Source organism: Pusillimonas sp. DMV24BSW_D (assembly GCF_011388195.1).
Lineage (GTDB): Bacteria > Pseudomonadota > Gammaproteobacteria > Burkholderiales > Burkholderiaceae_B > Neopusillimonas > Neopusillimonas aestuarii.
In genome coordinates, this window is record NZ_CP049990.1 from 1,935,923 (window position 1) to 2,049,739 (window position 113,817).

Sequence of the window (113,817 nt, forward strand, 5' to 3'; positions counted from 1 at the left end):
GTAATAGACGGTAATTGTGTAGCTTGACCGTTAGTTTGGCCAAAAACATGGCTTGGAACAAAAACAGCTGAAGAAGCCAACGCCAGCGCCAAAGACGGGGCTGCACGTCGCGATTTTTGAGTAATATTGCGACTCACTTTTTCTCCCTAACTCATATTGAATAAGAATAATTCTCATAATCATAAACCAAATAAATTGTTTTATTGCGGTAAAATGTCAACTTTTACAACGTTGAAAATTAGCTGAATAAGAATGATTACAGTAATTCCCGATTTGTTGAGTTCTGAAGAAGTGAGTGCTTTTCAGCAAGCATTAGCGTCAGCCAGCTGGGTGAACGGTAGTGAAACAGCGGGGCATATAGCGGCTCAAGTTAAGCAGAATGAGCAATTGCCGCTTGATCATCCTGTTGCGCGTGAATTGGCTGAAATAATTTTGGCGGCCTTGAGCCAATGCCCGGAGTTCGTAGCGGCAACGTTGCCGGCACGTATTTTGCCTCCACGGTTTAACCGATATCAGGGCGGCGGTGTTTATGGAAACCATATCGATAACGCGGTTTTTGCCGTTCCTGGCTCATCGGACCGCTTGCGAAGTGATATTTCCGCAACCTTGTTTCTAAGCCATCCCGATGAGTACGATGGCGGTGAGTTGGTAATTGAGGATACTTACGGCACCCAAACCATTAAACTGCCTGCGGGGCATCTTATGGTGTATCCGGCCAGCAGCGTGCATCGGGTAAATCCGGTTTCGCGTGGGGCCAGAGTGGCGTCGTTCTTCTGGGTTCAAAGCTTGGTACGGGAAGACCATAAGCGTCGTATGCTTTTGGAGCTGGATCAGTCGATACAGGCACTGACACTGCACAATGCCGATACGCAAACCGTTGCGCGTCTGACTGGTGTATATCACAACCTTATCAGGGAATGGTCTAACCCGTGACACTTCAAAAACTTGATCAAATCCCGAACACTATCGCTTCTTTATCCGATTACTTGCCCTATGCGCGCGAGCGGGTAACGGAACAAGCCTGGGCGTATTTGAACGCGGGCGCCGGCGATGGACATACCGCAGCAGAGAACATCAACGCTTTCCAGCGATTACAGTTGTTGCCTCATGTGATGTGCTCTACTGCAGGGGCTTCAACGGGAGTGACACTGTTTGGGCAAACGTTTGCGCATCCCATTATGTTGGCACCGGTTGCTTATCAGAAACTGGCGCATGTAGATGGCGAACTGGCCACTGTTTTGGGTGCTTCTGCGCTGGGTTCGCCGATGGTAGTGAGCACGCAGGCTAGTTTTACGCTGGAAGAGATTGCACAGCGCGCGAAAACTCCATTGTGGTTTCAACTTTATATACAACCCGAGTTCGACAACACTTTGCGGCTGGTTCGGCGTGCCGAAGCCGCTGGTTACCAGGCTTTGGTGGTGACAGTGGATGCCCCCGTTAATGGCTTAAGAAATGAAGAGCAGCGTGTGGGTTTCACGTTACCGGCCGATGTTCAGGCGGTGAATCTTGAGGCCGTACCTAAAGCATCGAACGCACAAGCCAGATTGAATCAGCGTTTATCGGGGCCGCTTCGAAGCGTTGTGCCTACCTGGGAGAGTCTGGCGCAGTTGATGGCCCAAACCCGGTTGCCCGTCTTGGTAAAAGGGGTCGTGCACCCGGCAGACGCCGAACACGCCGTGCGCGCAGGCTGTGCCGGCATTATTGTTTCGAATCACGGCGGTCGGGTTCTTGATGGCGTGCCTGCCACGATTGATGTGTTGCCCAATGTGGTCAGGGTAGTGGGTAAAGACGTACCGGTGCTGCTAGATGGCGGTATACGCAGGGGAACCGATATTCTGAAAGCCCTGGCCTTGGGAGCCCGCGCAGTGCTTATTGGGCGCCCTCAAATCTATGGTTTGGCTACGGCCGGTGCCGCTGGTGTAGCGCATGTATTGCATGTTTTGCGCACCGAGCTGGAAATGGCGATGTTGCTTACCGGCCGTGTTCGAATTGAGGATATCGATTCCTCTTTGTTATGGAACGCTGCGCGTTGAAGGGTTTATTCAGCACTGGACAGCTTCATTAACAACAATCCCGACACAATCAATATCGCGGCCAATACGCGTAGGGCGTTCAGCTGCTCGCCCAGCACCACAATACCGACCAGAAACGCACCAATGGCGCCGATGCCTGTCCAGATTGTGTAGGCTGTGCCCAGCGGTAACGAACGCATTGCATATGCCAGCAAGGCGAAGCTTGCAGCCATGGTAACCAGCGTAATGACAGTAGGAAGGGGTTTGGTAAAGCCGTGAGACAGCTTCATTGAAAATGCCCAAATTACTTCAAGAACACCCGCAATAAAAAGGGAAACCCAGGCCATGATGACTCCTTTGTGAAGAGCCGGGCCGTCCCGATATGTGTTCCCGAGCAATGGGGGAGGTCGTCCTCCTGGTGCTGTGCAGGCCGAAAAAAGTTGGCCCGAAATCAGCATGTGTCTATTATAGGAAAAAATAGAAAAAAGAACAGCAATATCAAGGCAAACTGAATCGAGGCGCTATGAAGGAAACAAACTACACCATCCGTTGTATGACTCGGCCCGAAATTGATTTGTGCGTGGAGTGGGCGGCAACTGAAGGCTGGAATCCGGGTTTGCATGATGCGGATGCTTTTTATGTCGCAGATTCCGACGGTTTTTTGGTGGGGTTGCTGAACGATAAACCCGTTGCGTGCATTTCTGCGGTGCGTTACGGCGAGCATTTCGGATTTATCGGTTTTTATATTGTGGCGCCGGGTTATCGGCAGCAGGGGTATGGGTTGAAACTATGGAATGCCGCCATGCAACGCCTGGAAGGGCGTCTTATTGGTTTGGATGGTGTGGTTGCGCAACAAGAAAATTACCGTAAAAGCGGCTTCGAGTTTGCATATAACAACGTTCGGTATCAAGGAACAACGAGCCGTAAGGATTCGTTCAACACTTCTGTTGTCGATTTGGCCAAAGTGCCTGAAGCAGTGCTTTTTGCGTTTGATCGCGCTTTATTTCCTGCACCCAGAACAGCATTTCTTTCGAGTTGGATAACGCGACCCGGAACGGTTGCCAAAGCCTGCATGAAAGACGGCGTTATGCAAGGCTATGGCGTTATTCGCCCATGCAAAATGGGATACAAAATTGGCCCCTTGTTTGCCCACGGCCCACACATTGCACAAATGCTGTACGAGGCTTTGGTCAGCCAGGTTGAACCGGGGCCACAAGTGCAGTTGGATATTCCGCAAACAAATCCCCACGCGCTGGCGTTGGTTGAAAGCAATAATATGCAACCTGTGTTTGAGACGGCACGCATGTATACGGGGCCGGCGCCCAATTTGGCCATTCACAGTATTTACGGGGTAACCAGCTTCGAGTTGGGATAAGTTTTGGCTTGGGCTGTTTATATTTAAGCCGGCTGAGATAGTGCGTTTTTCAACACAGCAGATAACTCTGCTCTTAAGTATGGCTTGGGCAAAACCCAATAACCCTCAGCAGTGCGCTTATGTGCATCGGCCAGTTTGCCCGAATAACCAGACGAGAGCACAACCCGAATTGTGGGGTTATGTTGTTGAGCGAGTTTGGCCAACTCGTAGCCGTCTAGGCCGCCGGGCATCATCATATCGGTGAAGAGCAGCCCAATCTCCGGGTGTTCTGTTAGTTCACGCAGCCCTTCTTCGCCGTTTTTTGCGGTTATAACGGTGTAGCCCAGTCGAGTTAGCTGTTGCACGAGCATTTGCCGCACCATGGGCTCATCTTCCACAAGCAGTACCGTTGTTGTTTCGACGATTACCGTAGGCGTGTTCTCCGTGGTGAAGTCGTGCTCGTGTGAAGGAAGCCTGTCGGTGCCGTTTTCGTACAGCGGAAAATACAATCGTAGGGTGGTGCCCTGGCCTAAACGGGAGTCGATATCAACAAACCCGTGGGATTGTTTTACAAATCCGTAGACCATGCTAAGGCCCAGCCCACTGCCTTTGCCCACTTCCTTGGTTGTAAAGAAAGGGTCGAAGATTCTTTCTTTGATTTGTGTATCAATACCGCTGCCAGTATCGCTGACCTCAACCATGACGAATGTGCCTTTGTTCTTCGAATTGGTCGATGTTTTCAAGGAATCAAAACTGACGTTTGCCGTGTGAATTGTCAGGGCGCCGGCATCGCTCATGGCATCGCGTGCATTGGCTGTTAAATTGAGCAGCGCGCTTTCAAGCTGGCTGGGGTCAATAAAGGCAATACATGGGTTAGCTTGCAGGTGCACATGCAATGAGAAATGCGTGCCTAGTGTATGTTTGATTAAATCCCGCATGTCGATAATCAGGCTATTGATATGCACAGGCCGGGCATGAAGTTCTTGTTGGCGTGAAAATGCCATTAAGTTGCGAATTAATCCCGCCCCTTTGGTTGCCGCCGTTTTCATCATGGTTGCAAGATGCTGTTGTTGGCTATCCGCAGGCAGTTCATCAGCAAGTTGACCTGCGTTAGCAAGCACGATTGTGAGCAGGTTGTTGAAATCGTGTGCAATACCGCTGGTTAATTGGCCGACTGCCTCAAGGCGTTGCGAGTGGCGTAATTGCTCTTCAAGCAGTTTTTTTTCGGTGATGTCGGTAATTGAGCCAACCACACGCGTGAACTGCACCCCAAAAGTTGGACACCAATCTAACCTTTGGGGTGTTTTTCATGGCGAAGTACGATGGGCAGTTCAAGCTAAAAGTAGTGCTGGATTATTTGTCGGGGCGAGTTGGCGGCTATGTACTTGTCGCCCGTATTCACGGCCTGGATGGTGGGACAGTAAAACAGTGGGTTGATAGCTATCGCTTGCATGGCGCGTTAGGGCTACGGCCCAAGGGAGCCAGCTACGATGTTGCCTTCAAGCTATCTGTACTGGAGCGGATGCAGCACGGGAGGTTGTCACTGCGAGAGACGGCTGCCTTGTTTGATATTCGGTGTGCTGACCACATATCGAAGTGGAAACGCCAGTATGATATGGGGGGTCTGGACGCACTGAAGGACCGACGAGGTCGCCCAAGGAAAATGCCTGCCAAGCCCCCCAAGCCGGTTGACGAGTCAACCTCAGAAGAACGCACACTTGCGCAACTGCGTGAAGAAAATGAGTATCTGCGTGCGGAGAATGCGTATCTAAAAAAGCTCGATGCCTTGATCCAGACAAAGCGTGCAGCAACGCTGAAAAAGCGCAAATCGTGACTGGATTGAGGCATGCGCACCCATTGGCGACGCTGCTTAGCATAGCAGGCCTGTCTCGCAGTACGTTCTACTACCATGTGCGTTCTACTGGGCTGACCGACAAGCACGCCGACTTGAAGACGACGATTATTTCAATTTTTACACAGCACAAAGGCCGGTATGGCTATCGGCGCATTACGGCCACGCTGCGCCAAATGAATGTGCCCGTCAACCATAAGAGGGTGCAACGGTTGATGGGACTCTTGCAACTGAAGTCATTAGTACGGGTCAAGAAATACCGTTCCTATAAGGGCACCGTCGGCAAAGTAGCTCCCAACGTCCTGCAACGGCAATTCGACGCGACAAGGCCGAACCTGAAGTGGGTGACCGATGTGACCGAGTTTAGGGTAGGTGACGAAAAGCTGTACTTGTCGCCGGTGATGGATTTGTACAACGGCGAAATCGTTGCCTACGAAACGGCCAAGCGCCCGGTCTTCAAGATGGTGGGAAAAATGCTGCAAAAAGCACTTCTATGCCTGGGCGAGCATGACAGACCTGTGGTGCATTCGGACCAGGGCTGGCAGTATCAAATGTCTTGGTACCGTGATCTACTCGCGAGCAAGTCATTGACTCAAAGTATGTCCAGAAGGGGAAACTGCCTGGATAACGCAGCGATGGAAAGTTTCTTCGGTACGCTGAAAGCCGAGTTCTTTCACCTGAATAAGTTCGCTAGCATTGAGCAGCTACAAGTAGGACTCAAGCATTACATTCATTACTACAATAATGAGCGGATCAAGCTAAAACTAAAAGGACTGAGTCCGGTGCAATACCGAATTCAGTCCTTAGCCTAGCTAGTCCAACCTGACCGTCCAACTTTATGGGGTCAGTTCATTTTTGATATTTTAGTTTTTGCGTTGCTTTGGTTTGTATACAGTGCAAATAGCGTTCAAGAGCAAAGCCTTTTTCAGTCGGGATGGTTTGTGGCGGGGTTGATTACGCAAACGTTAATCGTCCATTTAATTCGAACAGAGAAGCGACCATTCGTCGAGAGTAAGGCTTCACTGCCTCTGGCGTTGGGCAGTGTTGGTATTGTTGCAGTGGGCATTTTTCTGCCCATGGGCCCGCTGGCGAGTTATTTCAAATTTCAATCGCTACCGCTTTCATATTTTTTCGCCTTGGCTGTGATTATGGCGTTGTATGCCTGGTCGGTTCAGCGCGTTAAAGCGGTTTATATGGGGCGTTATTGCTGACACCGAACCCGGTTTCCCAGCGATACTGGGGGAAACTCGCTTATAAACAAAAAACCCAGCTAAACAAGCTGCTTAGCTGGGTTTTCTATGTATAACACTGGTGCCCAGGAGAGGACTCGAACCTCCACACCTTGCGGCACATGGACCTGAACCATGCGCGTCTACCAATTCCGCCACCTGGGCCCTTAAATACTTAAGAGTATGCTAATGTAAGCCCTGTTAAAGCACTACATTTTTGCACCCGCACAGCTTTGTAAGCCTGCGTGGTTTGCCGGTGCTTAACGCAAATCGACAAGAACAAAATTATACAACAATTTTTCAGTTAATGGGAAGTACCCTACTTGGTTAAGCGAACAAAAAACACCCCCTCTAATGAGTCCGATTTAAATGGCGACGAACTCGACGCCGGGCTGCCGTTGCTGCCCGCCGATTTCGATCCCGAAGTGCCCAGTCGCGAATCTATTCTTGCGCAGCTGCGGCAAGTGGGCAAACCCATTGGCGTAGAAGACCTCGCTCGCAGTTTGGGGGCACAAGTCCCGTTATCCACCGGTTTCGACCGCCGCCTGCGTGCCATGGAGCGCGACGGCCAGCTACTCTATAACGCCGGCGGCAAGCTATTGGTGAATAAGAAAATGGACTTCATCGCGGGCCGGGTTCAGGGGCATCGCGATGGTTTTGGGTTCCTGGTGCGTGAAGACGGGGGGCCCGATGTGTTTCTCTTGCCACGCGAAATGCTCAAAGTGCTGCACGGCGATCGCGTCCTGGCTAAGGTTGACGGCGATTATCGCGGGCGTCCGCAAGCTACGATTGTGGAAGTGGTTGAACGTAAAACCAATCGTTTGGTCGGTCGGTTTTTGTACGAACGCGGTGCGCATATTGTGGTGCCGGAAGATCAACGCATTAAGCACGATGTACTTATTCCTGCAGGCGAGACGGGGGCCGCTCAACCTGGGCAGGTGGTTACGGTGGAAATCGTGCAACAACCCACGCGCCATACTCAGCCGTTAGGCAGAGTGGTTGAGGTATTAGGTGAAATTGATGACCCGGGAATGGAAATTGAAATTGCGGTGCGCAAGTTCGATGTTCCTCACGAATTTTCCGACGCGGCGGTGCGCCAGGCCGAGCGCACGCCTTCGTCGGTAAGGCAGCCTGATCTTGAAGGGCGTGTCGATTTACGCGATGTGCCTTTTATCACCATCGACGGTGAAGACGCCCGCGACTTCGATGACGCGGTGTATTGCGAACCGGTGAATCTGGGTACGGAAAAGCGCCGGCGGCCGGGCTGGCGCTTGTTGGTTGCCATTGCCGATGTGAGCCATTATGTGAAGCCGGGAGATCCGCTTGACGATGACGCGATTGAACGGGGTACCAGTGTGTACTTTCCCCGGCGCGTTATTCCCATGCTTCCCGAGGCCTTGTCTAACGGTATCTGCTCCCTGAACCCGCACGTTGATCGCGTGGTTCTGGTGTGCGATATGGTGATTTCTGCGTCAGGCTCCAAGGCTGGCAGCGTGTCAGCCTATCAGTTTTACAATGCGGTTATTCATTCGCATGCCCGCACAACCTACACTGAAGTGTGGTCGGCGCTGCAACAACCCGACGGCCCTGCAGCTAAAGGCATGAGTGCGGTTTACCCCTATGTTCGTCATTTGTATGACTTGTTCCAACTGTTGTTTGAAACCCGCGCTAAGCGCGGAGCGATTGATTTCGACACGGTTGAAACCAAAATTCTTTGTAATCCACTGGGCCGTATTGAAAAAATTGTGGCTTATGAACGTAATGATGCCCACCGCTTAATTGAAGAATGTATGTTGGCGGCCAACACCTGTGCGGCTGATTTCATGAAGCGCAACAAGCGCATCGGTTTGTATCGCGTTCATGAGGGCCCAACACCCGAAAAGCTGCAACAACTGCGCGATTACCTTCGCAATATCGGCCTTTCCTTAACGGGGGGGGATGACCCTTCCACCGAAGATTACGCCCGGCTAATAAAGGCCGCTCGTGGGCGCCCCGATTACGAAGTTATTCAAACCATGTGCTTGCGATCGATGCAGCAGGCTATTTACAGCCCTGAAGAGTCCGGCCACTTTGGTTTAGCGTACGAGCATTACGCCCACTTTACCTCGCCCATTCGACGTTACCCCGACTTACTCACGCATCGCGTTATCAAGTCGGTGATCGAAGGGCGTCGCTATATTCCCCAAATCGACGATGCACCCGCTATTTCAGCGTTGCCCAAGAAAGATCAGGAAAAAGCGGTTTGGGAAAAACTGGGTTTATTGTTGTCGGCGCGTGAACGGCGTGCTGACGATGCCTCGCGCGATGTTGAGGCGTGGCTTAAATGCTGGTTTGTGAAAGAACATGTGGGTGAAGTATTCAGTGGCCGCGTGACGGGCGTGGCACCATTTGGCATTTTCATTACGTTGGACACCTTGTTTGTGGAAGGGATGGTGCATGTATCGGAGTTGGGCTCCGATTATTTCCAGTACAACGAAGCCATGCACGAGTTGCGCGGCGAGCGCACGGGTATTCGTTATCGCTTAACCGATGCAGTACATGTGCAGGTGGCGCGTGTTGACCTTGAGGCGCGTCGTATTGAGTTCCGTTTGGTCAAGGACACCAGTTTCAAGACGCTGCAAAAGGCCGTTGAGGATCCAGGCGGTGTCGCACCCAAGCGCGTGAAAAAGGCTGCTTCGTCCAAGCCGCCGGCTCTGAAGGGCACCAATGCGCGCCAACGGCGTGCTGCTGCAAAACGCAGCACATCGCCGCAAAAGCAAGGTTCTTCAGGCCGTAAAGCCGGGCGGCGTGGGCGCAAGTAGGGTTTTGGGGCGACGGCGTTTAAAATAGCGGTTAGCGAATCGCTGTTTTTCAAGGAAATTTATGTCGTCCCATCAGGTTTTGGCGGGCTTTCACGCAGTGGTAGCCCGTTTACGCCATGCTCCGTCTTCAGTTAAGGAAGTGTATGTTGATGCTTCGCGCCGCGACAAACGAATGCATGCGTTAGTGCAACAAGCCGGTCAGGCTGGGGTTAAGGTGCTGCAAGTGCCTGCCCAACGGCTTGATGGCATTGCCAAGGGGTTAAAACATCAGGGTGTGCTGGCCATGGCCGACAAACAGGTCTTGGCGCAAGACATCGACGAAGTGCTTGATCTGCTTGAAGACCGGGGCGAAACCCCTTTGTTTCTTCTGCTCGACGGAGTGACCGACCCCCACAATCTGGGTGCCTGTTTGCGTACGGCCGACGCGGCCGGTGTGCATGCAGTGATTGCGCCGAAAGATCGCGCCGTGGGGTTGAATGCAACGGTTCAACGTGTTGCATGCGGCGCCGCAGAAACGGTTCCTTATCTTATGGTCACGAATCTGGCCCGCACCATGCGTCGGCTTAAAGAGCGCAACGTTTGGCTGGTCGGAACCGACGATCAGTCTTCCGGCTCCCTACATACCGTTCAGGCAACGCGCCCAATGGCTTGGGTCATGGGTGCAGAAGGTGAGGGGATGCGGCGCTTAACGCGTGAAACCTGCGATGAATTGGTGCACATTCCCATGCTGGGCTCGGTTGAAAGCCTGAATGTGAGCGTGGCCGGCGCTGTCTGTTTATATGAAACCGTGCGCCAACGCACAGCACAAAAAGCTTGAGAATCAGATGAAAACCAACGGATTTTCCACCAATATCCTGCACTCCGATCGTCGCAGTGGCGTTGAGCATGGCGGGGTTCACAAACCGTTGCACCCGTCAACGGAATATGCGTTTGCCGATGCCCGGGAACTTGCTGCTGTTTTTCAAGGCAAATCGGGATTTACCTATGCGAGGCAGGGCACGCCTACCACTGCGGCGCTGGAGCAGAAAGTTACGCAAATGGAAGGGGGCGTAAGTTCGGTTTCGTTTTCCACCGGTATGGCGGCGCTGACTGCTACTTTCTTTACGTTGTTGAAAAAGGGCGATCACCTTATCTCCAGCCAATACATTTTTGGCAACACCAACAGCTTGTTCGGCACTTTGTCAGACCTGGGTGTGGAGGTGACGCTGGTTGACGCAACGGATGTTGAGCAGGTGAAGGCTGCGCGTCGTAAAGAAACGCGTATGGTTTTCACGGAAACCATTGCCAACCCAGGCACCCAAATCGCCGACTTGAAAGGTCTGGGGCAATGGTGCGAACAAGAGGGGTTGGTGTATGTGGTCGACAACACGTTGTCGTCTCCCTGGTTGTGTCGCGGTATCGATTTTAAAGCGTCGCTGGTGGTGAATTCGTTGTCCAAATATATTGGCGGGCATGGCAATGCTTTGGGTGGTATGGTGACCGAAACGGGTTTATTCGACTGGTCCGTGTATCCCAATATTGCCGATGCGTATCGTAAAGGCAAGCCAACTATGTGGGGTCTCACCCAAATCAAGAAGAAAGGCTTGCGCGACATGGGGGCAACGTTAGGTTCAGACGCCGCTCATCGCCTGGCTGTGGGGGCGGAAACCTTATCGCTGCGCATGGATAGGGCGTGTGCCAACGCGTTGGCCTTGGCGCAATATCTGGATTCACACGACAAGGTTTCGAAAGTCATGTATCCCGGCTTGTCGGCGCATCCTCAACACCTGCGGGCCGCCGACTATTTCAATGGGTGCTTTGGTGCGTTGCTTTCAGTTGAGCTTGTGCCGGAAATCGACGTATTTGATTTCCTGAATCGTTTGAAGGTGCTTGTGCTGGCGACTCATTTGGGTGATACACGAACTCTCGTGTTGCCTGTTGCTCACACTATTTATTATGAAATGGGGCCCGAAAAACGTGCGCTGATGGGCATTGGCGACAACATGCTCAGGGTGTCCGTGGGTATCGAGGATACGCAAGATTTGCTTAGTGATTTCGACCAGGCGTTGTTACCTTAATAGGCGTTATAGCGTTGTATCAATAACAAACAGATAAAATTTTCTGGCACGAATTGTTTCCTGGGTATTGTATTTGTTGACTTGCAGTTTTATATTACGGGGCACAGGCTGTGTCGCCGAACATAATGGTTATGCGGGTTTTCAGCTTTTTTTGCTTGACATACCCAGGGTTCCTAGGCTTAATATGCCTTGGCCTTCGAATACCTACCTGGTTTAAAGGCAAACAGTTTTTAGCAGTTCACGGCAGCGCAAAACAGTGCTGTGTTTGTTAATGGGGTGCCAAGTAAGCTGGGGTTTTCTTGCTTGGCAATAATAATTTTTAGGGGTAATCCTTAATGAATAAAACTGAGCTTATCGAGCACATTTCCACCAAAGCAGACCTTTCAAAAGCCGACGCCGGTCGCGCTCTAGAGGCATTTATTGGTGCAGTTAAAACCACGCTTAAAAAGAAAGGCAGCGTTACCCTTGTGGGTTTCGGTACATTTGCCGTCTCCGAGCGTGCCGCCCGTACAGGCCGTAATCCGCGCACTGGCGAAGCAATTAAAATCAAAAAAGCCAAGGTGCCCAAGTTCCGTCCTGGTAAGGCCCTGAAAGACGCTGTTAACTAATCTGGCGTTGTTTGGCCGTTTTCGGCTTTGGTCACGTGGGTCGTTAAAGTAGCCAACTTGCAACAATAAAAATAGTTGTCTATAATTCGACTCGCGTTACACGAAGTGAAGTGACCCCATTTCAGTTCAACAAAAAACAACTGTTATTGTTGATAAAAATGGAACAAGGGGTGCTTAGCTCAGTTGGTAGAGCGGCGCCCTTACAAGGCGTAGGTCACAGGTTCGACCCCTGTAGCACCCACCACTCAATTTCGTGAAAAAAATTAAACCACTTGGTAAAACAAGTGGTTTTTTTACGTTTGATTTATATGTGGAAAAGGCAGTGAATCTTCACTGCCTTTTCAGTGTGCGCCCTATAGAAAGCTATAAGGCTGCGTTGCTAATGCAGCGACGCGGTTGTTATTTAGCCGCTTTGAATGCGCCGTCTTCAATGGTAAGCATCATGCGTGCCTGGTCGTCGAAGCCGAAGTGGTCATCTTTCGTGTAAGTGATGACGCCCTGCGTAATAGGAATGCTGCCGTAATTTTCCAGTGCGTCTTTAAGGGCTACGCGGAACTCTTCCGTACCGGGCTTCCCTTTTTTCAAGGCGACGGGAACGACCTTGTCTAAAATTAACCAGGCATCGAAGGCATGGGCGGCGAACTGGTTGCGGGTACCCGCTCCGTATTCTTTTTCGTAGGCATTAACAAAGTCAGTTGCCAATTTCTTGGAGGGGTGGTCTGCCGGCAGGCCTTCAGGTAATACCGCTAAACCCGAGATAACGAATGAACCCTCAACGGCTTTTCCGCCCAGACGGATCAGGTCGCGTGAAGCGGCGCTGTGGGTTTGGTAAATCGTACCCTTGAAGCCGCGATCGACCACGGTAGTGTGGGGCATGGCCGAGCCTGAACCGGAAGCAACAATGACGATGGCATCGGGTTCGCTGGCAATGGCTTTAAGTGCTTGCGCGGTTACGCTGGTGTCGGCACGGGCGTAGCGCTCTTCAGTGGTAATTTTGATGCCGGCCGCTTCGGCTTGTTCTTTAAGATCGCGAAACCAGCTGTCGCCATAAGCGTCGTTATAGCCGATGAAGGCAAAGCTTTTAATATCGTTGGCCTTCATGTGATTAATAATACCGCCGGCCATCACGCCGGTGGACTGTGGCAAACGGAATGTCCAGGTGCCTTTGCCGTCGGGGAACTCGGCCGGGGAAATCGCGAGTTGAACGGTTTTGCTGCTAGCGGCGGTTTCGCCCATGGCAATGGCCGGGGTGGTGGTGCTGGAGCCCAGGATGACGTCGACCTTGTCTTCAGTAACCAGCTTTTGTGCGTTTTTCTGGGCCTGCGCAGGGTTACTGGCGTCGTCGAGCACAATAAGGTTGTACTTCAGGCCGCCGACTGTATCGGGCCATAATTTAAAGCCTGTATTGGTTGGAATGCCCAGACCGGATGCGGGGCCGGTTAACGACAATACCACACCGATATCAAGCTCTTCAGCGGAAGCCGTTGAAACGGTGAGGCCCAATGCGGCTGCGAGAATAGTCGTTTTGAATAAACGTTTCATGCGTGTCTCCAGGATGTAATGCACAACAACAAGCAGAATGTGTTGCTGGCCGGGCTAACGTATTGCACACTTACGGCAACACTTTTACCCAATGATTATTTTCCGTGTATATCAGATTACCTGACATAGGCTTATACTACCTCCAGTTCAAACGACAGGCAACTACATTATGAGCTCAGCAAAAAAGCAAATTGATTCACGTCAAGCCTTGCCTGATCATCCAACCGGGTTTGCTTACCTTATTGGCAGGCTCGACAGAAAGCTGAATAAACAACTGCGCGTGCGCCTGGCCCCGTTCGGGCTAACGGTAGCCCAATATACGTTTCTTTCTGTATTTCGAACCCATGCTCATATGTCGAACGCCAAATTGGCCGAACGTTCTTTGATTTCACCGCAATCGGCTAATGAAATGGTGAATTTAATGGAGCGTAAAGGCCTGATTTCACGGCGATTGGAAGCGGCGCAGGGCAGGGTTATTCCCATTGTATTAACGCGCAAAGGGCAGGCTTTGCTAGACGATTGCGATAAGGCCGTAGCACAGGTGGAGTCACACATCCTTGCTGAACTAGGCGAAGACTCTTTCTGGTCGTTGCATGCCCAATTGCGAACACTGGTGCGAGTGTTAAAAAAGCCTGAATGATAGAAAACATGTTTTAATATTGCGAATAATTCGCATTTCTGTTATTGTTGCGTTTTCCGTTATCTACGGGCGGCAAGCATGGTCTTGTCACTTTCACTTAAGTCGTTTCGTTCATGTCGTTTCATTCCTCCGGCCCCGGCCAGCCATCTTATGGCGTCAAGCTTTTTGCCCTTGCGGGCATGCTCGGCGTTCATGCAGCATTGGCTGCCACCATTTGGTTCTCGTCCGAGCAGCAATCCGAGCTTTCCTTGCCGGAAGCCACGACCATTCAGTATGTTGAAATTTCCGATGAGGTGGTAGATACGGCCCCGGTCGAAGAAACCGTTGAGCCGGTCGAGGAGCCCGAGCTCGAACCTATCCCGGAACCTGAGTGGACACCCACCGAGATGCCTGAGCCGGACATCATGCCCGAACCGGAGCCGATTCCCGAACCCGAATGGACGCCAACGGAAATGCCTGAACCCGAAATGGTGTTGCCGGAGCCCGAACCAAAGCCTGAGCCGGAACCGGAACCTAAACCCGAGCCACCGCCCGAGCCCAAATCCGCGCCGAAACCCAAACCCAAACCCAAACCCAAACCCAAGCCGAAGCCGAAGCCAAAACCACAGCCTAAACCCGATGTAACCAAGGCCGAGAAAACCGCTCAGGCCGGTGGGCAGGCAAGCGAGAAAGCACCGCCCAAAGCACCCCAGGCGCCGGTCGATCCCGACCGCCCGCGCGTGGTGGGGCAGGTTGACTACCAAGGGCGTCGCCCCGTACCCGAGTATCCCCGTCTCTCTATCCGGCGTGGTGAAACCGGGCGCGTCGTGGTTCGCGTGCTGATTTCTCCGCAAGGAGATGTTCAAAAAGTGTCGGTACAGCGTTCGTCGGGCCATTCCCGGTTGGATAATGCCGCCCTCGATGCGGCACGCAAAGCTCGTTTTCGACCTTATACAGAAAATGGTGTGGCTTATCCGGCGCTGGCGGATATCCCTTTTGAATTTGTCTTATAGGAAGACCTATGTCTGAAGTATTGCAATCACTGATCACAATCGTTGCTCAGGCGGCAAGCGAAAATATCGAGTCAACGACCACATTGGTGCAGGAAGCCACGAATTCGGCGGCACCGGTACTAACTGAAATGGCCGGTATTACGCAGGAACAGCCCGGGATGCTTGAGTTCATCGCGCAAAGCGACATGGTGGGCAAAGCCTTGTTCGTGATTCTGGTGCTGATGTCGCTGACCAGCTGGTATTTGATTTTTGTGAAGTCGATTACGAACTGGCGTATCGGCCGTCGCTCGGAACGATTTCTGCAGCAGTTTTGGGCGGCCAGTTCGCTGGAACAGGTAGAGAACGAAATTGCCACCCATGGTGCCAACGAACCCTTTTCTCATTTGGCCAGTCATGCCATTCATGCACGCAACCACCATGAAAAATATGGTGCGGTGCGGCTGGAGGAAAAAGGCTCTACCAATGCTTTTGTTACTCGTACAATCCGCAAGGTTATTGATGAAGAAACCGCCAAGCTTGAAAACGGTCTTACCGTGTTGGCTTCCATTGGCTCAACCGCGCCGTTTGTGGGGTTGTTCGGTACGGTGTGGGGTGTTTACCATGCACTGATCGGCATTGGCTTGTCGGACGGCGTTTCAATCAGCCGTATTGCCGGGCCTGTGGGCGAGGCGTTGGTCATGACCGGGTTGGGTTTGGCCGTAGCTATTCCCGCTGTCTTGGCGTATAACGCTTTTGTGCGTACCAACCGGGTCTATCTGGCACGGCTCGATGCTTTTGCGCACGACCTGTTTACTTTCCTTACGACCGGCCAGCAAGTAAGTTCGAAGCGGCCGGCCACCCGCGCCGCCCAGGCTTAATGAGTAAACTTCAGGGCAGGATTCAATATGGCATTCGGTAGCTTTAATAACAACGGCGGTGGCCAGACGCAATCGGAAATCAACATGGTGCCGCTGATTGACGTCATGTTGGTACTGTTGGTTATTTTCATGGTGACGGCCCCGTTGCTGACGCATTCGATCCAAATCAATGTGCCGCAGGCTTCGTCTGAACCCGTTACACAGAAGCCCGATATCATCGATTTGGCCGTCGATGCGCAGGGTCAGATTTTCTGGAACGAGCAGGCGGTAACGCTCGACGCCTTACCCCAGTTGCTTGCGGAACAGGCTGTTCTCGAGCCGCAGCCAAATCTTCACATTCGCGCCGATCGTGACACACGTTACGATGTGTTGGCTCAAATTATGGCCGGTGCGAAGCAGGCGGGCATGCAAAAAGTGGGATTCATTACCCGTCCTGGAGAAAAAGCGCTAGAATCTGCGCATGCGAGTCCTGGTAATTGAAGACGACACCACGTTGGGCCATGCGCTGCGCGAGTTTTTAACCGCGCAGGGATACGCCGTCGACTGGCTTGAGGCCGGTGCACCGGCGCTTAAGGCACTAAAAGCGCAAGATTACGATTTGCTTATTCTGGATCTGAACCTGCCTGACGTCAGCGGGTTGGGTTTGCTTACTCAGATTCGTGCCAACGGTCACCAAGAATCCGTTTTGATTCTCACGGCGCGCGATGGGTTGGATGACCGTGTTGCAGGCCTGGATGCCGGAGCCGATGATTACGTCACCAAACCCTTCGAACTTGCTGAGCTTGCCGCTCGTGTCAGGGCGTTTGCCAGACGGCGGGCGGGTCAGGCTCAGCCCACCATTGAGGTGGGCCAACTGTCGTTCGACACCGTAGGGCGAGAAGTTCGTATTAATGGAGATCGCCTGAATTTGTCGGTACGAGAGCTCTCAGTGCTTGAAATGCTTATGGGGCGTGCCGGCCGAGTGGTCACCAAACGGCAAATCGTGAATTCGCTGTCGGCCTGGGATGGCGACTTCAGCGAGAACGCGGTCGAAGTCTATATTTACCGCCTGCGCAAGCGCCTGGAAGGTAAGGGCGTGGGCATTCAAACCATTCGTGGTTTCGGCTATCTTCTTGATCTTGACAGTGCGGCTTGATTTCAAACCTTTGCGCACGCTTTTTCCCCGTGGGTCGCTGGCGCGACATTTAATTCTCCGTTTATTGCCACCGGTTATGTTTCTGGTGGCGGTCGACTTGGCTGTTACATGGATCATTACCAGCCGAATTAATTTGTCGGTCTGGATGTTGCGCGATATTTTCTGGATTATGCTTGCCGGCCAGGCCATTCTGGTGCTGCTGTTTATTTGGGTTCTGGTGGTGGGCGTTAAGTCGGGGCTCAGCTCGGTAAACAAACTGGCTGATGAAATACAGAAGCGCTCGGCCGATGATCTGTCTCCGTTGAATATCGAAGGCGTTACAACCGAAGCGGCGCCGGTTGTCAACCATATTAATGATTTGCTTGCGCGTTTGAATGAGGCAACCCAAGGGCAACGTCGTTTCGTGGGTCATGCCGCGCATCAGTTACGAACGCCTTTGACCGGTCTGCGTCTTGAGTGCGAGCTCATGCTGGCGCAACCGTTGCCGGATGACGTACGCGCGCGGGCTGAGCGAATCAAAGCGGTAACCGATCGCATGATTCGTTTAGGACAGCAGTTACTGGTGTTGGCGCGCGCCGACTCGTCGGGGCAAATTAAAGAAACTTTCCGGCGGCTTGATTTGGCCGATTGGGTGCGTCAAACCGCGTTGGAATGGGTACCGGTTGCGCGGTCACACAAGATTGATTTACAGTTGCACGCGCCGGAGTTACCGGTGTGGGTGGATGCAGATCCTTTGTTGCTTGAGGCGTTGCTAAGCAATTTGATTGATAACGCCTTGCGATACGGTAAAGGCGCCACCCGTATTGTGTTGCATGTTGGGCAAACGCCGCCGTCCATGTCGGTGGAGGACAATGGCAGTGGCATAGCGCCCGAAGCGCAGTTGCGCGCTTTTGAGGCGTTCTATCGTGCGCCCAAACCAGAGAGCGAAGGGTCGGGGTTGGGGCTGGCTATTGTGCAGGAAATTGCGCAGGCGCACGGTGCCGGTTGGAAACTGGTTAGTCGTCCCGAGTTTAGCGGTACCCGCATTAATATTGTGTTTCCCGGCCCACGCATCGGCGCCGGGCTGAATCGGGGTTAATCCTTTACCCGGTGTTCAACAAGGCTTTTTATGTCAAATCATTCGGTGTCGGAAAGTGGCCACATAGGTTCAAACGCTCGTTCTGCGTTGGTTGTGGGTGCGCTTGGCGTGGTTTACGGTGATATTGGCACCAGCCCGCTTTATACCGTTCGCGCGGCTTTATCCCATTTTGGCACCTATAGTACTGAAGAGGTTCTGGGCGTTCTGTCTTTGTTGTTTTGGCTGTTAATGATTGTGGTGTCGCTTAAGTACGTTACCTTAATGTTAAGAGCCGATAATAAAGGCGAGGGGGGCACGCTTTCGTTAATGGAGCTGGCCGGGCGGGGTCGTTCTGGCCGCAAGCGCTGGGTGATTACCGTGCTTGGGCTCATCGGGGCCTGTTTGTTTTATGGCGATAGCGTAATCACACCGGCAATTTCGGTGCTGTCTGCGGTAGAGGGGGTCAGTGTTGTTTCCCACACGTTCGACGATTGGATTGTGCCAATTGCCGCGGGCCTGATCATTGCCTTGTTTCTGGTGCAGCGTCACGGAACCGGTGCAATTGGCAAATTTTTCGGGCCGATTATGCTGATTTGGTTTACTGTAATCGGTATTTTGGGGGCCTGGCGTATTTTCCAGACACCGGAAATTATTATGGCTTTGAACCCCTTGTGGGCGCTTCGGCTTATGGATGAGGCACCTTTAAGCACTTATTTATTGCTGGGTGCGGTGGTGTTGGCGCTAACAGGTTCGGAAACGCTTTATGCCGACATGGGGCATTATGGCCGTAGTGCTATCCGCCGTGCGTGGTTTGGTATTGTTTTGCCGGGCCTGTTGTTGTGTTACTTCGGGCAAGGCGCGCTTTTAATTGCCGACCCCTCCACCTTACGCAATCCGTTCTTTCTTATGGCGCCGTCATGGGGGCTGATACCTCTGGTTATTTTGGCCACGATGGCAACCGTTATTGCATCTCAGGCCGTTATCTCAGGCGCTTTTTCGGTTACTCGCCAAGCGGTACAACTTGGATTCTGGCCACGTATGGAGATTTTGCACACCTCTGCAAAAGAAGAAGGGCAAATCTTTCTTCCGCGAGTGAACCAGGCGTTGTTTGTTGGGGTCATGATTCTAGTGCTGGGGTTTCAATCTTCGGCGAACTTGGCCAGTGCTTATGGCTTTGCCGTAACGGCCACCATGCTGATGACAACCCTGCTGGCATTTTCCGTCCTTCCGCGCGGTAGTACCGGTTTGCGTCGGGTGGGTTGGTTTGTTCTGCTCACTTTGTTTTTACTCATCGATATTTTGCTATTCACGTCGAATACGCAAAAAATTGCCGACGGAGGTTGGTTGCCGTTTTCGATTGCGATCGTGTTGCTAACCTTAATGTTGACCTGGAAAACCGGACGCGACCAAATTCATCATACGTTGGCCGATGGCCAGCAACCGCTGAAACAGTTTATGCAGGGGCTTGAGGAATATCCGCCCAACCGCGTCCCCGGAACCGCTGTCTTCATGAGCATGATTGTGAACACAGTGCCGCCGGCATTGCTGCACAATTTGAAACACAACAAAGTCCTGCATGAGCATGTTTTGTTTGTCACGGTCGACGTGGCCGACGTCCCTTATGTTTCGTATACCGAGCGCTACGCGTTGGAACAAACCAGTCGGTCGTCGTGGCAGATTGTTGCACGTTGGGGTTTTAAGCAAGAGCCCAACGTGCCGCAGTTGCTGGAGCAGGTTGCTCAGGAACATCCGGAAGTCGAGCTTGAGCCGCTGCAAATGTCTTACTTCTTATCGCGTCAAAGTATTATTGTGGTGCGCAAAATTGCGTGGCATCAACGTTGGCGCCGTGTGTTGTTTGCTTTCATGGCACGCAACGCGGCGCGCAGTACACGGTTCTACAAGATCCCACCGAATAAAGTGGTGGAAATGGGGATGCAGCTCGAGCTTTAGCCCGAACCGCATACCAGGCAGTGTTACTGGGTTGCCGGAACGGTAATGGTTGTTTCCCGCAAAATGCCGCCTTCTTCAACGCTCCCCATGGTGCGGGTGTTTTGGCCCGACATTTGCATCATGCATTCATCACGCTGGCCGGCGGGTAATGCCGCGCACCGTTCTGTTCTGTTTTGATCATAATTCATACCGTTGTGGTTTTGCAGGTTGCCACGTCGGGAGGCTTGCAGTGCAGCGCCGGCTTCGCGTTTACATGCCTGCATATCCACGGTTGGGCTAAGCTGCTCGCATTGACGTAGTTCTTGTTGGTAACGCTGTTCGGGTGTTTGGGTTTGTGCGTTGGCGCCCGCCATGGCAAAAACGCCGCCCAAGGCCAAAGTTAAGATACCAATTCGTTTTGTGCTTGTCATTGTTCCCTCCGTTAAGGATGAATAACACGCTTTTATATTGGCACAAACCCTAATTCTTAACTACCCTAAACGTAAAAAAAGTTTTCAGTCAGAGTCGACGACATCGTGGCTGTCATTCGACAAAGGCTGGCGCGGGTCGCGGCGTAGCCCGGCTTGCATGAGCAAAATGGCGGTAATCGGCGATGTCACAATCAGAAAGAAAGTGATAAGAAGTTCGTGAATAACCGCGCGTTGCAACAGGGCGCTGGAGACAAGTGCTGAGGAAAGCAAGACTAACGTGACACCCAGTGTGTTACCCAGGGTGGGGGCATGCATGCGCGAGTAGAACCGCTTGAAACGCAACAAGCCCAGTGACCCGGTCAGGGTTAGAACGCCGCTGACAATCAACATAAGTGTGGCCGGGATCGAAGCCCATAGAGGCAGACTGTTCATGGCTGAATGACCTCGCCTTTAAACAGGAATTTAGCCATGACCGACGAGCTGATAAAGCCGAACAGCGCCATAACAAGGGCGATATCGAAGTAAACGCTGGTGGCGAAATTCACCCCCAACACCAGGACGATACAAATGCCATTGATGTACATGGTGTCAACCGCCAATACGCGATCTTGGGGTGTGGGGCCCAATAACAGGCGTAGCGTGGCGCAGGTGAAGGCCAGGGCAAAACAAAACAGGGCGAACGTGCCGGCCCAAATCAGAACGGTGTCCATCATTCGAAAATCTCCATCAGTGGGCGTTCATAACGGTTTTTAACGAGGTCAATCCAACCTTGAGTATCTTCCAGATCAAGCACGTGCAGGGTCATAACACCGCTTTCGTCGGAATATCCCGACCAGACCGTACCCGGCGTATACGTTAGGATGCAAGCCAAAGCCGCCAAGCCGTGCGGGTCTTTAAGTTCAAGTGGAATGCGGATAAATCCCGGCGTATGATTGGCCGGCTTGAACCAGATAATCTTGAAAACGGCAATGTTTGATTTTGTAATGTCGACGACGACTTTAAAAAACAAACTGATAATGACCAGCGGTTTTTTGGGATGAGAGCGCAACGGGCGCAAGGCCATGGCCGCCCAAGCAAGTAGCAGCGACAACACCGCGCCCAATACTACCTGGGACCATGCCAATGTTTGGTTAAGCAGTAGCCATAACACGGTTAACAGCGCCGGCAGCATTAACCAGTTAATCACTTTTTTCATGACCCGCCTCCGTTCCCCAGTTTACGTACTGGGTCATGCGACAGGACGGCATCAATATAGGTCTCGGGATTGTCCAATGAGATGGCTGTTTCGTTCATGAAATCCAGTACCGGCCCAGCCCAGATAGCCAGGGCAATGCCGGCAAACACCAAAGCGGCTACCGGTGCCGCCTCACTGACGCGTAAACGTGGCGTAACCGTTTCATTTGCCCAGAAAAGGCGAATGCCGGTGCGCGCCATTGCCAGAATGGCGGCCAGGCTGGCAAACAGAACCGCGCCGACCAGGAACCATGCCGCCATTGAGGGCATGGTTTCCGAGGTTTGAAAAGCCGCCGATAACAAAGAAAACTTGGCCACAAAGCCCGACAGGGGGGGAAGCCCGGCAATTAAAATGGCGCTGGCAATAAAGCTCAAACCCAGAAACGCCATGGCGGCGGGAATGGCGACGCCCACTACCGTGTCGGTACGTTCCGATAGGTTGGTGTCGGGGTCGTCCAGGTCGAATGCTTCCATACTAACCGCCAGAATATCGGCGCCAACGCTACGGGTGCGTTCAACCATTTCAAGCAGCAGGAAAAATGCCGCTGTTGCGACGACGGAGCTGATTAAATAGAACAACGCCGGCCCAGTCATGGCGACTCCGGGCATTCCCAATGCTGATAGCAGGGTACCCGCAGAAATGATGACGCAGTACGAGGCGACGCGTTCTGCGTGGTAAGCAGCCAATATGCCGATCGTGCCGAAAATAAGGGTGGCCAGACCGACCGGGTACATCCATTCGCCGCCAAACGCGGCCGGGGCTCCGGTGGGTTGCAATAACGAGCCCAGGCGCAGCAGGGCGTAAATGCCCACTTTGGTCATGATACAAAATACCGCTGCAACAGGAGGGCAGGCATTTGCGTAGGCGGGCGCCAGCCAGAAATTCAAAGGCCAGGCGGCGGCTTTAATTAGAAAGGCCACTCCAAGTATGGCGGCGGCGGTTTCAAACAAACGCCGGTCGCCTGCCTGAAGCTCCCCGGCCCGAATGGCCAAATCGGCCATGTTCAAGGTGCCGGTTACACCATAAATCAGGGCGATGGCGATGAGTAATAGCAATGAGGCAACCAGGTTGACCGCAATGTAATGCAAGCCGGACGTCACTCTCATTTCTCCGGAACCATGCAACATTAAGCCGTATGAGGCCGCCAGCATGACTTCGAAAAACACAAACAGGTTAAAAAGGTCGCCGGTTAGAAATGCACCGTTCAGGCCCATTAACAAAAATTGAAAGAGCGGCAGAAAGTGCACGCCCGCGCGATCCCAGCGTGCCGTGGAATACATGAGAACGGTGAGCCCCAGGAACGCCGTGAGCGTAAGCATGACAGCGGCCAGGCGGTCGGCGACCGCCACAATGCCGAATGGCGCCGGCCAGTCGCCTAACAAGTACACCGCAACCTGGTAAGGCCAGAGATCGGGCTCGTACCCGGATGTGATGAACAAGAGCTGAACGGCAACCGCCAATTGCAGCGCTACTGAGGCAAACGACAACGCCAGCCGCAAATGGCGATGCGTGTCTTTAATAACAATAAGCAATCCCCCTATAACCAGGGGAATAACGACCGGCAAAATAGGAAAGTGGGCCAACAGCGCGTTCACAGATCCGCCTCCCGCCCATCGACATGGTCATTTCCGGCCAAGCCGCGCGATGCCAGCAGAACGACCAGGAATAATGCTGTGGTGGCGAAACTAATGACAATGGCTGTGAGGACCAAGGCCTGGGGTACTGGGTCGGCGTAAAGTGCCGGATCCAGCCCTTTTGCTTCATCAATAACCGGTGGTGCGCCAATCGTAAGCCGCCCCATAGAAAAGATGAATAAATTGACGGCGTACGACAGTAACGTAAGCCCCATAATGACCTGAAAAGTGCGAGGGCGCAAAATAAGCCAGATGCCGGAGCCGGTTAATACACCGATGGCCAATGCCAGAACAATTTCCATTAGCCGGCCTCCTCTGGGCTGGGGGTGGGGCGTGGCGCAGCAGGTTTACGCCGGAAGCGCAGCGACTGGTGAGCAAGGGCCACTAAAATCAACACGGTTGAGCCGATGACCAGCATATAAACGCCAATATCGAAAATCAGCACGGTTGAAATAGGTATGATGCCGACCCCTGGGATGGCTACTTCAAGCTTGAAGGCGGAAAGAAAGGGGCGCATGCTCCACCAAGCCGATAGCGCGGCGCCGGCGGCTACCAGAAGGCCGATTCCCATCCAGTACTGGGGTTTCAGGTTTTGCCTGGCCTCGACCCACAGCACACCGCCCACAACATATTGCAGAATAATGGCTGCCGCAAAAATAAGGCCGGCGATAAAGCCGCCGCCGGGCAGGTTATGGCCTCGTAAAAGGAAAAACAATGAAACCAGCGCCGCCATGGGTAGCAGAAGGCGTGCCAGGACGGCTGGTATTTTAAGCGGGCCACTGGGCGTTAATACGTCCTTCGATTCCGGCTTTTCCACTTCAGCGGGAATATTTGGGCCTGTGCCTTTTTGCCGACGTAACGGGCCGTCTTTAATGGTTTCCGGTGGCGGACGGAAGCGACGCAGCAACGCATAGACAATAAGCGCCACAATACCTAAGACGCAAATTTCACCCAAGGTGTCGAAGCTACGGAAATCGACCAGAATGACATTCACCACATTCGAACCATGCCCTTCGGGAACCGAATTGGTGACAAAAAAGCGTGAGATTTCGTTGTCGAAGGGGCGCGTCATGATGGCATAGGAGATCACGGCAATGCCGGCGCCGCCGGCTACGGCCAGAATAATGTCGCGAGAACGTCGGGTGAGTGCTTTAACGCGATCCAGTACGTACGTTTCTTCTGCACGTACACGGGGCGGCAACCAGCGCAGCCCCAGCAGAATAAGCACAACAGTCACCACTTCCACAACGAGTTGGGTCAGGGCCAGATCGGGGGCTGAGAACCACGCGAACGTCATCGCCGTGGTAAGCCCGGCGCCACCGGCCATGGCCAATGCAGCGGGACGATGGTATTTGGCTTGAACGGCAGCGCCTACTGCACAGGCTCCGCCGGCGATCCACAACACCAGGAAAAACAGGTTAACCGGTGTTGCCAGTTCGGGCTGCCACCAGCCATTTTCCAATAAGGGCAAGGCGGCAACCACGACGGTTACCGCCACCACCAGCATCAGTTGTGTTTGCAGACGGACTGAAGCAACCCAGTCGAGCAGATGTGAAGCGCCACGATCGATAAATTCAAGCAGGGCTTCGAAGGTTTGGCGCCCGTTCAAGCGGTAAAGAAGCGGCGAGCGGCCGGTATGCATTTTGTCGAGGCGCCGCATGATGAGCCATAGGGCGATACCACCGGCCAGGGCAACCAGGCTCATGACCAAGGGCAGATTGAATCCGTGCCAAACCTTGAGGCTGTAGGGTGGTGTGTCGGCACCCAGGATGGAAGTCGAGGCCGACAGGAGGAGTGGGCCTAATGTGTAACGCGGGAAGATACCCACGACCAGGCAGGTTAGAACCAATAAGGCACTGGGAACCAGCATCCAGAAAGGGGGTTCGTGCGGGGCCTTGGGCAGGTCGGTGGCAACAGGCCCGAAGAAAACGGTGTAAATGAATCGCAGGGAGTAGGTTACGGCAAAGGCGCCGGCTACCACAGCGCAAAGCGGCAGAATTTGTTCAATAATGGAGCCTTGCGCCACAAATACGGTTTCCGCAAAAAACATTTCTTTCGACAGAAAGCCGTTCAGTAGGGGAACGCCGGCCATGGATGCCGCCGCCACAATCGCCAGGGTGGTGGTGACCGGCATAGCGTGTCGTAAACCCGATAGCCTCGACATGTCCCGGGTGCCTGTTTCGTGGTCGACAATGCCTGCAGCCATGAACAGCGATGCTTTGAACGTGGCGTGATTCATCATGTGGAAGACCGCAGCAATCAGGCCCAAGGTACTGTTCATGCCCAGCAGCAGGGTAATCAGGCCCAAATGCCCAATGGTGGAGTAGGCCAGCACCCCTTTCATGTCATTTTGGAAAATCGCGGCGTAAGAACCCATGACCAGCGTAATAAGCCCAGCGCCGCCAATAATCCAGAACCATTCATCTGTGCCGGCCAAGACCGGCCAGAAACGCGCGAGCAGGAAGACACCTGCTTTCACCATAGTGGCCGAATGTAGATAAGCGGATACTGGGGTGGGGGCGGCCATGGCATTCGGCAGCCAGATATGAAACGGAAATTGGGCACTTTTGGTCAGGGCGCCCACCGCCACCAAAATAATAATGGCCGTATACCAAGGGTGAGCGCGGATTTGCTCGCCCGCCGCCAACACTTTATCGAGGTCGTAACTGCCGGCGACGTGGCCCAGCATCAGCATGCCCGCCAGTAGGCACAATCCGCCCATACCGGTGATGGTTAGTGCCATACGAGCGCCCCGGCGGGCGTCAAGCCGGTGGTTCCAATAGGCAATGAGCATGAAAGACGACAAACTGGTGAGTTCCCAGAACACCACCAGCTGAATGAGATTGCCGGATAAAACCACACCCAGCATGGAGCCCATGAACAGCAAGAAAAATGAGAAGAACCTTGGCACAGGGTCTTTGGGCGACATGTAATAGCGGGCGTACAGCACAATCAGTGCGCCCATGATGGACACCAGCATGGCAAACAGCCAGGCGTAGCCGTCTAAACGCAAAACAAAGTCGATTTCCAGCGCGGAAGGGATCCAAGCCAGTTTGAGTTCAATAATTTCGCCGGTTGCTACTTGTGGATAAAAGCCCACTAACAAACCCACGCAGCCCAGTGCGATGAAACCGGCCAGCCATGCTTCGATGTTACGCGCGTTACTGGGTAGAAACGCCGCAATAATACTTCCTAGAAAAGGTAAAGCCAGGATCAGCAGTAAGGTCATCGAGCCTCGGGTGGGATGATAATTTATTGGATTTTGGCCTCACAATAATACGATACTTTTATGGCCATTTCGTGCGTAATCATGAAAAAAAACCGGCAGTTGTCGCCGGTTTCCTGTTTTTCGAAAATCGATTTTTCAGCGCGAGTTTTACCAGGTGCGCACCCTGCCGGTGTCAACGTGAATGAACTGGTCTTTGGGGTAGTAGCCCACGCCACCGGCTTTCAGGGAAATGGCGGCGTCGCGCAGTTCGGCCAGCGGCACACCGGGCAGCCGAACGTCGATTGCTTTGCCCTCCATGTGCAGGCTGCGCTTGGCCACCCCGCCGCCTCGGGTTTTACGCAGGCGCTCGTTGGTTTTAGGGTCTCGATAGCCCGAGATCACTTCGAACGAATCTTTTACGCTCAAGAGCGTGCGGATTTGGTTGAGCTGGTCGTACAGAGCGGGATCCATGGTGCCTACGGCTCCTGAATAGTGGTCTCGCAAGAACACGTTCAGGCGTTGCAGTGCGGGGGGAAGATAATCATCGTTTAACGCATAAACCAGTTGCACTTTTTCGAGTGTGTGGGTGTGGTCAAGCGCAATGTCGCGTTGGAAAACGCGAATTCCGGCGATGGCGGGGGTTGAAATGGCGGGTGCAACGCCAAGCAGTGATAGTACGCCGGCGCGGCGCAAAAAGGCGCGGCGCGACACCGTGCGAGCGGGCGATTTCAGGTGATGATGGGGTGGCATAGGGAAGCCTCCAAAAAACAACTTACCGGCTATTATCGCTTTTTTTTCAATGCTTTACTTAAACTGGCATCGTGGCCGTAGAGGTCGTCGTAAAAATAGACTTTACCTTCCCGTATGATGACTGTGCCGTATGCCAGTACAACTGGAATGGGTTCATTCAGGCGAATGGTTTGCGATTTGCCTGCCTGCATGGCTTGCTCAATTCGCTCGCGCGTCCAAGCCGGGTCGTTTTCCAGAACAAATTGGGCCAGTGAGACCGGCTCTTCCACGCGAATACAGCCGTGGCTGAAGTCGCGCCGCGAGCGCTCAAACAATTGGGGCGCCGGGGTGTGGTGAAGAAAAATGTTGGTGTTGTTCGGAAAAATAAACTTGATGTCGCCCAATGCATTTAACGGGCCGGGGCGCTGGCGAATACGCGCCTGCCCGTTCAGAACGGCCTGCAGGTTGGCTTCGGATAGTTGTGAGGACACTGAACCATCGCTTTTTACAAACTCAAAGCCCTGGCGGTTGAAGTAGGCGGGGTCGCGTTTTAGGCGTGGAATGGTTTCGCCTCGTGCGATGGAAGGCGGTACATTCCAATAGGGGCTGAATTCGATAAAGCGCATGTCTTCGTCGAACACGGGTGTAGAGGTATCCAGGGCCCTTCCCACAATGACTTTCATACGCAGCTTCAGGTCGATATTGCCTTGCTGGTCGGTTTCGTAGGCACGCAAGACAAATTCCGGTACGTTCACCACAATCATGCGTCGGTGTGATTGCAGAGGTGTCCAGCGCAAACGCTCCAGGGTCAGCGTCATCTGCTCATAGCGCTGTTCAGGGGAAACGTTCAATTGGCGTAATGTGGCCGGGCCGATAATGCCGTCGGTTTCCAGGCCGTGTCGCAACTGAAATGCGCGCACTCCGGTTTCGAGTGTTTTGTCGTATTCATGGGGTGCTTGAGTTTCAATGGGCAGGTCTCCCAAGGCAATCAGGCGGCTTGTTAACGTTTCGAGGGCCGTGTAGGGTTGACCGGGCTCGAGCTTTTTGCCCTGGGGCATGGGTAAGGGAGTCGACCAGGCCGGGTGTTGTGCCAACAAACGGTATTGCGCCATGGCATTTACCAGAGCATCGTACATGGGCACTTGGGGTCGGGCCTCGCGCAATGCCTCGCGCACGCGGTTTTGTTGGAAAGCCTCGGCTATGTAAGCCCGGGCGTCGAAAACGGGTTGGGGCCGCGGCTTGAACTTTTGGTGCACTTCGTGAGGATCCACCCGGCCGTTGCGCAAATCGTTCAGGTATTTTTCCAAACTTGACGTTAGTTGCGCGTTAAGTGCCTGCTGTTCAAGGGGCGTTAACGTTTCGCCATCGGCCAAACGGGTAAATTGCCCCCACAAAGCGGCGGTGTGGTAATCGGCGGGGTCCAGACCCTGGTGGTTTGCGTTGGTTAGGGTTTCCAGCGCGTCCAGAGTCTGGTTAACCGGTTTGCCGTTGCCGTCCAGCCAGTTTGGCAGGGTCACAACCGTTGTCGATAGCCCATTTGCCAAGTCCGCAGCGGTTTTGCCTTGTGCCAGAGCGGCATGATTGGCGGGTAGAAAAATACAGTAAAAAAGCATCGCGCCCAGTACCAGGAGGGCGCGATGCCGGCTTGCCAAATGGTTTTTTATGTTAGCGATTGGCCGGCTTAAAGCCGTTTCGGTTGGGCATTTCAATTTTTGCAAGATTATCCTGGTTCAAGGTTGCGTCTTTCTCAATAATATTGCCTTTCCAAAGTATATAGGCCGACACGGCATACACTTCGTCGTCTGTCATGCTGCCGGGGCGGTCGAAGGGCATGGCCCGTTTTACGTAATCGAACAGCGTGGTGGCGTAAGGCCAATAACTTTCCACGGTTTTAACCGGCGCTTTCTCCGGGTTGTTGTTGACCAGGGTTCCCCGTCCGCCTGCCAGGCGGTCGCCGATACCGCCTTCAAGGTTAACGCCATGACAAGCCAGGCATTGTTGTTGGTAGACCTTTTCGCCCTGCATGACGGTACCGGAGCCTTTGGGTAGGCCCCGCCCGTCGGGCAAAGGTGAAAAGAACGGCTTTAAATCTTCTGCGGTGGCCGGCTCACCAAAATTATAAGTTTTGTCGGGGCCGTGATTATCCGCCCAGGCGTTCATGCCTAAACCGAGTCCCAGAGCGAATACGGCGGCAGTCGCGCGCCCGGCGCGCGCATATTTAGTAGTGGTGGACATTTGTAACCTCCCCCGTAGAAGCAACTTTCCAGCTTTGGATGCCGTTCAAGTGATACACCGACGCCAACGGCCCGTTGGTGCCGCGCTTTTCAATCAGCTCACCAATAGTGGGTTGAACATAGCCGGTTTCATCAATGCAACGACTTTGCAATATGGCTTCCTTGCCGTCCCATTCCCACGGGATGGTAAAGCGCGTGTGACACATGGGTAGAATCGGGCCATGCAATTTGGCTTCGCGCCAGTTCTTGCCGCCGTCAACGGAAACTTCTACTTTTTTAACGAGCCCGTGACCCGACCAGGCCAACCCCGTAATTTCGTAAAAACCGGGCTTTTGTAACAGCATTTCACCCGAGGGGTAGGTAATAACCGACTTGGCCTCCATCGTGAATGAAAACTGCAAGGCTGTGCCGTCGGGCAGCAGGTCGGTGTATTTCGAGGTTTCTTCGCGTGTCATGAACGGCATGTCGGATACTTCCAGCCGACGCAGCCACTTAATGCACATATTGCCTTCGTATCCCGGTACCACGAGCCGCAGCGGGTAGCCTTGCTCAGGGCGAATGGCCTCGCCGTTTTGCCCGTAGGCCAGAAAACAGTCGGCCATGGCTTTTTCAATGGGAATGCTACGCGTCATGACGGCGGCATCACCACCTTCGGCCAGCAACCATTTGGCCCCGGATTTCAACACCGACTCATCCAGAATGGTTGACAGCGGCACTCCCGTCCATTCCGATGTGGACGTGAGACCATGGGTACCTTGAACGGATTTCAGTGTGGGTTTGATCCATTCTGTTAACCCGTTGCCCGAACATTCAAGGAAGCAGATGCGCGACATCATGGGAAAGCGCCTGATCGCTTCCATGTGGTATTTTTTTGGTTCTTTCACCATGCCGTGCACATACAAAACATGTTTGGCCGGGTCGATAGTGGTAATGCCGCCGTGATGCCGTTCATAGTGCAGACCCGACGGGGTGATGATCCCCATGCTGCTGGCCAGCGGCGTCATGCTCCAGGACGATTCGGTGGTTTTGGTGGGGTAGCGCCAGCGTACTTCTGTTTCGAATTGGGATCGGCGCCCGTAACCGCCGTCGTCGACACCCACCCCGACGCCCTGGTGTTTGGTGGGGTCGGGGAATACCTCGCGCTCAATCGCGCCCGGCGGCGCTTCGGCGAAGGCGGGCCGCGCCAACGCTCCCGCGCCCAGGGCGGCAACGCTGCCCAATAAAAAACGTCGACGCTGTTTGGCAGGGTCGACGTTGCCTTGGTAGTAAGGGGATTCCGGGTTCTGACGTTCCTGGGCAAGGAAGATTTCTTCTTTTGCCTGTAGCGCTTCATGCTGCCCGGTACTGCCGGGCGGCAGCGTGGACGAAGGGTTCTTTTTCATGTACGACTCCTTGTACAGGGCCGGCGTGATGCCGATACTGAAAAAAGGCCGCTATTGCTGTTTACAATATGCCTTGGCCGGGCGTTAGCGTTCATTTTTAACGACCAGTCTGAACTTAGCATAGGCCTGTCGTAGGGCGCCGTCAACCTTAGCCGGAAGTACGAAGTTAAAAACCCAAAGGAATGATTCATGACTGTCGATTACACCAACCCCGTTTCGCAAAATACCAATGGTTCCGATCCCGAAAAAATTCGCTCGCTTCGCACAATCGTTACCGTTGTTTATGCCTTGCAGGCCATTGCGTTTTTTGTGGGTTTAACCAGTGTTGTGGGGATCGTCATTAATTACATCAAGCTTTCTGAGGCGCAGGGTACTTGGTTGGCATCCCATTTTCGCTGGCAAATGCGTACTTTCTGGTTTGCGTTGCTATGGTTTGTTGTAGGTTTCATTACAACGTTCATTCTAATTGGTTACGCCATTATGTTCGCCAACGTGATCTGGATGATTTACCGCGTGGCCAAAGGTTGGCTGCGTTTGAACGATAATAAGCCCATGTACGAGGTATAAAGTTTGAAATTATTCAGGGCGTGGGCGTTAGGCTTATTGGCTGTCTTGTTAGCCGGCCGACCGGTATTCGCGCAACCTGCTTATACCGTTGAACAGTCCAGCCCACCCATCCATACGCGCGGTGTTCCTGTAGTGGTGGCTTACACGCCGCCGCAGCCATTGCCGAATAGCGCGGCCATGCTGCGTGTGCAAGTGCAGCTTTCAGGCCAAACGCGCGTTCCCGTACAAGCTCGTGTGTGTGTCGATCTTCAGGCCCCACACTGTATGGAAGTGAACGGCGCGTCGGCGACCACATCGCGCTTTTACGGTGTACCGGCAAATCGGCCGGTTTATCTTGTGTATACCGTACCCGGCGAAGGGCCGCTTGATCCCAACGTGTATGTGCGCGGTAGCGTTACGGTGTGGTACGGGCAGGCATCTTTGCCTTCTTCACGTAGTTCAGAAGAGCGTCCTTGAATAATTGCGCTGCCGGTGAGAGGGACCGGTGGCGCAGTTGAAACAGGGCGGTTTCTCTTTTTAATTTGTGAGTCGAGAGCTTTCTGAATTGCAAGCCTTGTGCTTCCGGCACCTCCTGCGAGTTCGCCGGTAATACGGAAACTCCCAAGCCGTTGCGTACCATGGCCAGCACCGTTGTATGGAACGAAACTTCGTGCATCTCTTTCAGGGAAAGACCAAGCCGTGTCAGGTGCTGATCGATTTCACGCCGCAAGGGGCTGGAGCGCGACAACGCAATAAACGGCTCATTGCACAGTTGCTTCCAACTGATGCTGTTACGTGTGCCCAAAGGGTGTTTGGGTGGTAGTACCGCAATGTATGTATCGGAAAAGAGCGGCGTGCTGTCGATTTCATCGTGCGCTTCGCGTCGTGTTCCCACGCCCATGTCAATATCATCCTCCAGCAAGCGGCGTTGCAGATCTTGTTCGGCCATATCGCGCAGTTGTAGTTTTATGCCTGGATACTGATCGCGAAAAAGCCGCATGAAAGGACTTAATAAAACGGCGGCCAACACGGTGCCGCTGGCGACGGTTACGCGCCCGCGTTGGTAGGTGGTGAAATCGCGTGAGTGTTCAATCGTGGTTTCCACCTCCGACAAAATGCGCTTGGCCATGCCTAACAGCTCCCTGCCCGCGTCGGTAAGTTTCACCATGCGCGTATGGCGGTCGAACAGTCGTAACCCCACTTCTTGTTCCAGATCACGCACAAGCATGCTGAGTGCGGCTTGTGTAATGTGAATCTGTTGGGCAGCCCGCGTGAATTGCTGATGTTCAGCAACCGCCACAAAAGCCCGTAGCTGACGCAGCGTTATATTCATAATTTTTTCTTAATAAAAAATAAAATAAATTGAATTGTATGATGAAAAGAGCGGTGGTTAAATCTGTTCCTGTTATCTGTCAGACAACGCATTCCAACTCATAACGATAATCAGGAGCGAGTTTTATGGCTCAAGCTTTTTCCGGCAAAACCATTATTGTGACCGGCGCGGGCGGCAACATTGGCATGGCGTATTGCGATGCTTTGGTGGCTGAAGGCGCCAATTTGGTGATGGCCGATTTGAATGACCTTTCGCAACAGGCAAAACAATACGAAGAAAAGGGCGGACGCGCGATGGCGGTGCAGGTTGATGTCGCTGATAACGCATCAACCGAAGCCATGGCGCAGGCCACGGTTCACACATTCGGGCGTATCGACGGCATTATTAATAACGCCGGTTTTTTTAAAGGTTGTACTTTTGGATCCTTCATGGATATTCCCGCTGAAGAGTGGGACCGTTGCTACGCCATTAATGTGCGAGGCTTGTGGCAATGCTGTAAAGCTGTGTTTCCGCAAATGAAAGCCCAGGGCAGCGGAAAGATTGTGAATATTTCATCGAACACGCCTTACAAAGGTGTTCCAAACTTCCTGCATTATGTCTCGTCGAAGGCGGCCATTGTCGGGTTGTCGCGTTCGCTGGCGCGCGAAATGGGTCAACACAACATCCAGGTGAATACATTGTGCCCCGACCTGATTCCCGATGAGGACATCACCGCAAAACAAGGCGAAGAAGCGGATATCCGTACCGTGGCCGGGCGCTGCCTGAAACGCACACAAACCCCGCAAGACATGGTGGGTGCCGCCTTGTTCCTGCTAAGCGAAGGTTCCGATTTCATAACGGGTCAAAGCCTGTTGGTGAACGGTGGTGCGCATTTTCTGTAGGAGGGCGAACATGAAACTCGATACGACAAATGAAAACCCTTTGTACGCGGCATTGCGCCGGTTCTGGCATCCGGTGGCCTACAGCAGTGATGTTCTCGACAAGCCAATTGAGGTCACGCTTTTAGGGCGTAGCCTGGTGGTGGCCCGTTTGAATGGAGACGTACGCGCCATGGATTCACGATGCCCGCACAAGGGCACGAATCTGGCCTTGGGGCAAATTGTGGATGACACGATTGAATGCCCGTACCATGGCTGGCGTTTCAATTTGAATGGCCAATGCGTGCGCACACCGGCACGCGAAGAGTTGGTCGATAGCATTCGGGCATCGGTGCAAACCTACGCGGTGGCCGAACAAGCCGGCATGGTTTGGGTGTGCCTGGAAGAACCTGAGTTTGCGGCACCCGAGTTTCCGGAACTGAACGACCCTAGCTACCGCGTGTTGCAAGGCCCCACGTACGATTGGAAAACCAGCTCGCCGCGTCGGCTGGAAAACTTTGTGGATTTCAGCCACTTTGCGTATGTGCATGACGGCACCATTGGCAGTCGCAAGAATCCGCGGGTTAACGCGGTGGATGTGTGGCGTGAAGGTCATGTATTGCGGTTTGATCGCAGCGGCGTAAAAGAGCCCGGTGTAGGTTTGAAGAAAAAACTGCTGGGCCTGACGGAAGAGTGGATTGAGCCCGTGAATGAGTACCACGTCACCATGCCACACACCGTGCATTTGAAGCGGACTTTTCCTAACGGAAAACGTTATGTGTTGTTCATGTCGGCCAGCCCGGTGGATGAGCATACGACCCGCAGTTTCTGGTGGCAGGCGCGCGACTTTGGCACTGAACCGGTTTATGACGCCTTTTTCATGGACTTCGAGGCTGAGGTGCTGGCGCAAGACAAACCCATTATTGAGTCGCAACAACCGGTTTGGATTAGCCTGCGCCCGCGCGACCCAAGCGAGCGCGAACGCCCCATGCGAGATGCCGATGTGGTCACCATGGAATACCGCCGTTGGTTAGGCGAATTGAGCATGAAAAAGGAGGCGGTATGACGCAACGCGTACTTGAAAGCGCACCCGTGCGTCATCGCTATTTCAAGGGCGTGCAAGGCGTTATTCATGCCCTGGTTTTTAGCGAGCACGGTGATCAGCCGCCCTTGTTGCTGCTGCATGGGGTAACAGGGTCGGCCTGGTTATGGCATGACGTCGCGCAGGCATTAGCCGCATCGCGCCCCGTGATTGCGCTGGACATGCGTGGCCATGGAGAGAGTGATTGGTCTGTTGACCATGCCTATACCACGGAAGACCATGTGGCCGACTTAGAAGCTGTGATCAGTGCCTTGGGTGCTGAGCAGGTGGACATGGCTGGTTTGTCGTGGGGGGCACTGGTGGGGATGGCTTATGCCGCCGCGCATCCGCAGCGCGTAAGGCGCTTTTCCATTGTGGAAGTGGAGCCCAGCTTTAGTGTCGATGAGTTCGCTGTTCCCGAGCGCCCACAACACTTTGAAAAGGTGGAGCAAGTGCGCAAATGGGAGCGTGGGGCGAATCCGTCTGCGCCGGATACTTTGCTTGAACTCTGGGCCCGCCAATCGGTTCGGCACGCCACGCAGGGCGGCTGGTGCCGGCAACACGACCCTTTCTTCTATAAGCAATGGCCGTTTCGCCGCGACAACCACTGGGACGCCTTACCCAAGTTATCGATGCCGGTACTGCTGGTAAACGGTGATCGTACGTTTGTGCGTGCTGAGGTGATGCAGGAAATGGCGAAGCGTATCCCCAATGCATGGTTTGAGCGCTTGACGGACTGCGGGCATATTGCACCGCTGGAAGCCCCGGCTACGCTGGCGGGTTTGTTGGCAACATTTTTTGACGAAAAGGTTTATAGGAAAGCTCAAAGCATGAGTTAGGCAGGACCCCGGGGTAAATTGCTTCGGTTCAGCAGTGACATAAACAAGTACAGACATTAACGAGAACGGGTCAACCCCGGCATTCTGGAGAGAGACAAATGAGTACAAATAACAACTCAAGGGACGAGGTCGACGAGGTCTTGCCTGCAGGCCGAATGTTTACATTGGGCCTGCAGCATGTGCTGGTGATGTACGCCGGTGCCATTACGGTACCGCTTATTGTCGGCGGTGCGCTGGGCCTGCCGCAAGATCACATTGCATTGTTGATTACGGCTGATTTGCTTTGCTGCGGCATTGTGTCGTTTTTACAGGCGTTCGGTATTGGGCGCTGGCTGGGCATTCGCCTTCCGGTCATGATGGGTATTTCCTATGCGGGTATTGCACCCATGATTGCCATCGGTTTGAACCCCGAAATGGGGCTTCCCGGCTTATATGGCGCCATTATTGGGGCGGGCATAATCGGGGTGTTGATTGTGCCCTTGGTAATACGGTTGTTATGGCTGTTTCCTCCTATCGTTACCGGGACGACCTTAACGTCTCTGGGCGTGAGCTTGTTCGGCGTGGCGATTGTTTGGGCGGGCGGCGGTTACGGTGTTGAAGATTTTGGTTCGTTCAAGTACATCGGAACCGCCGGCTTTGTATTGCTGATTACGCTTTTGGTGGCGCGTTTCTTCAAAGGATTTATGAGTAGTATCGCCATTCTGGTCGGTTTGGCTGCCGGCATGTTGCTGGCCATGGCAACGGGCAATGTCAGCTTTCAAGGTCTGGATGACATGCCCTGGGTGCAAATGGTTCGTCCGTTTCAGTTTGGCTTTCCGGTGTTTGAATGGAGCTCGATTCTAACCATGACGTTGGTCGTCATCATTACAATGATCGAGTCTATTGGCCTGTTTTATTCGCTGGCCATTATTACCAACCGCAAGCTTGAAAAAGAAGATTTCGCCCGTGGTTTGCGTACTGACGCCATGGGAGCAGTAATTGGCGGTATCTTCAACACATTCCCCTATACCTCATATGCGCAGAATATCGGCCTGGTGGGGATTACCGGGGTGCGCAGCCGTTTCGTGTGTGTGGTGGCTGCGGCTATTTTGGTGGCGCTGGCTTTGTTCCCTAAAATGGCGCACATTGTGGCCGCCATTCCCCATTATGTATTGGGTGGCGCGGCTTTGATTATGTTCGGTATGGTGGCGGCTTCGGGCATTCGCATTTTGCAGGCGGTCGACTTCAAAAACAATCGTCACAATATGTTTATTCTGGCCATTAGCCTGGGTGTAGGGCTTATTCCCATGGTGTCGCCTAAATTTTTCGGTGCTGCGCCGGAATACCTGACCCCTTTGCTGAATAGCGGGGTGTTGTTGTCGGTTATTTCAGCCGTTATTCTGAATCTCTACTTTAATGGCAGCAACAAAGAAGGCATAAGCGTCACCGACAATCCTGAGTTGCTTGAAGAGCAGCCGCATCTTGAGTCGGTACGGGGGTAAGCAGTGGTGCAAACGTGTGATGTTTTGTTAACCGGCGGTGTGGTGGTCACCATGGATGATGACCGTCGCATTATTGAAAATGGCGCAGTTGCGGTTCAAGGGAACCGTATTGCCGCAGTCGGCCCGGTGCGTGATATGGCCGGCTGGAAGGCTCAGCGCGTGGTGTTGTGTGAAGGTCATGTGGTGATTCCAGGCCTGATCGATACGCACAATCACCTGTTCCAGGTGGCGGGGCGCGGGTTGGGTGACGGCATGGCTTTGTGGGAGTGGCTGGAAAAATTCATGTTGCCTTTGGCAGGTGGTATTACGCCGGGCGAAGCGCTGGCCGCTGTTCGCGTGGCGGCGCTGGAGTCGTTGTCTTCGGGAACCACCACCATTATCGACAACCATTACGCGCCTAACGATGTGCAAACCAGCTTGCAGGTCGCCGGTGTATTACACGATATGGGGTTGCGCGGCGCCATTGCGCGCGGCGTATTCGGTCCGTTCACCAACGTTGCTCGTGACAACCACCTGAATCCGATGTTGTTCCGCAATACCGTGGCCCAGGAATTGGACAATATGCGTGCCTGCCTGAATGAGTGGCGCAGTGACCGCGTGGCGATTTGGCCTTCGCCGGTGAATGTTATTTACAACGATCAGGATTTGGTGCACGGCCTGGTGGAAATGGCGCGTGAGTTCGGTGTGCCATGGCAAACCCATTGCTCCGAAGCCCAAAGCGATCCTGAAATCTATCAAGAGGCATACGGACTTCGACCGTTTGTCTGGATGCAGCAACAGGGCTTGTTGGGGCGCGATGCCACGTTCGCCCATGCAATTTGGCTGGATGACCAAGAGGTGGAGATTACCGGCTCGGCAGCTTGCGGCATTGCGCACAACCCGATGTCAAACGAGTATCTGGCTTCGGGCGCGATGCGCTTGCGCGATTTGCGCAGCGCGGGGGCGTCTATTGGCATGGGTGCCGATGGGGCGGCCGGCCATTTAATGGACATGTTCCAGATTATGCGTCAAATGGTCTACGTTCAACGTCTGCACACGCTGAATCCCGAATCGACGCGTGCTGCTGAAGCATTTGAACTGGCGACGCGGGGTGGAGCGGAAATGGCCGGTATTGATGCAGGCTGCCTTGTTCCGGGCAAACTGGCTGATATCGCCGTCGTGTCGTTGCAGGGGGCTCATATGACACCTTGTGTCGACCCGGTAGCCAGCTTGGTTTATTGTGCTTCTGGGCGTGACGTTAGCTTAACTATGGTAGACGGCCGTATCGCTTATGAACAGGGTCAGGCACAGTTTGTGGATCATGAAAAAATAATGAGTGATGCACGCCAATATTGCAAAGACTTAATTCAGCGTTTGAACATTAATGTGCCTGGCCGTTTTGTGTAGCAGGCATCTCCAGAATTAATTCCACACGCCGGTTCAGGGCCCGATTCGCCGTTGTGTTGTTTTGGGCCAGCGGGCGGGTGTCGGCATAGCCGACCGCCCGTAGTCGCCGGCTTGCAATACCGTTGGCTTCAAGGTAACGCACTACACTACCGGCACGGGCACTTGAGAGTTCCCAGTTCGATGGGAAGCGTGCGCTGCGAATGGGGATAGCGTCGGTGTGCCCTTCGATGGTAATAGTGTGTGGGCTGTCTTTCAGTGTATGAGCCAGGCGCTGCAATACTTCGAGCCCACCCAGGCTAAGTTGCGCCTCGCCTGATCCGAACAGAATTTCGCTGTTGATCCGGAAGCTGACTGATTTGTCGTTCATCACAACTTCAACGTTCTCGCCTAGATTGTCCAGATTCAACCCCTGGGTAAGGTCTTGGGTTTGTTCTGAGCGTTCATGCACGGCCGCAGGTAAGGGAATGGGTAACGGCATGCCATTGGGCAAGACGTTTGCCTGTTGGTTCAGTAAACCCGTTTGTGCGGGCAGCACGCCCTGGCCTTGTTGGTTATCGTCTTTTTTTCCGGCCATGGTTAACATGACCAATAACAGCACCAACAATAGCGTAATGGTGTCCAGGTAGGTCAGTAACCAGCCGTCCGAGTGTTCGCGTGATTGCGGTTCAAAATACCATTTCTTGTTGTGAATACCCCGCCGCGGCCCATTGACATGGGCTTCGTGCCCATTCGTTTGTTGTTGAGCGTGTTCGCGTTTGCGTTGTTCAATTTCCTCAAGTAGCGTGCGACGGCCGGTGGGGCGTGGTGTCATGGCCGCAACTCCGAGACTGCCTCACCGTTGTTACCATCGTTCAGTTCATCTTCGTAGTCGGCCATAAAGGTTTTCAGTGTTTCGCGCATGAAAGCCGGGCGGCGTTTTTGGCTCATCATGGAAAGCCCTTGCATGACCATATTCATTAACGCCACGCGCTCTTCCGTGCGACGTTCCAGTTTAACGGCTATGGGCTTGAAAACCAGGTTAGCCAGCAAAATGCCGTAAAACGTGGTCATGAGGGCCAGTGACATTTGCTGGCCAATGGCCGTCATGTCGCCGTCTCCCAGCATGAACATCAGGTTCACCAGCCCTATAAGCGTACCAATCATGCCGAAGGCCGGTGCATAACCGGCCATGGTTCGGAATAACTGCGCCTCGGCGTGTTCTTTGGCGCGCAACTTGGAGATACGCCATTGCAACAAGTCGATAATATCTTGCTCCGGCGTCATATCGATAATGAGTTGCACCCCGGTTTTCAGGAAGGGATTCGACACTTTTTCCAGCGCTTTTTCCACTTTCTGAATATCGCCCGACATCCAGATTTTGGATATGGAGACGAGTTCTTCAATATCTTTTTGGGCGTACATACGCTCGTTGCGCATAACGGTCCCGATAAGTCCGAAAATGCGCATAACCTCTTTCAACGGGTAACTGATAAAGGTGGCGGCCAGCGTACCAATTAACACAATGCCTAGGCCGGGCAAGTCGATAAACTGGCTTGGGTTTTCCGCCGAGAAAAACAAGACAACGCCAAGCAAGACAATGCTGGCCAAAATACCAATAAGGGTTGAGGGGTTCATACCGCCGCCAAAAAGTTGAAATTGCTTTATGGGTTAACGGCAGAAGACTTGGAAGATTTAGATTGAATGAACCGGCGCGCTTGATGTAGATAGTGGCAAATACGCGCAATATGGTGGCCGGTGCGATCCAACCAGCGTACCGTGTCGGTGGTTTTCAATACCTCTGCCACGGCGGTGTGCTGATGGCTTGACCCTTGTAGTAGCATTTGGCGCATGTGTTTGGCCTGGGCCTGTAACGCATCGGCTTCGGCATTCATGTCGTCCATGATTGTATCGGGGTCGGGGCTGTTTGTATTGCGGTTTTCAGGCGCAGCTAATAAGAGCAAAGGGCCGGCCAGCTCCAGCAGGCGCTGATGGTGCGCAAGGGCGGTGGCATATTGCGGGTTGTTCAGGTCGAGCACCAGTTGATTCAGTTCCAGCAAGCGCTGGCGCAAGCGAATTAAATGGTCGGTGGCGTGTAACTGTGCAATACGTTGTTGCGCTAACAACGTATCGTCGCTTTCCAGCGGAATGCGGCTGATGAAAGCGTAGGCGTGGTCCAATGCCTCTTGCGTTTGTTGCGATAGTTTCCCTGGGACAGCATGCGGGGTTTCTTCCAACGCCTGGTGGTAACTGTTGAACAAAATAGTGGCAATACGTTCCAAGGCGCGCTGAGAGGCCTCCAACGCGACCTCAGGAACCTGCAATAAGCTGTCGTCCAGGTTACCGGCGATATCGTCTGCAGGGGCGGGAACGAAACGTTCAACGAGCCGTGCGAATTGGTTTGCAAACGGCAGGAACAGGGCGGCGCCCAAGCTTATAAATAAGGTATGAAACAACACCAGGCTAATGGTGCCGGGTGACACTTCTATCTTTTGGCTTAAGAAGTGCGTGACGGCCAGAAAGCCCGGCAACAACAAAATGGCAATCATGCCGGTGGCCAGATTAAACAAAATATTGGCGTAGGCCGTGCGCTTGGCGGCAATAGTCGCTCCAATCGCCACCAGCGCGCCGGTTACTGTGGTACCAATGGCAGCGCCCACCACCAAGGCCGCGGCCTGGTCGAAATTAATGGTTTGTGTGTAAAGCGCAGTCAGTGTGGTGGCAATGGCGGCAGAGGACGATTGCAGAATAATGGTCATGATCAGACCGATAAGCATAATCAGTGTATGGGCGCCCAAACCGCCCATGGGCAATGCGGCCAGGTCCACCATGGCGGAAAGATCCCGCATGCCGGCCTGTAAGGTGCTTAAGCCCAGAAAAATCATGCCGAAGCCGGCCATGGCCACACCCATATCGCGCCAACGTCCGTGTGCTAATAGTTTTAACAGGGCGCCCAGGCCAATTAACGGCAGGGTGTAAAAACCGAAGTTAATCTTCAGGCCCAGCACCGCCACAATCCAGCCCGTTGCAGTGTTGCCCAAACTGGCGCCGATGACGAAACCTATAGCTTGCGCGAAGGTCACTAAGCCTGCACTGACGAAGCCAATTAGAGTGACCGTGGTGGCGCTTGACGACTGCACCAACGCCGTAGCCAAGGCGCCCGACGTAAACGCCTTCAGCGGCGTGCCGGTAAATCGGACAAGCCCACGGCGCAGCGCCGGGCCGGCAAAGGCGATCAGGCCTTCCGATAGCAGCATCATGCCGATCAAGAACAGGCCAATGCCGCCAATAAAGGGGAAAATAATGTCAGTCATATTTCCGAAACCGAAAAAGGGCTGGCGTAATCTACCTTAAATTTCCGGGTCGGTGCGGCCTTGTTCGCCTTCTCTGTTCTGATTGCGCACCGATTCCAGCAACGCGTGCTGGTACCGACGCTGATCGGCGGTAGCTTTTTGCAAAATAGCATGCAGTTGTTCGTATTCCGCTTGCAGTTCGCCATTCATTCCTCTGGCTTCGAAATCGTCAATGGTTTTAACCGTGTCATTAATGACTTCCTGCAATTGGGCAATAAGCCGACGGTAATCATTATCTTGCATGAGCGCGCCTTTTGGGTAGGGCTACAAACCCCCAGTGTAATAAAAAAAGCGGGGCTGAAGCCCCGCTTGAACGTTGGGAGACAACGTTGAAAGATTAGCGCAGGAGCGAGAGTACGCCCTGAGGAATCTGGTTGGCCTGAGCCAGTACCGAGGTACCTGCTTGTTGCAGGATCTGGGCACGAGTCATGTTGGCCACCTCAACCGAGTAGTCGGCGTCTTGAATACGCGACTGAGCGGCTGACAGGTTGTTGGACGTGGTCTGCAAGTTGGTGATGGCCGATTCGAAACGGTTCTGGATGGCACCCAGGTCGGAACGAAGCGAGTCAACTTGAGCCAGCGCGGCGTCAAGCACGTCGAGCGGGTTGTCGGTACGGGCACCGGTTGTTGTGGAGTCCAGGGTGAACTCACCGTCTCCGTCAACGTAAACCTGAGCACCTGCATCGTCGGTGACAACACCACTTTCTTGTGCGAAGTAAGTGGTGGTTGTGATAGCGTTGGTAGTTAGAGCGCCGTTGGCATCAATGTATTGAGGAACAGCGCCCATGTCGTCTGTTACCGTACCGCCAACTTGAACGCCATATTCAGTGCCACTCAAAGTGACCGAGTATGCAGTCGCACCGTTAGCCGCGTCAGCGAGATTCTTTAAGCCTTCACGGCTTATGGAGACGTTGCTGACCATAAAATCAACGCCGTCACTTACGTAAGCGGCATCGCCAATTTCAATTTTGTCGCCGTTATCATTTGCCATGGCCGCAGCAAGGCCACTGGCAGTGGCTGCTGGATCTGTGCCGGCGTTGTTTTTGGTTAGATTACCGGTGGCATCAAGATAGAGTTGGGCGCCATCGTCTGCTGCAGTAATGTTGCCATTGCTGTCGATAAGGATGTCTTGGCTGGAGCCGCCTATAGTGACAGTGGCTTCAGTGGTTTCGCCGGTTGCCGGTGTAATATAAGTTGCCACATCGGGATCGAGTGCATGATCGACATTAAAACTAAAAGAGTCTGACGCCGAATCGTAAGTATACGTGCCGCCTGACGCACTGAGGCCCAACCCTGTATCTGTTCCTGTGTAGGTAACGGTATCGCCGTCTGCCAATGCGGCGAACAGGTTGTCGGAGGTGGCTGCGTCGTTGTTTGTGTCTTTCGTGTAGGTGACCGAACCATTGGCGTTGGTGGCACCTTGTGTGAAGCCGGCCAAAGTCAGGTCATCGGCGGTAGCAGCGTCGTTAGCCACAGCACCTTGGCCGTTCACGTTAAAGCCTTCCAGGCTCAACGATGCGACGTCGATTTTTTGCAGGTTAACTTCAATGACCTGTCCGTCGTTGGCACCCACTTGAATACGTAGCGTGTTGTCTTCAGCCAGTACGTTCACACCGTTAAATTCGGTTTCGCTGGAGATACGGTTGATTTCTTCCAGGCGCTGGCCGATTTCATTCTGGATGGAGGTCAAGTCGTCATCGCTGTTGGTGCCGTTTTCAGCTTGAACGGTCAGTACGCGGATGCGCTGGAGGTTGTCGTTGATTTGGTTCAACGCGCCTTCCGTGGTTTGCGCGGCCGAGATACCGTCGTTGGCATTACGGGCAGCTTGTGTCAAACCATTGATTTGTGCGCCCATGCGGTTGGCGATGGCCTGGCCGGCGGCGTCGTCTTTGGCGCTGTTAATACGCAGACCGGACGACAGTCGCTCAATTGCAGTGCCTAGGGCAGACTGCGACTTCTGCAGGTTGTTCTGGGCAACCAGAGAAAGGTAGTTGGTGTTAATTACTGACATAACGGAACCCCCGGCTTGTTGGGTTTCTGCCAGGGCAGTCGTCCAACGGTTTGCCTAATTTTGGTGTTGTTTGTACTGCCGTTGTATCGCGCTGCCCGACTTAACCTTTTGGAGGAGATTAAGTCGGGCTTTTTCTGACGAGTACTTTATTGCCAAGTACGCATCAGTTTGCCGGTTTCAGATTAACGCAGGAGCGAGAGTACGCCCTGGGGAATCTGGTTGGCCTGAGCCAGTACCGAGGTACCTGCTTGTTGCAGGATCTGGGCACGAGTCATGTTGGCCACCTCAACCGAGTAGTCGGCGTCTTGAATACGCGACTGAGCGGCTGACAGGTTGTTGGACGTGGTCTGCAAGTTGGTGATGGCCGATTCGAAACGGTTCTGGATGGCACCCAGATCGGAACGAAGCGAGTCAACTTGAGCCAGCGCGGCGTCGAGCACGTCGAGTGGGTTGTCGGTGCGGGCCCCGGTTGTTGTGGAATCCAGGGTGAACTCACCGTCTCCGTCAACGTAAACCTGAGCACCTGCGTCGTCAGTGACCACACCGCTTTCTTGTGCAAAGTAAGTGGTGGTTGTAGTCGTGTCGGTTGTCAAAGCACCGTCAGCATCTGTGTACATTACAGCGTTGGTTGCGTCTTCAACAGCACCGCCGATTTCAACGTCGTATGTGTCTGCACCCAAGGTAACAGAGTATGCAGTCGCGCCGTTAGCAGCGTCAGCCAGGTTTTGCAAACCATCTTTGCTGATTGATGCGCCTGTTACGTCGATTGCTGCACCATCGCCTGTGTAAGTTGTGTTGCCTACAGTAATGGTGTCGCCGGCACCGCCGGCGCCAGCCAAGGCAGCTGCAACGTTGGTTGCAGTAGCGGCAGGGTCAGTTCCAGCGTTGTTCTTGGTCAGGTTGCCAGTGGCATCGAGATAAAGCACTGCACCATCGTCAGCGGCGGTGAAATTGCCATTGCTGTCGATTAGAACGTCTTGGCTGGAGCCACCAATGGTGACAGTAGCTTCTGTTGTGCCGCCTGTTGCAGGCGTAAGTGCGGTGGCTACGGCAGCAGCGCCGGCGTTTGCAGCATCAAACGAGAAGCTGTCAGTGTCGGCGTCGTAGGTGTAGTTTGCTGTTGCAGCTACGCCATAACCTGTATCTGTGCCTGTGTAAGTAACGGTATCGCCGTCTGCCAATGCGGCGAACAGGTTGTCGGAGGTGGCTGCGTCGTTGTTTGTGTCTTTCGTGTAGGTGACCGAACCATTGGCGTTGGTGGCACCTTGTGTGAAGCCGGCCAAAGTCAGGTCATCGGCGGTAGCGGCTTCGTTTGCGATTTCGCCTTGGCCGTTCACGTTAAAGCCTTCCAGGCTCAACGATGCGACGTCGATTTTTTGCAGGTTAACTTCAATGACCTGCCCGTCGTTGGCACCCACTTGAATACGCAGCGTGTTGTCTTCAGCCAGTACGTTCACACCGTTGAATTCGGTTTCGCTGGAGATACGGTTGATTTCTTCCAGGCGCTGGCCGATTTCATTCTGGATGGAGGTCAAGTCGTCATCGCTGTTGGTGCCGTTTTCAGCTTGAACGGTCAGTACGCGGATGCGCTGGAGGTTGTCGTTGATTTGGTTCAACGCGCCTTCCGTGGTTTGCGCGGCCGAGATACCGTCGTTGGCATTACGTGCAGCTTGCGTCAAGCCATTGATTTGTGCGCCCATGCGGTTGGCGATGGCCTGGCCGGCGGCGTCGTCTTTGGCGCTGTTAATACGCAGACCGGACGACAGTCGCTCAATTGCAGTGCCTAAGGCAGACTGCGATTTCTGCAGGTTGTTTTGGGCAACCAGAGAAAGGTAGTTGGTGTTAATTACTGACATGAGTAACTCCTGTAAGAAAAATTGGCGAAGGGTATTCGCCCGGTTGCCAGAAAGGTTAGTACGCTTCCTGTTCAGTGGCATTAACGACGCGGCGAAAATAAACTTTAGGGAAGCTGAATGAAATTTTTTTCAGGTCATGTTTGTCCCGCAGTATCATCAGGGCGTAATGTGTGCTTGAGTCCGGCTTGCCTGGGGTCATGACACTTTGATTTCTTTGGAGTTTTCATGAACGAATTCGTGTCGTTTCATGCCGATCCCCATGCTGTTTTCGGCCAGCTGGCGCCGGATGACCTGGCGCAGTTGCGCTATGCAAAGGCTTTGTTAGAGCATCCCGGCCTGGCCACGCGCATTACCAGCGTCATTGGCATGCCGATTGAAAAAGGCCTGGCCCGCTTGCCGGCGTCATGGTCGAACAAGATTGGGGTGGTGACTGAAAAGGCGTTACGCAAGGCGTCGAACGCGGCGCTGTATACCTTAACGGATGTGCCGGGAAAAGCGGCATCGAATCGCTGGCATCAGGTGGGTGTGGCGGTGTCGGGCGGTGTAGGGGGCTTCTTTGGGTTGGCGGCGCTGGCGGTGGAGCTGCCTATTTCCACCACCATCATGTTGCGCTCGGTAGCCGATGTAGCGCGCAGCCATGGTGAGTCTCTTTCTTCTGAGGATACACGGCGTGCGTGCATAGAGGTGTTTGCCCTGGGCGGGAAAACACAAGATGACGACGCCGCCGAAAGCGGGTATTTCGCAGTGCGCACGGTGCTGGCGCAATCCATTACAGAAGCAGGGCGGTATGTGGCGGAAAAAGGCCTGGTAGAGCAAGGTGCACCAATTATGGTGCGGCTCATTGCCAAGGTGGCCAAGCGCTTTGGCGTGCAGGTAACCGAAAAAATGGCGGCGCAGGCCATTCCCGCTATCGGTGCGGCCGGCGGGGCGGCCATTAATACCTTGTTCATGGACCATTTCCAGGAAATGGCTCAAGGCCACTTCATCGTGCGCAAGCTGGAGCGTCAGTATGGGGCGGAATTGGTACGTAAGGTTTATGAGGCATTACCGAATGAACCCAGGCAACGGACACGTGTAAAAGGCGCACCCAAACGCTAGTCTTTAAACAGGGTATCCAGCCAATCGTAAGCGTGCTGGTGGTAAACCGACCTGGCCATGGCTTCGCAATGGTCGCCGGCACCTTCCTGTGCCGTAAAACGTTTAAAGGTTTTGGGTGCCTCAATGGCGTTGAACAGTACGTCGGCAGCCCCTGCAATAGGGTCGTTTTCAGCCTGGGTAATGAATGCCGGGCATTGAATTTGGTGTACGCAGTCCGACACGGTGAATTCGGCCAAGGCTTTGACATATTCCGTGAATGAACTCACGCCATGTACCCAGAACCCGCGTTGCACCAGGGTCCATTTTAAGGCGGGGTTGTGTTCAATGGCCTGCATAATGGGGGCATTGGCTTCTTCGGGCACGTTGGGCAGGGCGGCCACCAGGTCTTCGGCACCCATGCGTTTCAGCATGCCGGCGATGGCGGCGGTCATGTCCCATTGGCCGGGGTCGGCAATCAGGGCTTTAATACGGGGTTCACCGGCAGCGGCACGGGGCGCCAGGAAGCCGCCGAAGCTCCAGCCGGTCAGGGCCACTTTGCTTGCGTCGATATCGGGGCGAGTCAGAATGTGGTCCAGCACGGCGCCCACCACGTTCTCCCAATCGGGTCGTAACGTTAAGCCGTGTTCTATTAGGGGCGCGCCTTGGCCGGGGCCGTCGAAGGTCAGCACATGATAGCCGCGCCGCTGGGCGGAGACGGCGTGGGCATAATGCATGGTGTGCAGGGTGTCGTCGTACCCATTGGTGCAAATCAGTAATGGTCGTTTGCCGTGACCTCCGCTGTAGAAATAGCCGGGCAGGGTGGTGTTTTCAAACGGCATGGTTTGCACCTCAATGGGCGGGCTGAACAATTGCGTGGCACAGTGAAAGGTGCGCGCTTCGTTCCGGTAGGCTTCAAGCACACGGGGGTCGGTGGGAGCGCCGAACAGTAGAGGGTAAGATGTTCTGTAGTAGGTAGCGGCACGTTGGTAAAGCTGTCGGGCGCTAATTAAATGGCCTTTATTCCGGCATTCTCCGGCTTGTTCATAAAGACGGTTGGCCAGCGCGCACCATTCACGGTACCAGATGTCGGTGTCACCGGCGGGAATGCGCGGCGCTAGCGACAGCACTTCGCCCAGTTCGCATCCACCTTCGGCAATATTCATTAAGGCGCGTTGGGCCCAAACTTCGAACTGAGGGTCGTTGAATCCAAGTTGCAGCATGATGGGTTGAGTCCTTTCCGAAGATACTGAAATGTGTTTGGTGCTACGCAGAGCCATGAAATTATTAAACATTACGCTAAATGTCTACCGTAACCTTACCTATTCGCATTAGGTTAGATTCTGTTACTATTTTGAAATATTATTAATATCCAGATTCGAGGCAAACAGCAGGTTATGGTTTTTTCCAGTACACCGTTCCGCGAGGTTGCCTGCGTTGTGTTGGCAGCCGGGTCCAGCCGCCGTATGGGCTTGCACAATAAGTTGCTTTTGCCTTACAGGGGTATGCCTATGGTGCGGCAGGTTGTGCTTCAGGCCCTGGCCTCAAACTGCAGTCGCGTTATTGTGGTGCTGGGGTACAACGCCCCTGAAATTGAGCAGGCCCTGGCAGGCCTGTCGGTACAGTTTGTCCATAATCCCGACCACATGCAAGGCATGGGCCATTCGGTGGCGGCGGGTGTTGGCTTGGTACCCGATACGGAAGGCGTACTAATCTGTTTGGGCGATATGCCACGTGTTAATGCGGCAGCGTTGAACGCGCTAATGGACGCCTTTCAGTTGGATGAAACCATTGAAATTTGCCGGCCGCGCTACAAAGGGCAGCCGGGCAACCCTATTTTGTGGGGGCCGTCGTTTTTGCCCGCCCTTAGCCGATTGCAGGGCGACGAAGGCGCGCGCAGCATTTTGCAGGCGCACAGCGCTGACATACATTGGGTTAATGTTGAAACTGACGGCGTGCTACAAGACGTCGATCAGCCCAACGACTTGCCTGCATTGGGTATGACCTTACCGCGCTCGAAAGACGGCGCCATGGCCTCGTAGTAGAATCTACCCTTTACCCAATCGATCTATTTCGGCGCAAATAATGACCACAATTCTTCAAGACGTTCCTGTTGGCCAGAAGGTCGGCATTGCCTTTTCCGGCGGCCTCGACACCAGTGCCGCTTTGCTTTGGATGCGGGAAAAAGGCGCAATTCCTTACGCATATACCGCCAATTTGGGCCAGCCCGATGAGCCCGATTACGACATTATCCCCAAGCGCGCGCGCGAGTATGGTGCAGAAAACGCCCGCTTAATTGATTGCCGCCCGCAATTGGTGGCCGAAGGGATTGCGGCGTTGCAGTGCGGTGCATTTCACGTCACCACCGCCGGTATTACCTATTTCAACACCACACCTATTGGTCGTGCGGTAACCGGCACTATGTTGGTGGCGGCCATGAAGGAAGACGACGTTCATATTTGGGGTGACGGCAGTACGTTCAAGGGTAACGATATCGAGCGGTTTTACCGCTATGGCTTGCTCACCAACCCCGATCTAAAAATTTACAAACCCTGGCTCGACCAGGTCTTTATCGACGAGCTGGGCGGGCGTGCTGAAATGTCGGAATACATGCAAAAGCATGGTTTCGGCTACAAAATGTCGGCCGAGAAAGCCTATTCCACCGACTCCAACATGTTGGGTGCGACACACGAGGCAAAAGATCTGGAATACCTGAACACCGGTATCAAGATTGTTCAACCTATTATGGGTGTGCCTTTCTGGCGTGATGACGTTGAAATCAAGCCCGAAACTGTCACCATTCGTTTCGAAGAAGGGCAACCCGTTGCATTGAATGGCAAAACGTTCAGTGATGCGGTTGAATTGGTCATGGAGGCCAACCGCATTGGTGGGCGTCACGGCCTCGGGATGAGCGACCAAATTGAAAATCGCATTATCGAGGCCAAAAGCCGCGGTATTTACGAAGCCCCGGGCATGGCGTTATTGTTTATTGCCTACGAGCGCCTGGTTACCGGTATTCACAACGAAGACACTATCGAGCAATATCGCATGAACGGTTTGAAGCTGGGCCGTTTGCTGTACCAGGGCCGCTGGTTCGACCCGCAAGCCATTATGCTGCGCGAAGCTTCGCAACGCTGGGTGGCCGGTGCGGTTACCGGTGAAGTGACGGTTGAGCTGCGCCGTGGGAATGATTACTCCCTGCTGGACACGACCTCGCCCAACCTTACTTATCAGGCTGAGCGGCTTACCATGGAAAAGGGCGAATCGGCCTTCTCGCCGCGCGATCGCATTGGACAGCTTACGATGCGGAACCTGGATATTGTGGATACACGCGACAAATTGCGAACTTACCTTGACGTGGGTTTGCTAACGTCGAAGAAAGGGGCACCGTTGCCTACGTTGAAAGACGCGAGTAAAGACAAGTCGTAAATGGTTAAAGAGCCCTTTTCAGGGCTCTTTTTTTGTTGGGGCTGGTTCAGACGGCTGTTTAATCTGCTTTAACCGCTGCGTTTACCCAACAACAAAAACTCCATCAGCGCTTTTTGTACGTGCATGCGGTTTTCCGCTTCGTCCCACACCACGCTTTGCGGGCCGTCTATTACGTCGCCGGTTACCTCTTCCCCGCGGTGAGCCGGCAGACAGTGCATGAAAATGGCTTTGGGGTCGGCCACCGCCATCATCTCTTCATCAACGCACCAGTCGGCAAAGGCTTTACGACGGGCTTCATTCTCTTCTTCGTAACCCATGCTGGTCCAGACATCGGTGGTTACCAGGTGCGCGCCCTTGCAGGCTTCCATGGGGTCGCTAAACACGCGTAATACGCTTTCCGGAGGTGTGCCGATGCGCTCGGGGTCCAGCTCGTAGCCGACCGGGGTTGAAATATGTAGCGTAAAGCCCAGCATTTCGGCGGCCTGAAGCCATGTGTACGACATATTGTTACCGTCGCCGATCCACGCAACGGTTTTGCCTTCTATGGGACCCAGGTGTTCTATAAATGTGAAAATGTCAGCCAGGATCTGGCAGGGGTGAAACTCGTTGGTTAGGCCGTTGATAACCGGCACGCGTGAGTGGGCGGCAAAGCGTTCAATACGCGTTTGCTCGAAAGTGCGGATCATGACCAGGTCGACCATGCGCGATACCACGCGCGCGGTGTCTTCAATGGGTTCAGAACGCCCAAGTTGGGAGTCGCCTGTTGTTAAGTGAATGACCGAGCCGCCCATTTGATACATACCCGCTTCAAACGAGACACGGGTACGGGTGCTGGCTTTTTCAAACACCATCGCCAGGGTGCGGTCGTGCAGGGTGTGGTGCGGTTGATAACGCTTGAATTTGTCTTTAATGAGGCGCGCACGCTCAAGCACATATAGGATTTCGTCGTGAGTGAAGTCGTTGAATTGCAGGAAGTGGCGCAAGGGCGCTGCGGGAGACTGGGTTTGAGACATGATCAACCTTGATTCGCTTGCAAAGAAGTTTAATTGAGTATGATAAACAATTTTGGGGTGGCCCTGCGATTCGGCGCCTAAAGCAGTACAATGCAGCCACGCAAAATTCCCGTGAAAGTATCGTGCAGCAGTTCATTATTTACGGCGTAACGGAGTCCGGCCAGCGTTTTCGGCCAAGCGATTGGGCCGAACGCCTTGCAGGGGTCATGTCACAGTTTCGGCCACCTGGTATGCCCGCCAACCGTCTTACGTATTCCCCTTATGTACTGCCTACCTATATTGATGGTGTGCGTTGCGTAGCGGTTGATCCACGTTTGCGCGATCTCGAACCGCTAGCCTGGAATTTTGTTGTGGATTTCGCCCGTAGCAATAAGCTGAAAACGGCAGAAGTAGAGGCCCCGCCAGAACGCCCGGACTAACCGGGCTTTTTTGTGCGCCCAGCATGGGCGCACTCCTGCGGGTGCAAGTCCCGCCATAAGTTGATCACAGCGAATGAAGTGAAGCGCAACTGCGTGAGGGTGACCGAGCGTGGGGAGGAAGCGTGGAGCATAAGCTGCGAGCCGATGAACAAGAATCGGATAGAAGGCGTCATCAAGCAGGGCGAGCGGGCAAAAAGCCGTGAAGCTGTTGTGATCAAGGCGAGGTGGCGTAAATCCGGCGGTTGTGCAGTGAAGGAGTGCGTTCTTACCTGGGGAACCCTCGCCTTGATCCTGAAAGGGTAACGGCGTCGAGCCGGAGCGAGGACTCAGCAGAGGTCATAGTAGTCGTAGTAGCAGGGCCGCTAAGGCCGGGAACGAGGCGACGAAGGACCAAACGAGAAGGAGTATGACTCGACATGTCGATGCAATTCGTATTGCCTCAGATGTCCACGTTAGTGGAGCGGGCGGGCGTAGTCAGCGGTGAAGCCGCTGGTGGTCCTGTCAGCGAGGAAATGGGCTGCCCGCGATATGGGAATGAGAGTACAGGGTTGGCGCTGCTGCAAGCGGCGCTGACAAGAGAGAACCTGCAAGCGGCGTTCAAGCGGGTGCGGGCCAACAAAGGCGCAGCCGGCGTGGACGGATTGGACATAGACCAGACTGCCCGTCGCCTGGTGACCACATGGCCTGTCATTCGTGCCGAACTGCTTGCGGGAACGTACCGGCCCAGTCCGGTACGACGGGTGATGATTCCCAAGCCTGACGGTAGCCAGCGCGAGCTGGGTATCCCGACGGTGACGGATCGTCTGATCCAGCAGGCGCTGCTGCAAGTACTGCAACCCTTGCTTGACCCCACTTTCAGCGAACACAGTTACGGCTTCAGGCCGGGGCGCCGTGCGCATGACGCGGTTCTGGCCGCGCATTCGTACGTGCAGTCCGGTCGCCGTATCGTGGTGGACGTGGACTTGGAGAAGTTCTTTGACCGGGTCAACCACGACATTCTGATTGACCGCCTACAGAAACGCCTGGCGGATGCTGGCGTGATCCGGCTGATTCGGTCGTATCTGAATAGCGGCATTATGGATGGCGGCGTGGCCGTCCAACGGTATGAGGGTACGCCGCAAGGCGGGCCGCTCTCGCCGTTGCTGGCCAACGTGCTGCTCGATGAGGTGGACAAGGAGTTAGAACGCCGGGGTCACTGCTTCGTGCGTTACGCTGATGACTGCAACGTTTACGTTCACAGCCGTCGCGCGGGTGAACGGGTAATGGGCTTACTGCGGCGGCTATACGCCCGGCTGCGCTTGAGGGTCAACGAGATCAAAAGCGCGGTCGCCAGCGTGTTTACCGACCGCAAGTTTCTGGGCTATAGCTTCTGGGTGGACCCTAAAGGGGAGGTCAAGCGTCGGGTGGCGACCAAAGCGCTCGCCACGTTCAAGCAATGTGTGCGGCAACTGACGCGCCGCTCGGGCGGGCGCAGTATGCAGCAGGTGGTTGATCGGCTCCGAGTGTATATCCTGGGATGGAAGGGCTACTTCCGATTGGCGCAAGTCCACCAGGTCTGGCGTGGGCTGGACAAGTGGATTCGTCATCGGTTAAGGGCCATTCAGCTCAGGCAATGGAAACGAGGCAAGACGATGTTCCGGGAGTTGCGCGCCTTGGGGGTGAGTTTTACTGTCGCCCGATGGGTGGCGGCAAATTCCCGCAGCTGGTGGCGCAATAGTGGCGGGTCACTCAATGCGGCCTTGCCAATTGCCCACTTCGACCGACTCGGTGTTCCCAGACTCTCTTAAGCCTCAACTTCTCGAACCGCCCGGTGCGCACCCGCATGCCGGGTGGTGTGGCAGGGGTGCAGTTCACTAGAACTGCCCCCTATGCCGATTATACCTGCACATTGTTGTTTGTTTCGGGCAAAAAAACAGGGTGCTGAAAAAGCACCCTGTTTGCGGTAACGTAACGTGCCAAAATTATTGGCTGGTTACCTGTTTTGTTCTGACAGTGTTTACTGACAGCTTTTTGCCAATTAAACCGTGCCGACTTCCTTAGGAAGCCATAGCTTTCACAGCAGCAGACAGGCGGCTTTTGTGGCGGGCAGCTTTGTTTTTGTGGATGATTTTTTTGTCGGCAACGCGGTCGATAATGCTGGCGGTGGAGCGCAGAACGGTGTTCGCAGCTTCCTGGTCGCCTGCGTCGATTGCCTGGCGAACACGTTTAATAGACGTGCGCAGCATGGAACGCAAGCTGGAGTTATGCTTGTTCAGTTTAATCGCCTGGCGGGCGCGTTTACGTGCTTGTGCGGTATTGGCCATAGTTATTTCGTACGGATTAAGTGTGTTTAATTAGCAAAGACAAAGATTCTAACTTAGGCAGCCCTTTTTGTAAAGTCGCGTGGGCGAAAACCAAATAGAAACAACACCGCAAAATAAGCCGCGCCGGCCAGGGCGATGGTGCCCAGCAAAAGGGCAACGCGCAAGCCGGCTGATAAGGCGGGGTCCACCCAATTTACAGTGTGGTTTACGCTATAAAGTACGGCCCCCATTGCCAGCAGGGCGGGAAGGGCGCGCAGCATAAATAGGCCCCAGCCCGGCGCCGGCTTGTACGTGCGGCGACGTAGCAACAGGGTAAGCAGCAATAGGGCATTCACACTGGCACCCAGCCCGATTGAAAGCGCCAGACCGGCGTGATCGAATAGAGGAACGAAAATCAAATTGAATAATTGGGTGAGTACCAGCACGACCAGGGCAATTTTCACCGGGGTACGAATATCTTGTTTGGCGTAAAAGCCGGGAGCCAGAATCTTGATTGCCAGCAGACCCACCAACCCTGCGGAATAAGCCATGGCCGCCACCTCGGTTTGCGCGACATCGTAAGCGGTGAAGGCGCCGTAGTTAAATAGGGTGGCCACCATCCCCTCGCTGAGCAATGCCAGGCCCAAAGCCGCGGGTAACCCTAATAAAACAACCAGACGCAGCCCCCAGTCGAGCAGGTGGTTGTAACGATCGTAGTCGCTTTGCGCATGGGCAGCCGATAAGCTGGGGAGCAGCACCGTGCCCAGCGCCACGCCCAGCAAAGCAGTGGGAAATTCCATGAGCCGGTCGGCAAAAGACAGCCATGTCACGCTGCCGGCTGCCAGCCAAGTGGCGATATTGGTGTTGATGAGCAAGGAGATTTGCGCTACCGAGACCCCCAGGATTGCGGGCAGCATCTGGCGCATGATGTAGCGCACGGTGCTGTCTTGCAAGGACTGGCGCAGGCGAAACGAGTAGCGTGGCAATAAACCCAGGCGCGCCAGGGCGACCCATTGGACGGCTAACTGTGCCACACCCCCGGCAAGAACTCCAATTGCCAGGGCATAAATAGGCGTGCTGAAGTGGGGCAGCAGAAACAGGCACGCCAGAATCATGCAAAGGTTAAGCAGCACGGGTGTAAAGGCCGGCACCGCGAAGCGCCGCCATGTGTTCAGCACACCTGAGGCAAACGCTACCAGTGACATGCACAAAATATACGGGAACATGGCACGAGTCATCCAAACCGCCGCCTCGAATTCGGTTTGGCGATCGGGATTCAACATGCCGCTGGCCATAGCGCTGACCACCCAGGGTGCAGCCAACATGCCGATTAATGTCACGGTCATCAGCACAACCGTTAACAATAATGCCACCCGATCCAGTAATTCGCGTACCCGCTCCGGGCTTTCCTGTTCACGTGTTTGCCCCAGAATAGGCACAAACGCTTGGGCAAACGCGCCTTCCGCAAACAAACGGCGTAATAGGTTCGGGATGCGAAAGGCTACCCAAAAGGCGTCAGTCAGGGGGCCTGCGCCAAACGAGCCGGCAATAAAAATATCGCGAACCAAACCAGTGATTCGCGATAGCAGGGTAAAGCTGCTGACTGTTGCCGCAGACCGGAACAAGCCCATACTTTTAATTTATTTTGGTGCCATGCGAATGGCGCCGTCCAGACGAATCGTTTCGCCGTTCAGCATTTCGTTGGTCACAATGCTGTGCACCAGCTTGGCGTAGTCTTCCGGGGTGCCCAGGCGGGAGGGGAAGGGAATGCTGGCGGCCAGCGAGTCTTGCACCTCTTGGGGCATGCCGTACACCATGGGGGTGCCGAAAATGCCTGGGGCAATGGTCATGCAGCGAATGCCCAGTTTGGAAAGGTCGCGCGCAATGGGAAGCGTCATACCCGCCACACCGGCTTTCGATGCGGCATAGGCAGCTTGGCCAATTTGGCCGTCGAAGGCGGCAACGGAAGCGGTATTAATCAATACACCACGTTCGCCGGTGGGTTCGGGTTCGTTTTCGCTCATGGCGGCAGCCGCCAAACGCGACATGTTGAACGTCCCCACCAGATTCACCATAACGACTTTCTGGAATGTTTCCAGGGCGTGAGGGCCGTTTTTGCCCACTGTGCGCGACGCTGGGGCGATACCGGCACAGTTCACCAGGCCGAACAGGCGACCTTGTTGACGCGCCGCCTCAATAACGGCTTGCGCATCGGCTTCCTGGGTCACGTCGCAGTGCACATAGGTTTGGCCGAGCTCTTTGGCCAGTGCCTGGCCGGGTTCGTCTTGCACATCGGCCAAGACGACTTTGGCGCCTTCTTTAACCAGCATACGTGCGGTTCCGGCGCCCAATCCTGAGGCACCGCCGGTGACGATGAATACTTTGTCTTTGATGTCCATGTTGCTCCTTTACGCTTTACTTCTTCAGGATTGCAAAAATACGGTTGCGAATTTCTTCCACGCTGCCTACACCTTGAATCTGGTGGAACTGTGGGGCGGCGGCATCGTTCGATTGTGCCCATCCAGAGTAGTAATCCACCAGAGGGCGGGTTTGCTCTTGATAAACGGCCAGACGATGGCGTACGGTTTCTTCCTTGTCGTCGTCGCGCTGCACCAACGGTTCACCGGTGACATCGTCGGTGTCGGGTGTTTTGGGTGGGTTGAATTTTACGTGGTAGCTGCGGCCGCTGGCAGGATGGACACGCCGACCGCTCATGCGCTCGATAATGTTTTCTTCGGGCACAACCATTTCGACGACGAAGTCCAGCGAAATATTCGCTTCTTTCAAGGCATCCGCCTGCGGAATGGTGCGCGGAAAGCCGTCGAACAGGTAGCCGTTGCGGCAGTCATCTTCCTGCAGGCGGTCTTTAACCAGGCCGATAATGATGTCGTCGGAAACCAGCCCGCCGGCATCCATGATTTTTTTGGCTTCCAGGCCCAGCGGGGTTTGTGCTTTTACCGCCGCCCGCAACATGTCGCCCGTGGAAATTTGGGGAATGCCAAATTCCTGGGTAATAAACGTGGCTTGCGTGCCTTTGCCGGCACCGGGTGGACCGAGCAGGATCAGTCGCATGGAAATACCTCCGTAAAAACTTCTTCTTTCTGGTGTTTTGTTTTGTCGCGACGCAGCAATATAACCGCCGGACACCTCGTTTTGAACACGCTTTTATAACCGATTTGCGAAAATGGCGCGTACGCGTTCCAGATCGGCGGCGGTATCGACCCCCGCAGCCGGATGAGCTTGCGCAATGTGAACCGCTATCCCGAAACCATTCTCAAGCGCCCGCAACTGCTCGAGTGACTCGAACATTTCAAGTGGGCCGGTGGGCAAGTGCGGAAACGTGTTCAGAAAACCGACTTTATACGCGTAAAGGCCAATATGATGCAATGCGGGAAGATTGGGGGCGAGTACGCGGCTGCCATCGGCAAGCGCATCGCGCGCCCAAGGGATGGGCGCCCGGGAGAAGTATAAGGCTTGTTGCCGATGATTGCACACCACCTTGACAATATTAGGGTTGAACAGTTTATGTGCTTCGGTAATGGGCGAGGCGCAGGTGGCAATGGCCGCATCGGGTTGGCTTTGCAATAACGCGGCAACCTGGTTAATGAGTTCGGGGTCGATAAGGGGTTCGTCACCTTGCACATTTACAACAATGTCGTCGGGACTCAGGTTTAACTGCTGCGCAACCTCGGCCAAACGGTCGGTGCCGGTGGGGTGGTCGGCACGGGTTAATTGGCATTGAAACCCGGCATGCTCAACGGCCTGGAGAATGTCAGTGTCGTCGGTGGCGATAAGAATGCGGTCGGCGTTCGATTTGGCTGCTTGTTCAGCGGTACGCACAACCAGCGGCTTGCCGGCGATGTCGAGCAATGGCTTGTTGGGTAACCGGGTGGAAGCCCGCCGTGCGGGGATAATGGCGGTAAAGCTCACGAATTTGATGTGCTCTGTGTCGCATTCGACTCATTCAGGTCACGTGCCTCGTTTTCCAGCATAACCGGAATGCCGTCGCGAATGGGGTAGGCAAGGCGATCGGCCTTGCAAATGAGTTCGTGATTGGCATGATCGTGATGCAAAGGGCCTTTACACAAGGGGCAAACCAGCACTTCAAGTAGATTTGAGTCCATAACAGGTGTCCGTATGACGTATTGCGGGCAAGGAAACGGCGTTTTATCCGTTTTGCCCGGGCGCAGGGTTCGATTGTAGTCGCTTTAATAGCGTTTGTACCCATTGTGGATCCGAGAAGCGCGGTGCCACCTGTACCGACCATAATCGCGAGTCGGTGGTGTCCTGAAGTTTGACCGCGTCTTTATCGGTTACCAGGATAACCGCTTGATTTACTTCTTGCACAGCCGATGCAATATCGGGTGAATGGTCGGGTAGCGCAATGGCGGGGTCGGGGTTCAACCCTTGTTGTTTAAGCAGGCCGAAAAATCGTTGGGGTTGGCCAATAGCTGCGACAGCACCCAGACCGCGCTCCCGATGTTCTTTTACCCATTCCGGCCACGGCACGACTTGGCCGGTACTGATTTGGGTGCAACTGGTTGGCTGCAAACGCATGCGTACCCGTGCCACTTCCGTGTCGGGAGCACGCGGCTTAACCCCGTGAGTTTCGGGCTGGCTGCCTTCCTGAGGTGTGGGCCCTGATTGATGTAATACGATTAAGTCGACATTATTCAGTCGTGACGCGGGCTCGCGCAGCGGGCCGGCCGGCAACACACGTTCATTGCCCAATCCTCGCTCGTCTTGCACCACGATTTCAATATCGCGCGACAATGCCAGATGTTGTAGGCCGTCGTCCGACACCACAATGTCGACGTTGGGATAGGTTTTGACCAGTGACTGCAGGGCCAAACGTCGTTTTGGGTGAACGGCAATGGGGGTGCCTGTGGCTTGTGCGATCAGGGTGGGTTCGTCGCCAAACAGCTTAGGGTCCAAGATTCCTTTGCCGACGCGCGCTTGGTGTTGGGGAAGCTTTACCCCATATCCCCGACTGATTACCCCCGGCCGGCGTCCCAGGGCTTTCAGAGCGTTCACCAGCGCAATTACCACGGGTGTTTTCCCGGTACCCCCCACCATAATATTGCCAACAACGATAACCGGCACACCATAGGTGGGGTGGGCGGCAATGTGCGTATGGCGGCGACGCTTGATAAGAACCGCGGCCACCACCAGCCAGGACAGCGGCAATAAAAGTGTGCTGATCAGCCCTTTGCGCTGCCAGACTCGATGTGCGGACTGGGCGAGAAAGGTGTGCAGTTTCTGCATGGTTGTTTATTGTTGCGTAGCGAAATTAACGCGTTGAATGCCCGCCAGGCGGGCCGCCTCCATGGCTTTAACCACGTTTTCGTGCGCAGTTTGGGCGTCGGCATTAATGAGTAACACTGGTTCCGCTTGGTTGCCTGCAGCATTGTTCAGGGCGTTGGTCAGGCCTTGCGTGCTGGTGTCGGCAACTAAATTGGCGCCGAGCGCGAACAGGCCGTCTTTATTAATGGCTAAGCGGAGCGGGTTAGGGTCGATGGCTTGCGCGCCGGCCTGGGGTAGCGTGACGCTAAGCTGCTGAAAGCGTGTGAACGATGTCGTGGCCGCCAAAAAAATAAGGATGACCAGCAAAATATCGATGAGCGGGATCAGGTTGATCTCGGGCTCTTCATTCTGAATGCGGCGACGAAAATTCATATTCAGTTGGGAGACGAAGGCGTGCTGCGTAAGTCTTGCTGAAGAATTCGATCAAGCGTACTGGCTTGGTGTTCGATTTGATGCAGGAAATGGTCGACCCGAGCTCGGAAGAAACGATGAAAAATAAGGGCGGGCACAGCAATAATAATGCCGAAACCCGTGTTGTACAGTGCCACCGATATGCCGCGGGCCAGTTGGGCCGGGTCGCCGCCAGCCGGCGTATAGGACGCAAAGATTTCGATCATCCCTACCACGGTGCCGAACAAACCCAGCAAAGGCGATACAACCGCGATAGTTGCCAGGCTGGGAACATAACGGTTCAGGCGGTACGCGACATCTTTGCCGACATCTTCGATTGCCGCCTGGCGATAAATGGTGTCGTGTCGGCGCACAGCGATTACCTCGGCCAACACACGCCCCAAGGGAGAACTGGAGGCCAGTTTTTCCAAGGCATTGGAAGAGGGGGATTTTTGCCGCATAAGTTCGGTGACCCGGTCTAACAGGTGTTCGGGCACAATCAGTTTGGTGCGTAACGACAGGAAACGTTCAATGATAAGGGCAAGGCCCAGCACTGATGTCACAATCAGCAGCCAGATTGGCCAGCCGGCGTCATGAATGATTTGCAGCAAAACAGATCTCCGGACAATTATCCAATTCGATGGAACAGGGAAGCGCCCATTTTAAGCCGGAAGCGCCGGACAGCAACAATAAAGCCTCTGGAAAGTGATAGTTATCAAATTGTAACCTAGGAAATTTAGGCGTTTTGGAGGACAGATTGGCGTGAATAAAGGGTTTGCGAAGGGTATCCACAGAAACTGTGGATAATTTTGTGCAAAAGTATAGGCAACGCGTTGTTTTACGTGGTCTGGCAGTTCAGTGGTCAATAATCAGTCATTTCTTTGAAATATATAAAATTATTTATAATCAATGGCTTATATTGATAATTTAAAGTTTGATAAAAGATTATCCCCTAATCGGCTTGATATACGGCCAATTTGACATTCCCGGCTTTTCTGTGGATAGAAGTTACTTTTAAGGTCCGAGTCAGGGACGAATGCTATGATCAAGGCTAAGCTTTGTTTTTTTCCTCTGTTATTTGGCCTACGGCGTTTTTTTGCATTGAAATTTACACAAAGTTACAAATGTTAAGCCATTAGCCAAATCAAAATCATGCCGCCTGATTCTCTTGTTTTCACAAATGGTTCTACCCCAGCCGATTCGATCCTGACGGTAAGTCAATTGAATCGTGCGGTGGGTGCATTGCTTGAAGGGCACTTTGCGCGCATTTGGGTAAAAGGGGAAATTTCCAACTTCACTCAGGCAGCGTCCGGGCATTGGTACTTCACCATTAAAGACGACCGGGCGGCCGTGCGGGCCGTTATGTTTCGGGGGCGGGCGCAAACTGTTGGTCTCGTTCCCCGCGTTGGCGAGCAGTTCGAGTTTCGAGCGGTCGTTACATTGTACGAACCGCGTGGCGATTACCAACTGCAAATCGACACCCTGCGTCGGGCGGGTCAAGGTGATTTGCACGAGGCTTTTTTAAGGCTTAAGGCGAAACTGGAGTCGGAGGGTTTGTTTGATCCGGCACGTAAACGGCCGATACCGACCATGCCCAAGGCGGTGGGTGTAGTGACGTCGTTGGCTGCGGCTGCGTTGCGCGATGTGCTCACGTCATTCGCGCGTCGGGCTCCGCATATTTCCGTTGTGGTTTACCCTGCGCCGGTTCAAGGAGCCGATGCGCCTGCGGCTTTGGTGCAGGCGTTGGAAACCGCATACAGTCGGGCCGAGGTCGACGTGATCCTGTTGGTTCGAGGCGGGGGCAGTTTGGAAGATCTTTGGGCATTTAACGACGAGGCGCTGGCCCGAACGGTTGTGGCTAGCCCGGTCCCGGTGATTTGCGGGGTGGGTCATGAAACAGATTTCAGTATTGCCGATTTTGTGGCCGATTTGCGAGCACCCACACCCACTGCCGCCGCCGAGCTTTCGTGTGCGCCGCGCCAGGCCTTGCTGGAGCAAACCTTTGAATTTCATCGCGCGTTATCGCGGCACCAGCAACGGTTACTTGAGCGCCTTTCAATGCGGCTCGACCGTGCAATGTCACAATTGGTGTCACCCCGTCAGCGTTTGAATCAGCAGCGCGAAGGTTTGCAGTCGCTTGCCGCGCGCCTGCATCGTGCCGCCCGCAGAAATACCGAGCTTGAAGCGGCACGGTTGAATTTGTTAAAAACACGCTTGAATGCCGCGTTACCGTCGGTTGCGCGTCGGCGCCAGGAGCTTGATCGTTTAACCCAGCGCCTGGCGGCAGTGGGTTCACGCCAGTTTCGCCGGCCTCGGGCGCGGCTTGAGGCCGCGGAACAAACGCTGCAGGCGCTTAGCCCGAAGCATATTCTGGCGCGTGGTTATGCTCTGGTTCGCGACCAGAACGGGGTTCTGGTTAAAAATGCGTTAGACTTGAACGCAGGCGACCGGCTGTTGCTTGAGCTGGCTCAGGGCGCGGCCGATGTCGAAGTATTGAAAACGCGCAGCCTGTTATAGAAACGCTTAAAATATAGCGTTAACACAGGCTTTGTGATGTATTGTTCATTCACCTTTTATAAGGAAATTGATTATGGCTTTTACGCTTCCTGAACTGCCTTACGCGCTCGACGCGTTGGAACCCACCATTTCGAAAGAAACACTCGAGTTCCATTACGGCAAACATCACCAAACTTATGTCACGAACCTGAATAATCTGGTTGCCGGAACCGAGTTTGAATCGGCTTCCCTGGAAGATATTGTCAAAAAATCTTCCGGTGGTGTCTTCAACAACGCAGCCCAGGTTTGGAACCACACTTTTTACTGGAACAGCATGTCGCCCAATGGTGGTGGTGAGCCTTCCGGTAAGTTGGCCGAAGCCATCAATGCCAAATGGGGCAGCGTTGCCGCATTCAAAGAAGCCTTCAACAAGTCGGCCGCCGGCAACTTCGGCTCGGGCTGGACCTGGCTGGTAAAAAAATCCGACGGCTCGCTCGATATCGTGAACACAAGCAATGCCGCTACACCGCTTACGACATCTGATGCGCCGCTGCTAACCTGTGACGTATGGGAACACGCTTACTATATCGATTACCGTAATGCGCGTCCCAAGTATCTGGAAAGCTTCTGGAATGTGGTGAACTGGGATTTCGCGGCCAAGAACCTGGGTTAATATCAGGGGGGCAGTTTTCTCTGCAGCGCATTTTTCACTGATTTATTTCAGTGCTCCAACCCCTGCTGCGCGCTGCGTGGCAGGGTTTGTTTTTTCAAAACCCTCAGGTTTTCATCATGACTAAACAAGCATTTATCTGCGACGCTGTTCGCACCCCTTTTGGTCGCTATGGCGGCGCTTTGTCGTCTGTACGCACCGACGACCTCGCTGCGATTCCTCTAAAGGCGCTCATGGAGCGTCATCCCAACGTTGATTGGGCGCAACTCGACGATGTGATCTACGGCTGCGCCAATCAGGCGGGTGAGGATAACCGTAACGTGGCGCGTATGGCGGCATTGTTGGCGGGCTTGCCTCATACAGTGCCCGGTTCAACCGTCAATCGCCTGTGCGGCTCCAGTCTCGATTCTCTTGGCTCGGCTGCGCGCGCCATTCGGTCGGGTGATGTTGATTTCATGATTGCCGGTGGGGTTGAAAGCATGAGCCGTGCGCCGTTCGTCATGGGGAAAGCTGAGACCGCGTTTTCCCGCAGTGCTTCCATTTATGACACCACCATTGGCTGGCGTTTCGTCAACAAGCTCATGAAGCAGCAATATGGTGTGGATTCCATGCCCGAGACGGCGGAAAACGTAGCTGATCAGTTCAAGGTTTCGCGCGAAGATCAAGACAAATTTGCGCTGGCCAGCCAAACCAAAACCGCTGCCGCTCAGAAGCAAGGCATTTTCAAAGATGAAATTGTTTCGGTCACCATTCCGCAGCGCAAGGGCGATCCGGTGGTGGTGGATACCGACGAGCACCCTCGGGAAACGTCGATGGAAGCATTGGCGCGTTTGAAGCCGGTGGTTCGCCCTGACGGCACGGTCACGGCCGGCAATGCATCGGGCGTGAATGACGGCGCCTGCGCAATGCTGGTGGCGTCGGAAGAGTCTGCGAGCAAGTTGGGTTTAACGCCGAAAGCGCGCGTGGTGGCGATGGCAACCGCCGGTGTTGAGCCGCGGATTATGGGTATCGGCCCGGCGCCCGCATCGGAAAAAGTGCTTCAGGTGGCGGACTTAACCATTGATCAAATGGACGTCATCGAGCTGAACGAAGCGTTTGCCGCCCAAGGCCTCGCAACCTTGCGTATGCTGAACGTGGCCGACGACGACCCGCGCGTCAATCCTTATGGTGGTGCCATTGCGCTTGGCCACCCATTGGGTGCCAGCGGGGCACGTCTGGCTACAACGGCCATGTATCATTTGCATCGTACGGGTGGTCGTTACGCCTTGTGCACCATGTGTATTGGCGTGGGTCAGGGTATTGCCGTGATTCTTGAGCGCGTTTAAGGCTTAGGCGGCGCAGGCAGGTTGTCGATACGGGCCCCGGCAGTAATGCCGTATTGGCTGAACCAGCCTTGCGCCATTTCCAGCGCGTAGGATACTTCCCCCGGCGGGCAGTGTGTTTGTTCCGAGCGCGGTTGCATATCGGTAATGCGGGTAATAACCCCCATTTCATTAATAAATGCAATCGATAGTGGTAAAGGGGTGTTCTTCATCCAGAAGCATTGAATCTGCGGCTGGTTGAAAACGAACAGCATGCCGTGATTGGGTGGTAGCGATTCACGAAACATCAGCCCGCGTTTCAGGCTTGCCGGTGTTGCTGCGATTTCCGCTTGAACCGTAATTTGGTTTATGGAAAGTTCGGTGGTTGGCAGGATTGTCTGGGCTCGAAGTGGCTGAGCACCCAAAGCCGACAATACCGAAATAATTGTTGCAAAATAAAAAACAACGAGGTGTTGCCTCGTTGTTTGTAAAAAATCAGCCATTCTTATTGGTGTTCTGAAATAATTGTTTTTCAGGAGGCAGCGGTAATGTTCAAAGCCTGTTTACCCTTGGGGCCCTGGGCAATTTCAAACATAACTTTCTGACCTTCTTTCAGGGTTTTGAACCCGTTCATTTGAATGGACGAAAAGTGTGCAAAAAGGTCTTCGCCCCCATTATCAGGGGTGATAAAACCAAAACCCTTTGCGTCGTTGAACCATTTGACGGTTCCACTCAGCTTAGGGGCCTCCCCGACTGCGGTGGTGCTTAAGTCTTCGGACATACGTACTGCCTCTCTCTGCTAATGTTGGGTTAAAACCAGGAAACCGTCTTTTGCGGTAGCCTGTGGGTTCGGGATAAGCTGGTAAACCAGCGTTGTAACCAGAACATGTTGATAATGCGCAATGTAATCATTGGCAGTCAACTATGGAAATTACTTAGTTTTTGATCTGAAATCATGGCAACAAACACAGATATTCAACGGGATACGGTCCTGGAGCGCGAAAAAGAGGCCCTTAAACCGCCGCCCATGTACCAGGTTGTACTGCTGAATGATGACTACACGCCGATGGAGTTTGTGGTGAATGTGCTGCAACGCGTGTTCGATAAAACACCGGAAGAGGCGTCGCACATTATGTTGAAAGTGCATCACGAAGGGCGAGGCGTGTGTGGTATTTACACCCGCGACATCGCGGCGACCCGTGTTGAAATGGTGCGGCAACTGGCGCGCGCCCGGCAACACCCTTTACAGTGCATAATGGAACCGGCGCCCGATGCATGAAGCCCGCAATGTTGTTATTCGAATGCAACGTATCGGGCAGTTAAACTTTTTTGATGTAATCGGGTCACACCCAGTGTACTCGGCGCTTAATGGGTGATACTGTTAAGTCGGATTAGTCGTAGAATAGTTGTTGAAATAGTGGTTTATCCGCTTCGGCACTAGGAGGAAGCGTGATCTCTGAAGAACTGGAAGTTAGTTTGCATCTGGCCTTTGTTGAAGCCCGGAACGCAAGACATGAATTTATAACCGTCGAGCACTTGCTGTTGTCGCTGCTCGACAACGCTGCTGCGGCCGAGGTTTTGAAAGCCTGCTCGGCCGACGTTGAAACATTGCGCGCCGATTTGCGCAAATTCATTGCCGACAACACACCTATTGCGCCTGGGGAAGGCGAGGTCGACACGCAACCCACTTTGGGTTTTCAACGTGTTATCCAACGCGCCATCATGCATGTGTCCTCCGGCAGCTCCAGCAAGAACACCGTAACGGGTGCCAATGTGCTGGTGGCGATGTATGGCGAAAAAGATTCACATGCCGTGTACTATTTGCTGCAGCAAGGTGTTACACGGCTCGATGTCGTTAATTATTTGTCGCACGGTATCACCAAAACACCTGAACCTCCGCGTACCGAGCCTTCCCCCAAGGCCGCTTCGTCGTCCAGTTCAGGCAGTGATACCGACTCAGCCAAGTCCGACCAGCAGAAATCGCCGCTCGAACTCTATGCGCTCGACCTGAACGCCGAAGCCCGCCAGGGTCGTATCGATCCACTTATCGGCCGTGAGTCGGAAGTAGAGCGTGTCATTCAGGTTTTGTGCCGGCGACGCAAGAACAACCCACTACTGGTTGGTGAGGCCGGCGTGGGTAAAACGGCCATTGCTGAAGGTTTGGCTTGGCGCATTACGCGTGGCGATGTCCCGGAAATTCTGGAAAACGCCCAGGTTTATGCGCTCGACATGGGCGCGTTGCTGGCAGGTACCAAGTATCGTGGTGATTTCGAGCAACGCCTGAAAGCCGTGCTGAAGTCATTGCAAGATAATGTCAATGCAGTGCTGTTCATCGACGAAATCCACACTCTTATCGGTGCCGGTTCGGCGTCGGGTGGCACACTTGATGCCTCCAATTTATTGAAACCGGCCTTGTCGTCGGGCAAGCTCAAGTGTATTGGCGCAACTACCTACAACGAGTACCGTGGCATCTTCGAGAAAGATCACGCATTGTCGCGACGTTTCCAGAAAATCGATGTCGCTGAACCAACGGTGCCGCAGACCATTCAAATCTTGCGTGGCCTGAAGTCTCATTTCGAGGCGCATCATGGGGTGAAATACACCGCTGCCGCGCTCACGTCTGCTGCTGAGTTGTCGGCGCGCCATATTAATGACCGTTTCCTGCCCGACAAGGCCATTGACGTCATCGATGAGGCGGGCGCCGCACAGCGTTTGCTGCCGCGTTCGCGCAAGAAGAAAACCATTGGCAAAGCCGAAATCGAAGCAACAGTAGCGAAAATTGCGCGTATTCCGCCGGCCAGTGTATCGTCCGACGACCGCAACAAGCTTGCCACGCTCGACCGCGACCTTAAAGCAACGGTATTTGGGCAGGACACTGCTATCGAGGCGTTGTCGGCGGCTATTAAAATGGCGCGTTCCGGTTTGGGTCGCCCCGACAAACCAATTGGCTCGTTCTTGTTTTCGGGGCCCACTGGTGTGGGCAAAACCGAAGTGGCACGCCAGCTTGCGTTTACATTGGGTGTTGAACTGCTGCGTTTCGATATGTCGGAATACATGGAGCGACATGCGGTTTCACGGCTTATCGGCGCGCCTCCGGGGTATGTCGGTTTTGATCAGGGGGGCTTGCTTACCGAGGCCGTTGCCAAACAGCCGCATTGTGTTCTGCTGCTCGATGAAATCGAAAAAGCGCATCCCGATGTTTACAACATTCTGTTGCAGGTCATGGATCATGGCACGCTAACCGATAACAACGGGCGCAAGGCTGATTTCCGCAATGTCATCATTATCATGACCACGAATGCGGGCGCCGAAGTGCTGAATCGCAACACGATTGGTTTTGCCAACACCAAGGAAAGCGGCGACGAAATGGCGGAAATCAAGCGGCTGTTCACGCCTGAGTTCCGCAACCGTCTCGACGCCATCATCAGCTTTACCCCGCTTACCCGCGAAATTATTCTGCGGGTGGTCGACAAGTTCCTCATGCAGCTTGAAGACCAGCTTCACGAAAAACGGGTTGAAGTCGTGTTTTCCGATACCCTGCGCGAATATCTGGCCAAGAAAGGTTTCGATCCGCTTATGGGTGCGCGTCCCATGCAGCGTCTTATTCAAGACACCATTCGGCGGGCTTTGGCCGATGAGCTCTTGTTTGGGCGCCTTACCGATGGCGGTAATGTCACGGTCGATCTCGATGACAAGGATCAGGTTGTTTTGTTGTTCCCCGATGACTCTTCTGCTTCGGGGCAGTCGAAACAATCGCCTCCCACTGTTTCGGAAGCCGAACTTATAGACTAAATGGCCAATCCTCCTCTGGTTATTTGCCCGCACTGCGCCCGGTTGCATGAGCGAACGCCCATTGCCCCGGGCGCAATCGCGTCGTGCGTTCAGTGCGGTTATGAACTCTACCGCCATTCACGTGTTTCGCTGGAAGGCTGGCTGGCGTTGTGCTGGACGTCGTTGTTTGTTTTCATGTTGGCCAACCTGTTCCCGGTTGCGCATATTTCCTTATCCGGTAAAACCGTTGAGGCGTCTTTTCCTCATGCGCTTTACTTAACGTGGCTCAGTGGCGATTACGCCGTAGCGCTCATGGCCGGTTTGTTTGTGTTTGCGTTTCCATTGGGACAGATTTTGTTTTTGATGTGGGCCATACAGGCGGTGCGCAAGCGTCGTTTACCTTGGGATTTTCGTTTTGGTTTGCGAATGCTGGAGGTGTTGTCGCATTGGAGCATGATACCGGTGCTGTTTTTGGCAATGCTGGTTTCCATGGTGAAAATGGCCGATTTGGCACGGCTGACGCCCGCGACCGGGCTATGGGCGTTTGGGCTACTGGCGTTTATGTTAACGGCGCTTAGCCGTGTTTCAGCCCACCGGCTGTGGCACGACGCCGAAGACGAAGGGTTGGTTGCCCGTTCGGGAGCGGCGCTTGCTACGAACCATATTGCCGGGTGTACAGCATGTGGTTACGTGCAAGACATGCCACGTAATAAACCCGGCAAAATATGTGATCGTTGCAGTGCTTATTTTCATTTGCGCAAACCAAAGTCGAATTCGCGTGCCTGGGCGTTTCTGGCAGCCGCGGCTATTTTGTATTTTCCAGCCAACCTGTATCCCGTTATGACGATGCGCATGCCGATTGGCACCGAGTCGCACACCATTCTGGGAGGTGTGATTGAGTTGTGGCAGTTGGGTTCTTGGGATCTAGCCCTGATCGTTTTTATTGCCAGCGTTGTTGTGCCGTTAACCAAAATATTGGTTTTGGCGGCGCTCATGACAGTACGGCATTGGCGGGGGCCTTTAATGCAGCGTCAGCGAACACGTTTGTATGAAATGGTGGAGTTGGTGGGGCAGTGGTCGATGCTGGACGTCTTTGTGGTGATTTTCCTGTCATCCATGGCTGACTTTCCTGGTTTGGTTCAGATTATTCCCGGTCTGGGCGCGGCCAGTTTCGGTTTGGTGGTCATCCTTACAATGTTTGCGGCCATGAGTTATGATCCGAGGCTGGGTTGGGATCAAGGTAATCGGTTGGAGAAGAGCATACAGCATGGCGGATGAACCGGTACGGCAAACAGAACAAAAATCGCCCTCAACTTTGAAGGCCGATAAACCAAGCGTGAAGGAGCGTCGCGCCTGGCGTATTTCCTGGATTTGGCTGGTGCCGTTTGTGGCCGCGCTGGTGGGCGGGTCGCTGCTTGTGCGCAATTGGCTCAATACGGGGCCAACGCTCTCCATCACGTTTGAGTCGGCCGAAGGGCTTGAAATCGATCAAACCAAGGTTCGTTATAAAGATGTCGTGATCGGCGTAGTCACCGACATCGACGTTGGTGCCGATCGCTCGAATGTAATTGTGAAAGCACAAATTGATCATGATGCAGCCGATTACATTGCACGAGACGGCACACGTTTTTGGGTGGTAAAGCCGCGCCTGGAAATGAGTGGGGTATCTGGCTTGGGTACGCTTCTGTCGGGGCCTTACATTGCTGTTGATATTGAAAGTGACAATAACCAGAACCAAGCGGAAAAGTATACGTTCACCGGCCTGGAGAAACCCCCGGCGGTAACCCACGACCGTTCGGGGACGCGTTATGTCTTGCACGCCGCCGACCTGGGCTCGTTGGAGATTGGTTCGCAGGTTTATTACCGGCAAATTCCTGTCGGGCGGGTCATCGACTACGAACTAAATAAAGACGGCAGTTCGGTTGATATTCAGATTTTCGTCGACGAGCCGAACGATCGTTACGTGACGTCCGACTCGCGTTTTTGGAATGCCAGTGGCATACGCGTTTCCTTGGGCGCTTCGGGTGTCGAGGTGCAAACAGGCACGTTGTCGTCCATTGTTGCAGGTGGAATTGCGTTTACGAATGTTAATCCCGCCAACGAGATACCGGCGAAACCGGAAACGGTATTCGATTTATTCAATTCTGAACTTGAAGCCAAAGCCGAACCCGATGGCCCACCGTTCAGGGTCGACATGATTTTCAACAACTCGGTGCGTGGGCTTGAAGTTGGAGCGCCGGTTGATTTTCGGGGAATGGAACTGGGCAAGGTCTACGATATCGACCTTGAGTTTGATACCGAGAAGCGGCGCTTTTACATTCTTGTCAAAACGAATATCTATCCGCGCCGGTTTGGCACTGCCTATGAACGGGTGAAATCACTTGATCCGGAAAATAAATATCCCGGCCGTCAACTGTTGGGGCCGATGGTGCAGCATGGTTTGCGCGCGCAACTAAAAACGTCAAACCTGCTGACCGGGCAGCAATATGTTTCGCTGGATATCATTCGCGACGCGGAGCCGGTCGACTTCGACCCGATGCGCACGCCGCTTGTTATTCCAACCATTGCAGGCAGTTTTGATCGTTTGCAAGAACAGATTATGAAGATTGTCAGCAAAATAGAGGCAGTTCCGTTTGAAGGTATCGGCAACGATTTGCAAAAGAGTTTGCAATCGTTGAATCGCACATTGAACACGTTGAATACGGAAGTTGCGCCGCAAACAACCGAAGCGTTGGCCGCAGCGAAAGATGCACTCGAGCGAATCGACGCCATGCTGTCCGACGACTCCTCCATGAATGAAAATCTGCAAGGCACCCTGCGCGAACTGAACGGAGCGGCTCGCTCCTTGCGTAATCTGGGTGATTATTTGCAAAGCCACCCGAACGCGTTAATTACCGGAACGCCACCAGACCGCTATCCGGAATAGGAGGGGAGATCGTGTTGTTGTTGAAAACCGGGCGTGTATTGCTGGCCGCCATGACGCTTGCCGGGCTGACCGCTTGTGCAACCGATGCTGAGCGGTACTACAGTTTGCAACCGGCCGCTTCCGGCGGGGCTGACCAAACACGTACCCAAGATGGGTTCGATTACGTCATTAGTGTGCGACCGGTGCAGGTGCCGGCTCAGTTGGACCGCTCACAAATAGTGCTCAAAGGGCGCAGTGGCGACGTCAGCGTGTTGAATGCGAGTTTGTGGGCATCGCCATTGCCCGATGAGCTCCGTTTGGCAGTGTCTAGCGTGCTTACCCAGCGCCTGGGGGTGCCCGATTTACCACTTTCTGCTGTACCCGATGGCTTGCGTGTATGGTTGGTTAATCTTGATGTACAGCGGTTTGATTCTGTGTATAACGCCGCGTCTGTTATTGATGTAACGTGGCGCTTGCAGGGGCAAACGGGCACGACAGACAAAGCACCTACCTCAGTGTGCCGGGCCACAATGTCCAAAACAGTAGGCACAGGTTTGGCACCGTTAATAGATACTCATCGCGAAAGTCTGCAAGTGCTTGCGGGGTTAATTGCGCAGCAAATCTCAGCGGCACAAGCGCAGCCCAATGGAAACATTGCGCCGCCTGCGCAGCTAAACGTACCAGGTTTGGTGTTTCAAGGGTGCGCGCAGGCGAAGGCCTGAATAACGGTTTAACTTGGTCGGCAAAATCGGGCGTGGCTCGCCGGCCTTGGCTGTTAGCTTCGGCCGGTGCTGCCGAATCCACCTTGTCCGCGGTCGCTGTCTTCAAATGCGTCTACAAGGTTGAAGTTGGCCTGCACAACCGGCACGATGATCAATTGTGCCAGTCGTTCCATGGGTTCCAGTTTGAAGGGTTGCGCACCTCGGTTCCAGGCTGACACCATCAGGGGGCCCTGGTAGTCGGAGTCGATTAAACCGACCAGATTGCCCAGCACAATGCCGTGCTTGTGCCCAAGGCCTGAACGCGGCAGAATCATGGCCGCGTAATGGGGGTCGGCAATGTGGATTGCCAGGCCGGTAGGCACAAGTTCGGTTTGACCCGGCTCCAGAACTAGCGTTTGGTCCAGGCAAGCCCGCAAGTCGAGGCCGGCCGATCCTGTGGTTGCGTACTGGGGCAGTGCCTCGCGCATGCGCGAATCAAGAATTTTGACGTCAATCGTTTTACGTTGGTTCACGGTTTTTGCTGTTTACTGTTTATTGATCGGTAGGGCGCGTACGGCGTTTGCGAATGACGACCAGGGTAATCCAAACCGCAATGACAACCGATAGCACGGAGCTGATAATAATACTGGCGTTGCCCCCGTTCGAGCCGAGTGAACCGATACTGCGCGCGGTAAGATAGCCGGGCAATAGCATAACCGGAACCCACACAAATGCCGACGCGATATTGGCCACCTGGAAACGCCAATGGCGCATTTTCATGATACCGGCAACGGTTGGTATTACAGCTCTTAACGGCCCCAGGAAACGTCCGCCGAATATCGATAACATGCCATATTTGTAAAAAAACAAACGGGCTCGTGCCACAGCACGCTTTTGGCGATTGAGCGGCCAACGGTGGATAATCTGTGGCCCTAGCCAACGGCCAATGTAGTAAGAGATGCCGTCGCCGATAATGGCGCCCAGAATGCCCCAGCCAATGACAGGTAGCGGTTCCACAGTGCCGCTACCGATTAAACCGCCAACGACCAGCATAATGGCGGTGGCGGGAATCGCAATACCCACAATAAGCAACGATTCGCCCATTGTCATCAGCCCAAGAATAAGCCCCGCCCATTCCTGGTTGGCGTGAATAAATTGCGTCAGGTCGTTTACCAGTTGTTCCATTGATTACTCAGAATAAAGTCGACGGCGGGCGTTTCAGGCGCGATCGGAAATGCGGTTGGCGATGGCATGAATCAGCTCGCGTGCGGCTTGTTGCTTGGGCAGAAGGGGAAGGTCTTGATGACCGTTCTGATCAAACAGGACAAAAGTGGTGGTGTCCGCATCCATGGCGTCTTGTGCCAGGTTGCCCACCAGTAGCGGAATATTTTTGCGTTGGCGTTTGGCTTGCGCATATTCATGGAGGTTTTCGGTTTCCGCGGCGAAGCCGACACACCAGGGACCGTCTTTAAGCGCAGCCACTTCAGCAAGAATGTCGGGGTTGGGTGCAAATGCAATGTGCGGCGGCTGCGGCCCATTTCTATCGGTTTTCTTCAGTTTCTGTTCACTTGCGTTACTTACGTGCCAATCGGCGACCGCCGCAACCGAAATAAAGATGTCTGCGTTGTGCGCTTGCCCTAATACGTGCGCATGCATTTCCCGAGCACTTTCCACGCTAATGCGTTTAACTCCGTAAGGGCACGGCAACGCGGTCGGCCCGGAAACCAGTGTGACGTTGGCGCCGGCCTCGCGCGCTGCGCGGGCAATGGCGTAACCGGTTTTCCCTGATGAGCGGTTGCTGATCACGCGCACGGGGTCTACGCGTTCGGCCGTGGGGCCTGCCGTAACAAGTACGCGCTTTCCGGACAGTAATTTGGGTTGAAAAAAAGCAATGACTTCAGCAAGCAGTTCGTGCGGCTCCAGCATTCTACCGTCACCCGTTTCCCCGCAAGCCTGATCTCCGGTTCCAGGCCCAAGAACAAGCACGCCGTCGCTACGCAGTTGCCGTATATTTCGCTGCGTGGCGGGATGCTCCCACATTTCACGATTCATGGCCGGCGCTACCAGCAAAGGGCAATTTCCACGCGCCAGGCACAGGGTGGTGAGTAAGTCGTCGGCCAGGCCATTGGCTAATCGCGCCAGCAGGTTGGCGCTGGCCGGGGCAATAACAATGGCATCGGCTTGGCGGCTTAAGTTGATGTGCGCCATGTTGTTCGGGACCCGAGTGTCCCAGGCGTCGGTGTAAACGGGGTTACCTGACAACGCCTGGAAAGTAACCGGTGTAATGAACCGGGTAGCCGACTGTGTCATGACAACGTTAATGACTGCACCTTCGTCTTGCATTCTGCGCAGCAGTTCGGCGCTTTTATAGCAGGCAATCCCGCCACTTAGGCCAAGCACAATCTGTTTGTGATCAAGATCACTCATGGTTTTTTTTCGCCTGCCGCCGAATGCGGCGTATTTCATCAAGAATCAGCAATATCGCACCTACGGTAATTGAGACATCGGCGATGTTGAATGCCGGAAAATGCCATTGCTGCCAATAAAATAGCAAGAAATCGACGACGTGGCCATGTTGGACACGATCAATCAGGTTACCGATTGCCCCGCCCAGAATTGCCATAAGCGCCACGCAAAACAGGTGCTGGCCGCGGCTGCGCCAGAGCAGATGCAAAATGAGCACAATTGCGCCTACTGCAATAATGGTAAACAACCAGCGTTGCCAGCCCTGGCCATCGGACAGAAAGCTAAATGCGGCGCCTGGGTTGTATAACAAGGTGAAATCGAAGAATGATAAAACCGGCAGACGCTGGCCATACGTTAACGTCGAGTCGAAGTACACCTTGGTCCACTGGTCGAGGCCGACAATGACGGCCGCACCCAGCAGCCAGGCAACAAAGGCGCGTGGCTGCTTAGGCATAATGGCGTGATTCGCCTGTTTCAAAGAGGTTGGAGGTGCATCGGCCACATATAGTGGGATGGTCCGTGTTCTGCCCGACGTCGGCGCGGTGATGCCAGCAACGTTCGCACTTTTCTTGCTGAGTTGGACTCACCTTAATAGCCATCTCGCCTTCGCGATCGTGTACGGTGGCACGGGAAACAATCATAATAAAGCGCAAATCGTCATCCAGCGAGCGTAAAAAGGCAAGGTCGCTGCCGTGCGCATAGATATCGAGCTCCGCAGCCAGCGAGGAACCGATTTGACCGGTGGCCCGAACGTCTTCAATGCGGCGCATGGCTTCGGCGCGAATTTCACGCAAACGTGCCCATTTTTCCGACAGCTCATTGGCATTCGCTTGTGCCGGCAGGGCATGATAGCGTTCGGTAAAAATAGTAAGCGTATTGCCGTTGTGTAAGTCTTTCCACGCCTCTTCGGCTGTGAACGACAAAATAGGCGCCATGAGGCGCAGCAGTGCATGAGTAATGTGATAAAGCGCTGTTTGCGCCGAGCGGCGCGCCTGGCTTTGGGCGCCGGTTGTGTACAGGCGGTCTTTAAGAATGTCGAGGTAGAACGCCCCCAGATCTTCCGAGCAGAAAATTTGCAAGCGCGATACGGCAGTGTGGAATTCGTAGCGTCGGTAGCATTCCAGCACTTCGTCTTGCATGGTTTGGGTCATGACCAGGGCATAGCGGTCGATTTCGAACAATTCGTTAATGGCTAGGCCATCGCGTTTCAGGTCGAAGTCGTTGATGTTGCCCAAAAGAAACTTCAAGGTGTTGCGAATCCGGCGGTAGCCTTCAACAACCCGCTTCAGAATTTCATCGGAAATCGACAGCTCACCGGAATAGTCGGTGGATGCGGTCCACAGACGCAGAATTTCCGCCCCTAAAGCATCGGATACTTTTTGTGGGGCCACGACGTTACCCACCGATTTGCTCATTTTGCGCCCTTTGCCGTCGACCACAAAACCGTGGGTCAGTAAGGCTTTATAGGGTGCGCGCCCATAGAGCATGCAACTGGTAAGCAATGAAGAGTGGAACCAGCCGCGATGTTGGTCAGAGCCTTCCAGGTACAGGTCGGCCGGCCAGGTGAGTTCATCTGCGTGCGACCCGTTCATGTCGTGGTCACGCCCGCCCAGCACGGTGGCATGCGTGGTACCCGAGTCGAACCAGACGTCGAGTGTGTCGCGATTCTTTTCGTATAGTGGCGCCTCGTCACCCAATAATTCAGCGGGATCCAAGCTTTGCCAGGCTTCGATGCCTTCTTTTTCCACCCGCTGTGCCACTTGCTCAAGCAATTCAGGTGTGCGGGGGTGAAGTTCACCGGTTTCCTTGTGAACGAAAAATGCCATCGGTACGCCCCACTGACGCTGGCGCGATAAGGTCCAGTCGGGGCGGTTAGCAATCATGGCATGAAGGCGTGCACGCCCCCAGGAGGGAAAGAACTGTGTGCTCTCCACGCCGTTCAGCGCCATTTCGCGCAGTGTGGGCCCGCTTGAGGGTTCGCGGTCCATGCCCGCAAACCATTGGCTGGTGGCACGGTAAATAACCGGTGTTTTATGGCGCCAGCAGTGCATGTAGCTGTGCTTGAGTGGATCCTGTTTAAGCAGGTTGCCCGCTGAGTCGATCGCTTTCACGATTTCCGGGTTGGCTTTCCAGATAAGCTGGCCACCAAACAGGGGAAGCGAATTGACATAATGACCATCGCCCATGACCGGGTTAATGATGTCGTCGTCGTGCAACCCATGCGAGCGGCATGACAAGAAATCGTCAACCCCATATGCCGGGGCGGCATGCACCACGCCGGTACCGGTTTCCAAGGAAACGTAGTCCGCCAGATAAACAGGGGCAATACGCTGATAGCCGTCGTGAACGCTGTAAAGGGGATGGCGGAATTCCAGGCCGGCCAGGACACTGCCTTTGCATTGTGCAATAACCGTGCCCTCCAGTTCCCATTCCTGCAAACAACTTTCCACTCGTTCGGCGGCAATCAACAGGCAGCTGCTGCCGGCGCGCGGGCTGTTCAGTTCAACCAGCGCATAATCTAATTCCGGATGCACATTTAATGCCTGGTTGGCAGGTAGTGTCCAAGGGGTGGTCGTCCAGATCACAATCGCGCCTGTTTTCGCTTCCTTCAGTTCAAATGCTTTGGCAACGGCTTCAGGGTCATTGAACGGGAAGGCTACGTAAACGGCGGGGTCGGTGCGATCGGCGTATTCGACTTCTGCTTCAGCCAGCGCCGACCCGCAGTCGAAACACCAGTTAACCGGTTTCAGGCCACGAAATACGAACCCTTTTTCCATGATGCGACCCAGTGCCCGCAGTTCGTTCGCTTCATTCTGGTAGTTCATGGTGAGGTAGGGGTTCGACCAGTCGGCCAACACGCCCAGGCGTTTGAAGTCGACACGCTGACGTTCTATTTGCTCGTGCGCATAGGCGCGCGCTTTCGCTTGCACTTCCTCTACCGGTAAATGTTTACCGTACTTTTTTTCAATTTGAATTTCAATGGGCATGCCATGGCAATCCCAGCCGGGTACGTAGTGCGCGTCGTAGCCGTCCATATTGCGACTTTTCACGATGATGTCTTTCAACACCTTGTTGACGGCATGGCCAATATGAATATCGCCGTTGGCGTAGGGGGGGCCGTCGTGCAGTACGAACTTGGGGCGACCTTTACTGGCTTGCCTGATGGCGGCGTAAATTCTGTTTTCCTCCCATTCGGCAACCCATTTGGGTTCTCGCTTGGCCAGGTCGCCGCGCATTGGGAAAGGAGTTTCGGGCAGGTTAAGCGTTTTTCTATAGTCCATGGAGCGAAAAGTAATCGCGAGCGCGCTGCGCATCGTTGTCGATGGCGGCGGTCATTGTCGGTAAGTCGGGAAATTTCTCTTCGTCGCGAAGAAACTTCAGGAATTCTATACGTGTGAGTTTACCGTAAGCGTCGATATTGCAGTCGAACAAGTGCACTTCCAGCATGATTCGCCCCGCTTCATCAACGGTGGGGCGCACACCCAGGCTGGCCACACCATTTAACGGTTGCTCTGCCAGACCGTAGGCTTGTACGACGTAAATGCCCGAGCGGGCGGCGCACAGCTCTGGTACGCGGATATTCAGGGTGGGGTAGCCCAGTGTACGGCCCAGCTTCTTGCCATGCACCACATGCCCGCTGATGCGATAAGGGTGGCCCAGCAAATGCGCGGCACGGTCGAGATTGCCCACGGCCAGGGCGGTGCGGACTTCTGAGCTGGAAATACGGTGACCGTGTTCATCGACGACATCGGTGATGATTTCCACTTCGAAGCCGTTACGTCGGCCGGCGCGGCGCAGGTGTTCAATATCGCCAAGCCGTTTATGGCCGTAGCGGAAATCTTCGCCCACCAGAAGCCAGCGTGTGTTCAAACCCTGAATTAACATTTGCTGAACGAATTCGTCAGCCGTCAGGTTGGCTAACGCTTCGTTAAACCGCAATAATGCCAGTTGTTGAATATTCAGGCGATTAATGCCCCAAACCTTATCGCGCAAACTGCTGATTTGAGTGGGCATGAGTTCCGGCCGATTGCCTTTGCGGGCAAAATACACACGCGGGTGCGGATGGAAGGTCATGACCGTTGAGGCCAACTGGCGTTGCGCGGCGATATGCGCCACCCGCGCAAGAATGGTTTGGTGGCCCCGATGCACACCGTCGAAATTGCCGATTGTGACGGCACTTGGACAATGATTATCGTGGCGGGGCAGAGACCGATAAATTTTAAGGGTATTTTTCACGAACAACAGTTTACAATTTTATGTTGGGTTGCTCAGGGAAATCATTTTGTCATTTATTCAAACTAGCGATGCACCGCAAGATGGCCGTTCATGTCGTCTGCTCATCATGATTTCCGGGCAGGGCACAAATATGCGGGCTATTGTGCACCGAATTCGGCAACAAAACCTGAACGCCGAGGTCGTGGCGGTCGTGTCCAGCGACCCCGACGCCCCCGGTGTGGCGTGGGCCCGTGAGCAAGGTCTCACCACGCATGTGGTGGCGTCCGCCGCTTTTTCAACACGGCGCCAATGGGATACCGCCCTGGCGGATGTGGTTGCCCGGGAGCAGCCCGATTACATTTTGCTGGCCGGGTTTATGCGTGTGCTGGCGCCGGGTTTCGTCGAGCAATATGCGGGGCGCATGCTGAACATCCATCCGTCGTTGCTGCCGGCCTTTCCGGGGTTGCGAACGCATGAGCAGGCTTTGGCAGCCGGCGTTCAATGGCATGGGTGCACGGTACACTTTGTGACGCCCGATCTTGATAGCGGGCCCATCGTGGCCCAGGTTGCCGTCTTTGTGCATCCCGATGACACCCCCCGGCGTTTGGCCGATCGGGTGCGGTTGGCCGAGCACCGTTTGTATCCCGATGTGGTGACCTGGCTGGTACAGGGGCGTGTCGCGTTGAATAAAAATGGGCGAGTCGACGTGGCCGGCGTTGCCCCACGCGCTTATGTTGCATTGTCGTCGTCGGAGTCTCCGGCGCAGTTAAAAATACTTAGGGCAGGAAATGAATCATCCACGCAGGTCTGACGGTCGAAAACATGGCGCGGGCGTGACCGTACCGACACGTCACAGCACATCGGAGAAAGGCAAGTCGGCACAGCGCAATAACCGAAGCGGCAAGAGTGATGCCGGTGCGGTGTCGCCGGCCGCAATCCGTATTGAACAGCTCAGGGCTGTGCTCGATCAGGCGGTGAAGTGGATTCATCCGGCGGACGCGGTGCTGTCGCGTTGGATGCGTATGAATCCAAAAATGGGCTCGCGAGATCGTAGCGAGTTGGCTGACGCTTTTTTCAAAACGCTGCGTCATTTACGTCTATATCGCCATCTTGCGGAAAGCGGGCAAGGGCCATTGTCGCGTCGGCTGGCCATTATGGGGTTATCGGGCATCATGCGGCCCGAGGTGCTGTTGCAGGCCTTGTCGGAGCATGAGCAAGTATGGCTGGAGCACGTCACGCAGGTTGACTTGGGGACTTTGCCGCTGGCCGTGCGAGAAAGTTTGCCCGATTGGCTCGTTCAGCGGATGCAGGCGCTGCCTGATGGTGAGTCCCTTATTGTTGCGCTGAATAGCAATGCGCCGCTGGATTTGCGGGTGAATCCGTTTAAAACCGATCGCGATACGGTGCTGCGCTTGCTGGAAGCAGGGCCGGCTGCAACACTAGATCCGCAACCTACACCTTATTCGCCGTGGGGTATTCGAATTCACAGTCGTCCGCCCGTGAACCGGTGGTCTCTGTTTGAGAAGGGTGAAATTGAGGTGCAGGATGAAGGCAGCCAGTTACTGGCTGCCTTGTTGGCGCCCAAGCGCGGTGAAATGGTCATTGATTATTGCGCCGGCGCGGGGGGCAAAACGTTACTTCTGGGTGCATTGATGCGTTCTACCGGACGCCTGTACGCGTTCGACGTTTCAGCTGCGCGGCTGGCGCGTGCCAAGCCGCGTTTTGCCCGCAGCGGTTTATCGAACATTGTGCCGGTGGTTATTGCAGACGATAACGATCAGCGTGTCCGGCGTTTGCGTGGGAAGGCACATCGGGTTTTGGTCGACGCGCCGTGCAGCGGGTTGGGAACGTTGCGGCGCAATCCCGATTTGAAATGGCGCCAAAGTCCCGAATCAGTGCAAGAGCTTTGCGCCTTGCAGAGTCGTATTCTTAAACAGGCGTCTGCCTGCGTGGCGCCGGGCGGGCGGCTGGTTTATGCGACGTGCAGCGTGTTGCCCGAAGAGAATCAGCAGCAGGTGGAGGCTTTTCTGGCGGAAAATTCCGATTTTTCCTTGTTGAATGCCGGCGATATCCTTACAGACCGTTGTAAAAACCTAACGTTTGATACTCCCTATATGGTTTTAAGGCCCGACACCCACGGAACAGACGGCTTTTTCGCTGCAGTGCTGGAACGGGCCAAGAACTAATTGCAACAACCCCTGTCATACAGCATTCATCTACGCTACACTTAGTTGGTTTTACTTTAAAAGGCCTGAACAGGTTTATGGATTACATTCTTTCTTTTCTTTCCGGTGGTTTACTGCAGTTTTCGTGGTGGCAGGTTGCATTGGTGGCGCTGGTTTTAACGCACATTACCATCGTTGCCGTTACGCTTTTTCTGCACCGTAGCCAAGCGCATCGGGGCATTGATCTGCATCCGGCAGTCATGCACTTTTTCCGCTTCTGGCTTTGGATGACCACCGGTATGGTGACCAAAGAATGGGTTGCCATTCACCGTAAGCATCATGCCAAGTGCGAACGTGAGGGCGACCCTCACTCACCTATGGTATTCGGTATTAACCGGGTTTTTTTCCAGGGTGCGGAACTGTACCGTCGCGAGTCGACCAATGAAGAAACGCTCAAGCGTTTCGGCTACGGCACGCCCGATGACTGGATGGAAAAGAACATCTATTCGCGTCACAGTGTGATGGGTATCCTGATCATGCTGGCTATCGACGTTGCGCTGTTTGGTTTCCTGGGCCTAACCGTATGGGCGATCCAAATGGCCTGGATTCCGTTCTGGGCTGCCGGTGTGGTGAATGGCCTGGGTCATTTCTGGGGCTATCGCAATTACGCCAGCCCGGACACCAGCACGAATGTGTTTCCCATCGGTTTAATTATCGGTGGCGAAGAACTTCATAACAACCATCACGCTTATGGCACGTCGGCCAAGTTTTCCACCAAGTGGTACGAGTTCGACATTGGCTGGGGTTATATTCAAATGCTGCGTGTTTTAGGCTTGGCCAAAGTGCGTCGTATGGCGCCCAAGCTGAAGCTGAAGCCGGTTGTGCCGGCGGTTAGTGAGAGCACATTGGAAGGCATTATTTTGCACCGCTATGAAGTGCTGGCCCGCTACACCGACATGCTGAAGAAAACGGCATCCGATGAACTCGCCCGTCTAAAGCCCCAGCGTCGCATCGGCAGCGCCGATTGTCACTGGTCGTTGCTGGCGCGTGCCAAAAACTGGTTGCATCATACGGATGAAAGCCGGTTAGAGCCTGCGCAAAAGGCCGACCTCGATATCGTTCTGGCGCAGAATCAGTCGCTATCCACATTGGTTCAAATGCGCACAGAGCTTACCCGTATATGGGAAAGCTCAAGTGCCAGCAGTGAACAATTGCTGCAAGATTTGCAAGCCTGGTGCCATCGGGCTCAGCAAAGCGGCATTGAAGGGCTTGAGCAGTTCGCCTTGCGTCTGCGCCGCTATGCGGCATGATCGGGTCGCTTAACGAACAACAACAAGCTGCTGTTACCCTGCCTGAAGGCCATGCCCTTGTGCTGGCCGGTGCAGGCAGTGGTAAAACCCGGGTGCTGACCACCCGCATGGCCTGGCTTATTCAAACCAGTCAGGTGAGTCCATTCGGACTGTTGGCGGTTACCTTTACCAATAAATCAGCGCGTGAGATGCTCACGCGCTTATCGTCCTTATTACCCATTAATACCCGCGGCATGTGGGTGGGTACGTTTCATGGCTTGTGCAACCGCTTGTTGCGGGCGCATCATCGCGACGCGGGCTTGCCGCAAACCTTTCAAATATTGGATTCAGCCGATCAACTATCGGCTATTAAGCGTTTAATCAAGGCGGCCGGTATTGATGACGACAAATACCCGCCGCGTGATGTTCAGCGTTTCATTAACGGCTCTAAAGAGCAGGGTTTGCGACCCGACCTGGTTGATGCCTGGGATGCCCACCGCCGCGGTCTAATCAGCATATACGAGCAATACCAGGCCCAGTGTGAGCGTGAAGGCGTCGTGGATTTTGCCGAGTTGTTGCTGCGTGCCTATGAGCTTTTGTCGCGCAACGCACCTATTCGTGAACACTATCAGCGCCGTTTTCAGCATATTCTTATCGACGAATTTCAGGACACCAACGATTTACAGTACCGTTGGCTAAAGTTGCTGGCTGGGGGGGGGGCGTCATTGTTTGCCGTAGGGGACGACGACCAATCTATTTATGCGTTTCGCGGCGCCAATGTGGGCAATATGGCCGCATTCGAACGCGATTATGCCAAAGGCAATGTCATTCGCCTTGAGCAGAATTATCGTTCCCACGGTCATATTCTGGATTCGGCCAACGCGCTGATTGCACATAACGCAGCCCGTCTGGGGAAGAACCTGTGGACCGAAGAGGGAGAAGGCGAGCCGGTGCGTGTGTGTGAGCAAGGTACCGACTTGCTCGAGGCACAATGGGTCGTGGATGAAATCAAGTCATTGGTAAATGATGGTCACACACGTAGCGACATTGCCGTACTGTATCGAAGCAACGCACAATCGCGTGTTATTGAACATGCTTTGTTTTCCAGCGGCTTGCCGTACAAGGTTTATGGCGGCCTGCGCTTTTTTGAGCGTCAGGAAGTCAAGCATGCGCTGGCATATTTACGCTTGATTACCAACCCCAATGACGATACATCTTGGCTTCGGGTAGTGAATTTCCCCGCGCGCGGCATTGGCGCGCGTACGTTGGAGCAGTTGGGTGACGCAGCGCGGGCCGCCGGTTCCAGCCTGTATGGTGCTGTGGATTCCTTAAGCGGCAAAAGTGGTCTCAAGTTGCAGGCTTTCGCCGAACTGTTGGCGCAACTAACCGAACAGGCACATTATCTGCCGCTTCCTGAAATAATTGAGCATGTGGTGCATCACAGCGGCCTACGTGACTTCTATATGGGCGAGAAAGAGGGCGAGGATCGCCTTGAGAACCTTCAGGAATTGGTGAACGCGGCGGCGGTTTTTGTGGGTGAGGAAGGTATGGTGGGCGAACCGGCGTTGTCGCAAGCGGCACGGGAAGCGTTTGACCCCCTCGATATGGCGGGGCCTCCTACCATGTCACCGCTTGATGCATTCTTGTCGCATGCCTCACTGGAAGCCGGTGATAATCAGGCGCGTGCCGGTGAAGACGCCATTCAACTCATGACAGTGCACGCGGCGAAAGGGCTTGAGTTCGACTCGGTCTTTATGACCGGTTTGGAAGAGGGCCTGTTTCCACATGAAAACAGCCTGACCGAGCAAGGCGGGTTGGAAGAGGAACGCCGTTTAATGTACGTGGCCATGACACGGGCGCGCAAGCGTTTATATCTTACGTTGGCGCAAAGCCGAATGTTGCATGGGCAAACCCGTTATGCCATGCGCTCGCGCTTTCTGGAGGAAATTCCTGACGCCCATTTGAAATGGCTGACGCCTAAGGTGTCGACCATGGGTGCCGCAATGGGTTCAAGCATGGGCTCGTCGTGGTCGGGCGGCGGGTATCGGCGTGGCGATGCCTATAATCGTCCGTCTACCGGCGCGATGTCGCCGCGCGAACCGCGCCTCGCGACTAGTGGTGTCACGGTGGGTGAAAAACTATTTCGCATTGGTCAAGGCGTACATCATGCCAAGTTTGGTGACGGTACGATTATTGGCTTAAGCGGCATGGGCAACGATGCTCAGGCACAAATTCAGTTTCGCGACGTGGGGACGAAAACGCTGGCGCTGGGTGTAGCGAAACTGGATATCGTTTCCAGTTAAGGTTAATGCACCCCCTTACGGGTGCGTTGCTTCATTAAACTGCTGTTCCAGCGCTTCTATTTCTTCTTGTAGCTCCAGCCAGCGGGTTTCGGCCTGTTCTAACTGTTTGTTTAATTCGCCATGCTCCGCTAATACTTTCACCCGCTCATCTCGCCGGGCGTCGGTATACAACTCGGTGTCGGCAATTGTGGCATCCAGCGTTTGAAGGCGTTCACGCAAGGTGTCCATCTTTTTTTCAATGGTATGCAATTCTTTTTCAAGCGGTTTGCGCTGAGCCGACAAACGCTGGCGTGCTTCAGCTTCTAGCCGCTTACGCGCTTTTCGGTCGGCCTCCGTTTCGCCGGCGCCGCTGTTTGAGTTTTCATTGCCCGCATCGCGGGCCTCTTCCCGCGCCTCAGTACGTTGCTGGGCGCTACGTTGCAAAAGCCACTCGCGGTAGTCGTCCAGATCGCCGTCGAATTCGGTTACGCCACCGTCGGCCACAATCCAGAATTCGTCAACCGTGGTGCGCAGTAGGTGGCGATCATGCGATACCAATAGCATACTGCCGTCGTACTCTGCCAGCGCAGTGGCCAGCGCTTCTCGGGTGTCAACATCCAGGTGGTTGCTGGGCTCGTCAAGAAGCAGCAAGTTGGGCTTTTGCCAAACAATCAGAGCCAGGGCCAAACGTGCTTTTTCCCCACCCGATAACGGTGCAATATTCTGATTAACCATATCGCCGCTAAAACCAAAGCGGCCCAGATAATTGCGCAGGGTTTGCTCACGCTCGTCAGGGGCAATGCGGACAAGGTGTTGCAGCGGTGTGCTGCCGGCATCCAGCATTTCAAGTTGATGCTGGGCAAAGTAGCCGATATTCAAGCCTTTGGAAGGGCGGTAATGTCCGGCCAACGCAGGCAGTTCTTGCGCCAGCGTTTTGATCAGGGTGCTTTTGCCGGCACCGTTCACGCCCAGAACGCCAATTCGGGCACCGCCACGCAGCATCAGCCTCACGTTCTTCAAAATCGGGGTCTCACTTTGCCCAGACCGATACCCCGTTGTGATGTCATCCAGAATCAAAAGCGGATCCGGCATTGAGTCTGGCGAGGGCAGATATAGGTCGATACCCGCTTCAGCGTGCAGGGGCGCCAAAGTTTCCATACGTGCCAGCGCTTTAACCCGACTTTGGGCTTGCTTGGCTTTGGTGGCTTTGGCCTTGAAGCGGTCAATAAACTGTTTCAAACGGGCGGTTTCCCGTGTTTGCCGCTCCCACGCCAAACGGGTTTGGCGCATACGTTCCGCACGTTGCGTCAGGAAGTCTTCATAACCGCCTTTGTAGCGAACCAGTTTGGCCTGGTCGAAATGCAGAATGCTGCGGGCAACAGCGTCGAGGAACTCGGTATCGTGGGAAATGACAATGACCGTACCGGAATAGGCTGCCAGCCATTTCTCCAGCCAAAGCATGGCGTCAAGGTCCAGGTGGTTCGTGGGTTCATCCAGCAGCAATAGTTCCGAGGGCGCCATGAGAGCGCGGGCCAGTGCCAAACGCATTTGCCAGCCGCCGGAAAATTCATTCACCGGTTTCATCCAGGTGTCGGGAGTGAAACCCAACCCCGCCAGAAGCTGCTCCGCCCGTGAGGGCGCTGTCCAGGCGTCGGCTTCGACCAGGGCGGTTTCCAGTTCAGCGATACGGTGGCCTTCGGCGTCGGGCGTCTGTTCGCGTTCGGCCTGTAACTGACGCAAACCTTTGTCGCCGTCGATAACGAATTCGCGGGCAGGCCGCTGGGGGTGATGAATGTCTTGTTCCACACTGGCAATGCGCCACGATGCGGGCATTTCCAGGTTACCTGCATCCAGGTCAAGTTCACCTTTCAATAGCGCGAAGAGGGTGGACTTCCCCGCACCGTTCTTGCCCACAATGCCCAGTCGCTCGCCCGGGTTAACAACGAAACTGGTGTCGTCCAGCAGAACTTTGGTTCCCCGGCGCAGGGTAATGCCACTTGCTCGAATCACGACGCCAATTGCTCCCGCGTCAGTAGCAGAATCTGGTTGTCGGCATTTGCCGTGCTGAGCCATACCGGCTCAAATTCGGGGAAGGCAGTAATGAAGTTTTCGAATTCATTGCCTATTTCCAGTACCAGTAAGCCGTTGGGCGCCAGAAATTGGGGTGCATCGTTCAGGATACGGCGTACCAGATCCATGCCGTCGTCTCCGCCTGCCAGCGCGTTGGTGGGTTCATGGCGATATTCTGCCGGAAGCGATTCCATTGAATGGCTGTTGACGTAAGGTGGGTTGCAAATAATCAGGTTGTATTGGCAATCGGGTAGGTTGTTGAACAGATCGCTTTGGTGCACGGTGACTCGGCCATCCAGGCCGAAGTATTCAATATTCTGGTCGGCCACCTCCAGTGCGTGCTCCGACACATCGACGGCATCGACCTGAGCATTGGGGAAGGCCAGCGCAGCCAGAATGGCCAGACACCCCGAGCCCGTGCACAAGTCGAGCACAAAGTCGATGTCGTCGGGGTCAACCACCCAAGGTTCAAGGTTGTCGGCCAGTAACTCGGAAATGGGTGAGCGCGGCACAATGACCCGAGGATCGACAAAAAAGCGGTGCCCTTGCAACCACGCTTCACCGGTCAGGTAAGCAGCGGGTACGCGTTCATCCAACCGACGCGCTACCAGCTTTAGATAGCGCTCGCGTTCTTCGGGCAACACCCGGGCGTCGAGGAACGGATCCAGCGTGTCGAGCGGTAAATGCAAGGTGTGCAGCAATAGATAAACTGCTTCATCCCAGGCGTTGTCGGAGCCGTGCCCAAAACTCAGCTGAGCCGCGTTGAATTGGGTAACGGTGTAACGCAATAAATCGCGGACGGTGAAAAGTTCGGTATGGGCAGAGGGGTGCATAACCGGCTCCTGGTTAATTAAGCAACAGGTTTTCAAGCGTGCGCCGATAAATGTTCTTTAACGGCTCCAGGGCGGCAAGGTCGATATGTTCGTTAATTTGATGGATGCTGGCATTAATGGGGCCAAACTCCACCACTTGCGGGCAAATTTTTGCAATAAAACGGCCGTCTGAGGTACCACCCGTGGTGGACAGTTCGGCTTTTACCCCGGTTTCATCTTTAATGGCCTGGCATAACGCTTGGCTTAAGGCGCCTGTTTCAGTTAAGAAGGGTTCGCCGCTAAGCGTCCAGAGTAGGTCGTATTCGATATGATGGCGGTCGAGTATGGCATGTACCCGCTGTTTCAGTGATTCCGGCGTGCTTTCGGTGGAAAACCGGAAGTTGAACATGATTTCAGCCGCGCCGGGCACGACATTGGTGGCGCCGGTGCCGGAATGCAAATTGGAAATTTGAAATGTTGTGGGTGGGAAATATTCGTTGCCGGTGTCCCATTCTTCTTGTGTGAGCTCCTGCAAAGCTGGGGCCAGAACGTGAATCGGGTTAATGGCCAGATGCGGATACGCGACATGGCCTTGTTTTCCTTTAACCGTTAAATGGCCGGATAACGAGCCGCGCCGCCCGTTTTTAACCGTATCGCCCAATGTTTTGGATGACGTGGGCTCGCCCACAATACAGAAATCAAATTTTTCATTACGCGCCGACAAGGCTTGGCACACTTTCACCGTGCCATTTACAGACGGACCTTCTTCGTCCGATGTAATAAGCATGGCGATTGACCCCTTATGATCGGGGTGTTGGGTAACGAATTCTTCAGCAGCAATGGTAAAGGCGGCAATGGAACTTTTCATGTCGGCCGCGCCGCGCCCGTATAGAAAGCCGTTTTTTTCCGTGGGTTCGAAAGGGTCGGTATCCCATTGCTCAAGCGGGCCGGTGGGTACTACGTCGGTATGGCCGGCAAACACGACACACGGAGCCTGAGTGCCTTTGCGCAACCAGAGGTTAGTGACTTCTTCAAACACCAGCGTTTCGCCTTTGAATCCCACGCCGGCAAGGCGTTCCGACAGCATGGGCTGGCAGCCCGCATCGTCGGGCGTAACCGACGGGCGGGCGATGAGTGCTTTGGTGAACTCCAGCACAGAAGACATTAGGCCCTCAATAGTTCGTTAATGCTGGTTTTGGCGCGCGTTTGTGCATCAACACGCTTCACAATTACCGCGCAGGCCAGGCTGTGTGAGCCATCGGCTGCAGGCAAGGTGCCGGGCACCACAACGGAGCCTGATGGAACACGACCGTATACGACTTCACCTGTAGTGCGGTCGTAGATTTTGGTGCTTTGTGACAGGAACACGCCCATGGCCAGCACCGAGTTTTCTTCCACAATGACGCCTTCCACGACTTCCGAGCGGGCGCCAATAAAGCAATTGTCTTCAATAATGGTGGGATTGGCCTGCAGTGGCTCCAGTACGCCGCCAATACCCACGCCACCCGACAAGTGAACGTTTTTGCCGATTTGAGCGCAAGATCCGACGGTGGCCCAGGTGTCGACCATGCTGCCTTCATCGACATAGGCGCCGATATTGACATAAGAAGGCATCAGCACCACATTCTTTCCAATGAAGGAGCCTTTGCGCGCAACGGCCGGTGGTACGACGCGGAATCCGCCTTTGGCGAAATCGGCTTCGGTGTAGTCGGCAAATTTCAGACCCACTTTGTCGTAGTACTGAACCGGTGCCTGACCAACAATATGGTTGTTTTCAAGGCGAAATGACAGTAGCACGGCTTTTTTAACCCACTGGTGCACAACCCAGTCGCCGTTTTGCTTTTCAGCGACGCGCAATGTGCCCTGATCGAGCTTGGCCAGGGTATCTGCAACGGCTTCGCGCACGGCTGCACCGGCAGTGGTGGGGCTGATATCGGCGCGGTTTTCCCAAGCCTGTTCAATGGTGTTTTGTAAATCGTGACTCATGATAGTTTTTTAGGTTAAAGGTTAGAAGTTGAAAACGATGACTTGATTGTAGTTGACTCTGTCTGGCCTGTTGGGTCTGGTGAGTCGCTTCGTTATTGCTACGCCCGTTGCTTTAAAAAGGCGGCGATGCGATAGGCGGCTTCTATGCACTGTTCCTTACCCGCTACCAGTGCCATTCGCACGCGGTTATGGCCTGGGTTTATGCCGTGTGCCTCGCGGGCCAGAAAGCTGCCTGGCAAAACGGTTACGCCTGTTTGGGTATGCAGGTCTAGCGCAAATTCAGTGTCAGAGTAGGGTGTGGCGGCCCATAGGTAAAAACCAGCTTGCGGCTTTTCAACATTTAGCACCGGTTGCAGGATCGGCAGGACAGCATCGAATTTTTCGCGATACAGGCGTCGGTTCTCGGCAACATGCTGTTCGTCATTCCAGGCGGCGATACTGGCTTTCGACACCACCGCGCTCATGGCGCTGCCATGGTAAGTTCGATACAAAAGAAAGGCTTTCATGATGTCGGCATCGCCGGCCACAAAGCCCGACCGTAACCCGGGCACATTAGACCGCTTCGACAGGCTGGAAAAACAGACCAGGTTCTTGTATGTGTCACGCCCCAGTTGTCGCGCGGCTTGTAGGCCGCCCAATGGCTTGTCAGCTTCATTAAAGTAAATTTCGGAATAGCACTCGTCGGCTGCAATGACAAAGTTGAATTCATCACTGAGAGCGAACAAAGTGCGCCATTCGTCCAGTGTCATCACGTTGCCGGCCGGGTTGCCGGGCGAACAGACAAACACCAACCGCGTGCGCTGCCATACATCGCGCGGGACGGCTTGCCAGTCATAACCAAATTGGCGTTCAGCTTCGGCGTTAATGTAGTATGGCTGCGCACCGGCCAGAATGGCGGCACCTTCATAGATTTGGTAGAAGGGGTTTGGGCAAACAACATAAGCGTTGGCCATTGGGTCGATGACCGCCTGGGTAAACGAAAACAGCGCCTCGCGCGACCCCAGTGCCGGCAGGATTTGCGTATCGGGGTTTGGGGCTGGAATGTCGTATCGCCGCGCAATCCATTGGGCAATCGTTTCCCGTAGCGCTACGTCGCCTTTGGTGGGCGGATACGCCGCAAGCCCATCCAAAGAAGCACTGAGCACTTCCTTGATGAAAGGCGGCGTATCGTGCTTGGGTTCACCAATTGATAGGCTGATCGGGTTGGAATGAGGCGCGGCGGTATTTTGCGCTAATAGCTGTCGAAGTTTTTCGAACGGATAAGGATGCAGGTTGCCAAGAAGCGGGTTCATTATGTTGTATGCGCTGGTTGCGTGTAGCCGGCCATTTTAACAAGCCCCAAAAACTTGTTTATATTGCGTTCTGGTTTTACTGAGGCAGGTTTCTACTGTTATACTATCTGGCTTCCCATACATGCGAACGTGGCGGAATTGGTAGACGCACCAGATTTAGGTTCTGGCGCCGAGAGGTGTGAGAGTTCGAGTCTCTCCGTTCGCACCATCTATTCTTGGCTTGTAGGTCACCGACAAGGCCGTTCGGCCGGACTTAATGTTTCAGATATTTTGACTGATACCATTTCAAGGGCAGGTAGCCAAACGCAATAACAATCATGCTTCCGATGATGGTGTCCAATAATCGTTGAATCGCGTAATTTATATCGGCGCTGCCAGGTAGAATGATGTTAATCAACATCAAGATTAATGGTGTCAGAAAAACGGCCTGCAGGGCATACGAGTATTTCATTGCCCAAGGTAATATGCCGGCCAATACGGCCATAATCAGAACAAAAGCATAACTTTTGGGAATGACGATTAAGATCAACACGCCGAGGATAACGCCCAGTAATGTTCCGGTTATCCGTTGGCGAGCCCGTTTATGAATTGGGCCCAGGTCAGGTTTCATGATGAGTCCTACGGCGAGTGGAATCCAGAACCAATGTGGATTATCATCAACCCAGTGAATGCCATAGGCGATGCCCAGGCATACTGCTAAGGCGCCGCTCTGCGCATATTGAAAACCTGATGGTTTTACAAAATTAAACTCTACTGATTTGCTTTTGGGGCTTTGATCTGCAGCCTTCGACGTTTTATATTTGTTTTTCGACTGGAGCGTGTTGTATTTGCAGATCACAATTTCAATGCTTAATACAAGCGCGTAAAGTGCCATACCCGCAAGGTACAGAAAAACGGGCATCCAAAAGTTATTGATCGAAGGGACCCCCAAGGCAATAGAGGCCAACAATAAAAATTGCAGCATTGCAATTGATAAGGTATGGCTAACGCCGCTAAGGAGTTGGGCTACCGCTCCCGACAGCATCATCATTACAACAACAATGCTCCATGGCAATATATGCAAGTACCCAGCCAGGTATCCCAATGAGCCGATCAATGCAGAAATAAGCATGGCCCGGTATACGTCACGGTAACGCCCTGATATTTCCCCGGTGATCATCATCAGACATCCCATGGCAACCCACATCCCTGCCATGATGTTGTCTAGCATGAGCCCACCCATAAAAGGCAGAAAGATACTGATCGCAGCCCGAATGGCCCGGCCCCATGGCCAATTTATCGACATGTGCATTCCCTGTTTTTTCTTGAGAAGTTTAACTGTCCGACCTTAGCTTGACTTAACTGTGTGGTGGCGGGTGGTTTTAATATGTGCCGGACTCAGTCCAGACGGACTGGAGGCTTAACCCGTGAATTAATCAAGTCAACCAGCCAAAGTAAGCCGCCACGCCAAAAGCCGTGCAATCTGGCTTGGTGTGTGCGATAGAGTGCCATGTGGCTGAATGACGCAAGGCGCCCACGTATGAATCCGCCCCGAAACAGCCGGAACTTGCCCAGGGAGCCGTAGGCATCGTAGTCTCCAATCGAAACAAGGGCGCCAAAATCGCGATACCTGAAAGGGGGAACGGGTTTGTTTTCGAGTAAAGCAGGTAGATGTCGAACCAGATAGCGGGCTTGTTGATGCGCTACCTGGGCCGTTGGTGGTAAGGGATGCTCGCGGCCGGGTAGGACTAGGCTCGCGCAATCGCCTACCGCAAATATAGATGGGTCCCGAACTGTTTGCAAAGTGGGGTTGATCACCAGTGTGTTGTTGGGTTTGGTATCGAGCCCTTCTAGGTGGGCAAGGAATTCGGGCGCTTTCACGCCTGCAGCCCAAACCCGCACTGTGGCCGGTAAGAAGTCCGCATTACTCAATTCGAACCCATCTTCGCGTGCCGAACTCACTCGCGTGTCCAGCAGCACCTCGATACCTAATTTCCGTAATCGTTGAGTGGCTAGCGCAGAGACACGTTTTGGAAATGCGCCAAGAATCCTGTCCGTTGCTTCAATGAGCGTAATTCGAACCCGTTCACGCAGCCCAGGGGCGCCATAGGCCTGAGTTTCATCTGCCAACTGCATCAGTTCAGCAGCAAGCTCTACACCCGTTGCACCCGCCCCAACGATACTGATTCGCAAATCACGATTCCGGCCGATACTCTCGAAAATATGGTTTCGAATTGATTCGTTGAACGAAAGCGCCTGGCGTCGAGAGTCGATCATCACGCAATGCTCGTGTACGCCGCAAATACCAAAATCATTTGCGGTACTTCCGACGGCGAATATCAACACGTCGTAACGCACGCGTCTGGCGGGAACCAACTCATGGCCGTCGTTGGCCAATATCGGGGCAAGCAATATTTCGCGCTTGACGCGATCAAGTCCGCACATTTCACCTGGCTCATATTTGAACCCCGCAGCACGCGCTTGGGCGGCAAACGGAGTCTGCTGTTGGCCTACGTCTCGGGTGCCTGCAGCAATAGTGTGAAGCATCGGCTTCCAGACATGGGCGGTATCACAATCTATTAATGAAATATGGTAACGAGCGAGGCCGTGGCGCTGTTTGCGTGCAAGCTGTGTTGCCATTTCAATGCCGGCAACACCACCACCTACAATAACAATATGAGGTGAGGCAGGAAAAAATTCTTGCATATCAGACCCCCCTTGGTTCGGTGATCTCTACTTGAAATATAGAGTGGGTAAGTCACTGGGACTGAACGATGGCGTACCCGAACAACGTATCATGAGCGAGAATATATGATTGTTTTGTCTTACATCATGCGTGCATGCTGATTCCACAAGATCCAGATCGTTCCGCCGACGATAATCAAAACGATAAGCGACGTGAACAGGATCAACAGCAGGTCGTCGCGGTGTGAGCGGCCGTCTACATGCAAAAAATACCGAATCTGTGCAGCGCACTGAACCAGTGCGAGGATGCCGAGCAAAATTAATGCAGCCGGGCCGGTTAGCAATTTGAACCAGACCACTGAAAAAGAGGCGACGGTTAAAACGAAGGCGAGCACAAGACCCTTAACGTAGTCGCGCTGTTCTGCACTTTCCTCGTGATGCCCGGTTGAAGAAACACCCTGTTTCATAAAACGACCCCGTATAAATAAACAAAGGTGAAAATGCCGATCCAGATGATGTCGAGCATGTGCCAGAAAAGCGCTAGCCGCATCAGCCTCAGTTTGACCGGACCAACTGGGCCCAATGTGGCAAGCTGAACAGCAAGAACAATAAGCCAAATGATGGCAACCGAAACGTGCAGCGCGTGTGTGCCGGTAAGAAGATAATAAGCAGAGAGAAAACCGCTGGTTTGCGGGGCGGCGCCATGTTCCGCTAACAGTATGCGATAGTCGTTTAATTCAAGGCCAACGAATAAGGCACCCAGCAGCCCGGTAAGCGTAAGCCAGAGCGCTAGTCGTCTTTGATTTTTCCGGTATTTGAGCTCGAGTATGGCCAGCCCGAAGGTAAAGCTGGAGGCAAGCAGTACCATTGTTTCAAGAAAGACCGGGCTCAGGTCAAAAATGTCCTTCGGGCTCGGGCCTTGCGCAACGCCTTGTATGCTCATTGCTGCATAAGTGGCGAACAGGACCGAAAACAGGACCAGATCACTCATCAAAAAGATCCAAAAACCGAAGATCTTCTCTTCGGCCTCCTCGTGGCTTTCCGGGTCGGTTGGCCCCAGATTAACACCGGGATGGAGACGTTGATAAAGCTTCATGTCGTGGCCTCAGTCATGTTGCCTTTCATATTCTGCGCAAATCTATTTTCATGTCGTTCCGGTACTGCTTTGCCTTGGTTGGCTGAACTGGTTTCATCATCACGCGTGACACCGGGAGCGTTGCGAACGGCTTCGAGGAAAGCCTCGTTTTGAGCGCGGACCACGTCGGCAGGGATGGTTTCTTCAGTATCAAGATTGAATGAGCTGACAATGACGACCGCCCAAACCATGACAAACCCGATAATAGCCAGCCACCAAATGTGCCAGATCAGGCCGAACGCACTAGCGCAGGCAAAAAGACCGATCAGCGGGGCTATGGCAGAGTTACGTGGCACATGAATGTCTTCATATTTGGCCGGCGCTTGGTACGCGGTGCCGTTGCATTTGGCGGCATCGAACGCGTCTTGAGAAAACACCGTTGGCACGACCGCGAAGTTCCAGCTCGGCGCGGGAGCGGGAATAGACCACTCTAGCGAACGGCCGTCCCAGGGATCGCCCAGCGGCACGGCCAGCTCTTTGCGGCGCTTCACGGAAACAACCACTTGGGCAATGAGCAGCGCAGTACCGGCCAAAATCATTGCGGCGCCCAACATGGCAATGGCAAACCAGATGTGATAGGCGGGGTCGGCCCATGTTGCCGTGCGGCGTGTTGCCCCCATCATGCCGATCCAGTACAACGGGAAGAAAGCCAACACGAAGCCGGGCGCGAGGAACCAGAACGCCTTGCGGCCCAGCCCTTCATGCAGGCGAAAGCCGAACGCCTTTGGAAACCAGAACTGCACGGCGGCAAACATGCCGAACAGAACGCCGGGAATGATCACGTTGTGGAAATGGGCTACCAGGAACAGCGAATTGTGGACCTGAAAGTCGATTGTGGGGTTGGCCAGCAAGATGCCCGTAGAGCCACCCAGCACGAACATGAACAGGAAATTGATGTGGAACAGCATGGGTACGGTAAAACGGATGCGGCCACGGTACATGGTTAGCATCCAGTCGTAGATTTTCACCCCTGTAGGAATGCCGATGAGCATGGTGGCAATGCCGAACGCAGCGTTCACGCCGGCGCTTTGGCCCATAGTGAAAAAATGGTGTAGCCAGACGCAGAATGAAAAGACGGCAATGCACATGGTTGCGCACACCAGCGAGGTATAACCGTAGATACGTTTGCCGGAAAACGTTGAAACTACCTCAGACCAAACGCCGAAGGCGGGGAGCACAAGAATGTACACTTCAGGATGACCGAACAGCCAAAAAAGATTGGCGAAATTCATCATGTTGCCGCCGTCGCCATTGGTGAAGAAATGGAAATCGGCGTAGCGGTCGAGTGCAAGCATTAAGCTGGCCGCCGTTAACGGCGCCATGGCGAAAATCATCAGGATGGATGTGCAGAGCGTCGTCCAGGTGAACATCGGCATGCGGAAAAGGTTCATGCCCGGGCAGCGCTTCTTGTAGATGGTAACGGCGAAGTTAATGCCTGTTAGCGTGGAGCCTATAGAGCCTAGCGTGACGGCCCATATCCAATAATCGACCCCTTCTCCGGGGCTGAATTCGATGCCGGTGTAGGGCGGGTAGGCTGTCCAGCCACCGGTTGAGAATTTGCCCACGACCAGCGAAATCATCACCAGTATGGCGCCGGCCACCGTCAGCATGAGCGAAATAGCGTTAAGCCGGGGGAAACTGACGTCGCGTGCGCCGATTTGCAGTGGCATCACGTAGTTCATCAGACCCGTAATAAAGGGCATGGCCACGAAGAAAATCATGATCGTGCCATGCGTGGTGAAGAGCTGGCCAAAATGGTCGGCCGAAAGGTAACCCGCGCCATCGTAGGCGGCCAATTGTTGCGAACGCATCACGGCGGCTTCGATGACCGCGCGCAAGAACATGACAATGGCCAGTACGATGTACATGATGCCGACCTTCTTGTGATCGACGCTGGTGAGCCAATCTGTCCAGAGCGGTCGCCACCACTTCATGACGGCGAGCAATATGAATAAGGCGATGCCCCCAAGTACCACAACGCTGCCCGCGCCCGAGGCAACGAATTCGCTTGCGGACGGGTTTTCTATGGCACCGGAAAAAACCAGGGAGTCCCAAGTGAGTCGCCCAAATATTGTTTCCCAGGTCATTTGTTCACCTTCGCCACTTCTTGATGGCCGTGTTGTTTGTGCATGTCGGCAGTCATGTTGAGCCGTTCGGGCGCAAAGCTGGTAATGATTTTGTTGAAGAGTTCCGGGTCGAATGAGGAGTAGAGCATGGGTTCCCTGACAATGGAGGGTTTAAGCAGCGTTTCGTACCCTTGCCAGTTAAGCTGCTTGGGGGCGTTGCGCATTTTTTCGGCCCAGGCAGTGAACGCGTCGTGTGCCATAACTTCAGTGCGGAACGATTGCGCGGCAAACCCGGTGCCGTTGTATTGCATGTTGCGACCCAGGTACGTGCCTGGCTCGTCGGCGATAAGGTTCAGTTTTGTTGTCATGCCTGCCATTGTGTATATCTGCCCGGCCAGGCGAGGGACCATGAACGATTGCATGACAGTGCCGCTGGTTAGCGTAAGCGTGACCGGGCGTTTTTCGGGCAAAGCTAGGAAGTTGACCGTGGCGATACCTTGTTCCGGGTAAAGGAAAAGGAATTTCCAGTCGAGCGATACGACCTGAATTTGAAGTGGGTCCTCACCTAGCGGCGTATAAGGGTCGTATTTGTGAGTGTCTTTCCATAAGGCGGTGGCCAGCAGGATAATGATTACGACGGGCAAACCCCAGATGAACAGTTCGACCCCCCAATTGAACTCCCAATCGGGTTTGTAGGCGCCACGTGCTCCGCGACGGTAGCGTATCAGAATAATAGGAATTGCAATAAAGATCGGAATGATCACGAGTGCGGCCATGATCAAGCTGATTGTTCCGAAGTGTGATAGCTGGGCTGCAGCTACGGGGCCCGCGGGATCCATAAAGCCTTGCGATGTTGCTACGGCGCCGGACTTTGCGGCTTCCTGAGCCAGCGAGGTGGCAAAGGTACCTGGGAGAATCAGTAGCGCGACCAGAGCGCAAAAAATGGAGGAAATGCGTTTATAGAATAAGCGGACGCCACTGACATGATTCAACATAATTCCTCCCTTAACCAAAGGATACAAGACTTATATGAAGAGAGGCAATGCTTTGGCGTAATTGTTGTGCTGAGCAGTTCAGCTTGTTATTTAGGTTGTGAACGCAACCGAGAAAAGTCGGATTGTTTTTATTTGGCCGCGCCGGCGAGCAGCAAATAATACCTCACCAGTTCATTTCGAAAATGAATGCCCAATCTGTCGAATGCCCGGTTTCTATATGTTTTGACTGTAGGTAGCTTTAAACCCAAGTCTGTCGCAATGCCCTCATAGCTCATCCCCAATACGGTTCGGGCCACAACATCGAGCTCTCGTTCTGTCAGGTCTGGGCGACGCGCCTGGAATGTGAGGCGAACGGCGTCCACTGACATGGCATTGGTTAAGTGCGATTGCTGTGAAAGAGCCAGGTGGCGTCGAACGGCGGCCAGCAGGGCCGGCGCTAAAGCTTCAAACGCGGCGAGTTCGTGATCGCTGTATAAACGTTGATCGTTATAACGATAAAAGTTCAGGGCGAAAATTTCACTTTGCGACTCAGCCTCAACAACCGACAGGCGTTCGCTCATGTCGAACTGCCGGTAGACTTTGTCGCGGTGCAGGGGTGTGGGAATTTCCTCCGCCGTTAAGTGGGTTATGGCAGGGCTGGTAATTCCAGTGCTGTCGAGAATGAAGCTGTTGTCGGCCAGGTGAGGACCGGAGAGATACGCACGCCAGCTATCGGCAGTGGTGTCTTTGCGTTGGTAGGTGCTTGACAAGAACATGCGAGGTTGCGATCCGCCCACCCGGTAAACCGACCAACACCCTACCGGCATGACGCGGTTTACCTGCTGCAAGACTTGGTGGGAGAAGTTCTCCACACCAATGCCGGTGACAATTTTTGCAACGGTGTCTTGTATTAGCGCGGCATCTGAGGCCGCGCCCTCGAGTCTCCATGCACGCATTTTGTACCTCGTGTTTTGTCGAATACGTGTCATCTTTTCGGATGACAGTGTTTTCTTTCTTATTTGCCTAGTATAAGGCAGGCCGCAGATCAATTGTTAAACACTGGGGCAGCTTAAAAATAAACCAAAAGGAGACACGTAATGCGTTTTCAATTTATCCGGAAGGCGTCATTTTGGCGTCAAACAGTGATGGCCGGCGCGACGACGCTGGCTGTTGCTGCAAATACTGCCGCTTCAGCTGAAGTGACAGTAGGTGTGATCCTTTCCCTCACCGGGCCGGCCGCTTCGTTGGGTCAGCCGGCAGAAAATACAGTTAAGCTCTGGCCGAAAGAAATTGGTGGCGAACCCGCTCGCGTCATTATCATGAATGATGGCAGTGATCCAACCGAAGCCGGGAGATTGGCATCGAAGTTGATTTCCGAAGAAAAGGTGGATGTGCTGGTTGGGTCGTCAATTACGCCACCATCCATTGCGATCATGGAGGTAGCTGGTCGCAATAAAACACCGCTGGTATCGCTGGGGGGCGGTAACGCCATTATTGAGCCTCAGGAGGGGTCTCGAACCTGGGCATTCAAGATTCCCGCGCCCGAAGCGTTGTCGGTTCAACGTGTAATTAAAGATATGAAAGCCCGTGATATCAAGCGCGTGGGAGTCATCGCGGTAACCACGGGTTATGGCGAGGGGTTTTTGAAGGCATTTCAGGATCAGGCAAAAGAAGCGGGTATCGAGATTCCTGTTACCGCCCGAATTGGCGCCCAGGATATTTCGGCCACTACCCAAGCGCTTCAAGTGATGGCAGCCAAACCCGACGCGGTTTATATCTTCAGTTTTGGTACGCCCGGCGCTACGCCTCAGTTAGAGCTGGTCAAACGTGGTTACAAGGGCACGATTTATCAAACTCACGGCGTCGCGAATGCCGATTATTTACGTATCGGTGGAAAAGCGGTTGAGGGAACGCGTTTGGCGGTTGCGCCGGTACTTGTCGCCGAGCAACTACCGGAGGATCACCCAACCAAGAAGGCCGGCGTTGAGTATGTGACCAAGTACGAAAGTGAATACGGTGACGGTTCCCGTTCTTTATTTGGTTCGACGGCATGGACGGCCTACAGCATGCTGAATGCCGCTATTCCTGTTGCAATGGAGAGTGCAAAGCCTGGCACGCCCGAATTTCGCCAGGCATTGCGTGATGCACTGGAAAACATGGAAGAGGTCGTGAGCCCTGAGGGTGTTTTCAACATGAGTCCGGAAAATCATAATGGGTTGGATGAGCGTGGCCAAGTGATGGTCAGCGTTGAAAACGGCAAATGGAAACTGGAGCAGTAAAAGCCATGAGTAGTGTGATGTCTGTTTCCCGTGCCGAGATTGCCGGCCTGAGCGACATAGTGACGATGGAACGTGAACCGTATGAGAAGGCGGTTCCGTTTCATTCAACGGCTGCCTTGCTCGACTATGCGGTGTCAAGCTACGGCGCCACCACAGCGGTGCATTTCCAGGAAGATGCGGACCCTGACGGGGCTTATATGACCTGGACATTTGACGCGTTTCAACGTCAGTGCATTCGTGCCGCCCATCTTTTTCGTTCTCTTGGTGTGCAACGCGAGGAGCCGGTTGCATTGCTGGTGCCTCACATTCCTTCGGCGTTATTTGCGTTGTGGGGGGCACAAATGGCCGGTTGCGCTTTCCCGATCAATTACCTTTTGGGTGCCGAACATATTGCCCAACTGCTGCGTAAAACGAGCGCGCGTGTGGTGGTGACCCTGGCTCCATGTGAGTCGCTGTCGATTAACGCGCAGGCGCATCGTGCAGCCGAATTGGCCGGCTGCGTCGAACATGTGTTGGAAATCGATCCGAATGAACGTAATCCGCAGGATGCATCATTTCAGAGGCGGCTGCTGGAATATCCTGAAGAGGGCGGTTTTCAGAATGAGTTGAATCCGGATAGCACCGCTGCGCTTTTTCATACCGGGGGGACGACCGGATTACCAAAAATTTTGCGGCATAGCCATCGCAACGAGGTGCATACCAGTTGGTTTGGCGCATGTTATTACGCTATGCAGCCAGGTGACCGTATTTTAAATGGGTTCCCGCTGTTTCACGTTGCCGGAACGTTTGTGTATGGGCTAGCACCTTTGGCCGCGGGCGCTACGTTGTTTTTGCCAACGCTAACCGGCTTGCGCAATCAGGATTTCATCAAGAACGCCTGGCGTTTTGCCGACAAACACGAAATTACCCATTTTGGTTGCGTGCCGACTGTGTTGTCCGCCTTGCTGGGTGTACCCAGGTTACCAGGGCAGGCGAAAGCGATACGCTGGGCTTTAACCGGTGGTTCGCCTTTGCCCAGCGAGTTGGCGCAAAAGTTTGAATCGCAATGTGATGTTGCCGTGCGTAATATCTTCGGAATGACGGAATGCGCGGGTATTGTTTCGATTGAACCGTGCCTTGCGCCGCGTCATCCGGGCTCAGTCGGCGTACGCCTGCCTTACTCCGAAGTGGTGGCGGTGCCGCTTGAAACGGCTTCGCAATCGCGTTTAACGGCATTTTGCCCGCCGGGGGAAACGGGTATCATTGCCATAAGAGGGCCGCACGTTAGCACAGGGTATCTCGATCCCACCCAGGCCGAGGGTACCTTTACTGACGACAACTGGTTGCTTTCCGGCGATTTGGGGCATGTGGATAAGGATGGTTATATTTATCTTACCGGGCGCAGTAAGGATTTAATCATCCGCAGCGGCCATAATATCGACCCAGGCCTTATCGAGGAGGCGTTTCTAAAGCTTTCTGATGTGAGTACATGCGCCGCGGTGGGTGAGCCTGATGCCTACGCAGGCGAGTTACCGGTTGTATTCGTTACGTTAAAAGAGGGCGCCGCATCGAGCCCTGCTGCTTTACTGGAACAGGCCACACCCTATGTGCCCGAGCGGCCGGCTGTACCCAAGCGGGTCATGATTCTTGAAACGATGCCAACCACGCCAATCGGGAAAATTTACAAACCCACCTTGCGTGCGCTGGCGGCCGAGACAAAAATCAGGGATATCATTCAGGCGTTGAGTTTGCCTGATACCGTAAGTGTGCAGTGTTCCGCTCAGGCACGCGGCGTGGTGGCCACAGTTAATATTCCTGCGTCACTTGATGATAATCAGTTTGCCAATCTTAAACAAACATTGGGTACCTTGCCTTTGCAGGTTGATTTTCTTCGGGGGTAGGGTGTCGTTTACTTTGGATGATGATGACCCCTGTTTTACTGACTGATGTTGCGGATGGTGTGCTAACCATTACGTTAAACCGACCTGACGCGCATAATGCGCTTAGTCCTGAGTTATTGTGTCGTCTGGTTGACACGCTCGACGCGTTCGAAGCAAACGCTGATTTGCAGGTTGCGATCTTAACCGGGGTCGGAACACAGGCGTTCTGCTCTGGGGGAGACCTGGGCAAGACACTGCCGCTGTTCAGCGGCGCGCGGTTGCCGGCCGATAGTTGGGACCAGCGTTTGCTCGACGATCCCCGGGTGCGATCCGTTGCGCCGCTGCGCAACGAGCCGCTTAGTAAACCGGTCATTGCCGCAGTCAATGGTGTTTGTGTGGCCGCCGGGGCTGAGATCTTGCTGGGAACCGATATTAGAATTGCAACGCCCCAGGCGATGTTCGGATGGCCCGAGGTCAAGCATGGGTTGATTCCTTTTGCAGGGACACTGGCTCGCTTGCCGCGCCAGGTTTCCTGGTGTCAGGCAATGCACATGCTCCTTACCGGTGAAATGATTAATGCCGAAACAGCTTTACAGCTGGGGCTGATTAACGAAGTGGTTGAGCCGGAACAATTATTAGAACGCGCTGGAAAAGTTGCGGCCCGTATCGCCGCCAATGGTCCATTGGCGGTTAAGGAAATTAAGCGGGTTGCGCGTTCTGCAATGGATGAGCCGTTGTCTGTCGGTTATGCCTTGGAAGATGACAGCTATAAAACGATAATGGCCAGCGCGGATGCCCAGGAGGGGCCACGTGCATTTATGGAAAAGCGCAAACCGGTTTTCCGCGGCCGATAATTTCTCGGGAAAAAAATGATTGATTTGCAAGGAAAAGTGGCCGTCGTGACGGGAAGCGGCCAAGGCTTGGGCTTGTCGGCCGCTCAGGGGTTGGCAAAGGCGGGCGCGGCGGTGGTCGTGAACGATATCGACGCCGATCGTGCCCAGGCAGCGGTAGATTCGATAGTGGCTGCGGGGGGGCGGGCAACTGCGCAAGTGGCCGCTATTGGCAGTAGCGAGGCGGCCGATCAGTGTGTTGAGCGTGCTGTTTCAGCTTTTGGGCGTTTGGATATCATGGTGACCAATGCCGGCATATTGCGCGACAAGGTCTTATGGAATATGAGTGACGATGATTTTGATCAGGTCATCGAGACGCACTTGCGCGGGACGTTTACCTGCGCTCGCGCAGCGGTACGTCATTTTCGTAGCCAAAATGACGGCGGCCGGTTGATTCTGGTTTCGTCTTTGGCGGGCCAAAAAGGTAATTTTGGCCAGGGCAATTATTCGGCTGCCAAAGCAGGCATCGTAGGGTTCACACGCACATGGGCCATGGAGTGTGCACGTATGAACGTAACGGTGAATGCCGTGTTGCCGATGGCGTTAACTCAAATGGTGGCCTCCATACCAGGAATGGAAGCGCATGTGGCCGCCGCCCAGCGCGGTGAATCTTTACCGCCCGAGGTTCGTATGGGCATGGGTATGGGGTTGCCGCAAGAGGTGGCCCCTTTGTTTGTGTTTCTGGCGTCAGCGCAGGCGCAGCACATAACCGGCCAGTGCATTGGCCTGGGGGGCGACAAACTGGCATTGTGGTCGCGCCCTGAGGAAGTCAAGGTGGCTTATCAACAGGGCGGGTGGCAGGCCGACGATATTGCTGAGGTGTGGGGCAGCGTGTTTGGCGCGTCTTAGACGCAAATAAGCACTCGCCTGTAACGTCGTAAACTTTCCGGTAAAATGGTCTGTTCCATTTGATTATTTGTCTTTCAATTTTTAAATCTTTTATATAGGTTCCTAATGCAGCCCGTGGTTGAAAATCTCTCAGGCCTTGAGCGTCGTGTTGATGTGGTCGTTTCGGTGGCAGATATCGAAAAAGAAGTCCAATCGCAGCTCAAGCGCGTTGCACGTACCGCCAAAATTCAAGGCTTTCGCCCAGGCAAAGCGCCGCTGTCCATCATTGAACGTAACCATGGACCCGGCATTCGCTACGACGTTATCAACACTGAAGTGGGTAAAGCGTTCGAGAAGGTCATTGAAGAGGCTAACCTGCGTATTGCCGGCACACCGAACCTGGAACCCAAAACAGAGGGCGTAGAAGAGGGCACCATGGCTTTCTCCGCCACGTTCGAGGTTTATCCGGAAATTACCGTTCCCGATCTTGCCGCGTTGAAGGTGACACGCTCGGAATCGGAAGTCGGTGAAACCGAAATGAATCGTACACTTGATATCCTGCGTAAGCAGCGTGCGAACTACGAAGCGCGTGACGGTCGTGAAGCACAAGACGACGATCGCGTAACGCTCGATTTCGTCGGCACAATCGATGGCGAGCCCTTTGAGGGCGGGTCGGCTGAAAAGTTTCCTTTTGTATTGGGCCAGGGCCGCATGTTGCCCGAGTTCGAAACGGCCGTGCGCGGCCTGAAAGCCGGTGACACCAACACCTTCCCGCTGACCTTTCCTGAAGATTACCAAGGCAAGGAAGTGGCAGGTAAAACGGCAGAATTCAAAATCACCATTACGGAAGTGGCCGAACCTATTTTGCCGGAAGTCGATGCCGAGTTTGCAAAGCAATTGGGTCAGCCCGATGGCGACGTCGACAAGCTCATGACCGATATCCGCTCCAACATCGAGCGTGAAGTGAAGGCGCGTGCGCGTTCCCGCACGAAAGCCAGCGTGTTTGACTCCCTGCTTGAAGCCGGTCAATTCGACGTGCCCAAAGCGCTTGTCGATAGCGACGCCGAAAACCGGGTTGCCGCCGCTCGCGAAGACTTGAAACAGCGTGGTGTACCTAACGCCGAATCCATTCCAATTCCCAAAGAGGCATTCGCGGCAGAGTCCGAGCGTCGTGTACGCCTTGGTTTGTTGGTTTCGAAATTGGTTGAAACGGCCGAGTTGCAGGCTAAACCTGAACAGGTTCGCGCCCGCATTGAAGAAATGGCCCAGAATTACGAGCAGCCTGCTCAGGTTGTAACCTACTATTTGTCAGATCGTCAGCGTCGTGCTGAAATCGAGGCGGTGGTACTGGAAGACAACGTGGTTGACCACGTTTTGTCCAAGGCTCAGGTTACCGACGAAAAAGTGGATTTTGACGAATTAATGGGGACTGCATAAATGCAGCGATTTACGGATTTCTATGCCGCCATGCATGGCGACAACTCAGTTACGCCCACTGGTCTAGGCTATGTCCCGATTGTGGTTGAACAATCGGGCCGTGGCGAGCGGTCTTACGATATTTACTCTCGCTTGCTACGCGAGCGCGTAATTTTCTTCGTTGGCCCGGTTAACGACCAGTCGGCCAACCTGGTTGTGGCGCAACTGCTGTTTCTTGAGTCCGAAAACCCAGGCAAGGATATTTCCTTGTACATTAATTCGCCCGGTGGCTCGGTATATGCGGGCATGGCCATTTACGATACGATGCAGTTCGTCAAACCTGATGTATCCACGTTATGCACGGGTTTGGCTGCGAGCATGGGTGCGTTTTTGTTGGCTGCCGGCGCCAAGGGCAAGCGTTATGCGCTGCCTAATTCGCGAATCATGATTCATCAGCCATCAGGTGGGGCGCAGGGTCAGGCATCCGACATTCAAATTCAAGCCAAGGAAATTCTTAGCTTGCGTGAGCGTCTGAACAATATTTTGGCGGAAAATACGGGTCAACCTGTTGAGCGTATCGCCCAGGATACTGAGCGAGACAACTTTATGTCGGCAGAAGACGCAGCGTCTTACGGCCTAATCGATAAGGTTCTGGTTTCCCGTACCGACGAATAAACGTCAACATCTGGTGGTACCATAGGTATTACCACAAACTCAAAGCTGCCCGGGTTCTTATTTGGCCGGTGCAGCTGCAACGGATAGGTCAAAGAGTTTTTATGGCAGAAAAAAAAGGATCCGCCGACGAGAAAGTGTTGCATTGCTCGTTTTGCAACAAAAGCCAGCATGAGGTTCGAAAGCTTATTGCGGGTCCGTCGGTGTTCATTTGCGATGAGTGTATTGACCTGTGCACCGATATCATTCGCGAGGAAACCCGGGAAGCTGCGCGCAACGCAGTGCGTAATGAGTTGCCGACGCCACAGGAAATCAAAGCGTTTCTCGATGGCTACGTCATTGGTCAGGAAATGCCCAAGCGAAGCCTGGCGGTTGCGGTTTACAACCATTACAAGCGGATCCGTTACGGTGAGGTCAAAGGCGACGATGTTGAGCTCACTAAAAGTAATATTTTACTGATCGGGCCTACGGGTTCGGGTAAAACGCTGCTGGCACAAACGCTGGCCCGCATGCTCGATGTGCCCTTTGTCATGGCTGATGCCACAACGCTAACCGAAGCTGGTTATGTGGGTGAAGACGTCGAAAACATCATTCAAAAGTTGCTTCAAAACTGCAACTACGATGTCGACAAGGCTCAGCGCGCCATTATCTACATCGATGAAATCGACAAGATCTCGCGCAAGTCCGACAATCCCTCCATTACTCGTGACGTGTCTGGGGAAGGGGTGCAGCAGGCACTGCTGAAACTCATTGAAGGTACTGTGGCTTCCGTGCCGCCGCAAGGTGGGCGCAAGCATCCGAATCAAGATTTCGTACAGGTTGACACCACCAATATCTTGTTCATTGTGGGTGGCGCCTTCGACGGCCTTGAAAAAGTTATTCGCGACCGCACCGAAAAATCCGGTATTGGTTTTTCTGCTTCCGTACGTGCCAAATCGGAACGTGGAGTAGGTGAACTCTTTGCCGAAGTTGAACCGGAAGATTTGGTTAAGTTTGGACTTATTCCTGAGCTGGTTGGGCGTTTGCCCGTTGTGGCAACGTTGGAAGAGCTTGAGGAGGGCACTCTGGTCCGTATTCTTACCGAGCCGCGCAACTCTATTATCAAGCAGTTCCAGAAATTGTTTGAAATGGAAGATGTCGAGCTTGAGGTGCGGCCTGAAGCACTTCAAGCCATCGCACTGCGGGCTCTCAAGCGGCGTACCGGCGCGCGGGGCTTGCGCTCCATTGTTGAGCAGGCTCTGCTGGGCACCATGTATGAACTCCCCTCGCAAAAAAATGTCAAAAGAGTCATACTCGACGAAAATGCGGTTGTGGGTGGCGGTGCGCCCTTGCTGATTTACGCTGAAGAGGAAGCTGAACAAACCTCCTCCAAAGACAAGAAGTCTGATTCGCCGAAACTGAAGAATGCGGCAGCTTAGGGTCTTGAAATATCGGCGTTAGTCACCACTTACAACGTATGTGCAGTACTTACAAAAGGGAGGCGCTGGCTTCCCTTTTGTTTCTGAAGCTGTTTTATTAAGGAAATGACTATGTCTGCGAGCCAGATTCTCTCCTCAGAACCCATGGATCTCCCATTGTTGCCTTTGCGCGATGTGGTGGTGTTTCCGCACATGGTGATTCCTTTGTTTGTCGGTCGTCCTCGCTCAATCAAAGCGCTGGAAATGGCGATGGAAGCCGGCAACAACATTATGCTGGTTGCGCAAAAATCCGCCGGCAAGGATGACCCCACACCTGAAGACTTGCATCAAATTGGTTGTGTTGCCAGTATTTTGCAAATGCTGAAACTGCCCGATGGCACCGTAAAAGTGCTGGTCGAGGGTTTGCAGCGTGCCAAAGTTAATTCAGTTACCGACGCAGAAACACATTTCAATTCGAATGTCCAGGTATTGCCGGCTGACGAGGGCCAGGCGGCTGAAGCGGAAGCGCTTCGCCGTGCGGTCGTTGCTCAGTTCGAGCAGTACGTTAAATTAAACAAGAAAATCCCTCAGGAAATTCTGACTTCTTTAAGCGGTATCGATGAAGCAGGCCGCTTGGCCGACACGGTTGCTGCGCATTTGCCGCTCAAGTTGGAGCAAAAACAGCAGATGCTCGAGGTGGTCAATACTACTGAGCGCCTGGAAAACCTGTTGTCACAGCTGGAGTCGGAAATTGATATTCTCCAGGTCGAAAAGCGCATTCGCGGCCGGGTGAAGAAGCAAATGGAAAAAAGCCAGCGCGACTATTATCTGAACGAGCAGGTTAAAGCGATTCAGAAAGAGCTCGGCGAAGGCGAGGATGGAGCCGATCTTGAAGAGCTTGAGAAGAAAATTCAAGCCGCACAGCTTCCGAAAGAAGCACTCAAGAAGGCTGAGTCTGAACTGAAAAAGCTTAAGCTCATGTCGCCTATGTCGGCTGAGGCGACCGTTGTGCGCAACTACATCGATACACTTATTGGTTTGCCCTGGCGCAAAAAAAGTCGAATCAACAACTCTATTACCAATGCGGAAAGCGTGCTTGATGCCGACCATTACGGCCTTGAAAAAGTGAAGGAACGTATTGTTGAGTATCTTGCCGTTCAGCAACGGGTAGATAAACTGAAAGCGCCTATTTTGTGTTTGGTCGGCCCTCCGGGCGTGGGTAAAACCTCTTTGGGTCAGTCCATTGCGCGTGCAACCAACCGCAAGTTTGTGCGCATGGCGTTGGGTGGCGTACGCGACGAGGCTGAAATTCGTGGGCACCGTCGTACCTATATTGGTTCAATGCCCGGCAAGATTCTGCAGAACATGTCCAAGGTTGCGGTGCGTAACCCCTTGTTTCTGCTTGATGAGATCGACAAAATGGGCGCTGATTTTCGCGGCGATCCATCGTCGGCGCTGCTTGAGGTCTTGGATCCGGAGCAGAACCATACATTCCAGGATCACTATATCGAAGTCGACTTCGACTTGTCCGATGTGATGTTCGTGGCTACGAGCAATACGCTGAATATTCCACCTGCGCTGCTTGATCGCATGGAAGTGATCCGGTTGTCGGGTTATACGGAAGACGAAAAAGTACACATTGCTTTCGACCACTTGTTACCCAAGCTCATGAAGAACAACGGCGTGCGTGAAGGGGAAATGGAAGTACAGGAATCTGCTGTGCGCGACATTGTTCGCTATTACACGCGCGAAGCGGGTGTTCGTGCGCTTGAGCGCGAAATCAGCAAGTTGTGTCGCAAGGTTGTGAAGCAAATGCTGGAAAAGTATCCTGAACTCACCAAATCGCGTCGCAAGTCTCAATCCCAGCAGGGCGATACGTCCATTGAGAAAGTTGTCATCACGTCGGAGAATTTAAACGACTTCCTGGGCGTTCGTCGTTTCAATTTCGGCATGGCCGAAAAAGAGAACAAGGTTGGCCAGGTCACCGGTTTGGCCTGGACGGAAGTGGGCGGCGATCTGCTGACTATCGAAGTGGCGGATATGCCGGGCAAAGGCAATGTCATTCGTACCGGCTCGTTGGGCGACGTTATGAAAGAGTCTGTTGAAACCGCACGCACTGTTGTTCGGGCAAGGGCTCAGAAATGGGGTATTTTGTCGTCGGTTTTTGAAAAGCGCGATATTCATATCCACTTTCCCGAGGGTGCAACACCCAAAGACGGCCCATCGGCGGGTATCGCGGTTACAACAGCGATGGTTTCGGCCCTTACCGGCATTCCTGTTCGGTCCGACGTCGCCATGACCGGTGAAATTACTTTGCGTGGCGAAGTATTGCCCATTGGCGGTCTGAAAGAGAAACTTTTGGCAGCACACCGGGGCGGCATCAAAACGGTTTTGATTCCCGAGGAAAACGTGAAGGATTTGCAGGATATTCCTGACAACGTTAAAAACCAGTTAGAGATTGTGCCGGTTCGCTGGATTGACCGTGTGCTTGAAGTTGCGTTGCAAGACATGCCACAAGCTTTGTCTGACGAAGAAGTGGCACGCCTTACGGCTGAGTCGATCGCCAATTCAAAGACGTCCGGTGAGTCCGGTACCGATAACGTGATCAAGCACTAATTCCATGAACTATTAGCAGTACCAGTAAACTTAGGAACTTTGCCGTATGAAAATTGCCCCGTTTTGAAAAGCGGGGCAATTTTTTTTGGCGGTCGTACTTGGTGTTTCGAAATCGAATTTGATGCGTTTGTTTTGGTATCCCACATCACTTTTCCGCTAAGCGAAAATACGAATTGTAATTTTGGCTTGCGGATTGAAGGTATTTGAGACATTCTGATTATTAAAATTAAAAATTATTAAGCTGCATTTTGCGCGCGTCTAGGAGACAACGATGTTGAAAACACTGGTATCTGGTTTATTCGTTGGCGTTTTGGCTTTTTCTGGCATTGCTCATGCCAAAGAAGTACATGAATTGCGCTTGGCGCATTATTTGCCGCCAATGCATAATATGGCGGCCAAAATCTTGCCTGAGTGGGCCGAGCGTATCGAAAAAGCTTCCGATGGCCGGCTCAAAATCACAATTTATCCTGCCGGGCAGTTGTTGGCCGTGAACGAGATTTTCGACGGCGTTCGCGGTGGTGTTGCCGATATCGGCTGGAGTATGCCGGGAGCGACGCCAGGACGTTTTCCCGCCATGTCTATCATGGAACTTCCTTTCATTTTCAAACGCGCTGAGAACGCCTCTCAGGTTGTCATGGAAGCCTTCGAAAAGGGCTATATGGACAAAGAATTTGAAGGTGTGAAAGTGTTGTATTTGCATACCCATCATGCCGGTATCGTGAATACCAAAGATGAAGTTCGGGACCTTGAAGGCTTGAAGGGGAAGCGAATTCGTTTTCCTTCACCCCCTGTGCGTTCACTGTTATCGTCACTTGGGGCCGATCCAGTAGGTGTACCGGCCCCCCAGGCTTATGAAAGCCTGGAACGTGGGGTGCTCGACGGCGTGGCATTCCCATACGACGCCATGAAAGGGTTGCGCTTGGGCGAATTGGTTAGTTACCACATCGATTTTCCGATGTATGTGCTTACGTTTTATCTGATCATGAACGAGGCCAAGTACAACAGCCTCCCGCAAGACCTTCAGATGGTTATCGACGATAACTCCGGTATGAAAGAAGCTATTGCCGTTGGCCGCGCATGGGATGCCTCAGAGGACGAAGGGCGTGCTTACGTTAAAGAACGCGGGAATGTTTTCATCACCCTCACCCCCGAACAACAGAAACTGTGGCGTGAACGGGCTGTACCCGTCATCGATGCCGGTATTCAGGAAGCCGATAAAGCGGGCTTACCGGGTAAGGAAATTTACGATATGGCGGTTCGTCGCGCAGCTGAGTTGCAAAAGCAATAGTTTATGGCGTTGAACGCAGCAGAACGTGTGTATGACGCGGTCGGCGCAATCGCTCGTTGGTTGTGTCTATTGGCCGGTGTCGTTCTTCTGGTGGTCATGGGTTTCGCTACTTGTTTCGATGTGATCGGGCGTAACTTCGGTATGGGTATTCCTGGCATCTGGGAAGCGGTAACCCTTGCGATGCGCTGGATGATTGGCTTGGCGCTACCCTTTGCTTTCTGGCAGGGTAGCCATATCACTGTTGAGCTTTTTACCGATGCGTTACCGGCCCGGTTGAAACAGTTCGTTATCGTTGCCAGCGCGTTTGTGACGCTGACTGTTGTTGCGTTATTGGCCTGGCAGATCACGATTCGCATGTTAAACGTGCGTGGGTATGGAGGGGTAACGTCTGATCTCGGCTTGCCCACCTACTTTGATTGGATTCCGCTCGCAGTGGGGCCTTTGTTGTCAGTGCCTGTTTTGCTTTGTCTTTTTTGGCGGGAGCTGGTTCGTTTGTTCTATCAAGGCCGGCGCGTAAGTGCCAATGGAAGCCCGTCATGACAGGAGATCTGGCTGTCGGTGTCTGGTGTTCGGTTGCGTTACTTGCATTAATTGCATTACGTATTCCAATTGCCGTTGCCATGATGCTTACAGCCGTAACGGGTATTTATCTTGTACAAGGTGAGTTTGCGGCGTGGTTTCAATTGGCCGGGGCCCCTATTAACGTCACTATTTATGGCCTTTCGGTTATCCCGTTGTTCATTTTAATGGGTAACCTGGCCGCCTATGCCGGGCTCAGTCGAGACTTGTTTCTTTTGGCCAGTAGGTGGGTGGGGCGGATGCCGGGAGGCCTCTGTGTTTCAACTATTCTTGCCTGTGCGGGCTTTTCCACGCTTTCGGGCTCTTCACTTGCCACTGCGGCGACAATCGGTCGGATCTCCATTGGCGAAATGCTGAATCGTGGTTATAGTCCCGCCATTTCTTCGGGCACCATTGCTGCTGGAGGTACGATTGGAATTCTTATTCCGCCTTCTGTAATGCTTGTTGTATATGGTTTGCTTACCGAGCAATCTATTCGTGAAATGTTTGCGGCAGGCATATTGCCGGGTATTTTGTTAACCCTTACGTTTGTTATTACCGTTATTGTTTGGGTCGGACTGCGCCCCGCCAGTGCGCCGCGTGCTGATCCCAATGATCCCCGGCTCGACGTTCCCAAGGCCGGCGTGCTTAGCCTGGTGGGTTTGGTGGTCATTGTGTTGGGCGGTTTGTACGCAGGGTACTTTACCGCGACAGAGTCGGCGGCTGTCGGTACGCTTGGAACATTAATTATTGCGTGGTTTCGTGGAGGGTTATCCTGGACTAATCTTGCAGGTGCGCTTTGTGAAACGGCCGGCACTTCGGCCATGATTTTTTTTATTATTATCGGCTCAGCGCTTTATGCAACGTTTCTTTCCGTAACGGGTATTTCCGGTGCATTACGGGATTTCGTCATCGGGTTGGACGTTGCGCCCATTTGGGTGCTGGCTGCTATTCTGGCAGTTTACATTGTGTTAGGGTGCTTCATGGACTCGATGGGGATGATTTTGTTAACTATCCCCGTTTTTTATCCAGTTACGGTTGCGTTGGGTATCGATCCGATACTTTTCGGTGTGTTGGTTGTAATGGTGGTTGAAGTGGGTTTAATTACGCCGCCTTTAGGCATGAACATTTTCATTGTGCGTTCAGTCGCGCCCGAGGTGCCAGTGCAAAAGATATTTTTGGGTGCGCTGCCATTTGTGCTGGCTTTTTTGGTATCAGTCGCACTCGTGACTTCCATACCCGGCCTTGCGCTTTGGTTGCCGGGTTTAATGAAGTAGTACGGTGATGGTTAAAATTTCTGTTGGTGTTTCGGCTGACAACAGTGTCAGTGCGGCGCATATTCGTGAGTTACTCGAGCTATTTAACGAGGCGCAGCAGTGCCACGAACCAATTTGTTTTGTGCCTAAAAACGCAGGTCGTTTTTTTTGCTCTGGTTTTGATCTTGCTGAGTTGATTAAACTGCCGGATCAGCAAGTGGCTGACACATTCGAGTCTTTTTTGTTGTTGACTCGCGCTGTATTTCATTCGCCCAGTCGAGTGGGTGTGGTGGCTGAGGGCCATGCCGTTGGCGTGGGTGCTATGTTGGCTTTGGCTGCTGATCGTTGTGTCATGCAGCGGCAAGCCAAGTTACGGTTCCCGGAGGTGTTGCTTGGGCTTGGCTTATTTCCCGACATTGTCGAACTTATTCGTTATCGCACGGCACCCGCCAAGGCGGAGTTGCTATTGTGTGATGCTGTTGGAATGGAGGCTGAGCGTGCGTGTCAACTTGGATTGATTTCCGGTTATCACAATGATCGCACCGAGATGGCTGAGGGGGCGTTTGAATTGAGCACAGTTGCCCCGTATGAGGCAACTGCCCACATGAAGCAGTTGTGCCGGCAGGGTTTTTTGCAATCGCCTATTGGGCCGCAACTGGATGGTTTCATGTATATGTGGACGCAAGCCGCCACGCAAAAACGTTTGCGCCAATTTGTTGAGAACGCGCCGTCAGGGCGCAGTTAAGGTAGGCTTGCCCGGACGGTTAGTATGCCGGCATTTGTAACGGTGCCGCCCCAATTTCGCCTGCCGCGGTCAGTAACTTCGGCGCCAGCTCGTTGTGCATGCGTTGTGCACTGACGGTTTTTGTTGGAACCGGCATGGCCAATGCACCGTAGGCACCCTGCCAAAGAATCGGAACAGAAACACCGCCAATTCCTTCGTGCCAGGTATTGCGTACCATGGCATAGCCTAGGCGATAGCAAGCTTCCAATGCATTTTCCAGCTCACGTACGTCTTCATGGCGATGTTCCATTTCAGTTCTTAAGCGCAGCAGGGTAGACCAGCGCTTTTGTTTCGGCATGGCCGCCAACGTCGCAATACCGGCTGCCGATACATTCATTCTCAAACGGCCACCCGTGGCCAGCCGAATGGCATGAAAATCACTTCCTTGCACAACATCAACGTAGCACATGTGCAGGCCATCCTGGATTGCCAAAGCCACGGTGTGTCCGGTTTGTTCGCTGATTCGGGCCAGATGAGGGCGAACACGGTCGCGCAGACCCATGCCTGCCAGTAGCGGATAGCCTAATGTGAGATTTTTTGGAGTTAGTTCATAGGTTCGCCCCTGATCGGAGCGTCGAAGGTAGCCCAGTTCAGTCAAGGTATGTGTTAAGCGGCTGACTGTGGATGGCGGTAAAGTGATTAGCCTGGCAAGGTCGCCGTTTCCCAATGGTTTTTCGGCGCGAGACAGGCATTCTAGAATAGCCAGCCCCCGGGCCAATGCGTCAACAAACTGCCGGTCTTTGGCTCCAGTCATTCGTTCTATCTCCTGTTTTTTGCATGGCGGAATAGTTTTTCGCGCAATCATATTAAGATTGGCTCGATTACACAAATGATGATCAATGTGCCATGGTCGCCGAGCGATCGTACATTGACTAACAGGAGACCATCATGTTGGCTGGCGATATGTTGCGCCGCTCCGCCGAGCGCTTCCCTTTTAAAACAGCTGTCATCTGGGAGGACCAGACGATTACCTATGAGGATTTGAACCGGACGGCAAATAAGTTAGCGAATGCTTTAATTTCCACCGGTATTAAAAAAGGCGAAAAAGTTGCGATGCTGTGTCGTAATCGCTTGGAGTATGCGGTTGTTTTTTTTGGTGTCGCGCGGTCGGGAGCCGTACTGGTGAACGTCTCGACTCTGTATTCACCTGACGAATTGGCTTTTGTT

Annotated in this window: 107 protein-coding genes and 3 tRNA genes (2 of these 110 only partly in view); 55 read left to right on the forward strand and 55 right to left on the reverse strand. The window is 53.8% G+C overall.

Features of this window, described 5'->3' with window-relative positions; translation table 11 throughout:
- On the reverse strand, positions 1–137 hold the start of the coding sequence (locus G9Q38_RS09420; RefSeq protein WP_166130275.1) for a TonB-dependent receptor. It extends 2,110 nt beyond the left edge of the window; the window shows 137 of its 2,247 coding nt (coding positions 1–137); its start codon is at positions 135–137; its stop codon lies beyond the left edge, outside the window.
- Positions 138–252: 115 nt separating this feature from the next.
- Here G9Q38_RS09420 and G9Q38_RS09425 point away from each other — a divergent pair, with 115 nt between their 5' ends.
- Together G9Q38_RS09425 and G9Q38_RS09430 are read left to right on the forward strand one after the other, a co-directional pair.
- A complete protein-coding gene (locus G9Q38_RS09425; RefSeq protein WP_166130277.1) occupies positions 253–933 on the forward strand; it encodes a Fe2+-dependent dioxygenase in 681 nt (226 codons plus the stop codon).
- Positions 930–2,033 (forward strand): alpha-hydroxy acid oxidase, encoded by a 1,104-nt coding sequence (locus tag G9Q38_RS09430; RefSeq protein WP_166130280.1) that lies wholly within the window; start codon positions 930–932, stop codon positions 2,031–2,033. Before G9Q38_RS09425 ends, G9Q38_RS09430 begins: the two co-directional genes overlap by 4 nt.
- 5 nt (positions 2,034–2,038) lie before the next feature.
- On the opposite strand, the gene G9Q38_RS09435 is transcribed toward G9Q38_RS09430, so the two are convergent.
- A complete protein-coding gene (locus G9Q38_RS09435; RefSeq protein WP_166130283.1) occupies positions 2,039–2,359 on the reverse strand; it encodes a DMT family transporter in 321 nt (106 codons plus the stop codon).
- A 176-nt stretch (positions 2,360–2,535) separates the two neighbouring features.
- Here G9Q38_RS09435 and G9Q38_RS09440 point away from each other — a divergent pair, with 176 nt between their 5' ends.
- Complete coding sequence (locus tag G9Q38_RS09440) at positions 2,536–3,387, forward strand: GNAT family N-acetyltransferase (RefSeq protein WP_166130287.1); 852 nt, start codon at positions 2,536–2,538, stop codon at positions 3,385–3,387.
- A 23-nt stretch (positions 3,388–3,410) separates the two neighbouring features.
- On the opposite strand, the gene G9Q38_RS09445 is transcribed toward G9Q38_RS09440, so the two are convergent.
- A complete protein-coding gene (locus G9Q38_RS09445; protein ID WP_166130290.1) occupies positions 3,411–4,619 on the reverse strand; it encodes an ATP-binding protein in 1,209 nt (402 codons plus the stop codon).
- Between the two features lie 56 nt (positions 4,620–4,675).
- Here G9Q38_RS09445 and G9Q38_RS09450 point away from each other — a divergent pair.
- Both G9Q38_RS09450 and G9Q38_RS09455 read left to right on the forward strand, forming a co-directional pair.
- A protein-coding gene (locus G9Q38_RS09450) for an IS3 family transposase (RefSeq protein WP_166130294.1) occupies positions 4,676–6,030 on the forward strand; the annotation gives its coding sequence in 2 pieces (ribosomal slippage) (positions 4,676–5,135 and positions 5,135–6,030; 1,356 coding nt in all).
- A 39-nt stretch (positions 6,031–6,069) separates the two neighbouring features.
- Complete coding sequence (locus tag G9Q38_RS09455) at positions 6,070–6,429, forward strand: cation transporting ATPase C-terminal domain-containing protein (protein ID WP_370523889.1); 360 nt, start codon at positions 6,070–6,072, stop codon at positions 6,427–6,429.
- 98 nt (positions 6,430–6,527) lie between these two features.
- Here the strand turns inward: G9Q38_RS09455 and G9Q38_RS09460 are convergent.
- Positions 6,528–6,612: transfer RNA gene (locus G9Q38_RS09460), tRNA-Leu, on the reverse strand.
- Between the two features lie 158 nt (positions 6,613–6,770).
- Between G9Q38_RS09460 and rnr the strand changes: the two genes are divergently transcribed.
- The 5 genes from rnr to G9Q38_RS09485 all read left to right on the forward strand — a co-directional run bounded on the left by rnr (position 6,771) and on the right by G9Q38_RS09485 (position 12,157).
- Positions 6,771–9,248: a ribonuclease R gene (gene rnr, locus G9Q38_RS09465; RefSeq protein ID WP_370523847.1), complete on the forward strand. Its 2,478-nt coding sequence runs from the start codon at positions 6,771–6,773 to the stop codon at positions 9,246–9,248.
- Between the two features lie 61 nt (positions 9,249–9,309).
- Positions 9,310–10,065, forward strand: coding sequence for a 23S rRNA (guanosine(2251)-2'-O)-methyltransferase RlmB (gene rlmB / locus G9Q38_RS09470; protein ID WP_119516849.1), 756 nt, complete (start codon positions 9,310–9,312; stop codon positions 10,063–10,065).
- A 7-nt stretch (positions 10,066–10,072) separates the two neighbouring features.
- Positions 10,073–11,305, forward strand: coding sequence for a cystathionine gamma-synthase family protein (locus tag G9Q38_RS09475; RefSeq protein ID WP_166130300.1), 1,233 nt, complete (start codon positions 10,073–10,075; stop codon positions 11,303–11,305).
- A gap of 335 nt (positions 11,306–11,640) precedes the next feature.
- Positions 11,641–11,913, forward strand: a complete 273-nt coding sequence (locus G9Q38_RS09480) for an HU family DNA-binding protein (protein WP_113931454.1) — start codon at positions 11,641–11,643, stop codon at positions 11,911–11,913.
- Between the two features lie 168 nt (positions 11,914–12,081).
- Positions 12,082–12,157 (forward strand) — tRNA-Val (locus tag G9Q38_RS09485).
- Positions 12,158–12,312: 155 nt separating this feature from the next.
- Here the strand turns inward: G9Q38_RS09485 and G9Q38_RS09490 are convergent.
- Positions 12,313–13,455 carry an ABC transporter substrate-binding protein gene (locus tag G9Q38_RS09490; RefSeq protein ID WP_166130303.1) on the reverse strand — a complete coding sequence of 381 codons (1,143 nt, stop codon included), beginning with the start codon at positions 13,453–13,455 and terminating at the stop codon, positions 12,313–12,315.
- 169 nt (positions 13,456–13,624) lie between these two features.
- On the opposite strand from G9Q38_RS09490, the gene G9Q38_RS09495 reads away from it, so the two are divergent.
- From G9Q38_RS09495 to G9Q38_RS09525, 7 genes are all read left to right on the forward strand, one after another.
- Complete coding sequence (locus G9Q38_RS09495; protein WP_166130306.1) at positions 13,625–14,095, forward strand: MarR family winged helix-turn-helix transcriptional regulator; 471 nt, start codon at positions 13,625–13,627, stop codon at positions 14,093–14,095.
- A 113-nt stretch (positions 14,096–14,208) separates the two neighbouring features.
- The gene (locus G9Q38_RS09500; RefSeq protein WP_166130309.1) at positions 14,209–15,087 is read left to right on the forward strand and encodes an energy transducer TonB; all 879 of its coding nucleotides are present in this window, start codon (positions 14,209–14,211) and stop codon (positions 15,085–15,087) included.
- Between the two features lie 8 nt (positions 15,088–15,095).
- On the forward strand, positions 15,096–15,944 hold the full coding sequence (locus tag G9Q38_RS09505) for a MotA/TolQ/ExbB proton channel family protein (RefSeq protein ID WP_166130312.1): 849 nt from the start codon (positions 15,096–15,098) through the stop codon (positions 15,942–15,944).
- A 27-nt stretch (positions 15,945–15,971) separates the two neighbouring features.
- The gene (locus G9Q38_RS09510; protein WP_166130315.1) at positions 15,972–16,424 is read left to right on the forward strand and encodes an ExbD/TolR family protein; all 453 of its coding nucleotides are present in this window, start codon (positions 15,972–15,974) and stop codon (positions 16,422–16,424) included.
- Positions 16,405–17,079 (forward strand): response regulator, encoded by a 675-nt coding sequence (locus G9Q38_RS09515; protein WP_166130318.1) that lies wholly within the window; start codon positions 16,405–16,407, stop codon positions 17,077–17,079. Before G9Q38_RS09510 ends, G9Q38_RS09515 begins: the two co-directional genes overlap by 20 nt.
- Positions 17,057–18,157 (forward strand): sensor histidine kinase, encoded by a 1,101-nt coding sequence (locus G9Q38_RS09520; RefSeq protein WP_370523848.1) that lies wholly within the window; start codon positions 17,057–17,059, stop codon positions 18,155–18,157. The genes G9Q38_RS09515 and G9Q38_RS09520 overlap by 23 nt, the downstream gene beginning before the upstream one ends.
- 30 nt (positions 18,158–18,187) lie before the next feature.
- Positions 18,188–20,086 carry a potassium transporter Kup gene (locus G9Q38_RS09525; RefSeq protein WP_166130320.1) on the forward strand — a complete coding sequence of 633 codons (1,899 nt, stop codon included), beginning with the start codon at positions 18,188–18,190 and terminating at the stop codon, positions 20,084–20,086.
- A gap of 23 nt (positions 20,087–20,109) precedes the next feature.
- On the opposite strand, the gene G9Q38_RS09530 is transcribed toward G9Q38_RS09525, so the two are convergent.
- The 11 genes from G9Q38_RS09530 to soxC form a co-directional block, all read right to left on the reverse strand.
- The gene (locus G9Q38_RS09530) at positions 20,110–20,496 is read right to left on the reverse strand and encodes a hypothetical protein (protein ID WP_166130323.1); all 387 of its coding nucleotides are present in this window, start codon (positions 20,494–20,496) and stop codon (positions 20,110–20,112) included.
- 84 nt (positions 20,497–20,580) lie between these two features.
- Positions 20,581–20,928, reverse strand: coding sequence for a monovalent cation/H(+) antiporter subunit G (gene mnhG, locus G9Q38_RS09535; protein WP_119440662.1), 348 nt, complete (start codon positions 20,926–20,928; stop codon positions 20,581–20,583).
- Positions 20,925–21,209, reverse strand: a complete 285-nt coding sequence (locus G9Q38_RS09540; RefSeq protein ID WP_174233170.1) for a K+/H+ antiporter subunit F — start codon at positions 21,207–21,209, stop codon at positions 20,925–20,927. Before G9Q38_RS09540 ends, mnhG begins: the two co-directional genes overlap by 4 nt.
- Positions 21,206–21,691 carry a Na+/H+ antiporter subunit E gene (locus G9Q38_RS09545; RefSeq protein WP_114420586.1) on the reverse strand — a complete coding sequence of 162 codons (486 nt, stop codon included), beginning with the start codon at positions 21,689–21,691 and terminating at the stop codon, positions 21,206–21,208. Before G9Q38_RS09545 ends, G9Q38_RS09540 begins: the two co-directional genes overlap by 4 nt.
- Positions 21,688–23,325: a monovalent cation/H+ antiporter subunit D gene (locus G9Q38_RS09550; protein ID WP_166130326.1), complete on the reverse strand. Its 1,638-nt coding sequence runs from the start codon at positions 23,323–23,325 to the stop codon at positions 21,688–21,690. The genes G9Q38_RS09545 and G9Q38_RS09550 overlap by 4 nt, the downstream gene beginning before the upstream one ends.
- Positions 23,322–23,666, reverse strand: coding sequence for a Na+/H+ antiporter subunit C (locus G9Q38_RS09555; protein ID WP_114420588.1), 345 nt, complete (start codon positions 23,664–23,666; stop codon positions 23,322–23,324). The genes G9Q38_RS09550 and G9Q38_RS09555 overlap by 4 nt, the downstream gene beginning before the upstream one ends.
- Positions 23,666–26,593: a monovalent cation/H+ antiporter subunit A gene (locus G9Q38_RS09560; RefSeq protein WP_166130328.1), complete on the reverse strand. Its 2,928-nt coding sequence runs from the start codon at positions 26,591–26,593 to the stop codon at positions 23,666–23,668. The genes G9Q38_RS09555 and G9Q38_RS09560 overlap by 1 nt, the downstream gene beginning before the upstream one ends.
- Before the next feature lie 147 nt (positions 26,594–26,740).
- Entirely contained in the window at positions 26,741–27,322 is a 582-nt protein-coding gene (gene mepK / locus G9Q38_RS09565) for a peptidoglycan L,D-endopeptidase MepK (protein WP_166130330.1), read from the reverse strand.
- Between the two features lie 32 nt (positions 27,323–27,354).
- Positions 27,355–28,914: a L,D-transpeptidase family protein gene (locus G9Q38_RS09570; protein WP_166130333.1), complete on the reverse strand. Its 1,560-nt coding sequence runs from the start codon at positions 28,912–28,914 to the stop codon at positions 27,355–27,357.
- 52 nt (positions 28,915–28,966) lie between these two features.
- Complete coding sequence (locus G9Q38_RS09575) at positions 28,967–29,536, reverse strand: c-type cytochrome (RefSeq protein WP_119516836.1); 570 nt, start codon at positions 29,534–29,536, stop codon at positions 28,967–28,969.
- Complete coding sequence (gene soxC, locus G9Q38_RS09580; RefSeq protein ID WP_166130336.1) at positions 29,520–30,917, reverse strand: sulfite dehydrogenase; 1,398 nt, start codon at positions 30,915–30,917, stop codon at positions 29,520–29,522. Before soxC ends, G9Q38_RS09575 begins: the two co-directional genes overlap by 17 nt.
- A gap of 189 nt (positions 30,918–31,106) precedes the next feature.
- Between soxC and G9Q38_RS09585 the strand changes: the two genes are divergently transcribed.
- Positions 31,107–31,484, forward strand: a complete 378-nt coding sequence (locus tag G9Q38_RS09585; RefSeq protein WP_114420594.1) for a DUF4870 family protein — start codon at positions 31,107–31,109, stop codon at positions 31,482–31,484.
- A 3-nt stretch (positions 31,485–31,487) separates the two neighbouring features.
- On the forward strand, positions 31,488–31,940 hold the full coding sequence (locus tag G9Q38_RS09590) for a flagellar protein FlhE (RefSeq protein ID WP_166130339.1): 453 nt from the start codon (positions 31,488–31,490) through the stop codon (positions 31,938–31,940).
- On the opposite strand, the gene G9Q38_RS09595 is transcribed toward G9Q38_RS09590, so the two are convergent.
- Positions 31,879–32,796, reverse strand: a complete 918-nt coding sequence (locus G9Q38_RS09595; RefSeq protein ID WP_166130342.1) for a LysR family transcriptional regulator — start codon at positions 32,794–32,796, stop codon at positions 31,879–31,881. The genes G9Q38_RS09590 and G9Q38_RS09595 overlap by 62 nt on opposite strands.
- 125 nt (positions 32,797–32,921) lie before the next feature.
- Between G9Q38_RS09595 and G9Q38_RS09600 the strand changes: the two genes are divergently transcribed.
- From G9Q38_RS09600 to G9Q38_RS09620, 5 genes are all read left to right on the forward strand, one after another.
- Positions 32,922–33,677 carry an SDR family NAD(P)-dependent oxidoreductase gene (locus G9Q38_RS09600; RefSeq protein ID WP_166130345.1) on the forward strand — a complete coding sequence of 252 codons (756 nt, stop codon included), beginning with the start codon at positions 32,922–32,924 and terminating at the stop codon, positions 33,675–33,677.
- 10 nt (positions 33,678–33,687) lie between these two features.
- Positions 33,688–34,719, forward strand: coding sequence for an aromatic ring-hydroxylating dioxygenase subunit alpha (locus G9Q38_RS09605; RefSeq protein ID WP_166130347.1), 1,032 nt, complete (start codon positions 33,688–33,690; stop codon positions 34,717–34,719).
- Positions 34,716–35,573, forward strand: a complete 858-nt coding sequence (locus tag G9Q38_RS09610) for an alpha/beta fold hydrolase (RefSeq protein WP_166130350.1) — start codon at positions 34,716–34,718, stop codon at positions 35,571–35,573. The genes G9Q38_RS09605 and G9Q38_RS09610 overlap by 4 nt, the downstream gene beginning before the upstream one ends.
- 98 nt (positions 35,574–35,671) lie before the next feature.
- A complete protein-coding gene (locus G9Q38_RS09615) occupies positions 35,672–37,054 on the forward strand; it encodes a nucleobase:cation symporter-2 family protein (protein ID WP_166130353.1) in 1,383 nt (460 codons plus the stop codon).
- Between the two features lie 3 nt (positions 37,055–37,057).
- Complete coding sequence (locus tag G9Q38_RS09620; RefSeq protein WP_166130355.1) at positions 37,058–38,440, forward strand: amidohydrolase family protein; 1,383 nt, start codon at positions 37,058–37,060, stop codon at positions 38,438–38,440.
- On the opposite strand, the gene G9Q38_RS09625 is transcribed toward G9Q38_RS09620, so the two are convergent.
- From G9Q38_RS09625 to G9Q38_RS09650, 6 genes are all read right to left on the reverse strand, one after another.
- A complete protein-coding gene (locus G9Q38_RS09625) occupies positions 38,415–39,251 on the reverse strand; it encodes an OmpA/MotB family protein (RefSeq protein WP_166130358.1) in 837 nt (278 codons plus the stop codon). The two genes, G9Q38_RS09620 and G9Q38_RS09625, sit on opposite strands and share 26 nt — an antisense overlap.
- A complete protein-coding gene (locus G9Q38_RS09630; protein ID WP_119516829.1) occupies positions 39,248–40,054 on the reverse strand; it encodes a motility protein A in 807 nt (268 codons plus the stop codon). The genes G9Q38_RS09625 and G9Q38_RS09630 overlap by 4 nt, the downstream gene beginning before the upstream one ends.
- 26 nt (positions 40,055–40,080) lie before the next feature.
- Complete coding sequence (locus G9Q38_RS09635) at positions 40,081–41,730, reverse strand: Na/Pi cotransporter family protein (protein WP_166130361.1); 1,650 nt, start codon at positions 41,728–41,730, stop codon at positions 40,081–40,083.
- A 36-nt stretch (positions 41,731–41,766) separates the two neighbouring features.
- Entirely contained in the window at positions 41,767–42,012 is a 246-nt protein-coding gene (locus G9Q38_RS09640) for a hypothetical protein (protein WP_166130364.1), read from the reverse strand.
- 94 nt (positions 42,013–42,106) lie between these two features.
- Positions 42,107–43,780 (reverse strand): flagellin N-terminal helical domain-containing protein, encoded by a 1,674-nt coding sequence (locus G9Q38_RS09645; RefSeq protein ID WP_166130366.1) that lies wholly within the window; start codon positions 43,778–43,780, stop codon positions 42,107–42,109.
- Between the two features lie 182 nt (positions 43,781–43,962).
- On the reverse strand, positions 43,963–45,636 hold the full coding sequence (locus G9Q38_RS09650; protein WP_205962280.1) for a flagellin N-terminal helical domain-containing protein: 1,674 nt from the start codon (positions 45,634–45,636) through the stop codon (positions 43,963–43,965).
- Between the two features lie 225 nt (positions 45,637–45,861).
- On the opposite strand from G9Q38_RS09650, the gene G9Q38_RS09655 reads away from it, so the two are divergent.
- Positions 45,862–46,734: an EcsC family protein gene (locus G9Q38_RS09655; RefSeq protein WP_166130372.1), complete on the forward strand. Its 873-nt coding sequence runs from the start codon at positions 45,862–45,864 to the stop codon at positions 46,732–46,734.
- Here G9Q38_RS09655 and G9Q38_RS09660 read toward each other — a convergent pair.
- Positions 46,731–47,933: an alpha/beta hydrolase family protein gene (locus G9Q38_RS09660; protein ID WP_166130375.1), complete on the reverse strand. Its 1,203-nt coding sequence runs from the start codon at positions 47,931–47,933 to the stop codon at positions 46,731–46,733. The genes G9Q38_RS09655 and G9Q38_RS09660 overlap by 4 nt on opposite strands.
- A gap of 174 nt (positions 47,934–48,107) precedes the next feature.
- On the opposite strand from G9Q38_RS09660, the gene G9Q38_RS09665 reads away from it, so the two are divergent.
- Both G9Q38_RS09665 and argG read left to right on the forward strand, forming a co-directional pair.
- Positions 48,108–48,752 carry a nucleotidyltransferase family protein gene (locus G9Q38_RS09665; protein ID WP_166130378.1) on the forward strand — a complete coding sequence of 215 codons (645 nt, stop codon included), beginning with the start codon at positions 48,108–48,110 and terminating at the stop codon, positions 48,750–48,752.
- Between the two features lie 43 nt (positions 48,753–48,795).
- Positions 48,796–50,139: an argininosuccinate synthase gene (gene argG, locus G9Q38_RS09670; RefSeq protein WP_166130381.1), complete on the forward strand. Its 1,344-nt coding sequence runs from the start codon at positions 48,796–48,798 to the stop codon at positions 50,137–50,139.
- 68 nt (positions 50,140–50,207) lie between these two features.
- On the opposite strand, the gene argF is transcribed toward argG, so the two are convergent.
- Complete coding sequence (gene argF / locus G9Q38_RS09675) at positions 50,208–51,152, reverse strand: ornithine carbamoyltransferase (RefSeq protein WP_166130383.1); 945 nt, start codon at positions 51,150–51,152, stop codon at positions 50,208–50,210.
- Positions 51,153–51,271: 119 nt separating this feature from the next.
- Between argF and G9Q38_RS09680 the strand changes: the two genes are divergently transcribed.
- The gene (locus G9Q38_RS09680; RefSeq protein WP_119441328.1) at positions 51,272–51,571 is read left to right on the forward strand and encodes a DUF3579 domain-containing protein; all 300 of its coding nucleotides are present in this window, start codon (positions 51,272–51,274) and stop codon (positions 51,569–51,571) included.
- A 416-nt stretch (positions 51,572–51,987) separates the two neighbouring features.
- A complete protein-coding gene (gene ltrA / locus G9Q38_RS09685; RefSeq protein ID WP_166130386.1) occupies positions 51,988–53,358 on the forward strand; it encodes a group II intron reverse transcriptase/maturase in 1,371 nt (456 codons plus the stop codon).
- Between the two features lie 249 nt (positions 53,359–53,607).
- On the opposite strand, the gene rpsT is transcribed toward ltrA, so the two are convergent.
- The 9 genes from rpsT to G9Q38_RS09730 form a co-directional block, all read right to left on the reverse strand.
- Complete coding sequence (rpsT, locus tag G9Q38_RS09690; RefSeq protein WP_114420612.1) at positions 53,608–53,874, reverse strand: 30S ribosomal protein S20; 267 nt, start codon at positions 53,872–53,874, stop codon at positions 53,608–53,610.
- Positions 53,875–53,927: 53 nt separating this feature from the next.
- Positions 53,928–55,484, reverse strand: coding sequence for a murein biosynthesis integral membrane protein MurJ (gene murJ / locus G9Q38_RS09695; RefSeq protein WP_166130388.1), 1,557 nt, complete (start codon positions 55,482–55,484; stop codon positions 53,928–53,930).
- 9 nt (positions 55,485–55,493) lie between these two features.
- Positions 55,494–56,252 (reverse strand): 3-hydroxyacyl-CoA dehydrogenase, encoded by a 759-nt coding sequence (locus tag G9Q38_RS09700; RefSeq protein ID WP_166130391.1) that lies wholly within the window; start codon positions 56,250–56,252, stop codon positions 55,494–55,496.
- Between the two features lie 16 nt (positions 56,253–56,268).
- Complete coding sequence (gene adk, locus G9Q38_RS09705; RefSeq protein WP_166130394.1) at positions 56,269–56,925, reverse strand: adenylate kinase; 657 nt, start codon at positions 56,923–56,925, stop codon at positions 56,269–56,271.
- 93 nt (positions 56,926–57,018) lie between these two features.
- Positions 57,019–57,783, reverse strand: coding sequence for a 3-deoxy-manno-octulosonate cytidylyltransferase (kdsB, locus tag G9Q38_RS09710; RefSeq protein ID WP_166130396.1), 765 nt, complete (start codon positions 57,781–57,783; stop codon positions 57,019–57,021).
- Entirely contained in the window at positions 57,780–57,977 is a 198-nt protein-coding gene (locus tag G9Q38_RS09715) for a Trm112 family protein (protein ID WP_114420617.1), read from the reverse strand. The genes kdsB and G9Q38_RS09715 overlap by 4 nt, the downstream gene beginning before the upstream one ends.
- A gap of 43 nt (positions 57,978–58,020) precedes the next feature.
- Complete coding sequence (lpxK, locus tag G9Q38_RS09720; protein ID WP_166130399.1) at positions 58,021–59,118, reverse strand: tetraacyldisaccharide 4'-kinase; 1,098 nt, start codon at positions 59,116–59,118, stop codon at positions 58,021–58,023.
- Positions 59,119–59,124: 6 nt separating this feature from the next.
- A complete protein-coding gene (locus G9Q38_RS09725; RefSeq protein WP_166130402.1) occupies positions 59,125–59,529 on the reverse strand; it encodes an ExbD/TolR family protein in 405 nt (134 codons plus the stop codon).
- Between the two features lie 2 nt (positions 59,530–59,531).
- On the reverse strand, positions 59,532–60,158 hold the full coding sequence (locus G9Q38_RS09730; protein ID WP_166130405.1) for a MotA/TolQ/ExbB proton channel family protein: 627 nt from the start codon (positions 60,156–60,158) through the stop codon (positions 59,532–59,534).
- Positions 60,159–60,699: 541 nt separating this feature from the next.
- Between G9Q38_RS09730 and xseA the strand changes: the two genes are divergently transcribed.
- From xseA to pcaF, 3 genes are all read left to right on the forward strand, one after another.
- The gene (gene xseA, locus G9Q38_RS09735; RefSeq protein WP_166130407.1) at positions 60,700–62,064 is read left to right on the forward strand and encodes an exodeoxyribonuclease VII large subunit; all 1,365 of its coding nucleotides are present in this window, start codon (positions 60,700–60,702) and stop codon (positions 62,062–62,064) included.
- 73 nt (positions 62,065–62,137) lie between these two features.
- Entirely contained in the window at positions 62,138–62,716 is a 579-nt protein-coding gene (sodB, locus tag G9Q38_RS09740) for a superoxide dismutase [Fe] (RefSeq protein ID WP_119440627.1), read from the forward strand.
- 116 nt (positions 62,717–62,832) lie between these two features.
- Entirely contained in the window at positions 62,833–64,038 is a 1,206-nt protein-coding gene (gene pcaF, locus G9Q38_RS09745; protein ID WP_166130410.1) for a 3-oxoadipyl-CoA thiolase, read from the forward strand.
- Here the strand turns inward: pcaF and G9Q38_RS09750 are convergent.
- A complete protein-coding gene (locus G9Q38_RS09750) occupies positions 64,035–64,517 on the reverse strand; it encodes a DUF192 domain-containing protein (RefSeq protein ID WP_166130413.1) in 483 nt (160 codons plus the stop codon). The two genes, pcaF and G9Q38_RS09750, sit on opposite strands and share 4 nt — an antisense overlap.
- Before the next feature lie 29 nt (positions 64,518–64,546).
- Entirely contained in the window at positions 64,547–64,795 is a 249-nt protein-coding gene (locus G9Q38_RS09755) for a cold-shock protein (protein WP_114420624.1), read from the reverse strand.
- 174 nt (positions 64,796–64,969) lie between these two features.
- On the opposite strand from G9Q38_RS09755, the gene clpS reads away from it, so the two are divergent.
- The 5 genes from clpS (at position 64,970) to G9Q38_RS09780 (ending at position 71,412) form a co-directional block, all read left to right on the forward strand.
- On the forward strand, positions 64,970–65,293 hold the full coding sequence (clpS, locus tag G9Q38_RS09760; RefSeq protein WP_166130416.1) for an ATP-dependent Clp protease adapter ClpS: 324 nt from the start codon (positions 64,970–64,972) through the stop codon (positions 65,291–65,293).
- Positions 65,294–65,463: 170 nt separating this feature from the next.
- Entirely contained in the window at positions 65,464–67,806 is a 2,343-nt protein-coding gene (gene clpA, locus G9Q38_RS09765) for an ATP-dependent Clp protease ATP-binding subunit ClpA (RefSeq protein ID WP_166130418.1), read from the forward strand.
- A complete protein-coding gene (locus G9Q38_RS09770) occupies positions 67,807–69,063 on the forward strand; it encodes a paraquat-inducible protein A (protein WP_166130421.1) in 1,257 nt (418 codons plus the stop codon).
- Positions 69,053–70,711: a PqiB family protein gene (locus G9Q38_RS09775; RefSeq protein WP_166130424.1), complete on the forward strand. Its 1,659-nt coding sequence runs from the start codon at positions 69,053–69,055 to the stop codon at positions 70,709–70,711. Before G9Q38_RS09770 ends, G9Q38_RS09775 begins: the two co-directional genes overlap by 11 nt.
- 11 nt (positions 70,712–70,722) lie before the next feature.
- Positions 70,723–71,412 carry a PqiC family protein gene (locus tag G9Q38_RS09780; RefSeq protein ID WP_166130426.1) on the forward strand — a complete coding sequence of 230 codons (690 nt, stop codon included), beginning with the start codon at positions 70,723–70,725 and terminating at the stop codon, positions 71,410–71,412.
- 53 nt (positions 71,413–71,465) lie between these two features.
- Here the strand turns inward: G9Q38_RS09780 and dut are convergent, their stop codons facing one another.
- From dut to G9Q38_RS09810, 6 genes are read right to left on the reverse strand one after another with little or no spacing between them, the layout of a single operon-like run.
- Positions 71,466–71,924: a dUTP diphosphatase gene (gene dut, locus G9Q38_RS09785; protein ID WP_228276108.1), complete on the reverse strand. Its 459-nt coding sequence runs from the start codon at positions 71,922–71,924 to the stop codon at positions 71,466–71,468.
- Positions 71,925–71,943: 19 nt separating this feature from the next.
- A complete protein-coding gene (locus G9Q38_RS09790; RefSeq protein WP_166130429.1) occupies positions 71,944–72,576 on the reverse strand; it encodes a DedA family protein in 633 nt (210 codons plus the stop codon).
- Between the two features lie 33 nt (positions 72,577–72,609).
- Positions 72,610–73,818 carry a bifunctional phosphopantothenoylcysteine decarboxylase/phosphopantothenate--cysteine ligase CoaBC gene (gene coaBC, locus G9Q38_RS09795; protein ID WP_166130432.1) on the reverse strand — a complete coding sequence of 403 codons (1,209 nt, stop codon included), beginning with the start codon at positions 73,816–73,818 and terminating at the stop codon, positions 72,610–72,612.
- The gene (gene lspA / locus G9Q38_RS09800; RefSeq protein ID WP_166130434.1) at positions 73,811–74,311 is read right to left on the reverse strand and encodes a signal peptidase II; all 501 of its coding nucleotides are present in this window, start codon (positions 74,309–74,311) and stop codon (positions 73,811–73,813) included. The genes coaBC and lspA overlap by 8 nt, the downstream gene beginning before the upstream one ends.
- Entirely contained in the window at positions 74,304–77,138 is a 2,835-nt protein-coding gene (gene ileS, locus G9Q38_RS09805; protein ID WP_166130437.1) for an isoleucine--tRNA ligase, read from the reverse strand. The genes lspA and ileS overlap by 8 nt, the downstream gene beginning before the upstream one ends.
- A complete protein-coding gene (locus G9Q38_RS09810) occupies positions 77,128–78,093 on the reverse strand; it encodes a bifunctional riboflavin kinase/FAD synthetase (RefSeq protein ID WP_166130440.1) in 966 nt (321 codons plus the stop codon). Before G9Q38_RS09810 ends, ileS begins: the two co-directional genes overlap by 11 nt.
- Before the next feature lie 106 nt (positions 78,094–78,199).
- On the opposite strand from G9Q38_RS09810, the gene purN reads away from it, so the two are divergent.
- The 4 genes from purN (at position 78,200) to G9Q38_RS09830 (ending at position 83,829) form a co-directional block, all read left to right on the forward strand.
- Positions 78,200–78,883: a phosphoribosylglycinamide formyltransferase gene (purN, locus tag G9Q38_RS09815; RefSeq protein ID WP_166132368.1), complete on the forward strand. Its 684-nt coding sequence runs from the start codon at positions 78,200–78,202 to the stop codon at positions 78,881–78,883.
- 148 nt (positions 78,884–79,031) lie between these two features.
- Entirely contained in the window at positions 79,032–80,258 is a 1,227-nt protein-coding gene (locus tag G9Q38_RS09820) for an RsmB/NOP family class I SAM-dependent RNA methyltransferase (protein ID WP_205962368.1), read from the forward strand.
- A 77-nt stretch (positions 80,259–80,335) separates the two neighbouring features.
- Positions 80,336–81,547: a DesA family fatty acid desaturase gene (locus tag G9Q38_RS09825; protein ID WP_166130445.1), complete on the forward strand. Its 1,212-nt coding sequence runs from the start codon at positions 80,336–80,338 to the stop codon at positions 81,545–81,547.
- A complete protein-coding gene (locus tag G9Q38_RS09830; protein WP_166130447.1) occupies positions 81,544–83,829 on the forward strand; it encodes a UvrD-helicase domain-containing protein in 2,286 nt (761 codons plus the stop codon). Before G9Q38_RS09825 ends, G9Q38_RS09830 begins: the two co-directional genes overlap by 4 nt.
- A 15-nt stretch (positions 83,830–83,844) precedes the next feature.
- On the opposite strand, the gene G9Q38_RS09835 is transcribed toward G9Q38_RS09830, so the two are convergent.
- From G9Q38_RS09835 to dapC, 5 genes are all read right to left on the reverse strand, one after another.
- Complete coding sequence (locus tag G9Q38_RS09835) at positions 83,845–85,818, reverse strand: ABC-F family ATP-binding cassette domain-containing protein (RefSeq protein ID WP_205962281.1); 1,974 nt, start codon at positions 85,816–85,818, stop codon at positions 83,845–83,847.
- A complete protein-coding gene (gene prmB, locus G9Q38_RS09840; protein ID WP_166130450.1) occupies positions 85,815–86,711 on the reverse strand; it encodes a 50S ribosomal protein L3 N(5)-glutamine methyltransferase in 897 nt (298 codons plus the stop codon). Before prmB ends, G9Q38_RS09835 begins: the two co-directional genes overlap by 4 nt.
- A gap of 13 nt (positions 86,712–86,724) precedes the next feature.
- Positions 86,725–87,855 (reverse strand): succinyl-diaminopimelate desuccinylase, encoded by a 1,131-nt coding sequence (gene dapE, locus G9Q38_RS09845; RefSeq protein WP_166130453.1) that lies wholly within the window; start codon positions 87,853–87,855, stop codon positions 86,725–86,727.
- Positions 87,855–88,676, reverse strand: coding sequence for a 2,3,4,5-tetrahydropyridine-2,6-dicarboxylate N-succinyltransferase (dapD, locus tag G9Q38_RS09850; protein ID WP_166130456.1), 822 nt, complete (start codon positions 88,674–88,676; stop codon positions 87,855–87,857). Before dapD ends, dapE begins: the two co-directional genes overlap by 1 nt.
- Positions 88,677–88,774: 98 nt before the next feature.
- Positions 88,775–89,968 carry a succinyldiaminopimelate transaminase gene (dapC, locus tag G9Q38_RS09855; protein WP_166130458.1) on the reverse strand — a complete coding sequence of 398 codons (1,194 nt, stop codon included), beginning with the start codon at positions 89,966–89,968 and terminating at the stop codon, positions 88,775–88,777.
- Positions 89,969–90,091: 123 nt separating this feature from the next.
- Here dapC and G9Q38_RS09860 point away from each other — a divergent pair.
- Positions 90,092–90,176 (forward strand) — tRNA-Leu (locus G9Q38_RS09860).
- A gap of 45 nt (positions 90,177–90,221) precedes the next feature.
- Here G9Q38_RS09860 and G9Q38_RS09865 read toward each other — a convergent pair.
- The 7 genes from G9Q38_RS09865 to G9Q38_RS09895 all read right to left on the reverse strand — a co-directional run bounded on the left by G9Q38_RS09865 (position 90,222) and on the right by G9Q38_RS09895 (position 97,763).
- Positions 90,222–91,178 carry an FUSC family protein gene (locus tag G9Q38_RS09865; RefSeq protein WP_166130461.1) on the reverse strand — a complete coding sequence of 319 codons (957 nt, stop codon included), beginning with the start codon at positions 91,176–91,178 and terminating at the stop codon, positions 90,222–90,224.
- Between the two features lie 167 nt (positions 91,179–91,345).
- Entirely contained in the window at positions 91,346–92,653 is a 1,308-nt protein-coding gene (locus G9Q38_RS09870) for an NAD(P)/FAD-dependent oxidoreductase (RefSeq protein WP_166130463.1), read from the reverse strand.
- 119 nt (positions 92,654–92,772) lie between these two features.
- Positions 92,773–93,099: a cytochrome o ubiquinol oxidase subunit IV gene (gene cyoD / locus G9Q38_RS09875; protein WP_166130466.1), complete on the reverse strand. Its 327-nt coding sequence runs from the start codon at positions 93,097–93,099 to the stop codon at positions 92,773–92,775.
- Positions 93,096–93,728, reverse strand: a complete 633-nt coding sequence (locus G9Q38_RS09880; RefSeq protein ID WP_166130468.1) for a cytochrome c oxidase subunit 3 — start codon at positions 93,726–93,728, stop codon at positions 93,096–93,098. The genes cyoD and G9Q38_RS09880 overlap by 4 nt, the downstream gene beginning before the upstream one ends.
- Positions 93,725–95,839 carry a cbb3-type cytochrome c oxidase subunit I gene (locus G9Q38_RS09885; protein ID WP_370523890.1) on the reverse strand — a complete coding sequence of 705 codons (2,115 nt, stop codon included), beginning with the start codon at positions 95,837–95,839 and terminating at the stop codon, positions 93,725–93,727. Before G9Q38_RS09885 ends, G9Q38_RS09880 begins: the two co-directional genes overlap by 4 nt.
- A gap of 11 nt (positions 95,840–95,850) precedes the next feature.
- A complete protein-coding gene (locus G9Q38_RS09890) occupies positions 95,851–96,828 on the reverse strand; it encodes a COX aromatic rich motif-containing protein (protein ID WP_205962282.1) in 978 nt (325 codons plus the stop codon).
- 128 nt (positions 96,829–96,956) lie between these two features.
- Positions 96,957–97,763 (reverse strand): helix-turn-helix transcriptional regulator, encoded by an 807-nt coding sequence (locus tag G9Q38_RS09895; RefSeq protein WP_166130474.1) that lies wholly within the window; start codon positions 97,761–97,763, stop codon positions 96,957–96,959.
- 141 nt (positions 97,764–97,904) lie between these two features.
- Between G9Q38_RS09895 and G9Q38_RS09900 the strand changes: the two genes are divergently transcribed.
- From G9Q38_RS09900 to G9Q38_RS09955, 12 genes are all read left to right on the forward strand, one after another.
- Positions 97,905–99,086 carry an ABC transporter substrate-binding protein gene (locus G9Q38_RS09900; RefSeq protein ID WP_228276109.1) on the forward strand — a complete coding sequence of 394 codons (1,182 nt, stop codon included), beginning with the start codon at positions 97,905–97,907 and terminating at the stop codon, positions 99,084–99,086.
- Positions 99,068–100,966 (forward strand): AMP-binding protein, encoded by a 1,899-nt coding sequence (locus G9Q38_RS09905; protein WP_228276110.1) that lies wholly within the window; start codon positions 99,068–99,070, stop codon positions 100,964–100,966. Before G9Q38_RS09900 ends, G9Q38_RS09905 begins: the two co-directional genes overlap by 19 nt.
- A 17-nt stretch (positions 100,967–100,983) precedes the next feature.
- Complete coding sequence (locus tag G9Q38_RS09910) at positions 100,984–101,799, forward strand: enoyl-CoA hydratase/isomerase family protein (protein ID WP_228276111.1); 816 nt, start codon at positions 100,984–100,986, stop codon at positions 101,797–101,799.
- A gap of 15 nt (positions 101,800–101,814) precedes the next feature.
- On the forward strand, positions 101,815–102,684 hold the full coding sequence (locus G9Q38_RS09915; protein ID WP_166130477.1) for an SDR family NAD(P)-dependent oxidoreductase: 870 nt from the start codon (positions 101,815–101,817) through the stop codon (positions 102,682–102,684).
- A 105-nt stretch (positions 102,685–102,789) separates the two neighbouring features.
- Complete coding sequence (gene tig / locus G9Q38_RS09920) at positions 102,790–104,100, forward strand: trigger factor (RefSeq protein ID WP_166130479.1); 1,311 nt, start codon at positions 102,790–102,792, stop codon at positions 104,098–104,100.
- Complete coding sequence (gene clpP, locus G9Q38_RS09925; protein ID WP_114420665.1) at positions 104,101–104,754, forward strand: ATP-dependent Clp endopeptidase proteolytic subunit ClpP; 654 nt, start codon at positions 104,101–104,103, stop codon at positions 104,752–104,754.
- Between the two features lie 101 nt (positions 104,755–104,855).
- A complete protein-coding gene (clpX, locus tag G9Q38_RS09930; RefSeq protein ID WP_114420666.1) occupies positions 104,856–106,169 on the forward strand; it encodes an ATP-dependent Clp protease ATP-binding subunit ClpX in 1,314 nt (437 codons plus the stop codon).
- A gap of 111 nt (positions 106,170–106,280) precedes the next feature.
- The gene (gene lon / locus G9Q38_RS09935; RefSeq protein ID WP_166130482.1) at positions 106,281–108,764 is read left to right on the forward strand and encodes an endopeptidase La; all 2,484 of its coding nucleotides are present in this window, start codon (positions 106,281–106,283) and stop codon (positions 108,762–108,764) included.
- Between the two features lie 271 nt (positions 108,765–109,035).
- Complete coding sequence (locus G9Q38_RS09940) at positions 109,036–110,052, forward strand: TRAP transporter substrate-binding protein (protein WP_166130484.1); 1,017 nt, start codon at positions 109,036–109,038, stop codon at positions 110,050–110,052.
- A 3-nt stretch (positions 110,053–110,055) separates the two neighbouring features.
- Positions 110,056–110,592, forward strand: a complete 537-nt coding sequence (locus tag G9Q38_RS09945) for a TRAP transporter small permease (protein WP_166130487.1) — start codon at positions 110,056–110,058, stop codon at positions 110,590–110,592.
- Positions 110,589–111,887 carry a TRAP transporter large permease gene (locus tag G9Q38_RS09950; RefSeq protein ID WP_166130490.1) on the forward strand — a complete coding sequence of 433 codons (1,299 nt, stop codon included), beginning with the start codon at positions 110,589–110,591 and terminating at the stop codon, positions 111,885–111,887. The genes G9Q38_RS09945 and G9Q38_RS09950 overlap by 4 nt, the downstream gene beginning before the upstream one ends.
- A gap of 7 nt (positions 111,888–111,894) precedes the next feature.
- Complete coding sequence (locus G9Q38_RS09955) at positions 111,895–112,611, forward strand: enoyl-CoA hydratase/isomerase family protein (protein ID WP_166130493.1); 717 nt, start codon at positions 111,895–111,897, stop codon at positions 112,609–112,611.
- Between the two features lie 19 nt (positions 112,612–112,630).
- Here the strand turns inward: G9Q38_RS09955 and G9Q38_RS09960 are convergent, their stop codons facing one another.
- Entirely contained in the window at positions 112,631–113,404 is a 774-nt protein-coding gene (locus G9Q38_RS09960) for an IclR family transcriptional regulator (protein WP_166130495.1), read from the reverse strand.
- A 134-nt stretch (positions 113,405–113,538) separates the two neighbouring features.
- Here G9Q38_RS09960 and G9Q38_RS09965 point away from each other — a divergent pair, with 134 nt between their 5' ends.
- On the forward strand, positions 113,539–113,817 hold the 5' end (the start) of the coding sequence (locus G9Q38_RS09965) for a class I adenylate-forming enzyme family protein (protein WP_166130497.1). The gene runs 1,251 nt beyond the window's last position; the window shows 279 of its 1,530 coding nt (coding positions 1–279); the start codon lies at positions 113,539–113,541; the stop codon falls past the right edge of the window.

What these genes read in the sequence shown, in the direction of transcription:
- lon (WP_166130482.1), top strand. Translation starts at nt 106,281, where the DNA reads ATGTCTGCGAGCCAGATTCTCTCCTCAGAACCCATGGATCTCCCATTG.
- purN (WP_166132368.1), top strand. Translation starts at nt 78,200, where the DNA reads ATGATTTCCGGGCAGGGCACAAATATGCGGGCTATTGTGCACCGAATT.
- G9Q38_RS09700 (WP_166130391.1), bottom strand. Translation starts at nt 56,252, where the DNA reads ATGGACATCAAAGACAAAGTATTCATCGTCACCGGCGGTGCCTCAGGA.
- argF (WP_166130383.1), bottom strand. Translation starts at nt 51,152, where the DNA reads ATGTCTCAAACCCAGTCTCCCGCAGCGCCCTTGCGCCACTTCCTGCAA.
- G9Q38_RS09790 (WP_166130429.1), bottom strand. Translation starts at nt 72,576, where the DNA reads ATGGAACAACTGGTAAACGACCTGACGCAATTTATTCACGCCAACCAG.
- rlmB (WP_119516849.1), top strand. Translation starts at nt 9,310, where the DNA reads ATGTCGTCCCATCAGGTTTTGGCGGGCTTTCACGCAGTGGTAGCCCGT.
- pcaF (WP_166130410.1), top strand. Translation starts at nt 62,833, where the DNA reads ATGACTAAACAAGCATTTATCTGCGACGCTGTTCGCACCCCTTTTGGT.
- G9Q38_RS09910 (WP_228276111.1), top strand. Translation starts at nt 100,984, where the DNA reads ATGATGATGACCCCTGTTTTACTGACTGATGTTGCGGATGGTGTGCTA.
- G9Q38_RS09915 (WP_166130477.1), top strand. Translation starts at nt 101,815, where the DNA reads ATGATTGATTTGCAAGGAAAAGTGGCCGTCGTGACGGGAAGCGGCCAA.
- lspA (WP_166130434.1), bottom strand. Translation starts at nt 74,311, where the DNA reads ATGCCTAAGCAGCCACGCGCCTTTGTTGCCTGGCTGCTGGGTGCGGCC.
- clpP (WP_114420665.1), top strand. Translation starts at nt 104,101, where the DNA reads ATGCAGCGATTTACGGATTTCTATGCCGCCATGCATGGCGACAACTCA.
- murJ (WP_166130388.1), bottom strand. Translation starts at nt 55,484, where the DNA reads ATGGGCTTGTTCCGGTCTGCGGCAACAGTCAGCAGCTTTACCCTGCTA.
- G9Q38_RS09510 (WP_166130315.1), top strand. Translation starts at nt 15,972, where the DNA reads ATGGCATTCGGTAGCTTTAATAACAACGGCGGTGGCCAGACGCAATCG.
- G9Q38_RS09645 (WP_166130366.1), bottom strand. Translation starts at nt 43,780, where the DNA reads ATGTCAGTAATTAACACCAACTACCTTTCTCTGGTTGCCCAGAACAAC.
- G9Q38_RS09865 (WP_166130461.1), bottom strand. Translation starts at nt 91,178, where the DNA reads ATGCTAGACAACATCATGGCAGGGATGTGGGTTGCCATGGGATGTCTG.
- G9Q38_RS09495 (WP_166130306.1), top strand. Translation starts at nt 13,625, where the DNA reads ATGAGCTCAGCAAAAAAGCAAATTGATTCACGTCAAGCCTTGCCTGAT.
- G9Q38_RS09665 (WP_166130378.1), top strand. Translation starts at nt 48,108, where the DNA reads ATGGTTTTTTCCAGTACACCGTTCCGCGAGGTTGCCTGCGTTGTGTTG.
- ltrA (WP_166130386.1), top strand. Translation starts at nt 51,988, where the DNA reads ATGTCGATGCAATTCGTATTGCCTCAGATGTCCACGTTAGTGGAGCGG.
- G9Q38_RS09895 (WP_166130474.1), bottom strand. Translation starts at nt 97,763, where the DNA reads ATGCGTGCATGGAGACTCGAGGGCGCGGCCTCAGATGCCGCGCTAATA.
- G9Q38_RS09595 (WP_166130342.1), bottom strand. Translation starts at nt 32,796, where the DNA reads ATGAATATAACGCTGCGTCAGCTACGGGCTTTTGTGGCGGTTGCTGAA.
- G9Q38_RS09950 (WP_166130490.1), top strand. Translation starts at nt 110,589, where the DNA reads ATGACAGGAGATCTGGCTGTCGGTGTCTGGTGTTCGGTTGCGTTACTT.
- prmB (WP_166130450.1), bottom strand. Translation starts at nt 86,711, where the DNA reads ATGCACCCCTCTGCCCATACCGAACTTTTCACCGTCCGCGATTTATTG.
- G9Q38_RS09545 (WP_114420586.1), bottom strand. Translation starts at nt 21,691, where the DNA reads ATGAAAAAAGTGATTAACTGGTTAATGCTGCCGGCGCTGTTAACCGTG.
- G9Q38_RS09560 (WP_166130328.1), bottom strand. Translation starts at nt 26,593, where the DNA reads ATGACCTTACTGCTGATCCTGGCTTTACCTTTTCTAGGAAGTATTATT.
- G9Q38_RS09960 (WP_166130495.1), bottom strand. Translation starts at nt 113,404, where the DNA reads ATGACTGGAGCCAAAGACCGGCAGTTTGTTGACGCATTGGCCCGGGGG.
- G9Q38_RS09625 (WP_166130358.1), bottom strand. Translation starts at nt 39,251, where the DNA reads ATGACACCACGCCCCACCGGCCGTCGCACGCTACTTGAGGAAATTGAA.
- mepK (WP_166130330.1), bottom strand. Translation starts at nt 27,322, where the DNA reads ATGCCACCCCATCATCACCTGAAATCGCCCGCTCGCACGGTGTCGCGC.
- G9Q38_RS09715 (WP_114420617.1), bottom strand. Translation starts at nt 57,977, where the DNA reads ATGGACTCAAATCTACTTGAAGTGCTGGTTTGCCCCTTGTGTAAAGGC.
- G9Q38_RS09630 (WP_119516829.1), bottom strand. Translation starts at nt 40,054, where the DNA reads ATGAACCCCTCAACCCTTATTGGTATTTTGGCCAGCATTGTCTTGCTT.
- G9Q38_RS09870 (WP_166130463.1), bottom strand. Translation starts at nt 92,653, where the DNA reads ATGCAAGAATTTTTTCCTGCCTCACCTCATATTGTTATTGTAGGTGGT.
- G9Q38_RS09575 (WP_119516836.1), bottom strand. Translation starts at nt 29,536, where the DNA reads ATGTCCACCACTACTAAATATGCGCGCGCCGGGCGCGCGACTGCCGCC.
- G9Q38_RS09640 (WP_166130364.1), bottom strand. Translation starts at nt 42,012, where the DNA reads ATGCAAGATAATGATTACCGTCGGCTTATTGCCCAATTGCAGGAAGTC.
- G9Q38_RS09825 (WP_166130445.1), top strand. Translation starts at nt 80,336, where the DNA reads ATGGATTACATTCTTTCTTTTCTTTCCGGTGGTTTACTGCAGTTTTCG.
- ileS (WP_166130437.1), bottom strand. Translation starts at nt 77,138, where the DNA reads ATGGACTATAGAAAAACGCTTAACCTGCCCGAAACTCCTTTCCCAATG.
- G9Q38_RS09880 (WP_166130468.1), bottom strand. Translation starts at nt 93,728, where the DNA reads ATGAAGCTTTATCAACGTCTCCATCCCGGTGTTAATCTGGGGCCAACC.
- G9Q38_RS09540 (WP_174233170.1), bottom strand. Translation starts at nt 21,209, where the DNA reads ATGATGGACACCGTTCTGATTTGGGCCGGCACGTTCGCCCTGTTTTGT.
- G9Q38_RS09615 (WP_166130353.1), top strand. Translation starts at nt 35,672, where the DNA reads ATGAGTACAAATAACAACTCAAGGGACGAGGTCGACGAGGTCTTGCCT.
- G9Q38_RS09650 (WP_205962280.1), bottom strand. Translation starts at nt 45,636, where the DNA reads ATGTCAGTAATTAACACCAACTACCTTTCTCTGGTTGCCCAAAACAAC.
- dapE (WP_166130453.1), bottom strand. Translation starts at nt 87,855, where the DNA reads ATGTCTTCTGTGCTGGAGTTCACCAAAGCACTCATCGCCCGCCCGTCG.
- G9Q38_RS09440 (WP_166130287.1), top strand. Translation starts at nt 2,536, where the DNA reads ATGAAGGAAACAAACTACACCATCCGTTGTATGACTCGGCCCGAAATT.
- G9Q38_RS09505 (WP_166130312.1), top strand. Translation starts at nt 15,096, where the DNA reads ATGTCTGAAGTATTGCAATCACTGATCACAATCGTTGCTCAGGCGGCA.
- G9Q38_RS09830 (WP_166130447.1), top strand. Translation starts at nt 81,544, where the DNA reads ATGATCGGGTCGCTTAACGAACAACAACAAGCTGCTGTTACCCTGCCT.
- G9Q38_RS09555 (WP_114420588.1), bottom strand. Translation starts at nt 23,666, where the DNA reads ATGGAAATTGTTCTGGCATTGGCCATCGGTGTATTAACCGGCTCCGGC.
- G9Q38_RS09905 (WP_228276110.1), top strand. Translation starts at nt 99,068, where the DNA reads ATGGAAACTGGAGCAGTAAAAGCCATGAGTAGTGTGATGTCTGTTTCC.
- G9Q38_RS09770 (WP_166130421.1), top strand. Translation starts at nt 67,807, where the DNA reads ATGGCCAATCCTCCTCTGGTTATTTGCCCGCACTGCGCCCGGTTGCAT.
- G9Q38_RS09530 (WP_166130323.1), bottom strand. Translation starts at nt 20,496, where the DNA reads ATGACAAGCACAAAACGAATTGGTATCTTAACTTTGGCCTTGGGCGGC.
- rpsT (WP_114420612.1), bottom strand. Translation starts at nt 53,874, where the DNA reads ATGGCCAATACCGCACAAGCACGTAAACGCGCCCGCCAGGCGATTAAA.
- tig (WP_166130479.1), top strand. Translation starts at nt 102,790, where the DNA reads ATGCAGCCCGTGGTTGAAAATCTCTCAGGCCTTGAGCGTCGTGTTGAT.
- adk (WP_166130394.1), bottom strand. Translation starts at nt 56,925, where the DNA reads ATGCGACTGATCCTGCTCGGTCCACCCGGTGCCGGCAAAGGCACGCAA.
- argG (WP_166130381.1), top strand. Translation starts at nt 48,796, where the DNA reads ATGACCACAATTCTTCAAGACGTTCCTGTTGGCCAGAAGGTCGGCATT.
- G9Q38_RS09655 (WP_166130372.1), top strand. Translation starts at nt 45,862, where the DNA reads ATGAACGAATTCGTGTCGTTTCATGCCGATCCCCATGCTGTTTTCGGC.
- G9Q38_RS09725 (WP_166130402.1), bottom strand. Translation starts at nt 59,529, where the DNA reads ATGAATTTTCGTCGCCGCATTCAGAATGAAGAGCCCGAGATCAACCTG.
- G9Q38_RS09475 (WP_166130300.1), top strand. Translation starts at nt 10,073, where the DNA reads ATGAAAACCAACGGATTTTCCACCAATATCCTGCACTCCGATCGTCGC.
- soxC (WP_166130336.1), bottom strand. Translation starts at nt 30,917, where the DNA reads ATGAAAAAGAACCCTTCGTCCACGCTGCCGCCCGGCAGTACCGGGCAG.
- G9Q38_RS09890 (WP_205962282.1), bottom strand. Translation starts at nt 96,828, where the DNA reads ATGTTGAATCATGTCAGTGGCGTCCGCTTATTCTATAAACGCATTTCC.
- G9Q38_RS09490 (WP_166130303.1), bottom strand. Translation starts at nt 13,455, where the DNA reads ATGAAACGTTTATTCAAAACGACTATTCTCGCAGCCGCATTGGGCCTC.
- G9Q38_RS09750 (WP_166130413.1), bottom strand. Translation starts at nt 64,517, where the DNA reads ATGGCTGATTTTTTACAAACAACGAGGCAACACCTCGTTGTTTTTTAT.
- mnhG (WP_119440662.1), bottom strand. Translation starts at nt 20,928, where the DNA reads ATGAACAGTCTGCCTCTATGGGCTTCGATCCCGGCCACACTTATGTTG.
- G9Q38_RS09610 (WP_166130350.1), top strand. Translation starts at nt 34,716, where the DNA reads ATGACGCAACGCGTACTTGAAAGCGCACCCGTGCGTCATCGCTATTTC.
- dapD (WP_166130456.1), bottom strand. Translation starts at nt 88,676, where the DNA reads ATGAGTCACGATTTACAAAACACCATTGAACAGGCTTGGGAAAACCGC.
- lpxK (WP_166130399.1), bottom strand. Translation starts at nt 59,118, where the DNA reads ATGCAGAAACTGCACACCTTTCTCGCCCAGTCCGCACATCGAGTCTGG.
- dapC (WP_166130458.1), bottom strand. Translation starts at nt 89,968, where the DNA reads ATGAACCCGCTTCTTGGCAACCTGCATCCTTATCCGTTCGAAAAACTT.
- cyoD (WP_166130466.1), bottom strand. Translation starts at nt 93,099, where the DNA reads ATGAAACAGGGTGTTTCTTCAACCGGGCATCACGAGGAAAGTGCAGAA.
- xseA (WP_166130407.1), top strand. Translation starts at nt 60,700, where the DNA reads ATGCCGCCTGATTCTCTTGTTTTCACAAATGGTTCTACCCCAGCCGAT.
- sodB (WP_119440627.1), top strand. Translation starts at nt 62,138, where the DNA reads ATGGCTTTTACGCTTCCTGAACTGCCTTACGCGCTCGACGCGTTGGAA.
- G9Q38_RS09500 (WP_166130309.1), top strand. Translation starts at nt 14,209, where the DNA reads ATGTCGTTTCATTCCTCCGGCCCCGGCCAGCCATCTTATGGCGTCAAG.
- G9Q38_RS09570 (WP_166130333.1), bottom strand. Translation starts at nt 28,914, where the DNA reads ATGCTTTTTTACTGTATTTTTCTACCCGCCAATCATGCCGCTCTGGCA.
- clpS (WP_166130416.1), top strand. Translation starts at nt 64,970, where the DNA reads ATGGCAACAAACACAGATATTCAACGGGATACGGTCCTGGAGCGCGAA.
- G9Q38_RS09635 (WP_166130361.1), bottom strand. Translation starts at nt 41,730, where the DNA reads ATGACTGACATTATTTTCCCCTTTATTGGCGGCATTGGCCTGTTCTTG.
- G9Q38_RS09525 (WP_166130320.1), top strand. Translation starts at nt 18,188, where the DNA reads ATGTCAAATCATTCGGTGTCGGAAAGTGGCCACATAGGTTCAAACGCT.
- G9Q38_RS09900 (WP_228276109.1), top strand. Translation starts at nt 97,905, where the DNA reads ATGCGTTTTCAATTTATCCGGAAGGCGTCATTTTGGCGTCAAACAGTG.
- clpX (WP_114420666.1), top strand. Translation starts at nt 104,856, where the DNA reads ATGGCAGAAAAAAAAGGATCCGCCGACGAGAAAGTGTTGCATTGCTCG.
- G9Q38_RS09600 (WP_166130345.1), top strand. Translation starts at nt 32,922, where the DNA reads ATGGCTCAAGCTTTTTCCGGCAAAACCATTATTGTGACCGGCGCGGGC.
- G9Q38_RS09660 (WP_166130375.1), bottom strand. Translation starts at nt 47,933, where the DNA reads ATGCTGCAACTTGGATTCAACGACCCTCAGTTCGAAGTTTGGGCCCAA.
- G9Q38_RS09605 (WP_166130347.1), top strand. Translation starts at nt 33,688, where the DNA reads ATGAAACTCGATACGACAAATGAAAACCCTTTGTACGCGGCATTGCGC.
- G9Q38_RS09775 (WP_166130424.1), top strand. Translation starts at nt 69,053, where the DNA reads ATGGCGGATGAACCGGTACGGCAAACAGAACAAAAATCGCCCTCAACT.
- coaBC (WP_166130432.1), bottom strand. Translation starts at nt 73,818, where the DNA reads ATGAGTGATCTTGATCACAAACAGATTGTGCTTGGCCTAAGTGGCGGG.
- G9Q38_RS09585 (WP_114420594.1), top strand. Translation starts at nt 31,107, where the DNA reads ATGACTGTCGATTACACCAACCCCGTTTCGCAAAATACCAATGGTTCC.
- G9Q38_RS09945 (WP_166130487.1), top strand. Translation starts at nt 110,056, where the DNA reads ATGGCGTTGAACGCAGCAGAACGTGTGTATGACGCGGTCGGCGCAATC.
- G9Q38_RS09515 (WP_166130318.1), top strand. Translation starts at nt 16,405, where the DNA reads ATGCGAGTCCTGGTAATTGAAGACGACACCACGTTGGGCCATGCGCTG.
- G9Q38_RS09955 (WP_166130493.1), top strand. Translation starts at nt 111,895, where the DNA reads ATGGTTAAAATTTCTGTTGGTGTTTCGGCTGACAACAGTGTCAGTGCG.
- G9Q38_RS09480 (WP_113931454.1), top strand. Translation starts at nt 11,641, where the DNA reads ATGAATAAAACTGAGCTTATCGAGCACATTTCCACCAAAGCAGACCTT.
- G9Q38_RS09755 (WP_114420624.1), bottom strand. Translation starts at nt 64,795, where the DNA reads ATGTCCGAAGACTTAAGCACCACCGCAGTCGGGGAGGCCCCTAAGCTG.
- G9Q38_RS09425 (WP_166130277.1), top strand. Translation starts at nt 253, where the DNA reads ATGATTACAGTAATTCCCGATTTGTTGAGTTCTGAAGAAGTGAGTGCT.
- G9Q38_RS09435 (WP_166130283.1), bottom strand. Translation starts at nt 2,359, where the DNA reads ATGGCCTGGGTTTCCCTTTTTATTGCGGGTGTTCTTGAAGTAATTTGG.
- G9Q38_RS09940 (WP_166130484.1), top strand. Translation starts at nt 109,036, where the DNA reads ATGTTGAAAACACTGGTATCTGGTTTATTCGTTGGCGTTTTGGCTTTT.